Source organism: Flavobacterium quisquiliarum, from assembly GCF_019308285.1.
Classification (GTDB): domain Bacteria; phylum Bacteroidota; class Bacteroidia; order Flavobacteriales; family Flavobacteriaceae; genus Flavobacterium; species Flavobacterium quisquiliarum.
The window spans coordinates 115344-230686 of sequence record NZ_WWEM01000039.1; the positions used below are offsets into that span (position 1 = coordinate 115344).

Annotated in this window: 107 protein-coding genes, 2 tRNA genes and 1 pseudogene (2 of these 110 cut by a window edge); 43 read left to right on the forward strand and 67 right to left on the reverse strand. The window is 33.3% G+C overall.

Annotation, left to right across the window (positions count from 1 at the left end; translation table 11 throughout):
* Together GSY47_RS22340 and GSY47_RS22345 are read right to left on the reverse strand one after the other, a co-directional pair.
* Positions 1 to 699, reverse strand: partial view of a LytR/AlgR family response regulator transcription factor gene (locus GSY47_RS22340; protein ID WP_179001850.1) — the 5' portion only. It extends 21 nt beyond the left edge of the window; only the first 699 of its 720 coding nucleotides appear in the window; its start codon is at positions 697 to 699; the stop codon falls past the left edge of the window.
* Positions 662 to 1423 carry a sensor histidine kinase gene (locus GSY47_RS22345; RefSeq protein ID WP_109190818.1) on the reverse strand — a complete coding sequence of 254 codons (762 nt, stop codon included), beginning with the start codon at positions 1421 to 1423 and terminating at the stop codon, positions 662 to 664. The genes GSY47_RS22340 and GSY47_RS22345 overlap by 38 nt, the downstream gene beginning before the upstream one ends.
* A gap of 272 nt (positions 1424 to 1695) precedes the next feature.
* On the opposite strand from GSY47_RS22345, the gene GSY47_RS22350 reads away from it, so the two are divergent.
* The 4 genes from GSY47_RS22350 to rpoN all read left to right on the forward strand — a co-directional run bounded on the left by GSY47_RS22350 (position 1696) and on the right by rpoN (position 8045).
* Positions 1696 to 4062 carry an efflux RND transporter permease subunit gene (locus tag GSY47_RS22350; protein WP_179001852.1) on the forward strand — a complete coding sequence of 789 codons (2367 nt, stop codon included), beginning with the start codon at positions 1696 to 1698 and terminating at the stop codon, positions 4060 to 4062.
* Positions 4063 to 4392: 330 nt separating this feature from the next.
* Positions 4393 to 5838, forward strand: coding sequence for an asparagine--tRNA ligase (gene asnS, locus GSY47_RS22355; RefSeq protein ID WP_132988808.1), 1446 nt, complete (start codon positions 4393 to 4395; stop codon positions 5836 to 5838).
* Between the two features lie 192 nt (positions 5839 to 6030).
* Positions 6031 to 6306, forward strand: coding sequence for a GxxExxY protein (locus tag GSY47_RS22360; RefSeq protein WP_246611378.1), 276 nt, complete (start codon positions 6031 to 6033; stop codon positions 6304 to 6306).
* A 278-nt stretch (positions 6307 to 6584) separates the two neighbouring features.
* A complete protein-coding gene (gene rpoN / locus GSY47_RS22365; protein ID WP_179001854.1) occupies positions 6585 to 8045 on the forward strand; it encodes an RNA polymerase factor sigma-54 in 1461 nt (486 codons plus the stop codon).
* Positions 8046 to 8190: 145 nt separating this feature from the next.
* Here rpoN and GSY47_RS22370 read toward each other — a convergent pair whose 3' ends face one another.
* Both GSY47_RS22370 and GSY47_RS22375 read right to left on the reverse strand, forming a co-directional pair.
* Complete coding sequence (locus GSY47_RS22370) at positions 8191 to 8610, reverse strand: hypothetical protein (RefSeq protein WP_179001856.1); 420 nt, start codon at positions 8608 to 8610, stop codon at positions 8191 to 8193.
* Between the two features lie 34 nt (positions 8611 to 8644).
* The gene (locus GSY47_RS22375) at positions 8645 to 9235 is read right to left on the reverse strand and encodes a thymidine kinase (protein WP_091494672.1); all 591 of its coding nucleotides are present in this window, start codon (positions 9233 to 9235) and stop codon (positions 8645 to 8647) included.
* A gap of 244 nt (positions 9236 to 9479) precedes the next feature.
* Between GSY47_RS22375 and GSY47_RS22380 the strand changes: the two genes are divergently transcribed.
* The 8 genes from GSY47_RS22380 (at position 9480) to GSY47_RS22415 (ending at position 17827) form a co-directional block, all read left to right on the forward strand.
* Positions 9480 to 10505 carry a hypothetical protein gene (locus GSY47_RS22380; protein ID WP_179001858.1) on the forward strand — a complete coding sequence of 342 codons (1026 nt, stop codon included), beginning with the start codon at positions 9480 to 9482 and terminating at the stop codon, positions 10503 to 10505.
* Between the two features lie 42 nt (positions 10506 to 10547).
* Positions 10548 to 11267 (forward strand): 16S rRNA (cytidine(1402)-2'-O)-methyltransferase, encoded by a 720-nt coding sequence (gene rsmI, locus GSY47_RS22385; protein WP_179001860.1) that lies wholly within the window; start codon positions 10548 to 10550, stop codon positions 11265 to 11267.
* Between the two features lie 106 nt (positions 11268 to 11373).
* Entirely contained in the window at positions 11374 to 11718 is a 345-nt protein-coding gene (locus GSY47_RS22390; protein WP_135223461.1) for a HopJ type III effector protein, read from the forward strand.
* Positions 11719 to 12055: 337 nt separating this feature from the next.
* On the forward strand, positions 12056 to 13759 hold the full coding sequence (gene recJ, locus GSY47_RS22395; RefSeq protein ID WP_179001862.1) for a single-stranded-DNA-specific exonuclease RecJ: 1704 nt from the start codon (positions 12056 to 12058) through the stop codon (positions 13757 to 13759).
* The gene (locus GSY47_RS22400) at positions 13746 to 15029 is read left to right on the forward strand and encodes an MFS transporter (RefSeq protein WP_179001864.1); all 1284 of its coding nucleotides are present in this window, start codon (positions 13746 to 13748) and stop codon (positions 15027 to 15029) included. The genes recJ and GSY47_RS22400 overlap by 14 nt, the downstream gene beginning before the upstream one ends.
* Positions 15030 to 15944 carry an alpha/beta fold hydrolase gene (locus GSY47_RS22405; RefSeq protein WP_179001865.1) on the forward strand — a complete coding sequence of 305 codons (915 nt, stop codon included), beginning with the start codon at positions 15030 to 15032 and terminating at the stop codon, positions 15942 to 15944.
* A 231-nt stretch (positions 15945 to 16175) separates the two neighbouring features.
* Positions 16176 to 16532 carry a hypothetical protein gene (locus GSY47_RS22410; protein ID WP_179001866.1) on the forward strand — a complete coding sequence of 119 codons (357 nt, stop codon included), beginning with the start codon at positions 16176 to 16178 and terminating at the stop codon, positions 16530 to 16532.
* Positions 16533 to 16615: 83 nt separating this feature from the next.
* Positions 16616 to 17827 carry a cytochrome c3 family protein gene (locus GSY47_RS22415; protein ID WP_179001868.1) on the forward strand — a complete coding sequence of 404 codons (1212 nt, stop codon included), beginning with the start codon at positions 16616 to 16618 and terminating at the stop codon, positions 17825 to 17827.
* Here GSY47_RS22415 and GSY47_RS22420 read toward each other — a convergent pair whose 3' ends face one another.
* The 4 genes from GSY47_RS22420 to GSY47_RS22435 all read right to left on the reverse strand — a co-directional run bounded on the left by GSY47_RS22420 (position 17828) and on the right by GSY47_RS22435 (position 20433).
* Complete coding sequence (locus GSY47_RS22420) at positions 17828 to 18571, reverse strand: UDP-2,3-diacylglucosamine diphosphatase (protein WP_179001870.1); 744 nt, start codon at positions 18569 to 18571, stop codon at positions 17828 to 17830.
* Positions 18572 to 18680: 109 nt separating this feature from the next.
* Complete coding sequence (locus tag GSY47_RS22425) at positions 18681 to 19133, reverse strand: 6-pyruvoyl trahydropterin synthase family protein (protein WP_179001872.1); 453 nt, start codon at positions 19131 to 19133, stop codon at positions 18681 to 18683.
* 33 nt (positions 19134 to 19166) lie between these two features.
* On the reverse strand, positions 19167 to 19343 hold the full coding sequence (locus tag GSY47_RS22430; protein WP_179001874.1) for a hypothetical protein: 177 nt from the start codon (positions 19341 to 19343) through the stop codon (positions 19167 to 19169).
* Between the two features lie 325 nt (positions 19344 to 19668).
* Positions 19669 to 20433: an enoyl-CoA hydratase/isomerase family protein gene (locus tag GSY47_RS22435; RefSeq protein WP_219071539.1), complete on the reverse strand. Its 765-nt coding sequence runs from the start codon at positions 20431 to 20433 to the stop codon at positions 19669 to 19671.
* A 104-nt stretch (positions 20434 to 20537) separates the two neighbouring features.
* Here GSY47_RS22435 and GSY47_RS22440 point away from each other — a divergent pair.
* Positions 20538 to 20611: transfer RNA gene (locus tag GSY47_RS22440), tRNA-Ala, on the forward strand.
* A gap of 168 nt (positions 20612 to 20779) precedes the next feature.
* Here GSY47_RS22440 and GSY47_RS22445 read toward each other — a convergent pair.
* The gene (locus tag GSY47_RS22445) at positions 20780 to 20956 is read right to left on the reverse strand and encodes a hypothetical protein (protein WP_179001878.1); all 177 of its coding nucleotides are present in this window, start codon (positions 20954 to 20956) and stop codon (positions 20780 to 20782) included.
* Positions 20957 to 21172: 216 nt separating this feature from the next.
* Between GSY47_RS22445 and GSY47_RS22450 the strand changes: the two genes are divergently transcribed.
* The 11 genes from GSY47_RS22450 to GSY47_RS22500 all read left to right on the forward strand — a co-directional run bounded on the left by GSY47_RS22450 (position 21173) and on the right by GSY47_RS22500 (position 30128).
* Positions 21173 to 21772, forward strand: a complete 600-nt coding sequence (locus tag GSY47_RS22450; protein ID WP_179001880.1) for a hypothetical protein — start codon at positions 21173 to 21175, stop codon at positions 21770 to 21772.
* Positions 21773 to 21790: 18 nt separating this feature from the next.
* Positions 21791 to 22543 (forward strand): leucine-rich repeat domain-containing protein, encoded by a 753-nt coding sequence (locus GSY47_RS22455; protein WP_179001882.1) that lies wholly within the window; start codon positions 21791 to 21793, stop codon positions 22541 to 22543.
* The gene (locus tag GSY47_RS22460) at positions 22534 to 23550 is read left to right on the forward strand and encodes a hypothetical protein (RefSeq protein ID WP_179001884.1); all 1017 of its coding nucleotides are present in this window, start codon (positions 22534 to 22536) and stop codon (positions 23548 to 23550) included. Before GSY47_RS22455 ends, GSY47_RS22460 begins: the two co-directional genes overlap by 10 nt.
* Positions 23551 to 24003 (forward strand): hypothetical protein, encoded by a 453-nt coding sequence (locus GSY47_RS22465; RefSeq protein ID WP_179001886.1) that lies wholly within the window; start codon positions 23551 to 23553, stop codon positions 24001 to 24003.
* Positions 23990 to 24580, forward strand: a complete 591-nt coding sequence (locus GSY47_RS22470; RefSeq protein WP_179001888.1) for a hypothetical protein — start codon at positions 23990 to 23992, stop codon at positions 24578 to 24580. Before GSY47_RS22465 ends, GSY47_RS22470 begins: the two co-directional genes overlap by 14 nt.
* Positions 24581 to 24725: 145 nt before the next feature.
* On the forward strand, positions 24726 to 25157 hold the full coding sequence (locus GSY47_RS22475; RefSeq protein WP_179001890.1) for a YybH family protein: 432 nt from the start codon (positions 24726 to 24728) through the stop codon (positions 25155 to 25157).
* 574 nt (positions 25158 to 25731) lie between these two features.
* Complete coding sequence (locus GSY47_RS22480; protein ID WP_179001892.1) at positions 25732 to 26763, forward strand: oxidoreductase; 1032 nt, start codon at positions 25732 to 25734, stop codon at positions 26761 to 26763.
* Between the two features lie 23 nt (positions 26764 to 26786).
* Positions 26787 to 27155 carry a VOC family protein gene (locus GSY47_RS22485; protein WP_179001894.1) on the forward strand — a complete coding sequence of 123 codons (369 nt, stop codon included), beginning with the start codon at positions 26787 to 26789 and terminating at the stop codon, positions 27153 to 27155.
* A gap of 61 nt (positions 27156 to 27216) precedes the next feature.
* Positions 27217 to 27780: a hypothetical protein gene (locus GSY47_RS22490; RefSeq protein WP_179001896.1), complete on the forward strand. Its 564-nt coding sequence runs from the start codon at positions 27217 to 27219 to the stop codon at positions 27778 to 27780.
* Between the two features lie 11 nt (positions 27781 to 27791).
* Positions 27792 to 28952 (forward strand): leucine-rich repeat domain-containing protein, encoded by a 1161-nt coding sequence (locus tag GSY47_RS22495; RefSeq protein ID WP_179001898.1) that lies wholly within the window; start codon positions 27792 to 27794, stop codon positions 28950 to 28952.
* A gap of 171 nt (positions 28953 to 29123) precedes the next feature.
* Complete coding sequence (locus GSY47_RS22500) at positions 29124 to 30128, forward strand: PDDEXK nuclease domain-containing protein (protein ID WP_179001900.1); 1005 nt, start codon at positions 29124 to 29126, stop codon at positions 30126 to 30128.
* A 27-nt stretch (positions 30129 to 30155) separates the two neighbouring features.
* On the opposite strand, the gene GSY47_RS22505 is transcribed toward GSY47_RS22500, so the two are convergent.
* From GSY47_RS22505 to GSY47_RS22520, 4 genes are read right to left on the reverse strand one after another with little or no spacing between them, the layout of a single operon-like run.
* Complete coding sequence (locus GSY47_RS22505; RefSeq protein WP_179001902.1) at positions 30156 to 30566, reverse strand: hypothetical protein; 411 nt, start codon at positions 30564 to 30566, stop codon at positions 30156 to 30158.
* 29 nt (positions 30567 to 30595) lie between these two features.
* Positions 30596 to 31555, reverse strand: coding sequence for a lipid A deacylase LpxR family protein (locus tag GSY47_RS22510; protein WP_179001904.1), 960 nt, complete (start codon positions 31553 to 31555; stop codon positions 30596 to 30598).
* Positions 31542 to 32327 carry a monofunctional biosynthetic peptidoglycan transglycosylase gene (gene mtgA, locus GSY47_RS22515; protein ID WP_179001906.1) on the reverse strand — a complete coding sequence of 262 codons (786 nt, stop codon included), beginning with the start codon at positions 32325 to 32327 and terminating at the stop codon, positions 31542 to 31544. Before mtgA ends, GSY47_RS22510 begins: the two co-directional genes overlap by 14 nt.
* On the reverse strand, positions 32327 to 33439 hold the full coding sequence (locus GSY47_RS22520) for an NAD(P)/FAD-dependent oxidoreductase (RefSeq protein WP_179001908.1): 1113 nt from the start codon (positions 33437 to 33439) through the stop codon (positions 32327 to 32329). Before GSY47_RS22520 ends, mtgA begins: the two co-directional genes overlap by 1 nt.
* Before the next feature lie 213 nt (positions 33440 to 33652).
* On the opposite strand from GSY47_RS22520, the gene GSY47_RS22525 reads away from it, so the two are divergent.
* Both GSY47_RS22525 and GSY47_RS22530 read left to right on the forward strand, forming a co-directional pair.
* Positions 33653 to 35554 (forward strand): S9 family peptidase, encoded by a 1902-nt coding sequence (locus tag GSY47_RS22525; RefSeq protein WP_179001910.1) that lies wholly within the window; start codon positions 33653 to 33655, stop codon positions 35552 to 35554.
* Between the two features lie 180 nt (positions 35555 to 35734).
* Positions 35735 to 38170 (forward strand): hybrid sensor histidine kinase/response regulator, encoded by a 2436-nt coding sequence (locus GSY47_RS22530; protein WP_179001912.1) that lies wholly within the window; start codon positions 35735 to 35737, stop codon positions 38168 to 38170.
* A gap of 30 nt (positions 38171 to 38200) precedes the next feature.
* Here GSY47_RS22530 and GSY47_RS22535 read toward each other — a convergent pair whose 3' ends face one another.
* From GSY47_RS22535 to pdxA, 12 genes are all read right to left on the reverse strand, one after another.
* Positions 38201 to 39568 carry a sigma-54-dependent transcriptional regulator gene (locus GSY47_RS22535; protein ID WP_179001914.1) on the reverse strand — a complete coding sequence of 456 codons (1368 nt, stop codon included), beginning with the start codon at positions 39566 to 39568 and terminating at the stop codon, positions 38201 to 38203.
* Positions 39569 to 39697: 129 nt separating this feature from the next.
* Positions 39698 to 39994, reverse strand: a complete 297-nt coding sequence (locus GSY47_RS22540) for a hypothetical protein (RefSeq protein ID WP_179001916.1) — start codon at positions 39992 to 39994, stop codon at positions 39698 to 39700.
* A gap of 17 nt (positions 39995 to 40011) precedes the next feature.
* Entirely contained in the window at positions 40012 to 40305 is a 294-nt protein-coding gene (locus GSY47_RS22545; RefSeq protein WP_109190852.1) for a PepSY-like domain-containing protein, read from the reverse strand.
* Positions 40306 to 40322: 17 nt separating this feature from the next.
* Complete coding sequence (locus GSY47_RS22550) at positions 40323 to 40613, reverse strand: hypothetical protein (protein WP_179001918.1); 291 nt, start codon at positions 40611 to 40613, stop codon at positions 40323 to 40325.
* Between the two features lie 28 nt (positions 40614 to 40641).
* Positions 40642 to 40938, reverse strand: coding sequence for a hypothetical protein (locus tag GSY47_RS22555; protein ID WP_179001920.1), 297 nt, complete (start codon positions 40936 to 40938; stop codon positions 40642 to 40644).
* A 75-nt stretch (positions 40939 to 41013) separates the two neighbouring features.
* Complete coding sequence (locus GSY47_RS22560; RefSeq protein WP_179001922.1) at positions 41014 to 41310, reverse strand: hypothetical protein; 297 nt, start codon at positions 41308 to 41310, stop codon at positions 41014 to 41016.
* 346 nt (positions 41311 to 41656) lie between these two features.
* Positions 41657 to 43003: an acetyl-CoA carboxylase biotin carboxylase subunit gene (accC, locus tag GSY47_RS22565; RefSeq protein WP_179001924.1), complete on the reverse strand. Its 1347-nt coding sequence runs from the start codon at positions 43001 to 43003 to the stop codon at positions 41657 to 41659.
* A 111-nt stretch (positions 43004 to 43114) separates the two neighbouring features.
* Positions 43115 to 43600, reverse strand: a complete 486-nt coding sequence (gene accB / locus GSY47_RS22570; protein WP_091494574.1) for an acetyl-CoA carboxylase biotin carboxyl carrier protein — start codon at positions 43598 to 43600, stop codon at positions 43115 to 43117.
* Positions 43601 to 43623: 23 nt separating this feature from the next.
* The gene (locus GSY47_RS22575) at positions 43624 to 44622 is read right to left on the reverse strand and encodes a beta-ketoacyl-ACP synthase III (RefSeq protein ID WP_179001926.1); all 999 of its coding nucleotides are present in this window, start codon (positions 44620 to 44622) and stop codon (positions 43624 to 43626) included.
* A gap of 174 nt (positions 44623 to 44796) precedes the next feature.
* Positions 44797 to 44991, reverse strand: a complete 195-nt coding sequence (gene rpmF, locus GSY47_RS22580) for a 50S ribosomal protein L32 (RefSeq protein WP_008465217.1) — start codon at positions 44989 to 44991, stop codon at positions 44797 to 44799.
* A 9-nt stretch (positions 44992 to 45000) separates the two neighbouring features.
* Positions 45001 to 45543: a YceD family protein gene (locus GSY47_RS22585; RefSeq protein WP_179001928.1), complete on the reverse strand. Its 543-nt coding sequence runs from the start codon at positions 45541 to 45543 to the stop codon at positions 45001 to 45003.
* Between the two features lie 105 nt (positions 45544 to 45648).
* A complete protein-coding gene (pdxA, locus tag GSY47_RS22590; protein WP_179001930.1) occupies positions 45649 to 46698 on the reverse strand; it encodes a 4-hydroxythreonine-4-phosphate dehydrogenase PdxA in 1050 nt (349 codons plus the stop codon).
* A gap of 57 nt (positions 46699 to 46755) precedes the next feature.
* Between pdxA and GSY47_RS22595 the strand changes: the two genes are divergently transcribed.
* Complete coding sequence (locus GSY47_RS22595; protein WP_179001932.1) at positions 46756 to 47346, forward strand: riboflavin synthase; 591 nt, start codon at positions 46756 to 46758, stop codon at positions 47344 to 47346.
* A gap of 32 nt (positions 47347 to 47378) precedes the next feature.
* Here the strand turns inward: GSY47_RS22595 and GSY47_RS22600 are convergent, their stop codons facing one another.
* From GSY47_RS22600 to GSY47_RS22625, 6 genes are all read right to left on the reverse strand, one after another.
* Positions 47379 to 47660 carry a hypothetical protein gene (locus GSY47_RS22600; RefSeq protein WP_219071540.1) on the reverse strand — a complete coding sequence of 94 codons (282 nt, stop codon included), beginning with the start codon at positions 47658 to 47660 and terminating at the stop codon, positions 47379 to 47381.
* A gap of 351 nt (positions 47661 to 48011) precedes the next feature.
* Complete coding sequence (locus tag GSY47_RS22605) at positions 48012 to 48437, reverse strand: very short patch repair endonuclease (RefSeq protein ID WP_179004310.1); 426 nt, start codon at positions 48435 to 48437, stop codon at positions 48012 to 48014.
* 127 nt (positions 48438 to 48564) lie between these two features.
* A tRNA-Ile gene (locus GSY47_RS22610) sits at positions 48565 to 48638 on the reverse strand.
* A gap of 148 nt (positions 48639 to 48786) precedes the next feature.
* Positions 48787 to 49191 carry a methylmalonyl-CoA epimerase gene (gene mce / locus GSY47_RS22615; protein WP_179004308.1) on the reverse strand — a complete coding sequence of 135 codons (405 nt, stop codon included), beginning with the start codon at positions 49189 to 49191 and terminating at the stop codon, positions 48787 to 48789.
* Between the two features lie 10 nt (positions 49192 to 49201).
* On the reverse strand, positions 49202 to 51559 hold the full coding sequence (locus GSY47_RS22620; protein WP_219071541.1) for a hypothetical protein: 2358 nt from the start codon (positions 51557 to 51559) through the stop codon (positions 49202 to 49204).
* Positions 51519 to 52523 carry a hypothetical protein gene (locus GSY47_RS22625; RefSeq protein WP_179004304.1) on the reverse strand — a complete coding sequence of 335 codons (1005 nt, stop codon included), beginning with the start codon at positions 52521 to 52523 and terminating at the stop codon, positions 51519 to 51521. The genes GSY47_RS22620 and GSY47_RS22625 overlap by 41 nt, the downstream gene beginning before the upstream one ends.
* A gap of 172 nt (positions 52524 to 52695) precedes the next feature.
* Here GSY47_RS22625 and GSY47_RS22630 point away from each other — a divergent pair, with 172 nt between their 5' ends.
* Positions 52696 to 54384, forward strand: coding sequence for an Ig-like domain-containing protein (locus GSY47_RS22630; protein ID WP_179004302.1), 1689 nt, complete (start codon positions 52696 to 52698; stop codon positions 54382 to 54384).
* Here the strand turns inward: GSY47_RS22630 and GSY47_RS22635 are convergent.
* The gene (locus GSY47_RS22635; RefSeq protein ID WP_179004300.1) at positions 54381 to 55148 is read right to left on the reverse strand and encodes an amidohydrolase; all 768 of its coding nucleotides are present in this window, start codon (positions 55146 to 55148) and stop codon (positions 54381 to 54383) included. The genes GSY47_RS22630 and GSY47_RS22635 overlap by 4 nt on opposite strands.
* 184 nt (positions 55149 to 55332) lie before the next feature.
* Between GSY47_RS22635 and GSY47_RS22640 the strand changes: the two genes are divergently transcribed.
* The 4 genes from GSY47_RS22640 to GSY47_RS22655 all read left to right on the forward strand — a co-directional run bounded on the left by GSY47_RS22640 (position 55333) and on the right by GSY47_RS22655 (position 59496).
* Positions 55333 to 56652: a GntP family permease gene (locus GSY47_RS22640; RefSeq protein WP_219071542.1), complete on the forward strand. Its 1320-nt coding sequence runs from the start codon at positions 55333 to 55335 to the stop codon at positions 56650 to 56652.
* Between the two features lie 4 nt (positions 56653 to 56656).
* On the forward strand, positions 56657 to 57124 hold the full coding sequence (locus tag GSY47_RS22645; protein ID WP_179004296.1) for a RidA family protein: 468 nt from the start codon (positions 56657 to 56659) through the stop codon (positions 57122 to 57124).
* Positions 57125 to 57322: 198 nt separating this feature from the next.
* Positions 57323 to 58414 (forward strand): D-TA family PLP-dependent enzyme, encoded by a 1092-nt coding sequence (locus GSY47_RS22650; RefSeq protein ID WP_179004294.1) that lies wholly within the window; start codon positions 57323 to 57325, stop codon positions 58412 to 58414.
* Between the two features lie 11 nt (positions 58415 to 58425).
* Positions 58426 to 59496: a dipeptidase gene (locus GSY47_RS22655; protein WP_179004292.1), complete on the forward strand. Its 1071-nt coding sequence runs from the start codon at positions 58426 to 58428 to the stop codon at positions 59494 to 59496.
* On the opposite strand, the gene GSY47_RS22660 is transcribed toward GSY47_RS22655, so the two are convergent.
* Positions 59493 to 60269 (reverse strand): DeoR/GlpR family DNA-binding transcription regulator, encoded by a 777-nt coding sequence (locus tag GSY47_RS22660; RefSeq protein ID WP_179004290.1) that lies wholly within the window; start codon positions 60267 to 60269, stop codon positions 59493 to 59495. The two genes, GSY47_RS22655 and GSY47_RS22660, sit on opposite strands and share 4 nt — an antisense overlap.
* Before the next feature lie 157 nt (positions 60270 to 60426).
* Between GSY47_RS22660 and GSY47_RS22665 the strand changes: the two genes are divergently transcribed.
* Positions 60427 to 62718 (forward strand): family 20 glycosylhydrolase, encoded by a 2292-nt coding sequence (locus GSY47_RS22665; RefSeq protein ID WP_219071543.1) that lies wholly within the window; start codon positions 60427 to 60429, stop codon positions 62716 to 62718.
* Positions 62719 to 62773: 55 nt separating this feature from the next.
* Here the strand turns inward: GSY47_RS22665 and GSY47_RS22670 are convergent, their stop codons facing one another.
* Genes GSY47_RS22670 through GSY47_RS22685 form a run of 4 tightly spaced genes read right to left on the reverse strand, consistent with a single transcriptional unit; the run spans position 62774 to position 66644 of the window.
* Complete coding sequence (locus GSY47_RS22670; protein ID WP_091494507.1) at positions 62774 to 63520, reverse strand: succinate dehydrogenase/fumarate reductase iron-sulfur subunit; 747 nt, start codon at positions 63518 to 63520, stop codon at positions 62774 to 62776.
* Positions 63521 to 63566: 46 nt separating this feature from the next.
* Positions 63567 to 63941, reverse strand: a complete 375-nt coding sequence (locus GSY47_RS22675) for a four helix bundle protein (protein WP_179004286.1) — start codon at positions 63939 to 63941, stop codon at positions 63567 to 63569.
* Positions 63942 to 63962: 21 nt separating this feature from the next.
* The gene (locus GSY47_RS22680) at positions 63963 to 65963 is read right to left on the reverse strand and encodes a fumarate reductase/succinate dehydrogenase flavoprotein subunit (RefSeq protein ID WP_179004284.1); all 2001 of its coding nucleotides are present in this window, start codon (positions 65961 to 65963) and stop codon (positions 63963 to 63965) included.
* A gap of 15 nt (positions 65964 to 65978) precedes the next feature.
* Positions 65979 to 66644: a succinate dehydrogenase cytochrome b subunit gene (locus GSY47_RS22685; RefSeq protein WP_179004282.1), complete on the reverse strand. Its 666-nt coding sequence runs from the start codon at positions 66642 to 66644 to the stop codon at positions 65979 to 65981.
* A gap of 357 nt (positions 66645 to 67001) precedes the next feature.
* On the opposite strand from GSY47_RS22685, the gene GSY47_RS22690 reads away from it, so the two are divergent.
* Positions 67002 to 68363, forward strand: coding sequence for a hydroxymethylglutaryl-CoA synthase family protein (locus GSY47_RS22690; protein WP_179004280.1), 1362 nt, complete (start codon positions 67002 to 67004; stop codon positions 68361 to 68363).
* Between the two features lie 277 nt (positions 68364 to 68640).
* On the opposite strand, the gene GSY47_RS22695 is transcribed toward GSY47_RS22690, so the two are convergent.
* The 8 genes from GSY47_RS22695 to GSY47_RS22730 all read right to left on the reverse strand — a co-directional run bounded on the left by GSY47_RS22695 (position 68641) and on the right by GSY47_RS22730 (position 73918).
* Entirely contained in the window at positions 68641 to 69375 is a 735-nt protein-coding gene (locus GSY47_RS22695; RefSeq protein ID WP_179004278.1) for an alpha/beta hydrolase, read from the reverse strand.
* A gap of 26 nt (positions 69376 to 69401) precedes the next feature.
* Positions 69402 to 70760 carry a hypothetical protein gene (locus GSY47_RS22700; RefSeq protein WP_179004276.1) on the reverse strand — a complete coding sequence of 453 codons (1359 nt, stop codon included), beginning with the start codon at positions 70758 to 70760 and terminating at the stop codon, positions 69402 to 69404.
* Between the two features lie 261 nt (positions 70761 to 71021).
* Positions 71022 to 71204 (reverse strand): hypothetical protein, encoded by a 183-nt coding sequence (locus tag GSY47_RS22705; protein ID WP_179004275.1) that lies wholly within the window; start codon positions 71202 to 71204, stop codon positions 71022 to 71024.
* A gap of 79 nt (positions 71205 to 71283) precedes the next feature.
* Positions 71284 to 71655: a hypothetical protein gene (locus tag GSY47_RS22710; RefSeq protein ID WP_179004273.1), complete on the reverse strand. Its 372-nt coding sequence runs from the start codon at positions 71653 to 71655 to the stop codon at positions 71284 to 71286.
* Between the two features lie 36 nt (positions 71656 to 71691).
* The gene (locus tag GSY47_RS22715) at positions 71692 to 72270 is read right to left on the reverse strand and encodes a hypothetical protein (RefSeq protein ID WP_246611379.1); all 579 of its coding nucleotides are present in this window, start codon (positions 72268 to 72270) and stop codon (positions 71692 to 71694) included.
* A 2-nt stretch (positions 72271 to 72272) separates the two neighbouring features.
* A complete protein-coding gene (locus tag GSY47_RS22720) occupies positions 72273 to 72722 on the reverse strand; it encodes a GNAT family N-acetyltransferase (RefSeq protein WP_179004271.1) in 450 nt (149 codons plus the stop codon).
* A 183-nt stretch (positions 72723 to 72905) separates the two neighbouring features.
* Positions 72906 to 73343, reverse strand: a complete 438-nt coding sequence (locus tag GSY47_RS22725; protein ID WP_179004269.1) for a GNAT family N-acetyltransferase — start codon at positions 73341 to 73343, stop codon at positions 72906 to 72908.
* Positions 73344 to 73357: 14 nt separating this feature from the next.
* Entirely contained in the window at positions 73358 to 73918 is a 561-nt protein-coding gene (locus GSY47_RS22730; RefSeq protein WP_179004267.1) for a hypothetical protein, read from the reverse strand.
* A 179-nt stretch (positions 73919 to 74097) separates the two neighbouring features.
* Here GSY47_RS22730 and GSY47_RS22735 point away from each other — a divergent pair, with 179 nt between their 5' ends.
* On the forward strand, positions 74098 to 74502 hold the full coding sequence (locus tag GSY47_RS22735) for a helix-turn-helix domain-containing protein (protein ID WP_179004265.1): 405 nt from the start codon (positions 74098 to 74100) through the stop codon (positions 74500 to 74502).
* Positions 74503 to 74605: 103 nt separating this feature from the next.
* On the opposite strand, the gene GSY47_RS22740 is transcribed toward GSY47_RS22735, so the two are convergent.
* A complete protein-coding gene (locus GSY47_RS22740; protein WP_179004264.1) occupies positions 74606 to 75505 on the reverse strand; it encodes a hypothetical protein in 900 nt (299 codons plus the stop codon).
* 533 nt (positions 75506 to 76038) lie between these two features.
* Between GSY47_RS22740 and GSY47_RS22745 the strand changes: the two genes are divergently transcribed.
* Positions 76039 to 77331, forward strand: a complete 1293-nt coding sequence (locus tag GSY47_RS22745; RefSeq protein WP_179004262.1) for an aminopeptidase P family protein — start codon at positions 76039 to 76041, stop codon at positions 77329 to 77331.
* 632 nt (positions 77332 to 77963) lie between these two features.
* On the opposite strand, the gene GSY47_RS22750 is transcribed toward GSY47_RS22745, so the two are convergent.
* Positions 77964 to 78482 (reverse strand): ferritin, encoded by a 519-nt coding sequence (locus GSY47_RS22750; protein WP_179004260.1) that lies wholly within the window; start codon positions 78480 to 78482, stop codon positions 77964 to 77966.
* Between the two features lie 89 nt (positions 78483 to 78571).
* Positions 78572 to 78925 carry a hypothetical protein gene (locus GSY47_RS22755; protein WP_091494488.1) on the reverse strand — a complete coding sequence of 118 codons (354 nt, stop codon included), beginning with the start codon at positions 78923 to 78925 and terminating at the stop codon, positions 78572 to 78574.
* Positions 78926 to 79104: 179 nt separating this feature from the next.
* On the opposite strand from GSY47_RS22755, the gene GSY47_RS22760 reads away from it, so the two are divergent.
* The gene (locus GSY47_RS22760; RefSeq protein ID WP_179004258.1) at positions 79105 to 79908 is read left to right on the forward strand and encodes a TIGR00266 family protein; all 804 of its coding nucleotides are present in this window, start codon (positions 79105 to 79107) and stop codon (positions 79906 to 79908) included.
* A gap of 221 nt (positions 79909 to 80129) precedes the next feature.
* Here GSY47_RS22760 and GSY47_RS22765 read toward each other — a convergent pair whose 3' ends face one another.
* From GSY47_RS22765 to GSY47_RS22775, 3 genes are all read right to left on the reverse strand, one after another.
* A complete protein-coding gene (locus tag GSY47_RS22765; RefSeq protein WP_179004257.1) occupies positions 80130 to 81986 on the reverse strand; it encodes a RagB/SusD family nutrient uptake outer membrane protein in 1857 nt (618 codons plus the stop codon).
* A 4-nt stretch (positions 81987 to 81990) separates the two neighbouring features.
* A complete protein-coding gene (locus GSY47_RS22770; protein ID WP_179004255.1) occupies positions 81991 to 85377 on the reverse strand; it encodes a TonB-dependent receptor in 3387 nt (1128 codons plus the stop codon).
* 161 nt (positions 85378 to 85538) lie between these two features.
* Positions 85539 to 86672: a FecR family protein gene (locus GSY47_RS22775; protein ID WP_179004253.1), complete on the reverse strand. Its 1134-nt coding sequence runs from the start codon at positions 86670 to 86672 to the stop codon at positions 85539 to 85541.
* 164 nt (positions 86673 to 86836) lie between these two features.
* Between GSY47_RS22775 and GSY47_RS22780 the strand changes: the two genes are divergently transcribed.
* Together GSY47_RS22780 and GSY47_RS22785 are read left to right on the forward strand one after the other, a co-directional pair.
* Positions 86837 to 87379: a sigma-70 family RNA polymerase sigma factor gene (locus GSY47_RS22780; RefSeq protein WP_179004251.1), complete on the forward strand. Its 543-nt coding sequence runs from the start codon at positions 86837 to 86839 to the stop codon at positions 87377 to 87379.
* 27 nt (positions 87380 to 87406) lie between these two features.
* Complete coding sequence (locus GSY47_RS22785) at positions 87407 to 88183, forward strand: alpha/beta fold hydrolase (protein ID WP_179004250.1); 777 nt, start codon at positions 87407 to 87409, stop codon at positions 88181 to 88183.
* Positions 88184 to 88269: 86 nt separating this feature from the next.
* On the opposite strand, the gene GSY47_RS22790 is transcribed toward GSY47_RS22785, so the two are convergent.
* Together GSY47_RS22790 and GSY47_RS22795 are read right to left on the reverse strand one after the other, a co-directional pair.
* Positions 88270 to 88644 (reverse strand): hypothetical protein, encoded by a 375-nt coding sequence (locus tag GSY47_RS22790; protein WP_109190901.1) that lies wholly within the window; start codon positions 88642 to 88644, stop codon positions 88270 to 88272.
* Positions 88645 to 88671: 27 nt separating this feature from the next.
* Entirely contained in the window at positions 88672 to 88992 is a 321-nt protein-coding gene (locus GSY47_RS22795; RefSeq protein WP_109190902.1) for a roadblock/LC7 domain-containing protein, read from the reverse strand.
* A gap of 290 nt (positions 88993 to 89282) precedes the next feature.
* Here GSY47_RS22795 and GSY47_RS22800 point away from each other — a divergent pair, with 290 nt between their 5' ends.
* Positions 89283 to 89426, forward strand: a complete 144-nt coding sequence (locus GSY47_RS22800) for a hypothetical protein (RefSeq protein WP_179004248.1) — start codon at positions 89283 to 89285, stop codon at positions 89424 to 89426.
* A 185-nt stretch (positions 89427 to 89611) separates the two neighbouring features.
* On the opposite strand, the gene GSY47_RS22805 is transcribed toward GSY47_RS22800, so the two are convergent.
* The 6 genes from GSY47_RS22805 to GSY47_RS22830 form a co-directional block, all read right to left on the reverse strand.
* Positions 89612 to 92374 (reverse strand): PD-(D/E)XK nuclease family protein, encoded by a 2763-nt coding sequence (locus GSY47_RS22805; protein ID WP_179004247.1) that lies wholly within the window; start codon positions 92372 to 92374, stop codon positions 89612 to 89614.
* 63 nt (positions 92375 to 92437) lie between these two features.
* Complete coding sequence (locus tag GSY47_RS22810; protein WP_179004245.1) at positions 92438 to 93889, reverse strand: OmpA family protein; 1452 nt, start codon at positions 93887 to 93889, stop codon at positions 92438 to 92440.
* A gap of 113 nt (positions 93890 to 94002) precedes the next feature.
* Entirely contained in the window at positions 94003 to 95196 is a 1194-nt protein-coding gene (gene kbl, locus GSY47_RS22815; protein ID WP_179004319.1) for a glycine C-acetyltransferase, read from the reverse strand.
* Between the two features lie 84 nt (positions 95197 to 95280).
* Positions 95281 to 98439 carry a UvrD-helicase domain-containing protein gene (locus GSY47_RS22820; protein WP_179004244.1) on the reverse strand — a complete coding sequence of 1053 codons (3159 nt, stop codon included), beginning with the start codon at positions 98437 to 98439 and terminating at the stop codon, positions 95281 to 95283.
* Positions 98440 to 98579: 140 nt separating this feature from the next.
* Complete coding sequence (locus tag GSY47_RS22825; protein ID WP_179004242.1) at positions 98580 to 99179, reverse strand: lipoprotein signal peptidase; 600 nt, start codon at positions 99177 to 99179, stop codon at positions 98580 to 98582.
* Positions 99180 to 99299: 120 nt separating this feature from the next.
* The gene (locus GSY47_RS22830) at positions 99300 to 99518 is read right to left on the reverse strand and encodes a hypothetical protein (RefSeq protein WP_179004240.1); all 219 of its coding nucleotides are present in this window, start codon (positions 99516 to 99518) and stop codon (positions 99300 to 99302) included.
* Between the two features lie 180 nt (positions 99519 to 99698).
* Here GSY47_RS22830 and GSY47_RS22835 point away from each other — a divergent pair, with 180 nt between their 5' ends.
* On the forward strand, positions 99699 to 100055 hold the full coding sequence (locus GSY47_RS22835) for a roadblock/LC7 domain-containing protein (RefSeq protein WP_091494460.1): 357 nt from the start codon (positions 99699 to 99701) through the stop codon (positions 100053 to 100055).
* A gap of 33 nt (positions 100056 to 100088) precedes the next feature.
* A complete protein-coding gene (locus GSY47_RS22840) occupies positions 100089 to 100469 on the forward strand; it encodes a hypothetical protein (protein WP_091494458.1) in 381 nt (126 codons plus the stop codon).
* A gap of 237 nt (positions 100470 to 100706) precedes the next feature.
* Here the strand turns inward: GSY47_RS22840 and GSY47_RS22845 are convergent, their stop codons facing one another.
* The 7 genes from GSY47_RS22845 to gdhA all read right to left on the reverse strand — a co-directional run bounded on the left by GSY47_RS22845 (position 100707) and on the right by gdhA (position 113228).
* A complete protein-coding gene (locus GSY47_RS22845; protein ID WP_012022792.1) occupies positions 100707 to 101087 on the reverse strand; it encodes a TraR/DksA family transcriptional regulator in 381 nt (126 codons plus the stop codon).
* Between the two features lie 11 nt (positions 101088 to 101098).
* Positions 101099 to 104500 (reverse strand): isoleucine--tRNA ligase, encoded by a 3402-nt coding sequence (gene ileS, locus GSY47_RS22850; protein ID WP_179004238.1) that lies wholly within the window; start codon positions 104498 to 104500, stop codon positions 101099 to 101101.
* A 204-nt stretch (positions 104501 to 104704) separates the two neighbouring features.
* Entirely contained in the window at positions 104705 to 106624 is a 1920-nt protein-coding gene (locus GSY47_RS22855) for a hypothetical protein (RefSeq protein WP_219071544.1), read from the reverse strand.
* Positions 106625 to 106673: 49 nt separating this feature from the next.
* Entirely contained in the window at positions 106674 to 108569 is a 1896-nt protein-coding gene (locus GSY47_RS22860) for an outer membrane protein assembly factor BamB family protein (RefSeq protein WP_179004234.1), read from the reverse strand.
* Positions 108570 to 108687: 118 nt separating this feature from the next.
* Positions 108688 to 109401, reverse strand: a complete 714-nt coding sequence (gene recO, locus GSY47_RS22865) for a DNA repair protein RecO (protein WP_179004232.1) — start codon at positions 109399 to 109401, stop codon at positions 108688 to 108690.
* A gap of 81 nt (positions 109402 to 109482) precedes the next feature.
* On the reverse strand, positions 109483 to 111765 hold the full coding sequence (porZ, locus tag GSY47_RS22870) for a type IX secretion system anionic LPS delivery protein PorZ (protein WP_179004230.1): 2283 nt from the start codon (positions 111763 to 111765) through the stop codon (positions 109483 to 109485).
* 119 nt (positions 111766 to 111884) lie between these two features.
* Positions 111885 to 113228, reverse strand: a complete 1344-nt coding sequence (gdhA, locus tag GSY47_RS22875; RefSeq protein WP_091494448.1) for an NADP-specific glutamate dehydrogenase — start codon at positions 113226 to 113228, stop codon at positions 111885 to 111887.
* 323 nt (positions 113229 to 113551) lie between these two features.
* Here gdhA and GSY47_RS22880 point away from each other — a divergent pair, with 323 nt between their 5' ends.
* Entirely contained in the window at positions 113552 to 114343 is a 792-nt protein-coding gene (locus tag GSY47_RS22880; protein ID WP_179004228.1) for a THC0290_0291 family protein, read from the forward strand.
* 80 nt (positions 114344 to 114423) lie between these two features.
* Here GSY47_RS22880 and GSY47_RS22885 read toward each other — a convergent pair.
* Positions 114424 to 115343: pseudogene (locus GSY47_RS22885) on the reverse strand (cystathionine gamma-synthase) (its annotated part continues 226 nt past the right edge of the window); the annotation flags it as partial.

The window sequence follows — 115343 nt, forward strand, 5'->3', positions numbered from 1 at the left end:
AAAATCAGAACGATAGGTTTCACTTAAGATTAAGGCTGTATTTTTATTATTTTCTTCTAAATGATGAAGCACAATTTCGTTGTGATTAAAAAATTTTATCGCCTTTACCGCTACAATTTCTTTTTTGTTAATTCTACAGAAATCGGCGTCGGGTAATTCGTGTAAAAGAGTATCGAATTTTACATTCTTTAAATTCAGAAAACTTCCATCGGTAAGCAAAACTGTTTTATCACGGCTGTCACTTGAAGCTGTTGTGATGTATTGAATTTTATTAAAATACAGCAAAGTCTTTCCTTTATCTGTATTCAATTGCATGAACTTTTTGGAATTATCTGATTTATCGAAACGCTCAAAAGCTTTTGTAATGGCTTTTTGAAGACGTTCCAGTTTTACCGGTTTTGTGATATAATCCACAGCATCAATATTAAAAGCATCGGCAGCATAATCTTTATAAGCGGTACAGAAAATCACTAATTTATTATCTAACATTTCAGCTAAATTCAAACCGTCCATTCCTGGCATTTCGATATCAGAAATTAAGAGATCAAAATCCAGATCTGGAATATCAGACAAAAGTTTCTGCGGATTATTGAATGTTTTGACGATTTCCAATTCCGGAATTTGTTCGCAAAGCATTTTCAAATAAGTCAATCCCGGAAGCTCATCGTCCAGAAGCAAGCATTTCAGTTTTGTATTCAAGTAAATCTATTTTTAGATGAGCAATATAAATGTCGTTTTCTATAAACTTATCGAGTTTGAAATTATTCTTGTAAATAATTCGAAGGCGATGTTCTAAAGTCGCATGACCAAAACCGCTTCGCTCCTTTTTCAACACTTTTTTATCTGAGATTTTGTTTGAAACGGTCATAAAAAAAGCATTGTCTTTAAATTCAAAAACTACCGAAATAAAAGCATCGGCACTTTGAAGATCGGCGTGTTTAAATGCATTTTCGATTAAATCAATAGAAATCAAAGGCGCTAACAAAGGCTGATCGTACAATTTATCATCTTCATTAATATTGGTTTTAATCTTCAATTCAAAAAGTGGACTGATTTTAATTTTATTGATTTCGATTAGATTCAGTGCAAAATTGATTTCTTCTTTTGCCGTCACAAATTTCTTTTTGCTTTCATATAAAATATAATCCAAAACATTGGCCAGTTTGTCTAAGGCAAAATACGTTTGATAAGCATGCGACTGAATCGAATTTAAAATATTCTTAAACAAATGCGGATTTAGTTTTGACTCTAAATTCTCTAACTGAAGATCATTTACTTTTACTTCCAGCGCATAAAAACTCTTTTCGGCATCTTCTTTTGCTTTTTTGGCCTGCATCAATTGATAAATCATAAAACAAATGATGACAATCAGCAAAAAAAGAATCGCTAAAAAAATAAAAGTGGTCGTATTGTTATCCTGCATTGTGATTGTTGTTTTTGTCTTTGGCATCTTAAAATTCTTCCCTCCGAATTAAATTATCGAAGTTTTTTTAATCACTCGAAGTTATAAAAATTATTTTTCATGATTTTAAATTCACGCAAAGATGAGAAAAGCTATCGATTAAATACTAAAAATGAATTGTATTATCATAAACAATAAACTTTCAAATTTGTGTTAACGTTAAGTAAAATACAGTGGTTAATTTATGATTTCGAGCACTTTTCACTACATTTGCATCCATTTTTAAAGAATATATGAAAAACGCTGTCCAAGTCGGATTTTGGGAAAAACTGGCCCGAATTATACTTAAAAACAGAATAACTATTTTGGTTATTCTTTCCCTGTTAACTATTTTCCTTGGTTATCAATGGAAAAACCTGTCTATGACTTATACCGAAGCCAACTTGCTTCCAAAAGATCATATTGCGAATAAAGATTATCAAAAATTTCTTGATAAGTTTGGCGAAGAAGGAAACCTTATTGTGATTGGTTTTAAAGATCCGAAGTTTTTTACACCTAAGAATTACGCTGCTTGGACAGAATTGATGAATGGTCTAAAAAAAGCGAAAGAAGTTGATTTGGTAATTTCTTTGAATGACTTAAAGAAACTGGAAAAAGATACTGTAAATCAAAAATTTGTTTTAGCGCCATTTATTGAAGAAAGCAAAGTACTTGATCCAGCTTATTTAAAAACGGTTCAATACGATTTGTTTCACAATCTTCCTTTTTATGAAGGGCTTTTGTTTAACAAAGAAAGCGGGAGTGTTCGTTCTGCCATCTACATGAACAAAGCGCTGGTAAATACAGCTGAAAGAAAGACTTTTATCTTAAAAGATTTAGTTCCGAAAATTGATAAATTCGAAAAAACAACAGGAATCGATCTTAAAGTTTCGGGAATGCCTTACATCCGTACGATCAATGCGGATAATATGAAAGGCGAAATCGGACTTTTTATTGGAGCGTCTTTATTGACGGTTTCTTTAATTTTCTTTTTCTTCTTCCGTTCATTCAGAGCGACATTTATTTCAATTTGTATTTTAATTGTCGGCGTAACCTGGTCGTTTGGAACGCTTGGATTATTTGGATATAAAATCACGATTTTAACGGCTATTATTCCACCGCTGATTATCGTAATCGGAATTACCAACTGTATTTTCCTGATTAATAAATACCAGCAGGAAATTAAACTGCATAACAATCAGGCAAAGGCGTTACAGCGTGTGATTTCAAAAATTGGGTCTTCGACTTTGATGACCAATTTAACTGCTGCAATTGGTTTTGCAACCTTGATGATTACCGGAAATGAATTACTTTTTGAATTTGGATTGGTAACTTCTATCAACGTGCTTTCTGTATATACTTTGACACTTTTTATCGTGCCGATTATCTACAGTTTTATGCCATTGCCAAAAGCGAAACACTTATACCATTTAGACAAAACGTATATTTCAACACTTTTAAATGTGGTTGCGAATATCGTTAAAGGTAAAAAGACAATCGTTTACACTATTTATGCTATCCTTTTTATAATAAGTTTAAATGGAGTGAGACAAATGAAAGTATCAGGAAGTTTAATTGGTGAAATGCCGAAAACAGCTTCTTTCTTTAAAGATATTTTATTTTACGAAAAGGAATTCAACGGAGTTATGCCGCTGGAAATTATGATTGACACTAAAAAGAAAAAAGGTGTTATGAAGCCGGCTACAATTCGTAAAATGGATGAATTGCAAAATACCATTTCAGAAATTCCAGAATTAGCAAAACCGGTTTCGGTTGTAAACCTGGTTAAATATGCAAAACAAGCTTTCTATAACGGAAATCCTGAATATTACCAATTGCCAACTTCTCAGGAACAAACTTTTATTCTGGGTTATGCTAAAAATGCAACCAAAAACAGCAAAGAAAACTTAATGAAAGCTTACGTGGATTCGACTGGACAATATGCCCGAATCACGACTTTCATGAAAGATATTGGAACAGATGAAATGGCAAAAGTAGAAGGAAAATTACGCAAAAAAATTGACGAGATTTTCCCGAAAGACCGTTACGAAGTCACGATTACAGGAAAAGCTTTAGTATTCCAAAAAGGAACAACTTATCTGGCACATAACTTAATCGAATCATTATTGTTTGCGATTTTGACTATTGCAATTTTGATGCTGTATTTATTCCGTTCTTTCAAAATGGTAGCAGCTTCTTTGATTACGAATATTTTACCGCTTTGTATTACTTCTGGATTAATGGGTTATTTCGGAATTCCGTTAAAACCTTCAACGATTTTGGTATTCAGTATCGCTTTCGGAATTTCAGTAGATAATGCGATTCAGTTTATGGCGAAATACAAACATGACCTGATTCAAAACCGTGGAAAAGTGAAGAAATCTGTTTTCAGTGCCTTAAGAGAAACTGGTGTAAGTACTTTCTATACTTCTGTAGTTTTGATTTTAGGTTTTGCAACTTTTACTTTATCAAGTTTCAGCGGAACAATCGCCTTAGGAGGATTAATTTCCTGTACTTTGGTTTTTGCAATGTTTGCTAACTTGGTTGTATTGCCATCACTGGTTTTAACTTTTGAGAAGAAGAAAACTAAGAAAGAGGAATTGGAGAATTTGGAGAAATAATTTTTCTTTGCCATATAAAGATATTCGCCACGAATTCACGAATTAATTTAAAAACAAATTTTAATAATTCGTGAATTCGTGGCTTATAAATTTACACTAATACTCGCCTTAATAACAAAATAGAAGAAAAATAGCTCCTTTTGAAAACGAGTGCCCTAGCCCTGATCGAAGCGACATCCTTTCTATTTTTTCTTTAAAAATAGAAAGATACAGCGAAGAGCAGGAAACAGCTTCAAAAATTAATTATTATCGTTTATATTTGCAATTCGATATAAAAAACACTGGTTTTATTTTGATGTAAAATCAGCAATCTATAAATCTAAAATTAAAATGAGACACACAAAGGTTAAAGACTTATTAAACAGTACGACGACGCTACAGGAAGTGAATGCAAAAGGATGGGTGAGAACTTTTAGAAATAATCAGTTCATCGCGCTTAATGACGGTTCTACAATTAATAATATTCAATGTGTTGTTGATTTTGAAAATACACCGGAAGAAACTTTAAAAAGAATCACAACTGGAGCTGCGGTTTCTGTAATTGGAACTTTGGTTGAAAGTAAAGGTGCGGGTCAGAAATATGAAATTCAGGTGAACAAACTTGAAATTCTTGGAGATTCTGATGCTGAGAAATTCCCAATGCAGCCTAAAAAACACTCTTTAGAATTTTTACGTGAAAATGCACACTTGCGTGTACGTACAAATGCTTTTGGTGCGATTATGCGTGTTCGTTCGGTTTTATCTTATGCAGTTCACAGTTATTTCCAGCAAAAAGGTTTCGTGTATGTAAACACACCAATTATCACTGGAGCTGACGCTGAAGGTGCTGGAGAAATGTTCCAGGTTACTTCTTTGCCATTGGATAATCTTCCAAAAAACGAAGAAGGAAACATTGATTTCAAAAAAGATTTCTTTGGAAAACATACGAACTTGACGGTTTCTGGACAATTAGAAGGTGAAACTTTTGCAATGGCTTTGGGTCAGATTTATACTTTTGGGCCAACGTTTAGAGCTGAAAACTCAAACACTTCTCGTCACTTGGCAGAATTCTGGATGATCGAGCCTGAAGTTGCTTTCAACGACCTTGACGACAACATGGATTTGGCTGAAGATTTTATTCAGTACGTAATTAAATATGCTTTAGATAATTGTCAGGATGATTTGAAATTCTTGGAAGGAAGACTTTTAGAAGAAGAAAAATCAAAACCACAAGCTGAAAGAAGCGAAATGGCTTTGTTAGAGAAATTGAACTTCGTATTGGAAAACAACTTCAAACGTGTTTCTTATACAGAAGCAATTGATATTTTAAGAGATTCAACTCCAAATAAAAAGAAGAAATTCCAATATTTAATCAACGAATGGGGAGCTGATTTACAGTCAGAACACGAACGTTTCTTGGTTGAAAAACACTTTAAATGTCCGGTAATTTTATACGATTACCCAGCAAACATCAAAGCGTTTTACATGCGTTTGAACGACAACACTGAACCAGGAAGAGAAACAGTTCGTGCGATGGATATCCTTTTCCCTGGAATCGGAGAAATCGTTGGTGGTTCTGAAAGAGAAGAACGTTACGATGTTTTGGTTGAGAAAATGGAAAAACTAGGAATTGATAAAGAAGAATTATACTGGTATTTAGATACGAGAAGATTTGGATCGGCAACTCACGCAGGTTTCGGTTTAGGATTTGAGCGTTTGGTATTGTTTGTTACAGGAATGACGAACATTAGAGACGTAATTCCTTTCCCGAGAACTCCGGGTAGCGCAGAGTTCTAGGAAGTTTTGCCACGAAGGCACAAAGACGCTAAGTTACTTTTAAACTGAACGAATTAAAGACTCAAAAAAAAATTAAAATAATACCACGAAGACGCAAATTCACAAGTATTATTTTATTATTTGATAAAGATTTAAAAACTTTCAAAAAAAACTTTGTGCCTTAGTGCCTTCGTGGCAAAACCAAAAAAATATATGCTCTCTGAAAGAACGGAAGAAATTGGAAAAATAATAGTAAACTCAGCATTTAAAGTTCATAAGCAACTTGGACCTGGATTATTAGAAAGAGTTTATGAAGTTTGTCTAGCTCATGAAATTGCTAAAGCTGGTCTTGATGTAAAACGCCAAGTTGATATTCCAATCGTGTATGACGGAATTGAATTTAGCGAAGGCTTAAGATTAGATTTACTGATTGAAGATTCTATCATTATAGAAATTAAAGCAGTTGAGCAAATGAATCCGGTTTGGTAAGCACAAATTATAAGTCAGTTAAAATTACTGGATAAAGATCTAGGATTTTTAATTAATTTCAATGTTCCATTGATAAAGAGCGGTATCAGAAGATTTATAAATACGAAAAAAGTATTTTGAAACTCTCAGTAAAATTAGAACGCAAACAAAAATTTGTGTCTTAACGCCCAGTGTTAAAATAAAAAACTTTGTGTCTTAGTGCCTTTGTAGCAAGAAACAAAAAAACAAATAAAACTTTGTGCCTTCGCGCCTTAGTGGCAAAAAATAGCGCCTTAACTATGCTCAAGCAATTTTTAAATTTAAAATTATCCCAAAAATTATCTCCACAGCAAATTCAGCTGATGAAGTTAATTCAATTGCCTACGCAAGCTTTTGAACAGCGTTTATTAGAAGAAATGAACGAAAATCCGGCTCTTGAAGCTGGAAAAGAAGACGAATACGAAGCCGATGAATTTGCCAATGAAGACTACGACGATTATGATGATGCAGAATCTGACAGAATCGAAGCAGACGACATCAACATTGACGAATATCTAAGCGACGACGATACGCCTGATTACAAAACTCAGGTGAACAATTATAGTGATGATGAAGAACGCGAAACGCCTTTTGCTGCTCCAATCAGTTTTCATCAGGATTTAATCAATCAGCTGAATACTTTTATTTTAAACGATGAAGAACGCGAAATCGCTGAATTCCTTGTTGGAAGTATTGATGATATGGGTTACATTCGAAGAAGCGTTCCAGATATAGTAGATGATATGGCTTTTACTCAGGGAATTTATACTGATGAAGCAATGGTCGAAAAAATGCTGACTGTAATTCATGAACTGGAACCTTCTGGAGTTGGAGCACGCGATTTACAGGAATGTCTATTGCTTCAATTAAAACATAAAACACCAACTGAATATGTTGATTTAGCCATTGACATTATCGAAAATCAGTTTGATGCTTTTACGAAAAAACACTACGATAAACTTTTACAGAAATACAGTGTTTCAAACGAACAGCTTAAAAAAGCAATTCACGAAATTGAAAGATTAAACCCAAAACCGGGCGGTTCTTTTGCTGGAAATAATAAAGTTACTGAAAATGTAGTTCCAGATTTTGCCATCAGAATCGTGGACGGTGAATTGGAACTGACTTTAAACGGAAGAAATGCTCCTTCTCTGCACGTTTCTAAAGATTATCAGGAAATGATGCAAACGTATAAAGAATCCAAAGATAAATCGACTGCACAGAAAGATGCCGTTCAGTTTATCAAACAGAAATTAGATTCAGCCAAATGGTTTATTGATGCCATCAGACAGCGTCAAGAAACACTTTTTGTGACCATGAATGCGATTATGCATTATCAGGAAGAATATTTCTTAGACGGTGACGAAACCAAGCTAAAACCAATGATCTTAAAAGATATTGCGGATATGGTTGGTTTGGATATTTCGACGATTTCGCGTGTAGCGAATAGCAAATATGTAGAAACTCCATACGGAACTAAACTGATCAAGGAATTCTTTTCTGAAGCAATGAAAAATGATCAAGGAGAAGATGTTTCAACTCTTGAAATTAAAAAGATTCTTCAGAACACTATTGAAGAAGAAGACAAAAGAAAACCGCTTCCGGATGATCAATTGGCTGAAATTTTAAAAGAAAAAGGCTATCCAATCGCGAGAAGAACAATCGCAAAATATCGTGAACAATTGGATATTCCAGTAGCGAGAATGAGAAAGAAGATTTAAGATTATATTTCTAGATATACCAAACCTAACAGGTTTTAAAAACCTGTTAGGTTTTTTTATACCCTACAAAATTATCCTCATAAAACAAGAAACCCGACAGGTTTCTGAAACCTGTCGGGTTTAACAACGTCTTTAAAACGTTAAATTATTTATACTGATCTGGCAATATTTTGATAGCAAACAAAAACACTTTCTTTTTATCGCTATAACTATAATTCAGTGTGTAATCGTTATCCCTAAAAACCTGAAGCCCAGGATTTGATTTTGCAGTACTTAAAAGACTCTTTTCAATTTCTTCCTTAATTACATCCGTTTCTGCAGTTTCTTGTACTACATTCATCAAAGTCAAATTGTATTGAACCGTTCTTTCTTCAGTTAAGCTGACACTATCTAAACGAATGCCTTCCTGAATAGTCAGCGGACAGTTTTTATTATACTTTGTGACTAATTCCGTTATTTCAGTATTTGTTTCTTCTGCTTCTTCAGTAAGGAAAAATTGAAAATAAACCGCCACAACAAGTGCAATTCCAATAACAACTAACAATAAAATATTCGACTTTCTCATATTTTGTTTTCTTAATAAGATTAAAATTCAGAAGTTATTTTTCTTGATTTTTTTTCATTGCTTTAAAATACGCTGCACGGCTAAGCGGTTCGTATTCTTCCGTTTCTCCAAGCATCACCAGTTTATCATTATCTGTTTTTCTAAAACTGTAATTAGCTAAATTTCCGGTTCTGGTACAAACCGCATGCACTTTGGTTACATATTCTGCAGTAGCCATGAGTCCAGGCATTGGTCCAAAAGGATTTCCTTTAAAATCCATATCCAAACCAGCAACGATTACACGAATTCCCTGATTGGCTAAATCATTACATACTGTAATAATTTCATCATCAAAAAACTGTGCTTCATCAATTCCGATCACATCACAGCCTTGTGCCAAAATTAAAATATTAGCAGCTGCTGGAACTGGTGTAGAACGAATCTCATTAGAATCATGAGACACTACCATTTCATCATGATAACGGGTATCGATAGCGGGTTTGAAGATTTCAACTCTTTGTTTGGCAAATTGCGCACGCTTTAATCTGCGGATTAACTCTTCGGTTTTACCCGAAAACATTGATCCACAAATAACTTCAATCCACCCAAATTGTTCTTTGTGATTTACTGTATTTTCGAGAAACATTTTGTATTTTTCTGCCTTTAAAAATGAATAGTTTTTATTACTTTGTACTGGTAATAAATCGACGTAAAAATGTGCTGTTTTACATTTTTTCAAAAGTAGAAAAATTTTATCAAATCGGAGATCGGCAAACGCTTATTAACAGAAATAAAAAATATCTTTAAAAGATCTCCAGATTTATTTAAGAATAAAGACTTTCAGACATTAATTACACTAAAATACCGTATTCACTATAATTTCAACAGTTATGAAAAAAAAATTGGAAGCCGATTTAATCAGCATTGCACATCGAATTTTAAAGCTTAAAAATAAATCCGATATCAATCAATTGTATCTTGAAACTCAGAAATTATATGAAAAATTAGCGGTATTAAAATTTGTAGAAGAAAATTTCGACGCTGCAAAACCAACCATTGGGCAAGCTGATATTACTAACGAATTGGAAACTCTTTTCAATAAAGAAGAAGAAATAGTTCCAACCGTAATTGAACTTGAGGCAGAAATCAAAGAAGAAACTCCAGTTGTAGAAGAAACAATTCTACTTGAAGAAAATGATTCACCTGAAATTATTGAAGAAGAAACAGCTGAAGTTATTGAAACTCCTGAGCCAGTAATAGAAGAAACTCCTGAGCCAATCGCGGCAGAAATTATCGAACCTGAACCTGAAGCTAAAAAAGAAATAGAGAAGGTAGAAGAATCTAAAAATACTGTTGAAGAACTTTCGTTTACAACTGTAAGTGATTTAAAACCAATTCCAGATTTTAAACCTGCATTTGAATTAGATACACAAGAAATCAAAGAAGACGTTAAAGAGGAAATTAAGGAAAATTCTAAAACTGACAATTCTGCTAAACCGACTATTTTATTCGAAGATTTTGGAATTAATTATGCTGATGCACAGTTTGTAAAAGTGGACAGTTTTGAAGCCGTGCCTCCTACTTCGACGCCATCAATTAACGATTTCAAAGAACCTAAAAAAGCAGAAACCGCTATTCTTGAAACTACATCTCAACCAAAAGCAGTTAGCCTAAACGAAAAATTATCCCGAGGATTCCACATTGATCTAAATGATAGAATTGCCTTTACCAAAAATCTTTTCGGAAACAGTACAGAAGATTACAGTCGTGTTTTAAACCAACTAATGACTTTTGATTCTTACAGCGAGGCAAAAGAATTTATTGAAAACATGGTAAAACCTGATTACAATAATTGGGATGGAAAAGAAGATTATGCTGAACGTTTTATGGGAATTATAGAAAAGAAATTCGCATAAACATTTCACTTTTTACAGCTCAAATTTTACGAATAAACAACTATGTCAAAATTATATATCGTTCCAACGCCAATTGGCAATCTTGAAGACATGACTTTCAGAGCCATTCGGGTTTTGAAAGAAGTCGATTTGATTTTGGCCGAAGATACCCGCACAAGCGGCAAACTATTGAAGCATTTTGAAATTGGCACGCACATGCACAGCCATCATATGCACAACGAGCACAAAACCATCGAAAACTTAATTGCCCGTTTAAAAGCTGGCGAAACCATTGCTTTGATTTCAGATGCTGGAACTCCGGCAATTTCTGATCCTGGATTTTTATTGACAAGAGCCTGTGTTGAAAATAAAATCGAAGTAGAATGTCTTCCAGGCGCAACGGCTTTTGTCCCAGCTTTGGTAAATAGCGGACTCCCAAATGACAAATTTGTTTTTGAAGGTTTCCTGCCTGATAAAAAAGGACGTCAGACTCGTTTTTTGGCTTTAGCCGAAGAAACCCGAACGATGATTTTATACGTTTCACCACACAAACTCGTTAAAACTTTGGCTGAATTCATTCAGTATTTTGGAGAAGACAGACAAGTTTGCGTTTCTCGAGAATTATCAAAATTACACGAAGAGAATGTGCGCGGAACTGCAAAAGAAGTTCTGGCGCATTTTGAAAAAACCGCCCCGCGTGGCGAAATCGTCGTTGTCGTTGCTGGAAAAACCATAACAAAAGAGCCTAAGAAAAGTAAATTTTCTAAGGATGAAGAAGAATAAATAATTATTTCAGCCACAGATTGAAAGGATTAACACAGGTTAATTATAAAGTTTCGCACAAAATTAATTCGTGAATTCGTGGCAAAAAAAAAATCAAACTATAATCATGAGCATTCAAGCCTTTTTAGAAAAAGTAAAACAAACTCCAACACAAATCACATTTCCAGAAACTATTGCCGTAATCGAAGAAAATTACAATTTTACACCAACCGCTTTTCAAAATGGAACACAGCACAATGCTGCTGGAGAAAATTCAGGTTCTTGTAAATTATTTTCTTTTGCAAAACTGCAAAATTTAAGCAAAGACGAAACTTTAGCTTGTTTTGGAGCATTTTATTTTGAAGAAGTTTTAGGAGATCCAAACGGAACAAATCACCAAAATATTAGAAATTTCATCAACTTAGGCTGGGACGGAATTCAATTTGAAGGAAATGCTCTAGAAGCGAAGTAACAAATGTCAGGCTGAGCGGAGTCGCAGCCCTTACAAAACAAAATATTTTTGCCACAGATTTTACAGATTAAAAGGATTAAAAAAATCTGCCGTATCTGCAAAATCTGCGTGAAAAAATTAAACACATAGAAACATAGATTTTTATTTATGAATAAAAGAATTTAGAAAGAAAACTAGTTTCTAACACATAGTCAAAGTTATGTGAATTTATGCAAGTGAAACGCCTTTTTCAAGTTTCCAATAAGCTATGTTTCTATGTGTTTAAAAAAAAATTACCTATCAAGATTAAACGATTTCATAAATCTGAAATCTAAGATCTAAAATCTACAATTAAAAAATGCGTTGGACATTAAAACCAAAACCTTCTGAAGACAAAATCAAACATTTGGCCCAAGCTTTAAATGTTGAAGATTTTGTAGCAACGCTTTTGATTCAGCGCGGCATTGAAACTTTTGAAGATGCTAAGAATTTCTTTCGCCCTTCTTTAGAACATCTGCATGATCCGTATTTGATGAAAGATATGGACAAAGCCGTTGCGAGAATCGAAAAAGCGATTGAAAATCAGGAAAACATCTTGGTTTTTGGCGATTATGATGTGGACGGAACAACAGCGGTTTCTTTGGTTTCTTCGTATTTAAAATCACATTATCCACATATTGCTACTTATATTCCGGATCGTTACGATGAAGGCTACGGAATCTCCTATAAAGGAATTGATTACGCTGACGACAACGGAATTTCCTTAATTATTGCTCTCGACTGCGGAATCAAATCGATTGATCATATTGCTTACGCGAAAGCGAAAAACATCGATTTTATTGTTTGCGATCACCACAGACCTGGAGATTTTCTACCAGATGCAGTTGCTGTTTTAGATCCAAAAAGAGAGGATTGTAATTATCCTTATGATGAATTATGCGGTTGTGGTGTTGGGTTTAAACTGATTCAAGCTTTAGGGCAAAATCGGAATCAAACTATAGAAGATCTGGTTCCATATTTAGACTTGGTTGCCACAGCAATTGCAGCCGATATTGTTCCGATAACTGGAGAGAATCGAGTTTTGGCTTATTTCGGATTGAAGGTAATCAATAGTGAACCAAGACCTGGAATTAAAGCTTTGGTACATCAGGTAAAAAAGAAAGTTTTAGACATTACTGATGTTGTTTTTATTATTTCGCCACGAATTAATGCCGCAGGAAGAATCAAACACGGAAATCATGCTGTTGAATTGTTAACCGAATTTGATTTTGAGCAAGCACAGCAATTCGCCTCAGAAATCGAACAATACAACGCCGACCGAAAAGATTTAGACAAAAAAATTACCAAAGAAGCATTTCAGCAGATTTTACAGAACAATGAAGAAGAACGATTTTCGACTGTCGTTTTTCAGGAAGACTGGCACAAAGGCGTTATCGGAATTGTCGCTTCAAGATTAATTGAAACCTATTATCGTCCGACTTTGGTTTTTACTAAAAGCGGCGACAAATACGCGGCTTCTGCCCGATCTGTAAAAGGCTTTGATGTTTACAATGCGCTCGATGCATGTTCAGAACATTTAGAGCAATTTGGAGGTCACATGTATGCTGCAGGAATGACTTTAAAAGCGGAAAATTATCAGCTTTTTAAAGAAGCTTTTGAGAAATGCGTGCAAGAAACCATTCAACCCGAAATGCGAACTCCGGAAATCGAAATTGATGCCGAAATAAACTTCTCTGATATAACCCCAAAATTGATTCGGATTTTAAAACAATTTGAACCTTTTGGACCACAAAATATGACACCTGTTTTTATGACTACAGATGTGAAAGATACTGGTTATGCCAAAACTCTAGGTGCAGAAGAAGAGCATTTAAGGCTTTTCGCGAAACAGTACAACTCAGACGGAATCGCTGCTATTGGATTTGGACTCGGAAAAAAACTAAACATAACACAAAATCAAAATCTGTTTCAATTGGCTTACACCATTGCCGAAAATGAATGGAATGGAACTGTTTCAACACAGCTTATGCTGAAAGATATTCGAACAAATGGAAGAAATTAAATCCAACAAACCTGATCCTTATCAGGCATTGCGTTATAGAGAATTCAATGTGTTTTTATTATTGCGTTTTGCGATGGTTTTTGCCTGGTCGATGCAGTTTATTGTAATTGAATGGGAAGTCTACAGTTTAACCAAGAATCCGCTTTCTTTAGGAATTATTGGTTTAATGGAGATTATTCCCGCCGTTTCAATGTCTTTGTTTGCAGGACACATAGTTGATCAAAGAGAAAAGAAAAGTTTGCTGGTAAAATGTATTTTAGGATTTTCTGTAATCAGTTTTGGGCTTTTCTTACTCACTTGGCCAAAAGTAATTGGAGGTTGGTCTACGCATCTTATTTTGTATTCGATTTATGCTTTAGTATTTTTTGGTGGAATCGTACGTTCTTTTATGGGACCAACTATTTTTTCTCTTCTATCATTAATCATTCCTAAAAAAGTATATCCAAATGCTGCAACTTGGAGCAGCTCGGTTTGGCAGATTGGAGCTGTAATGGGACCAGCATTGGCGGGATTCTCTATTAATTGGATTGGAGTTCACTGGTCAATGTGTTTGGTCTTCGGATTCTCAATTCTTTCTTTAATTGCTTTATCGCAAATCAGTCAAAAACCAATCATAAATCCAAAAATGGGAGAATCTATAAAAGACAGCCTTATGGAAGGTTTAACTTTTGTATTTAAAAACAAAATTGTTCTTGGAGCATTATCACTTGATATGATTGCAGTACTATTTGGCGGTGCCGTTGCATTATTGCCCGTTTTTGCGCAAGACATCTTGAAAGTGGGTTCAGAAGGTTTCGGAATCCTAAGAGCCGCTCCTGCTGTAGGTGCTTTTATCACGATGCTTGTTTCTGCTTATGTGCCTTTGTATGAAAATGCAGGAAAGAAACTTTTAATTGCCATTTTTGTTTTCGGATTATCAATCATCTTATTTGGACTTTCTACTTATTTTTGGCTTTCTGTTTTCGCTTTATTTTTAAGCGGATTGGCTGACGGAATTTCGGTAGTAATCCGTCAAACGATTTTACAGCTTAAAACTCCCGATCATATGCGTGGACGTGTAGGTGCTGTAAATTCGATTTTTGTTGGTTCTTCAAATGAATTAGGTGCTTTTGAAAGCGGTGCAACTGCAAAATTGATGGGAGCCGTAACTTCAGTTGTTTTTGGAGGAAGTGTTACACTTTTAACCGTAATTGTAACAGCTTTAAAATCGCCAACATTTAGAAATTTAGATTTGAAAAGAGATATGGATGATCATAGTAAATTGGATTAAATGAGATCATTCTTTCTTTATTTATTTTTGATCATATCTCTATTCGTACAAGGGCAAAATCTTTACATCAAAACTTACGGGAACGAGAAAAACAAACCTGTAATTTTCATTCACGGAGGCCCAAGTGGGAATGCTACTTTGTTCGAAGGAACAACTGCTCAAAATCTAGCCAATCAAGGTTTTTATGTTATTGCTTACGATCGTCGTGGCGAAGGAAGATCTACAGATTCTAATGCAACTTTTACTTATGAAGAAGCTATTCAGGATTTAAATTCTATCTACTCAAAGTATCATTTGAAAAAGGCGGTTTTACTAAGTCATAGTTTTGGCGGTTTAGTGGCGACACTTTATGCTAATAAATATCCGCAGAAAATCAGCGCTTTAATTTTGGCAGGAGCTTTATTTTCGCAACAGGAAACTTACAATCATATTTTAAGTTCTATTAAAAAAATACATGACGGCGATTCTAAAACACTTAATAAAATAGCTTACATAGAAAAACTTGATAAAAATTCTGCAGGATATCGAAAACATTGTTTTGATTTAGCAAGTGATGAAAATTACTTTAAAATGCCAAATCCTACTAAAGCATCCAAAAAGTTGTATGCTAATTATGAAGCCAGTGAATTTTATAAAACGAATATCCGAAACAAAAATGCGCCTTTGCTTTTTTATCAAAACGAAAAACAAAATAATATCGACAGCCGACCTTTATTAAAGAAAATCAAAGCTGAAGGAGTTCCCATTTTGGCTATTTATGGAAAAGATGACGGCATTTTTTCATCGGCACAAATTCAATCTATAAAAGATATTGCTGGTGTAAATCATTTTGCTTTTCTGGACAATTGTTCTCATTATCTTTTTGTAGATCAACAGAAAGAATTTCTTTCTAATATAAAGAAATGGCTTAAATAACTTTTTTTGAACCATATAAGTGATATAAGTTCATTTAATATTGAAATTTATCAGATCAGCCTTCAGCTAAAAACTGAAGGCTTTTTTTATTATTCAATACTTCTCAAAATAAAATCTCTTTAATATGAACTTATATCACTTATATGGTTCATTTTTTTTTATTTTTTATGATTTTTTTATTTAGAATTAATTTAAATAATATTTATATTTGTTGAAATAAAAGGATTTACGATGAGAGAAATTGAACAGATATATCATAATAACTTTGGAATAGCTTTTTACTGGAAAGACCGAAACACTACTATTTCGGACAAAGTGCAATTGGTTTTTAAAGAAACCGGCTTTTATTTTACATTGGCTGAATTAAATCTTTTTTGCGATTTAATAGAAGATAGTATGATTGAAAATGCTTGCTGCGAAGCTTGCGAAATGAAATATTCCTGCCATAAATTCTTATTGAAAACACCTTGTAATTCGATTGATCTGGCTGTAAATATGACCGAATTAAAATCTATTAAAGATTTAGTTGAAGGTTCTTTATTCAAAATCGAATTAGATGAATATATCTACGGAGTTGGAATGAATTAAGAAGCATTCTAAATATTTTAACAACATTTTTTCATTATTGAAATATATTTTGATTCAAATCAAAAAAAAGTATATTTACAGCAATGAAAAAAGCTGTATTTCTATTCTCCACTATTTTCTTGGCAATTTTCTTTGTCAACTGTTCCAATAAATCAGAAGAATACATAGATCCTCGCGGCACCGATTATGCGGGTTCGGAAAGTTGTGTGCAATGTCATAAAGTACAATCTGAAATGGCGCTTCACAGTTCCCATTTTAAAGCTACTGCTCCTGCAATTTTAGGAAATGTTTCAGGCGATTTCGATTCTAAAAATCATACTTTCATTTATGATAAAGACACCAAATTGGTCATGCAAAAACGGGGCGACAGTTTGTATCAAGTTTTATACAAAAACGGAAAAGAACTTTCCAAATATAAATTCGAAATTGTTTTTGGAACTAAACATGCACAAACCTCTGTTTACTGGAAAAATAATAACACTTACGAATTACCAGTTTCCTTTTATCATTCAATAAACAATTGGGCCACAAGTCCAGGTTTCCCTGCTGATAAACCTTATTTTGACCGAATGGTGGTTAAAGATTGTTATGCCTGTCATAGTTCTAATATTAGTTCGCGCACGATTAACCAAAGTTCTGCAGACAAAAATTTCATGTCAATGGACGTTGAAGATGCCATCAATAAAAAAACAATTGTGTACGGAATTGACTGTGAGCGCTGCCATGGCCCAGCCAAAAAACATGTTGATTTTCATTTGAAAAACCCTAACATTAAAATCGCCAATAGCATTACAAGTTTTAAATCATTGAGCAGACAACAGAGACTTGATGCCTGTGCTTTATGCCACGCAGGAAATGATGGAATGAAATTAAAATCCCGTTTTGACTTTAAACCAGGAGATAATTTATCCGAATACTTTCGTGAAACCCGAAGTATAAATGACACTGCTACTTTTGATGTTCACGGAAACCAATTTAGGTTAATGGCACAAAGTAAATGTTTTATGAACAGCAATAAAATGGATTGTATTACGTGTCATAATCCGCATGAAAATGCATCTAAAAACATGGCGTCTTATTCTAAAATCTGTATGAGCTGTCATCAGGGATTAGAACACAATGAAACAACGCTTAAAACAATGCCTGAGAAATTATTGGCAGATAATTGCATAGAATGCCACATGCCCAAAAAAGCTTCGAACGCGATTAATTTCCAGCTTTCAAACAGCAAACAATTATCCAGTTATATTTTGAGAACGCACAAGATCGGAATTTATCCTAGTGCTAAAAAGTAATTATTTCTTGTACTCTAAAAGTTCAAATTTTTCTCCATCGAAAACACCATATGTTAAGTAACCAATCCAGTCCCCAAGATTTACATATTCTGAATTTTCGCCAACAGAACGAATCATTGGCAAATGACGATGTCCAAAAATAAAGTAATTGTAATGTTTGGTTTCTAACTTTCGTTTGGCATATAGAATCAGCCATTCTTTATCTTCACCTAAAAATTTAATGTCTTCGTCACCAGAAATCAATTTGTTTTTAACAGATAGATATTGTGCTAAACCAACACCTAAATCTGGATGAAGCCAACGGAAAAGCCATTTTGAAAACGGATTCGTAAATACCTTTTTCATTCTTTTATAGCCTTTATCACCAGGGCCTTTTCCGTCGCCGTGTCCAATCAGGAAGGTTTTTCCGTTAAAAGTAAATTCTTTGTTATCGTGATAAACGGGAATATTCAATTCTTTTTCAAAATAGTCGTTCATCCATAAATCATGATTTCCTACGAAAAAATAAATCGGGATTCCACTGTCGCGAATTTCAGCCAGTTTCCCCAAAACACGCACAAAACCTTTTGGAACGACTGTTTTATATTCAAACCAAAAATCAAACAAATCTCCTAACAAAAAAATGGCTTCTGCATCTTCTTTAACCTCATCTAACCAGGCAACAAATTTCTTTTCGCGCGGTAAACTCAATTCCTGAGTCGGCGCACCAAAATGCTGATCTGAAGCAAAATATATTTTTTTCATTGATGAAAGTTGGGAGTTATGAGTTAAGGGTTATGTGTTAGGTTTAGAGGTTATATAATATCAATTTCGACTTTGCCGTCTAACTTTTAACATTTAACCTCTAACTTTTTTACAAATTATCACTTGCATACCATTCTGCAAACGAAGATTCTGTTTCCTGAAGTTTTAATGAGAAAAGGGCAATTCCGGCAGGAAGTCTATTTTTAATTCGTTCTGCAAAATCAACCACCATATTTTCACTTGTTGGCTGGTAATCAACCAAAATCACATGGTGCCCACGGTTTTTTAATTCATTAGCCAATTCGATATGCGGAGTCGTTTGGTTAAAAACAGTTGCATGATCAAATTGATCGACGATTTCTTCTTTTACAATTTTCTTTAGATCCGAAAAATCAATTACCATTCCGAACTTTACATTCGATCGATCCGTAATTGGTGAGCCAATAACCGTTACCGATAATTTATAACTATGTCCGTGAACGTTCTTACATTTTCCGTCGTAACCGTACAAAGCGTGACCGGTTTCGAAACTAAACTGTTTTGTAATTCTGATATTACTCATCGATTTTTAATTTTAAGCTTGCAAATTTACAAATTAATTGCCGTTTTTGTCTCTTTTTTTAGCCCTAAGATACATCCACAAAGCAAGTCCGCCCAAAACAAGAAACGGAATGAAAGATCCAATGACAACGCCTATTTGATAACCACTGTCTGGAGCCTCTTTAATTTTCTCTGCAATGTCAACTTTTTGGAATAAGGAAATAAGTTTCATTTTAAATTATATTTATTTTTTATAGCCACAGATTAAAAGAATTAATTGGATTATTCTATCTAACTCTTCTTCTAAGTCTAACCAGTTCATAGAAACTTTACCGCTATATTTAAACACATAGAAACATAGCTAATTGGAAATTAAAAAAAGGCGTTTCACTTTCATAAATTCACATAGCTATTCTATGTGTGAGAAACTAGTTTCTTTCTAATTTCTTTTATTCACAAACTAAATCTATGTTTCTATGTGTTTATTTTTTTTTAGTTAGCAACTCCTTGTCAAAATTATATAGTTATTTCCCCAAAATAAATGACTTATATCATAGCTATTTTTTAAACTGCAGTAAAGCATTTCTGCTAAAATCAGATAAAACCAATTTGCCTGTAATTGCAGCGCGTTCAAACAAAAGTGATTCCCATTTTTCTGTTCCTTCCCAAATAATCTTTTTCATTTCAAATAAAGCTTCGGGATTATAAGAACTTAATTTTTGGGCAAAATTTTCGACATCCTGATCCAAATTCGCAGAATCACTTAAAGCTGAATAAAGTCCTTTTTCAAAAGCCCATTCAGCAGATTTCCATTCATGTGGTGCCAAAGTCATTTGAGTCATCGCCGTTTTTCCTATTTTACGAGAAACAGCAGGTTCAATAACAAATGGGCCAATTCCGATTGCCAGTTCAGACAATTTTATAGCACTTTCAGGAGTTCCAAAAACATAATCACAAGCCGAAATAATTCCGACTCCACCACCAACAGCTTTTCCCTGAACACGACCAATAATTAATTTATTGCAATTGCGCATGGCATTTAACAAATGAGCAAAGCCTGAGAAAAACTCTGTGCCTTGTTCCTCATTTTCAACCTGCAAAAGTTCATCAAAAGAAGCTCCGGAACAAAATGCTCTGTTTCCTTCACTTTTTAAAATAATAACAGAAACATTTTCATCTCTACTCAGCGAATTAATTTCAGTCGTAAGTTGGTTTAACAAAGCTCTCGGAAAAGAATTGCTGGCAGGATGTCCAAATTGTACCGTTGCAATTGTATTTTGAAAAGAAGTTTCTAAACTTCCATTTAGATTTTCTGAACTCATAAAAATAGATTTAAACGTAAAGTTACGCTTTTGAAAAATATTTTATCTGATTGATTTCTAAATTTGTTTTTTGAGAATTATTTGACTTTATTTGTTGACGCTTTGGGGGATTAGCTCATTTGGCTAGAGCGCTACGCTGGCAGCGTAGAGGCGACCGGTTCGAATCCGGTATTCTCCACAAAATCAAAACCCTTGTAAATTCTGTTTACAAGGGTTTATTTTTTTCTAAGGTTTTGCAATCTTGTCATTTCGGAACGAGAAATCACATTCGTGAATCGAAAAAGATTGACGATATACTTTGTAGAATTTCTAATTTCATTTCTCGTTTGAAATCACAAATCTATCTTTATTTCTCATTAGCTGAATCCTCAGCATCGACATCAACTTTTTCAGCTTTTTTGAAATCATTATTTAGTAAATTTTCCAATTTCTTTTTCTCTTTTAGATTTTTTCTGATGGTCAATACAACTAAAACAACAATCAGTAAAATCACTACTCCTATTACAACCCAATTAATTTCCATAATTTAAATTTTAATTAAAAGTAAAAATTTAAACTACTCACCATATTATCAAAAGGTTAAGAATAAAATTCTTGAATACTTATTTACAATTATTCAATTTGAAAGATATTTCTTTAAAAAGGTTTCTTATTTTTGTTTATAGCGTCAATCCTTTTTAAAAACGACAACACCGAATACTATAGCCAACGAAAATTCAAATACACTAAACACCAAAAAATGAAAAAAGAAATAGTAGACCGAATCCAGCAAATTGGCGGAAACATAGACAAAGTAAAAGGAAATTCATTACAGGAAGATTTACAGTCAATCGAATTCAGTCATCCTTTATATACCGACTATTATGAAGATGAACTATACGGAGCCGATGAATTTTATGCCGATAACCGTGAATTGTATCAGGAAAACAGAAAGGAATTTTATGACCAATTACTAAATCATTTTTTCTCTGATCACGAACTTCCGTACGGACAGGATTTTTACAGAAATTTTCTTTTTACCCCTTTTAAACAAGGCACAAAAGATTTTGAAGAGTTTGACGGATTAATAGATGAAGCTGAAGTTAGAGAAGTAGTTGAAGGTGGCGATTTAGATTTTATCTGTATTTGTTATTCCTATGGATATCCTGATCAGTTTTTTATCTGTCTAACAGATCCAAATCCCGAAAACCCGACAGTTTATTCTACCGATCATGAAGTCTTTTTCAGTGAAATTGAAAACGAAGGCACTCTCGAAGAATTTCTTAAGCGTTATTTGACCAAAGACGAGTTTTTAGAAATAGTCAAAAATTATATTGAGAATGAAAAAACAGATAAATAATTTTATTTGTAAAGGATTATGAATGAGAGAATTTCCAAAATAAAAAACGACGTACAAGACAGAGACTCTGAAGCATGGATTAAATTATGTCAATACATTGATAAAGTTTATGATGAAAACATCGAAGAATTTTCTCCCTTGGAGGCTTTAGGTTACGAATTGTATTCTCAAATATATACTTTACCTGAAAGCATTGCAAAGCTTAAAAAAGTAAAAAAAATATGGTTGTATGGTAGCAAATTAAAAAGAATTCCGCCGGAAATTGGAGAAATGGAATCTCTCGAATATTTTGACCCTTATACTTCATATGACTTGTTTTGGTTTCCTTATGAAATAATAAATTGTAAAAACCTAAAAAACAGCAGGGTGAGCACAAGAGTTTTATATGGGAACTACAAAAACAGAAAAGGATTTCCGTTACTTGACCATAACCCTGTACGATATAAAGGAAATTCATTAAAATGCAGTATCTGTAAGAAAGAAATCAGCTACAACGAAACAAACCAGTTATGGATAACGTTGCGAACTGGAACAGATAATCTACCATTACTTGCGAATTTATGCTCGAAAGAATGCGAAGAAAAACTTCCTGAATCTCCAAAAGGATATGTAGATCATGCCCATAAAGGAGGGAAAAATTTGAAACAGCCAACGTATGAAGAATGGGAAAAAGCTAATGTTGTTAAAATATCTTTGACAGAAATAGAGCAACAAAATAAAGAAGATGAATCGCCGAAATTATTAAAACTAATACGTAAAATATGGCAGTAACGGCTATTATCTTGAAAAATAAAATTATTCTGTTTTTCACGACATTACTACTAATGACATTATTGTTCTTCACAGCCTCTTTTATAGAAACTTACTGGGGAATGGAAAATCTGTCTGAAAGAATGTCCAACGGGGCTTCAAATGAGAAAATAGAGACTATGAATTTAGAAATTGCAAAAACAGATAAAGTTTTCAAAGGAAACATCAATTTAAAAACTCAGAAAGAGGTTGATGACTTTGGACAAAACAAATACACTTATATCAATGGAAATCTAATTATTGGCGATACTTTATCTTCAGATTTATCGAAGGAAATTCAAAATTTGAATGCACTTTCAAGTATCCAAAAAATCAACGGCGAATTATTGGTGCTCAAACTCAAAAATCTGGAGTCAGTAAAGGGATTAACAAACCTTGAACAGGTAAACGGACATTTTACTATTTCAGGATGTGAATTAAAAAAGATTAGCGGTTTTGATAAATTAACTACAGTGAACGGCGATATTACTTTTGGAAACAACAGTGGCAAATACACCGAAAATCCTTTAATAGAAATCTCCGGTTTTAATAATCTAGTTAAAGCAAAAAAAATATTTATCATAGGAAATTCGGGACTTCAAACACTGGATGGATTTAATCAGATTAAAGAAACTCAAACGGTTATGATTATGAACAGCGATATCAAAACATTAAATTGTTTTAAAAATCTGCAAACTGTACATGAAAATTTCAGCGTTGAGTACTCTGATTTACTAACCTCGATATCTTTAGAAAAACTGGAAACTGTAAATGGCTTTTTCGCTTTAAACGAAAACAAAACAATCAATGGAAATATTACGTTTCCAAATTTAAAAGTAATAAAACTGCTGTATTTTTTTCAGAACAAAAGCTTCGAAAATTATTGTCCGTTCAGTCGCCTTCTTAAAGAAAATAAAATTGAGAAAATAGAACTTCAAGGCAATAAATCAAATCCATCAAAAGAACAGATTATTACCAATTGTAAATAAATGGAACAATCACTATTAAATAAAACCATTCAATTTCTTAAAAGATCCCTTGCGATTCCTTTATTAATTTTTCTGACCACTTTCACAGAAATTTACTGGGCAATGGGAAGTCTGTCTGAAAGAGTATCCAGCGGAAATCCTGACAGTAGTTTTTTTGATGATGCTTATTTAATGTCTGTATTTACGACCATTATTCTAACGATTGTTTTTCTGTTACTCTATTTTATCAAAAACAAACCGATAAGAATCATAATTCAATTGCTATGTCTAATTTCAGTTTGGTTTTTCTGGAACTACACCATTTTTGTAGATAGAGAATCTTCCTGGAGCACTTATCTTTTTAACGAAGAATTGCATTATACGCTTTCACTTTCTTTTCTGGCTATTATGGTTTTATCTATTGTTGTAATTTTTTGTTTAAAATTTATTTCGAAAAAGTATGAGCTTAAATAAAAAAATAATACTGCGATTTTATCTTATTCTAAGCGCAATTTCCATATTGGACTGTGCCTTATATTATTTTAAAGCAATAAGTCTTCGGGGTTATTACAGTGATGCAATTTTGTTCTGGCTTTGGCTGTTTATGAGTTTTGTCATCATTATTGTTTTTTGGAAAAAGCTTTTAGCCAAACTTCTTTTAGTCGCTTTAGTAATAACATTTGCATTGAGTATTATTGCCATGATGCTTCCTTTTTATGCATTGGTAAACTCAACCACTTCATTAGGTTTATATATTAATAAAAATCTCAATGAAAATTACAGAGCTCAGATTGTAGGATATGGCCCAATGGTTTATCCATGGCTTGAAATCATTGAGAAAAAAGGATTTTTTGAAAAAAGAATTATTAAATGCACCGATTCAGAGCTTATGAATGATAATCTGGATATAAAGATCAGAACTGCAAAAGACATCATTTTTAAAAATGAAACCGATACTACCATTACGCTGACGCTATTTTATGGAGGCCCAAACAAAACAATTACATTTGATAAAAAAACAGGAAATGTTATCAAAATAAAAAACAATTGATTTATCGTTATGGACTAACATTTAATTGATAAAATGTCTTAAATCAATTAAACTTATTTCAACATATTGATGGCTTTTCTCAGCTCTTTTTCCTTATTTGTTTTTATAATTTTATCTATTTGATACTTACTAATTAGACAAAACTATGCGATACTTAAAATTTCTATTTCTCGGATTCTTTCTCATGCTTTCTTTTAATGGTAATTGTCAGGATAAAATTGTGCAACAGATTCTTGATCGTTTAAAAGCACAGCAAACCTGCTGGAATAATGGTGATCTTGAAGGTTATCTAGAATTTTATGCTCCTCTAGATTCTGTTCGAATGATTTACAGCGGCGGTGTAGTTTATGGAAAAAACAATATTGCCGATTTCTTTCAGAAATACTGGCCAAAAGAAAGAATGGGAAAACTAACCATGACCGATTTTGTTGTTGAACCTCTTTCAAAAAAAGATGCTTTTGTAAGCGCCAAATTTAGTGTCGAAGCTCCAAATGGAAAAAATAGTTCGGGACAATTTTCGGGGATAATGCGAAAAATAAATGGTCTTTGGTATTTGTATATTGATCATTCGGGATAAAAAGTTATAAGGAGGAAATCAACAATTAATCGATAATTATTTACAAAGAAAATAGCAAAACAATGACATTTTACTTTATTAAAACATGGTTGCTGATTATACTGTTCAGTCTTTTAATTTCAGGTGGTTTATTGTATCGTTTTTTTGAGATACAAGATGAGACTAAAAGTTTCTGGCTGATTATACTTTCCAATTTGTCCTTTTTTTTCTCTTTAAGATTTGTTTTGTTCTTGTCTCTCTCATCCGTTACCATTTTTCTGAACCATTATGAACCTATTAGAAAAAACAGATTTTATTCATTAGCAACTTATTGCCTGATTTCGTTTACAACATTGTTTTGTTTTATGATAGGCGATTTATCTGTAAAGGAATTTAATTCCGATATACTCCTATCGGGCTGGAATTTTTTAGCAATGCTGGTTTTACCTCATTTAATAATATGTCTCACTGCTTATTTATTTTTTAGAAGAATGTTGAAAAACAGAAAAATTGACTAAGCTTTCACTTTCAAGTTTAAACAAATTAAAGTACTTTCGTACATAACGAATAATAAATTAAAATCCACAACTGTAAAATGACAATAAAACCGTTCCTATTATCTGCCTGTTTTTTAATCTTATTATCTGCCTGCAACAAAAAGGAGTCAGCTAAATCGCAACAGCAGGACTTATCAAAAAATACAACTGTAGAAACCGATTCTTTACAGGAAGGTGAAGCAACTCCGAGAAAAGAAAGTATCAATTTGTTTACGGTTATGCCAAAAGACAGTAGTGATATTGCTTTTGTTTCGCTTTCGGATATTTATCCTGTAGACGACGAAAAAGATACTCTTGCTTTACCTAACATTGAAAAACTAGGAAAACATGATGCTCAGTATTTTGCTTTTTCTAAAAACTATAGAAAAAGATTTCTTTCTAAAACCAACATTCAAGAAACCGATTCTGTTTTTGTTTACGATTATGCCAAAAACAAATTGGCTTCTTTTTTAGTCAAAAATTTAAAAACGGTGGCGATGTTAAACGGTTATTCTTCAGAAGAAGACTGGCCATATCATAATTACGATTTTATGATTGGTTTTGAAATCAACAAAAAAAATCTAAATGGATTTAGTGAATATTATCGGGATGCTTTGGTCTATGTTGGTAAAGAAAATCCGTTTTCGAAAGAAGGTTTAAAACCAATTTCATGGAAAAAAATTGCTCAAAAAGAGTATCCGTCTAAATCTTTAAAAAAAGAAGATAAAAATACGCTAAAGGGCACCAACGCTGGAAATACTTATTCTTATCAAACAGGCAGTTATCAGTATTTTTTACAGGATTATCTAGATAGCAATAAAATAATTTATGCCAGACGTCTTTTAGTTACTGATTCCAAAACCAAAGAAATCATAATTGAAAAATTATACAGTCAAAGCGAAGGCACATCTCCTACTTCATTAAATTATGAAAACGGAGACGATGCTGTTGAACAATATACAGGAAAACTTTTTAAGAATAAACCAGAAGTTGTCTTTGGTTTTTTATATGAATCTTTTGGCTGTCCAGCCATTTCTATTATAGATAAATCAAACGAAGAAATTTACCTTCAATGTGATAATCGCCATTAAAATAATAATCTAAAAATATTTTTATGAGAATTTCAGCTTGGTTTTATAGTATAAATCTTCAAAAGTCCTTTGATTTTTACAAAAAGGTTTTTGATCTTGATGAAGAAGATTTAAAAAGTTCAAAAGGTTTTTCTGTTCCAATTGGCAACCATTTTGAACTTAAAATAAGTACCGAAGAAAGACCTCTAAACACAGGAAATATTGAGATAAATGAAGCCAATATAGGGGAAACATACGAAAGATTTATTAAAAATCATGTTACCGAAACTTCAGAATCAAATCCTCACAAAATGAAAAGCAGTACATTTTCCGGCCCTTGGGAATATCCCGACGGAATGGCATTATTCTTAAAAGACCCTGATAATCATTCTATTCTCTTTATGGAGTGGTAATGGGAATTCATGCCGGAAACTTTTTTATATCTAAAAACGAAATTTAAAATATTACAAAATCATGTCTGAATTAAGTTCTCTATTCTGTAAAGTAAAAATCACCAAACTTCAGCTTGACAAATTTTTAAGCAGTCCTCCCGAAAAACCAGAACTAAACGATAACTGGCTAAAATGGTGGGACAGTCGAAAAATGTATTCTAAAATGCCTCTGACCAGCAAATTACTTCGTTTTTATGACGATAATAATAGCAATGAAGAAATTCTCAACGGCTGGATTAGCTATCAGGAAGCAATGGCTTTTTCAGATTATGATGAAACTACCCAAGAATGGCATTGGGGAATTATGTTTTTTAGTGAAAATTATTTGGAAATGCTTCCAATGTTTGCATTTATCATTAGTCTGGAAAAATATGTAAGTGAAAGTGTAGAAAATATGGCAATTGTTTTTCCTTTCTTTTGGGGAGACAATGGTGTACATGTCTATATTCATTTTGAAGAAGGAAAAGCCATTTTAAGTCCAACGGTACAAACAACCTACGACATTAGTCCTGAAATGCTAACTTATACAAAAGAATACCTCAATAAAAAGTGGGATGACTTAACAAAAGATATGGAACTAGATTAAAAAATTCAATTATGGATATTACCCATTCTTTTACCGATTCTGTTTTTAAACAATATGTTCTGGAGAATTTCTCTCAGGATAAAACAACAATTCAAACAAATGATGTCGAAAATATTGTTTCACTGGATTTGAATGTACAAAAGTTAAAAAATCTAAACGGATTAGAATATTTTACTTCTTTAAAAAGTTTAAACTGTTCTTACAATAAACTTCAGTCTATCGATGTCAGCCATAATTTGCAGTTAGAAGAATTAATCTGTAATGAGAATGAAATTCTGTATCTTGATTTATCAGCCAATACAGCACTTCAGCATTTGAACTGCGGTTTCAATCGGTTAAAAAAAATAAATCTGAAACATAATCCTCTTCTAAAAGAGCTTATCTGTCATTGGAACTTATTGACCGATCTTTCTACAGAAAACAATCCGCTTTTAGAAGAACTCGACTTCTCATACAATCACATTTTTGGAATAGAATTAGGAGAAAAACCTCATCTTAAACATTTAGAATGCAGTCAGAATGGTTTATTGAGTCTCGATTTGAGCGGATGTATTTCATTGCAAACCTTACGATGCAGTAATAATGTACTCAAACAGCTTAATCTCCAAAACAACAAAGAACTCGAAGATTTACGTTGTTTTTATAATCATATTTCCATTTTAGATATTAGTCAAAATACAATGCTTAAAAGACTGTACTGTTCAGACAATAAAATATCTGGACTCGATACAAGTCACAATCCTAAATTAGAATCCTTAGATTACGCCAATAATCTTATAAAAGAAGAAGATTATATTATTGACGGAATTGCGGTTTTCAAATATGATATTTCGTCCTCAAATTATTCTGCTTCCTTAGTTTTTGAAGATTCCGAACTTTACGTTTCAACAGAAGCCCGAACCCAAAAAGAAATTGAAAAATTAAGTTCAATCATTACAAAACTGTATAAAAATTTCGCTCAGCTAAATCAGAAAGCTTTGGCATTTATTCAGCAAAAACATCCAGATGAAAATATTGAAATTCTAAAACCATCAGAGATTATTTTTAATGATGAAGAATCGTTCAAAATAGGTTACGATGCCGGCGATTCTCCTGCTGGCAGGTTATTTTTATATGTTTCTTTTGATGCAAAACTTAAAATGAGCGATGAAATAATTTATGAGACGTATTGATTTTTTCTTTTATTAAAAAATAAATAAAAGCCATTTCAAACAGAAGTGGCTTTGTTGTTTTTAGTTGCTCACTATTAACTTATTATAATACAATTATAACTTTTACTAGCTCTCTTCCAATACTTCTGCTTTTAATTTTATTTCCTTAACACAACCTGTTTTGGAACACTTATGCAACTAAAAAAAGAACTCATACAACAAGTACACAACATTATTTCCGATGCAAAAAATAGAGCCATCCGTTCTGTCGATAAGGAACGAGTGCTGATGTATTGGCAAATCGGAAAAGTGATTTTGGAAGAAGAACAAGACGGTAAAGAAAGGGCAAAATATGGCGAATTTATCATAAAATCATTGTCCAATGAACTCCAGCCCAAGTTTGGCAGTGGCTTTTCAGTAAGACAATTGGAGAGATATAGACAATTTTACAGAATATTTCCAAATACGTCCGCACTGCGGACGCAATTTAGCTGGACACACTATAAAACATTATTAAGTATTGCAAATGAAGACAAACGAACATTCTATATTGCTGAAACAGAGAAAAACAACTGGACAGCCAGAGAATTGGAAAGACAGGTAAACAGTCAACTATTTGAACGTCTTTTATTAAGCAACGATGTAAAATCGGTATTGAATGTTGCCAGACAGGAAAAGCTTCCAACAGAACCGAAGGATATTATCAAAGATCCAATGATATTGGAGTTTTTAGGATTAAAACGAGAAGCTTCTTACTATGAAAAAGATCTGGAAAATGCAATCATCACACATTTACAAGATTTTTTACTCGAAATAGGCAACGGATTTTCTTTTGTTGCAAGACAAAAGCGCATACATCTTGATGGCGATGATTTTTTTGCTGACCTTGTTTTCTACAATCGGCTATTACAAGCTTTTGTTATTGTGGAAATCAAAACAGATAAATTAACGCATCAGGACATTGGACAATTACAGATGTATGTAAATTACTTTGATCGTTTTGAAAAACAAGATTTTGAAAATCCAACCATCGGAATTTTGTTATGTGCCGACAAAAACGATGCAATGGCCAAAATAACCCTCCCTGAAAACAACAAAACAATTATCGCAAGTAAGTATCAACTATATCTCCCAACCGAACAACAACTAATAGCCGAAGTAAAAAAGGAAATAGAAAAATTGGATGATAAAGAATAATTTCTGTTGAAAAAATTTCTTTTAAATCTATTCTCTTATATATTTAATATAATATTTCAAAAGATACATCGGAAAAAAAGCTAACGCGACAGGAACATACATACCCTGAAAAGCATCATCAAAATTTAATACCATTTTTTCCAACATAACTAAAAGAAAAGAAGCAAGAATGGTAAATATCCAGTAAGTCTTTTTTTCATTTTCTTGGTCAAAATAAATAAATACAGAAGAAATAAAAAGAAGAACATAGAGAATGAGGTTAACAAAAAAGACCATAATTCCAGCTTTTTTGTCAAGATCATTTCTAAAATGATAATGTGTAAAGAATACTAATAAAATAAATCCAGCTATTAAATCTGAAATCAAAAATGTCCCCCATTTGACACTTACATAAGCAAAAATAGCTACGAAAACGAAGAAAACAAAATATCCAATCATATTGATTTTAATTTTTTGTTTAAAAAAGATTATTTAATCAAAAACCCCATCCTTATCGATCCATAAAAATATCCAGCATTGGTATCAATTCCGGGATCTCTTAATTCTCTTCCGCGATAAAGAAAAGAATACGAAATATTAAAATTGTTGTGTCGGTATTTTAAGCCGGCTTCTGCATTAAATCGAAGCGGTTCCAAGTCAAAAGTAACCGGACTTGTATCATTAAACATACTGCCTTCTATCGTGGCATCATAAAACTGATAATTGACACTTGGCATGGCATAAAAGTAAAACTCTCTAATATCTGTTTGTACCTGTGAGTTTACAGAAGCATGATACATATTAGAATCATAGATTGGAAGCAGTTTTTTAAATCCAAATCTCGCCATAAAACCAGTTGAAAGTCCTGTGAAAATAGTTCCTAAATTGGCTTCGGAATGAAAGTGCAAATCGACAAAATCATTGTGTTTTGATGGAAACATTTTTTTAGAATACATTACATGCGCCTGGACAGCAAAAGCATTATGCAATTGATTTTCCCAGCCATAGACTTTTTTGTATCCAATAATTTTATGAAATCCAACCTGAGTTTCTTCTCCCAAAGCATTTGGCCCCATAAATCCTAACTGGAAATTAGTCTTTAAAACGGACTCGCTTTGATAAAAGAAGCTTCTTCCAGCTTCTGCAAAAAGATAAGCAGTAAAAGGACGATCGTTTATATCGATTGCAGTTTCATTGATAAATCTCGGATTATAAATGTATTGTCCAACACGAAATTCTGTGACTTTCTTATTGATTTTTTCATTATCATTTTTTGATAAAAACCGATAAAAAAATTCCAATCCGTTGGTATAATACATATCGTTTTTAGACGAAGTGTATAAATCATTGTCTGATATAAAACCTATTTCTGAAGTTTTTCCTTGTCCAAAAGTCAACGTTGTGGTCAAGATCAGAAAAGCAAAAAGAGCTTTTTTACTTTTTCTCATCTCCTTTATAATTGATTTTTCCAACGTATCGCATTTCGCGGACAATTCGTTCTTTTCTTCTGTTAATATAGCTTGAAGAACCTGTAGCTTTAAATTTTCTCGGATTTGGAAGAATTGCTGCAATTCCCGCCGCCTGCATTGGCGTTAAACTAGAAGCATCTCGGCGGTACCAATGTTCTGTTGCGGCATAAGCTCCGTAAACTCCGTCCCCCATTTCAATACTATTTAGGTAAACTTCCATGATACGTTCTTTACCCCAAATTAGTTCAATCAAAACAGTAAAATAAGCTTCAAGACCTTTACGGAAATAACTTTTACCCTGCCATAAAAAGACATTCTTAGCGGTTTGTTGTGAGATTGTACTTCCTCCACGAATTCGGCGTCCGCGTTCATTACTTTTATAGGCTTTTTGAAGCGCTTTAAAATCGAAACCGTTGTGTGTTAAAAAAGTAGCATCTTCGCTGGCAATAACTGCTTTTTGCAGATTCATGGAAATTTTTTCAATCGGTTCCCAATCGTGGTCAAAGTAAACTTCTTTTCCAGCCCATTTATTTTCGATGGCACGAATAAGCATTAATGGCGTAAACGGAACTGGAACATATTTAAAAAATATAACCGACCCAATAGATATTCCAAAAAACCATAAAGCAGCTTTTATAAAAAACCATTTTATTCTTTCGCCCCAAGAACGATTTCCTTTCTTTGAAGCCGTTTTAGGTTTAGGTTTGCTTGCGGTTGTTGTTTTTTTAATTGGTCTTTTGGTTACTCCCATTATATTAAATCTGCTAATTCTGTTCCTATTAAACTGCCTATTGCCACTCCCATTCCGCCTAAACGCACTCCACAAAACACGTTTTCAGACAGTTGAGTTACAACAGGATTTTTACTATTTCCGATTCCCATAATGCCACTCCAACGGTGTGCAATCTGAAAATCCTGATTTGGTAAAATTACATTTTTCAGTAAATCTTCCAATTTATTTTGAATAATTTTCGTCTGACCAAATTCAGTTGTCGTTTCACCTTCAAAATCTAGGTTTCTTCCTCCGCCTAATAAAATTCGATCATTTATATTTCTAAAATAATAATACCCTTTATCTAAATGAAACGTTCCTTTTATGTCTAAATTATGAATCGGTTCTGTAATTAAAACCTGTGCTCGGGCTGGTTTAACTGCTCCATTTGTGAGAGATCCGGCAAAACCATTTGTAGCAAAAAGCAGTTTTTGGGTTTTAAAACTAAAATCATTTAGAACTACTTCAGCATGATTTCCTGCATCTGCGTAAGAGGTTACGGTTTGCTGATTGAGAATTAAAATATTCTCTGAAACTGCTTGTCTTAGTAATTCCTGCATCATATTTCCGGTATCAATTTGTGCTTCAAACGGATTAAAAATTAAATAATCCTGAACATTTCCAAATCCAAATCGGTCTGTTTCTTTGGTAAAAACATCTGTTTTAAAAAGTGGTTTTAAGATTTCGTTGATAAACGGCATTCTCGAAATACATTCATTAAACCCGAATTCATCTTCTTTCAAAAACAATTCATAGCCACCATGAGGTTTAAAATCTATTGCCGAATCTCCAAGTTTTTTTCGAAGCAACTGCAAACCTTTCCATCGTTTTTCAATCAGAGTTACAACATCTTCTTCTGAATGTGTTTTTAAATCTTCCAAAATTTCAGAAAGACTCCCGAAACAGGCAAAACCGGCATTTTTGGTACTCGCACCTTGCGGCAACATACCTCTTTCTAAAACCAGAATTTTAGCTGCTGGAAATCTTTCGCGTAAGCGCAAAGCAGTATGCAGACCAACAATGCCACTTCCTACGATAGTGTAATCTACATTCGTGAACCAGTTTTTTAATTCCCAATAACTTAATTCCATTTTTAGAGTTTTTTATAAAAATAATGATTTTTTTCCGCCACGAATTCACGAATTATATTTTGATAATCTTTGTGAATAAAAATTTGTGAATTCGTGGCGAAAAAAAATATCGCAGGTAAGTTTAGAATTTTAACAATAATTGGGATTTGGAATTTAACTAATTGGATTTTAATTGTTGTATTTTTAGCGCCACAAAAAATAGAATAATTGATTATGAAAAAAGTAGTATTAACAACCTTAATAATGATGAGTTTAAACGCTATCGGACAGAATGTAATGTCGCCGGAATTGTTATGGAAATTAGGAAGAGTAACACCTCTTGGCATTTCTAAAGATGCAAAAAATGTTGTTTTTAAAGTTTCTACACCTTCTGTTGAAGAAAATAAATCGTCTTCAAAATTGTATACGATTCCTGTAACAGGTGGAAATGCAGTTGAAATTAAAGACACTAAAGACATCTTAACAGACAAAAACATTTCTCCTGACGGAAAATATGTTGTTTATAACGAAGAAGTAAAAATCGACAAAGTTTTAGGTAAAGATTTTTATCCAAACCTGACAAAATCGGATGCGCAAATCTACGACGGATTAGATTACCGTCATTGGGATACCTGGAACGAAGGGAAATTCAACCATGTTTTTTATAAAGAAAATAAAGACGGCGCAAAAGGAATCGATATCTTAAAAGGCGAAACTTTTGATTCTCCGCAAAAACCTTTCGGTGGTGACGAAGATTATATCTGGTCGCCAGACAGCAAAAGCATTTTGTACGTTTGCAAGAAAAAAGCAGGAACGGCTTATGCTATTTCTACCAATACCGATATTTATGAGTACAATTTGGAAACTCAAAAAACGGTTAATAAAACAGATGGTAATTTAGGTTACGATACAGCGCCACAATTTTCTCCAACAGGAAATTTAACTTGGTTGCAAATGAAACGTGACGGTTATGAGTCTGATAAAAATGATATTATTGTTGAGTTTAAAGGAATGAAACAAAACTTAACAGCAAACTGGGACGGAACTGTAGATAATTTTATCTGGAGCAAAGACGGAAAAACAGTATTTTTTGTAGCGCCAATTGATGGTACAAAACAAATTTTTTCGGTTAATTTTCCTGGCTTGACTAAAATCGCAATCAATGTTCAGCAATTGACAAAAGGAGATTTTGACGTAAATGATTTAGTTGGATTTGCCGGAGATGATATCATCGTGACTAGAACAGACATGAATCATGCTGGCGAAATTTTTTCTTTTAATTTAAAGAAAAACACTTGGAAACAACTTTCTAATGTAAATACTGAAACGTACAAATCTCTAACATTAAGCAAAACAGAAAGACGTTACGTTACCACAACCGACGGCAAAAAAATGTTGGTTTGGGTAATTTTACCTCCAAATTTTGATGCTTCAAAAAAATATCCAACTTTATTATACTGCCAAGGCGGCCCGCAAAGCGCATTGACACAATCGTATTCTTTCCGTTGGAATTTCTCATTAATGGCTGCTAAAGGTTATGTAGTCGTTGCGCCAAATCGCCGTGGAATGCCAGGACATGGTGTAGAATGGAACGAGCAAATCAGTAAAGATTGGGGTGGACAAGTTATGGACGATTACCTTTCTGCAATTGATGATGTTGCTAAAGAAAGTTATGTTGACAAAAGCCGTTTAGGTTGCGTTGGAGCGAGCTATGGAGGATATTCTGTATTCTACTTAGCTGGAATTCATAAAAACCGTTTCAAAACTTTCATTGCTCACGATGGAGTTTTCAATACCGTTTCGATGTTAGGAACAACTGAAGAAGTTTTCTTTAACAACTGGGATTTTGGAGGTGCATATTGGGAAAAAGATAATGCTGTTGCTCAAAAAGCCTACACCACTTTCAACCCTGCAACTTTGGTTCAGAACTGGAACCGACCTATTTTGATTTTCCAAGGCGGAAAAGATTTCCGTGTGCCAATCGGACAAGGACAAGAAGCTTTTCAGGCTGCGCAGTTAAGAGGAATCAAAAGCCGATTTGTATATTTCCCAGAAGAAAATCACTGGGTTTTAAAACCTCAAAATGCTCAGGTTTGGCAAGGTGAGTTTTTCAAATGGTTAAGCGAAACATTATAATCGTTAAAAAATTATAAATAACAGCCGTAGATTTTACATAATCTACGGCTGTTTTGCTTTATACACCTTACAATTATATAACATTATCAGTAGTTTCACTGTTCTTAAAACAGATTTTTTTAGATAAATTGCAGGACATTATAATATTCCCAAATTTCCCCAAAAACCTTTCAGTAAAATATGGAGACCAAAAAAAGTTACACCGCACTTAAAGTTTTATTCAGCTATGTTGCTTTATTGGCTTTGGTCGTAACCGTCGGATGGTTTTTGTATTCGGAAAATGTCGTTTATAACAAACTGGAAGATAAAATTGCTTTCGAAAAGACCAAAATCCTTAAAGTCAGTAAACTTTTTTCTAATGTTTACAAAACGGAAAGTTTAGCGCGACAAACCATTCAAAGCAATTCTGAAAAAGATTTTAAAAATTATTTGATTGAAACCGATTCGCTTCGTCTTCGTCTTGATACTCTAAAACAAATTGTTACTACAGAATATCAGAAAACACTTTTAGACAGTGTGACTTTTCTTTTGTCTGAAAAGACCAAAAACATCAAGCAATTAAAAGAAATCAAGAATAAAGCAGACGACGAAACTTCGGTTAATAATGCGATTGACGAAATCACAAAAATGGAGTTTAACCTGAGAAAACTCGAACTGCAGGATTTTACAAAAAACCCAAATCAGTTAGGAAGTTATCAGCGAAGTGTTCTGCAACGCTATGTTGATTATTTAAACTCCAATATTCCGGATGACAGCACCAATACGCTGAGCAAAAAAGCTTCTGATTCTATTTTGGCGAATTCTAAAAAACTCTTAAGTACCGTAAAATTAAAAGCCGAAAAGAAAAAAGAATCTTTGAATTTTGAAGAAAATAAATTGCTTCAGAACGAAATGGCAATTTCTGATCAATTAAGAAAAGTACTTCGAATTATTGAACGAGAAATCATCATCAATTCGATCAAAAATAATTCATTAAAAGAAAAATCTTTAAAAAGAGTCAACGAAATTGTAACTGCTTCTGCTGTTATCGGTTTATTGTTAACTGTATTTTTCTCTATTTTGATTGTGAGTGATTATTCTAAATCTCAGGTCTATAAAAAACAGTTAGAAATAGCCAATTTCAAGACCAAAAATCTGCTTAAAAGCCGAGAACAATTAATCTCTACGGTAAGCCACGATTTAAAAACGCCTTTGAGCACCATTGTGGGATATTCTGAACTTTTAGGCAATTCAGATGTGAATACTAAGCAGTCTTATTTTATCAAAAACATCAAAAATTCATCTGAGTATATTACACAGCTGGTTCAGGATTTATTAGACTTCTCACAAATTGAGGCCGGAAAAATTTCGATTGAAAAAGTTCCGTTTTTACTTCCTGAAATCATTGAAGATGTTGCCCAAAATATCCAGACTGTTTACAAGCAAAAAGATATTGATCTTATTATTAATGTTGATGAAAAATTTCAGAAACGCATCGTTGGTGATCCATTTCGATTAAAACAAATTCTGACCAACATTATCGGAAATGCTTATAAGTTTACAGAACAAGGTCATATCCGAATTGCTGCTTATGCGGATGAAGAGGACACTTTTACTATCTCTATTCAAGATACTGGAATAGGAATTGAAAAAGCCAATCAGAAATTAGTTTTTGAAGAGTTTGCCCAAGCGAATGAAAACATTGAAAAAACATATGGAGGCACTGGTTTAGGATTATCTATCTGTAAAAAAATTATTTCTATTTTGGGTGGCAGTTTAAGCTTGGATAGTATTTTTGGAAAAGGAAGTACTTTTACAATTCAACTGCCTTTATTTTTTGATAATAGTCAGCCTGTTCAAAATGAGGCCATAAGCAAACCTCTGAAAAACAGCAAAAAACAGACTTTTATTGTAGTTGATGACGACATCAATCTTTTGAACTTAACCAGCGGTGTTTTAAAACAAGAACAACATCAAGTTTATTCTTTCACTAATCCTTTGAAAGCACTAGAAACCATTCAAAATACGCATTTTGATTTTGTGATTACTGACATTCAGATGCCGGAAATCGATGGTTTTATGTTTTTAGAAAAGCTAAAAGAACTCCCGGAAACTACTTTCAAAAACCAGCCTGTTATTGCACTTACCGGACGAACTGATTTAGATCTTTCGGTTTACAAAAATGCTGGATTTACAACGGTTGTCAAAAAACCTTATTCGCCAAAAATTTTACTAGAAACTATCCAGCACATTTTGGATCATGAAGAAATTCCTGTTGCAGAAACAATAGAAAATGATGAAGATAGTGCTTCTCAGATGTATTCGTTAGAAACTCTAAAGGACTTTCTAGGTCAGGACGATTCTGCTTTAAAAGAAGTTTTAAAATCTTTTATAGAAAACACTCATGATAATTTAAATCTTCTGAAAACAGCAGTAAGCGATACTAACCACGATGAAATAAAATCAATTTCGCACCGAATTGCTCCAATGTTCAGACAAATTCAGGCAAAAGAAATTGGAGAAATTTTAAAGACTTTGGAAAAAGAAGATTTAAATACGCTTGACATTAAAAGTATTTATTCTGATTTAGAACAAAAAGTTATTGTTCTTTTTGAAGCATTAAAACAGGAAATATAAAAAAAGAAAAAGCGCTTCAAATAAAGCGCTTTATTCTAATTCTATATTGTATTGTTTCAATTTGTTGTAAAGTGTTTTTCGGGTAATTTTCAGAAGCTTGGCTGCTTCAGACTTATTATTCTGCGCTTTCGATAAAGCATGAATAATAGCTTCTTTTTCATTTTCAGACAATGAAAAACTACCACTCGCTGCTGACTGCTTTTGAATTTGAAAGAATTCTGCCGGAAGCACATCACTTTCTATAAAATCGCCTCTAGATAAAAGAGTCGAACGTTTTACACAGTTTTGTAATTCACGTAAATTTCCTGGCCAACTATAATTTTGAAAAATCGAAACCACTTCTGGCGAAAATCCAATGATCTCTTTATTCAATTGTTCGTTGGCTTTTTCAAGGAAATAATCGGCAAAAACCATTAAATCTTCGTCTCGGTCTTTTAGAGATGGAGACTGAATCGAAAACTCATTAATTCTATGGTATAAATCCTCTCTAAAATCGCCATTTTTTACCGCCTCGCGTAAATCTTCATTCGTAGCTGTAATAATGCGTATATCAACGTTTATTTCTTTATTGCTTCCAACGGGCTTAATTTTTCTTTCCTGAAGCGCTCGCAACAACTGAATTTGGTTTTCGTATGAAAGATTTCCAATTTCATCCAAAAATAAAGTTCCGCCATTTGCCGCTTCAAAATAACCCATTTTATCACTTATTGCTCCAGTAAAAGAACCTTTTAAGTGACCAAAAAATTCGCTTGCTGCCAATTCTTTTGGAATTGCGCCGCAATCGACCGCAATAAAATTATTATTTTTTCTCTGGCTCTGCTGATGGATGCTTTTGGCAATGATTTCTTTCCCTGTGCCACTTTCGCCAATAATTAAAACCGACATATCTGTTGGACTTACCAATTGAATATGATCCCAAAGTTTTTTAGAAGCAACCGAAATTCCTCTCACGAATTCATTTTCAGGAGAAGAAGCTGTTTTCTTTACTGCTTTTTTCTTTTTAGCAGGAGCTTCTGTTTCTTCTTGCTGTTCTTCTTTTGGAGCCTGCAATGCATTAGTAATCACAAGCAAAACCTCGTCAGGATTGAAAGGTTTCGAGATATAATCGGCTGCACCATTTTTTATGGCTTTAACTGCAGTATTAACATCAGAGTAACCTGTCATTAAAATAACAGGAATATGTGGGTATTCGTTTTTAAATTCAGACATCAAACCAATACCGTCAGAATCAGGTAAGCGAAGGTCAGTCAAAATCAAATCAAAAGATTCGTTTTTAACCGCAGTACGTGCTTCTGCAGCAGAGAAAGCAATCGTTACATCAAACATTTTTTTAATTAGAAATTTTTCTAATAATTTACAAAACGCGATGTCATCTTCTATCAATAATATCTTGGGCATTTGCTTTTAGGGAGTTTTTTGCTAAAATAAGACTATTAAAATTGGATTTTCACAAAATTATGCAAAAAAAAAAGAGATTGCACGACGCAATCTCTTTTTCACCAAAAACATAAATCTAAATTCACCTAATTATATCTTCAACCAGTTACCATTGACATCTGAGTAAACAGTAGCCTTTTGGTCTCCAACTGATATTTCTAGTTTGTACTCTTTTTTATCATTTACAAATGCTTTATCCAGTTTTGCTCCCGGATAAGCTGCCTGCAAAGCTGTTTTTACAGCTGCAGGCACAGCATCTACAGCAACTTCTGTGTATTCTGACTGAATAACTACAGTCGTTTTAGCATCTTCTGAAACAGGCAATACATTGGCATGAATTGACATTGTTCCTAGAAGGATAACTGCTGATAAGATTAACTTTTTCATGATGCTGATTTTTTTAATTATTTTTTGATGATATTACCAGAAGCATCTGTAAAAATAGTGTACTTCTTGTCTCCGCTTGAAATTTCAAGTTTGTACTCGTTTTTCGCGTTTTTATAAGCTTTTTCAAGCTTAGTATTCGGGAAAGATTTTTCAATTGTTGACTTCACTGCTGCCGGAACGGCGTCTGCAGCTACTTCAGTATATTCATCTTGAATTAGTACTGATTGAGTGATCGAAATCGCTGGAAGAACTGTGGCATTAACCGATAAACTTCCTAAAACAATCGCTGCTGATAAAACTAACTTTTTCATAATATTTATGGTTTAAATTATTTTTTAAGAATGTTACCAGAAGCGTCTGTATAAACGATCGATTTTTCACCACGAACGGTTATCTCAATTTTGTACTCCTTTTTGTCATTTACCCATGCTTTTTCAAGCACTACACCAGGATAAGCTTCGTCTAAGCCTTTCTTTACAGCTGCCGGAACTCCGTCTACTTCTTTATATCCATCCTGATCATTAACTGTCTGCACCATTGGGTTGGTTGCAGCAGCGGTTTCTGCGTGCATCGACAAACTGCCTAAAACAATTGCTGCCGATAAGATTAACTTTTTCATAGTAATAGTTTTTTAGGGTTAGATTTAATTATTGTTTAATCCAAGTTCCGTCTGCGTTAGCAAAAAGATTTCCTGTTTTGTCTCCAACAGTTACTTCAAGCTTATACTCATTTTTAGTATTTTTAAACGCTTTTGTTAGAACTGCATCTGGATATGCTTTTTTAAGCGCATCTGTAATTGCAGTTGGAACTTCCACTACTTTAATTTCTGTATAATCATCTTGAATAGAGATTGTTTTTACGATAGTATTTGAAATTGGCGAAGTTGAAGCAAATGATGTTAAACCTCCCAAAACGATTGCGGCTGATAGAAATAAATTTTTCATGATAATTATATTTTAATGTTGTTAATTTGATCTTAGTATTCTTGATCTGGATTTTCACAAAACCTACAATTTAGATTATTTTTTAATCCAAGTTCCGTCTGCATTAGCGAAAAGATTTCCAACTTTGTCACCAACAGTAACATCAAGTTTATACTCAGATTTTTCGTTTTTATATGCTTTTGTAATTACAGCATCTGGATATGCTTTTTTCAAAGCTTCAGAAATTGCAGCTGGTAATTCTTCTAGTTTGATTTCAGTGTATTCTTCTTCAACAGAAATCGTTTTTACGATTGTATTGTTTACTTGTGTAGTTGAAGCGAATGAAGTTAAACTTCCTAAGACAATTGCGGCTGATAAAAATAAATTTTTCATAACGTATATATTTAAATTAATAGTTGTTTACGCTTTAGATAATGAAATTATTATGCCGTAATGAAAAAGAACTATGCCAAACCTCGTAAAGTATTGTTTTTAAAGGCTTTTATGAGATATAACAAAAAAAGCAAAAAGCAAAAAGGTGTGTAAAAGAGAAAAAAGGTGTGTAATAAGTAAACACTTAAAGTGTAACCTTGAAAGGAAATTTCAAATTTTAAAATTCCAAATTCCAAAGCTTTTGAGGGTAGAAGTTCCAAATTTTGGAATTTGGAATTTTAATATTGGAATTTATAAAGGCTTATAAAAGAAAAAAGGCTGTCAAAAAATTGACAGCCTTTTATAATTATTCTGGATTATTCATTTTAAATGTATCCATAAATGCAGTTGTATAATCTCCTGCAATATATTTTGGATCATCCATTAATTGTCTGTGGAAAGGAATTGTAGTTTTCACACCTTCGATTACAAATTCGTCCAAAGCTCTTCGCATTTTGCTAATCGCTTCTTCACGAGATTGTGCCGTTGTAATTAACTTAGCAATCATAGAGTCGTAGTTTGGCGGAATACTATATCCTGAGTAAACGTGAGTATCTAAACGTACTCCGTGTCCTCCTGGCATATGAAGCGTAGTAATTTTTCCTGGTGAAGGACGAAAATCGTTATAAGGATCTTCAGCATTAATACGACATTCGATAGCGTGTAATTCTGGAAGGTAGTTTTTACCTGAAATCGGAATTCCAGCAGCCACCATAATCTGCTCACGAATCAAATCATAATCAATAACTTGTTCTGTGATTGGGTGCTCTACTTGAATACGAGTATTCATTTCCATGAAATAGAAGTTTCTGTGTTTGTCAACCAAAAACTCTACAGTTCCTGCTCCTTCATATTTAATGAATTCAGCAGCTTTTACAGCAGCTTCCCCCATTCTAGCACGAAGTTCGTCTGTCATAAACGGAGAAGGAGTTTCTTCCGTTAATTTTTGGTGACGACGTTGTACAGAACAATCTCTTTCAGAAAGGTGGCAAGCTTTACCATAAGCATCACCTACAACTTGAATTTCGATATGACGTGGCTCTTCAATAAGTTTCTCCATGTACATTCCGTCATTTCCAAATGCTGCAGCTGCTTCTTGGCGCGCGCTTTCCCAAGCTTTTAAAAGCTCTTCTTCTTTCCAGATGGCACGCATTCCTTTTCCACCACCACCAGCAGTAGCTTTCATCATTACTGGATAGCCAATTTCTTTAGCTGTTTTTTGCGCATGTTCGTAAGATTCTAATAATCCATCTGAACCTGGTACACAAGGAACTCCTGCCGCTTTCATTGTCGCTTTTGCAGAAGCTTTATCACCCATTCTGTCAATCATTTCAGGAGCCGCACCAATAAATTTGATTCCGTGTTCCTGACAAATTTTAGAGAATTTAGCATTCTCAGAAAGAAATCCATAACCTGGATGAATTGCATCTGCATTTGTAATTTCTGCAGCTGCAATAATATTTGACATTTTCAAATACGATAAGTTACTCGGAGGAGGGCCAATACAAACCGCTTCGTCAGCAAATTTAACGTGTAAACTTTCTGCGTCGGCTGTAGAGTAAACTGCAACAGTTTTGATTCCCATTTCCTTACATGTACGAATTACACGTAGTGCAATTTCTCCTCTATTCGCAATTAATATTTTTTTAAACATCTTAATTTTAATTAGATAATTAGACAATTTGAGAATTAGATAATTTTAGATGTCTGCGATATTAATTCTGCCAGATCAATCTAAAATCTAAAATCTAAAATCTAAATTTATTTATGATGGATCTACTAAGAATAAAGGTTGATCAAATTCAACTGGAGACATATCGTCAACAAGAATTTTTACAATTTTACCAGAAACTTCAGATTCGATTTCGTTGAATAATTTCATTGCTTCAATTACGCAAAGAACATCACCTTTAGATACAGTACTTCCCACTTCTGTGAAAACTGGTTTGTCTGGAGATGGTTTTCTATAGAATGTTCCAATGATTGGAGATTTTATAGTAATATATTTAGAATCGTTAGCAGCTGGTGCTTCTGGAGTTACATTTACAACTGTTGGAGCTGTAACTTGTGGCACTTGTGCTTGAGGTAAAGCTGCCTGAGCAGGTAATTGCTGTACGTAAGTTGCCTCAGTTACATTTGTTTCTAAAGTTGTTCTGATTGTGATTTTTACATCATCCATTTCTAACTTCACTTCTGCAACGCCCGAATTTGCAACAAATTTGATTAGGTTTTGAATTTCTTTTAAATCCATAATGATTCGTTTTTAGTTTTAATTTAATTCTTATCGTAAGCCCATTTTAAATAGATAGATCCCCAAGTGAATCCACCACCAAAAGCGGCAAAAATAACATTATCTCCTTTTTTAAGCTTATGCTCAAAATCTGCTAATACTAATGGTAGAGTTCCAGAAGTAGTATTACCATATCTTTCGATGTTTACCAACACCTTAGAATCGTCCAATTCTAATCTGCCTGCAGTAGCATCAATAATACGTTTGTTCGCTTGATGCGGCACCAAAAAGTCAACATCTTGATTAGTCAAATTGTTTCTTTGTAAGATCAATTCGCTTGCATCAGCCATATTAGTAACAGCATATTTGAAAACAGTTTTCCCGTCTTGCATAATATTGTGCTGTCTATTTTTTACAGTTTCTTCGCTAGGCGGAATCAAAGAACCACCTGCAGGAATTTTAAGGAAATCGCGTCCTACACCATCACTTCTTAAATATTCGTCCTGCAAGCCTAAGCCTTCATAATTTGGTTCGAAAAGAACAGCACCTGCTCCATCTCCAAAAATAATACAAGTCGCTCTATCTGTATAATCTACAATTGACGACATTTTATCAGCACCAATTAGCAGCACTTTTTTGTAACGTCCAGATTGTACATAAGCCGCCGCAGTTGACATTCCATATAAGAAACTTGAACATGCTGCTTGTAAATCGTAAGCAAATGCATTTGTAGCGCCAATTTCTGTAGCAACAAATACTCCTGTAGAAGCCACCATCATATCTGGTGTTGCCGTTGCCATGATAACCATATCAATCTCTAACGGATCAATATTTGCTTTTGCAATTAAATCTTGTGCTGCTTTTATAGCAAGGTAAGATGTTCCTTTATCAGCATCTTTAAGAATTCTTCTTTCTTTAATTCCTGTTCGAGTAGTAATCCACTCGTCATTGGTATCAACCATTGTTTCTAACACTTTGTTGGTAAGAACAAAGTCAGGAACATAAGCTCCAACAGCGGTAATTGCGGCTGTGATTGTATTCATTATATTCTATTATTTCCTCTCAAATTATGATTAATTTGAAAAATTTTTAAAAGACTCGAAAATTACAAAAAAAAACGTAACGAATTTGTCTATATTTTCCTAAAAAACGAAAATTATAACCAACAAAAAAAACTCTCACTATGTGAGAGTTCTAGTATAATTTACAAAAACGTATTAAGCAACCGCTTCAGATTTATCGATAACAACTTGCCCTCTGTAGTACATTTTACCTTCATGCCAGTAAGCTCTGTGGTATAAATGTGCTTCTCCAGTAATTGGACATGTAGCGATTTGAGCTACAGTAGCTTTATAATGTGTTCTTCTCTTATCTCTTCTTGTTTTCGAGGTCTTTCTCTTAGGATGTGCCATTTTACTATATTATTTATCCGTTAATAGTTTCTTTAATTTTTCCCAACGCGGGTCAATATCTTCTTCTTTGTTACTCTCTTCCTTTTGTTCTTTTACACTCAATTCATTCAATTTAGTTAAAGCTTCAGTTTGCAGACTTCCATCTTTAACTCCTGGATGAATTCTTTTTTGAGGTACAGAAAGCGCGATCATTTCATAAATATACTGCGCAATATCTATCTCATGTTCACCATGTGGTAAAATCAATAATTCTTCATTATCATTATTGAACTCATCTCCAAAGCGAACAATTAACTTCATTTTTCCCTTTATAGGTAAATCAAAATCTTCGCCTGTTAGATCACAAGGTACATTTACTGTTCCTTTATGTTTGAATTCTAACTCTAACATAGTGCTCTTCTTTTCGAAAAGCAACTTGACTTTAATATCTGAACTTTGAAACTCTTCGTAATCAAAATTCTTAAAAAAATCATTATTTATCTGATACTCAAAATGGTGTTTTCCTAGTTTTAATCCTACGAAAGGAATTAAAAATTCTTTTGTTTTGCTCATTTCAACATCAATTTGAACAATTCAGTTCTAAAACTAGATATCTGAATTGGGGTGCAAAGATATAAAATTATTATAAATCTAATAATCTTATTCACCTTTTTTTGTTTATAACTGTTTTTCTTTTATTTTAAGAGGTTTTTGGCTAATCTCCTCATACTGATTACGCGAGCGAAAAATATCGATCGCAAGATAGACTGCTTCTTTAAACGAATTGTAATCTGCCATATCTTTTCCTGCAATATCGTAAGCTGTTCCATGATCCGGAGATGTTCTTACTTTATCTAAACCTGCTGTATAATTAACTCCTTTTCCAAAAGACAAGGTTTTAAACGGAATTAGTCCCTGATCGTGATACATTGCCACGATAGCATCATATTTTTCATATTGACCACTTCCAAAAAAGCCATCTGCAGGAAATGGACCAAAAACCATTGTTCCTGAATCGAATATTTTCTTTAATGTTGGTTTTAAAACCAAATCATCTTCTTTTCCAATTACCCCACCATCTCCAGCATGCGGATTCAATCCTAAAACTGCTATTTTCGGTTTAACAATACTAAAATCCTGAACCAGAGATTTTCGGATCGTTTCAATTTTTTTAGTAATTAATTCTTCCGTCAAATGCGAAGCCACTTCATTTAAAGGCACATGATCTGTAATCAGCCCCACTCTTAAATTATCCTGAACCATCATCATCAGTGCATTTCCTTCTAATTGCTGATCCAGATAATCAGTATGTCCCGGAAATTTAAAATCTTCAGACTGTATATTGTATTTATTGATTGGCGCTGTAACCAACACATCAATCTCATTATCTTTCAATGCCTTTGTTGCCGCAACAAATGATTTGATTGCATATTCTCCAATCTTAGGATCATTGGTTCCTAAATTAATATCTACTCCTTCTCTCCAAAGATTTAAGACATTTACTTTTCCAGGAATAACCTGCTCCAGCTTATCAACTCCATGAAATTGAACTGTAGAAGCAAAACTTTTTCTAACAAAAGAAAGAATTTTAGCATTTGCAAAAATAACCGGCGTGCATAATTCTAACATACGAGAATCTTCGAATGTTTTCAATATAACTTCGCTTCCAATACCGTTTAAATCTCCTACTGAAATTCCAACAATTATATTTTCTGCTTTTTTATTCATGAGCTCAGTGTATTTATTACTAATTTTGATGTGCAAATTTAGTAAAATAAAACCACAATGTTCACAGGAATTATAGAAACACTCGGCAGGATCCACGAAATTCAAAAAGACCAAAACAATCTTCATATAACAGTTGACTCTTCAATAACACATGAATTAAAAATAGACCAAAGCGTTTCGCATAACGGAATCTGCCTTACAGTAGTAGCAATTAAAGATTCTCTTTATACTGTAACAGCTATTGACGAAACGATTTTAAAAACCAACATAGGCGATTGGCTGGTTGACGACATCGTTAATTTAGAAAGAGGAATGAAACTTGGTGATCGTCTGGACGGACATATCGTACAAGGCCACGTAGACCAAACCGGAACCTGTATTAAAATCGAAGAAGCAAACGGAAGCTGGAATTACACTTTTGAATACGACAAAAGCCAAAACAACATTACTATTGAAAAAGGATCAATTACTGTAAATGGAGTAAGCTTAACAGTTGTCAATTCTAAAACAAATGAATTTAGTGTTTCAATTATTCCTTACACTTTTGAACACACTAATTTTAAAAATTTTAAAGTTGGAACAAAAATCAACCTTGAATTTGATGTAGTTGGGAAATATATCTCTAGACTTTATTCGATAAACAAATAATTCTCCGCAATTCTCATAAAAAAAGCTTCAAATTAATTTGAAGCTTTTTTTATTTGTTTTCTATAAATTACGGTAGCTCCTAAAGCTAAACCGCCAATTAACAATATTATAATATTTTGATCGATTGGCAAAATAGGTGTACCTGGCAAACCATCATCATCAAGAGGGCCTCCTCCATCATCGTCTGCATTCGCAGTACGAGCCGTAATTCCTCCATTGTCCGGAGGAGGCGGTGAGTCAGCGCCAGCAGACACAATCGATATATTTAGTAATATTAATGCAAATGCTAAAAATGGGGCTTTTAGATTTTTCATAAATTTAAACTGTTAAAAACAACAGGCTTATAATTATTTAACAAATTTATTTCAATAGAAATTTCGCACAAATACTGTTTTACCTGCAAAAATCTTGGACAAAAGTATAAGTTTTTTAAACAAAACCAACTTTTAAAACAAAAAACATCCAACAAATTTTAACACTTTTTTTTCGTAATCTTGTAATCCCTTTTCAGAAAACGTTGTAGTACATAAAAAACCTCATTTTCACAACCCTTAATAAAACTCACAACGCTATAAGAATTTCCTGATTTTCAAAAAATTAAAACACAAATTCGGACAAAATCTCTATTTGACAATTAGAAATAATCTAAAGTTTGAATTTGAACATCATCCTTTAACGCTTAAAAGCATTATTGTTCCTTCAATTCTAGCCACACAGACCTCCAATTCTTTTTGAATTTCTTTACTCCAAAACCTTAAAACAGTCCAATTTTCTGAAACAAGAAAAGCATTGACTTCTTGATCTCTTTGTATATTCCGTTCAATTTTCGGAATCCAATAATCACGATTGGACTTAATTCGTAATTGCTGTGTTTCCCAATCTTTTCCATGAAAAAATTCGCTGTCAACAAAAATAGCAAGTTTGTATTTAGCAAAAGTAATATCTGGTCGCCCAAATACTTTTTTATTATTCTTTCGATATCGGTATCCGAGATCCCATAAGGCTTTAGCAAGCCGTACCTCGTCTTTTGTTCCGGTACTTTTTATAGCCTGCATATTCCTACTCCTTTGTGGGGGAGTTAAATTATCCATCTTAAGACTAAATTTGTTTTTGAAAGCTAAAGTTAAGCTATTTTGAGGAAAGGAAATCTTTATTTTGAAATGACCAAAAACAAAAAAGCCCTTACATCTCTGTAAGGGCTTTGTGTTTCTAAAGAAGTGGTCCCACCTGGGCTCGAACCAGGGACCACCTGATTATGAGTCAGGTGCTCTAACCAGCTGAGCTATAGGACCGGTTTAGAGGATGCAATATTACTACTATTTTTCATTCACTCCAAATATTTTAAGACATCATTTAAATTTAATTTCAAATCTTTTGTTGAATCTGAAAAACGAAATTGATTTTCAACATCTTATTCAAAATCTAAAATGACATTTTTTTTTATTTTATTTCCTGACAAAGCTCCACTAAAACACCATTTGTGTTCTTTGGATGTAGAAAAACTACCAATTTATTGTCAGCTCCTTTCTTCGGAACTTCATTGATCAGTACAAAACCTTCATTTTTTAAACGGACAATTTCTGCTTCGATATCGTCAACATCAAATGCAATATGATGAATTCCTTCTCCTTTTTTCTCTAAAAACTTAGCTATTGGACTTTCTGGATTGGTCGCCACCAAAAGTTCTATCTTATTGTTTCCTGTCTGAAAAAAAGAAGTCAGCACACCTTCGCTTTCTACAGCTTCCATTTTATAAGACGGAACTCCAAGCATTTTTTCGAACAAAACATTGGCGTCGTCCATGTTTTTCACTGCAATCCCGATATGTTCTATTTTATTTACCATTTTTTCAAATTTATTGATTCACATAAGTATTAAAATAACCGCATTCCGCAATTACATCCTGATAATATTTAGTATCTGAATAGTCCTTTTTCAAAGCCTTGAATGAGTTCCAAGCTATAAAATTAACCTTATCATCCTGAATTTCCCAATAACTATTTATCGCGCTGTATTTTTTGTTGTAATAATCATTACGTTCACATTTCGAAATCAGATACAAACATTTTGCTTTTTGTTCTTTGTTGGATGCCGCTTCAAAAGCTTTTTGATAATACATTTTCGAAACCGAATTATTAGTAATCATATCTTTCATTGGATTTCTAAATGAATACGGACTCGATCCATAACCTACAATAGTAATTTCATAAAATGTTCTTCCGTTTCCAAAATGAGAGATATTATAAAATGCATTTCCAAGCAAAAGACTGTTGGTATAAACATCTTCTTTCTTTGCTAACTTATCCTGCATTTCTTTAATTGTACTTAAGAAATCCATATAAGTGTATTTTCTTTTTTGATAAGCGACATGATCACAATCGTGGCAATCTTTAATGCTTCCGTTAAACGGATTTCCTAAAAATTTATAATACTGAACTGAGTCGGCTTGTTTCATAAACTCAATTGCTTCTGGGATTTTATTTTTGAAAGTAGCTTGAACTGCTTGAAAATTATTAATGTCTTTTAATTTCAAACTATAAATTCCGGCACCAATTTTCTCAATTTCTGATTTATTAGATTTCTCTAAGAAACTTTTCATGGCCAATAAATCTTTTTCATTATCGTAAAATGAATTTCCATCGTTCCAATAACTATAACGGGATTCATTAAACAACTCTGCCATTACCATATTTGACTTTGATTTATACAAAGCAGCCAAATAGTTTTTACTCCATTGCGAAGCATTTTGATAACGGAATTCACTTCCTTTATACGTTTTTGGTAATTCAAAATAAAGCCAATTCAAATCGGCTAAAACAGTTTTAACATTCGTATCATCCAATTTATCAATTTTGCTCATATTATTTACAAAACGAAGTAATCTGATTTGATAACGCGCTAGTTCCGTTTTCGGAAGTGTTTTTTCTGCTTTAGTATAATTTTTATCTGCATTAGTATAATCTCCTTTTAAAGTCTGAAGATAACCAATCGCAATGTCCCACAAATACGGTCTCTGCGTATTTCCTGCAGCCGAAATTTTAGCAATTAAATCTAAAGCACTGTTATCGATTTTTGATTTGTTTTCAGTTTTGTTTTCGGCAATGGTCTGTGGTCTTCTCGGCTGGTCTTGACTTCCATCCTTTTGAAACGAATTATTGATTTTTTGTTCTAATGAATTTACCAAACGAGTTCCTAAATAATTTAAATGCTCACTTTTTGGATCTATTTCATAAATCTTTTCAATAGCTTGTTTTTCATCTTTATAATAACCGTGAATGGCCCAAAGCGCTGCTTTTTCATTATTATTTTTCGCCATTGCTAAAGCTTTTGTCCAATCGGATTCGTTTTTCGGTCGAAAACTATATGCTGTTACCACACGCAATTCTGGACATTTATCAAAAACCTGCGCATACAAATAATTCGAAACTGCATATTTTTTCTGCTTAAAATTGATTCCCGCTACATAAGCCAAAGCACGATAATACAAAGTATTTTTGGCAACAGAACTCTCTGTTTTATTAAAAAAGTCAATCGCTTTTTGTTTGTCATTGCTATAAAAACGAGCTTTCATGGTTAAAAACCAATATCTGTTTTTCAAGAAAGGATCAGACATCGTATTATATACATTTTCGATTGACTGAATCATTTTGGCATCCTTGAACGTTTTCTCCACAACTGGATCATAACTCCAATAATCTTGACCAATAGATACCGTTTCTATTTTTTGAGCCAAATATAAAAACTCGACAAAGTTTTTAATTTTATCCTCTTTCAAATTGATCTTTTTTCCCCATTTTAGAGAACTCTTATTCTCTTTCTTGGTTTTATAAAACACATGAAGATCTTCAATTTCTTCTTTGTTTTTGATTGTATTTTTATCATCAGAATAATAGCTTGGGTGCTCATCTCCGATCAAGAAATAATTTACCGTCGTTGTATCAGCCTTTCCTTTAAGATAATCGGCCCAATCTGATTTTATGTTTTTATTGAAACGAGAATTGTGCTGCGTATCAAAACCAATTCCGTAAAAAATTCCGCCTGATAAAAATAAAGGCGAATAGGATTTGTCTGCAAAAGTTTCGGGCGTAAAATTAGAATTGTAGCCAAAGAAATCCCAATCGTCTCCGCCAGCGCAGGCATAAATGATTCCGTATATCGAAAGTAAAGCAAGGCTAAAACTTAGAAATAACTTGTTCAAAAATATTCTTTTCATAATGGTTTAAATTGAATTCGTCTAAATCGTAAAATATAATTTCGTTTGGTTTTGCAGGCAGATTTTCATCCAAATCTTCTGCCATTTCTTTTAAATCTTTTGTTGCAATTTCTTCTATTTTCAACAGATCGTTTTCTTCATAAAAAATTCCGTTTTTATAATTAGACTTTTTAACTCTAAAAAAAATAGAATGTGTTTTTTCAAAATTTGGATCTTGCAGCAACTCTTTTGTATTCATTTTAGAACGCAGTCCGATTACTTTATTATTTCTAATGTGAACTCCCCAAGAATAAATCGGCAGAGCCAAATCAAGATGAAGCGGATATTTTTTTAAACTGCTCAAATATTTTTCAGCGACTTTTTGATCGTAAATTGAATTGAGAGAATCTGTCGCAATTGATCCCATATTGTAATACATTAGAACTCCCGAATCGACATTTGGAATTTTGGTCTTTTTAAAATATTTAACCTGATGGAGTCGAATTGTAGCCGAAAGTCTTTTCTTTGAAAGTTTTTTAAAAACTTCTATAAACTTTAAGTAGTTTTCTTTACTCTTCAATGTCCAGTCGCAGTCAATTTGAATTTCTTGGCAGACAATTTTATTCTTTGAATTGATTTGTTCTATAAAACCAAAAGTCTTTTCTGCCAGATCATTTACATTTAAATTAGGCTCAAGCATTACTTTATTCTGAATAAAAACGACAGGAACAATCGTAAATCCTTCTGAATTTTCATCAAATCGGATTGGAGTAATTGGAAAGGGTTGTTTTGTTTCTGATTGAAGTCCAATGTCAAAATAGCGTACATAAAGCTTTTTAACCTGATTTTCTTTCAGAACTGCTTTCTCTTTTTCAGAAAATTTGAAGATTGTTTTCCAGTAATAAAAGGAAATAATTGGGTTTTCGGTTTTACTACACGATAGCAGTAAAAAGAAAAATAGAACTGGAAAAATTCGTTTTAACAAAACCTGAAAATTACATTTAAAACCAAAAGTAAGAAATTATGCCGTTTTAAAATATTCGAAACGATAAAAAATCGAAGAAATGCAAAAGTCTTAAATCCTAATAAATGGATAAAAAATTTCAATTAAAGCAAATATAATCGTTATTTTGTGCAATCAAATTTGAAAAACCGTTATGTTGAAAAACGCTCTAAAATACATTCTATTTATTATTCTAATCTCAGTAGTAAGCTGCGCTAAAAGAGGCAGTATTACAGGCGGTTTAAAAGATACACTTGCTCCCGTTTTGGTATCGAGTTATCCAGAAAACTACAGCACAAATTTTAAAGGAAACACCATCATTTTAAATTTTGACGAATATATCAAACTGAAAAACAAGAACAAACAGTTAATTATCTCACCTCCATTTAAAAACGAGCCTATAATTACGCCTACTTCGGTTAGTAAATTTCTAAAAATTGAAATCCGCGATACTTTACAGCCAAATACTACTTATAGTTTAAATTTTGGACAGGCCATTACAGATAATAATGAAGGAAATGCATTAAATCAATTTAAGTATGTTTTTTCTACAGGACCTTATATCGATTCTCTTAAATTGAACGGAAGAATTAAAGATTCCTACGAAAAATACGTAGACAACTTTGTTTCTGTAATGTTGTATGAAGTCAATGACAAATTTAAAGATTCTGTTATCTACAAAGAGTTTCCACGTTACATAACGAATACTTTGGATAGTATGAGAACTTTCCAATTTGAAAATTTAAAAGAAGGGAAATATCTTTTGGTTGCATTAAAAGACAAAGGAAGCAACAATAAATTCAACCCTAAAGACGATAAAATCGGATTCTTAAAACATTATATTACGATTCCAACAGATACAGTTTATGAATTGGAATTATTTAAAGAAACATTGCCTTTAAAGACTTTCAAACCAATTCAAGCTTCTGGAAATAGATTATTGTTGCCGTATGAAGGAAAACAGAATTTCAAAAACGACAAACCAAAAATTGTTCTTAAAAATGGAAATGAAGTTCTTGAAACTATTGTAACACAATTTCCTAAAAAAGATTCTCTTCAGGTTTGGTTTAAGCCTTTAAAAGTAGATTCATTATCCATGGAAGTTTCAAAAGAGAGTTACAATAAAAAGTTTTCTCTTAAGATTAAAGCTTTAAAGAAAGACACTTTAAACATAAAGGCAGTGCAAAACGGTCAGATTAATTTTAGAGAACGTTTTACTATGGAAACCGAAACTCCATTGGTAAAATTTGATAAATCTAAAATCACATTAGTCAATAAAGATTCAACAGCCGTTGATTTTACAACAGAATATGATGAGTTTGACCAAAAGCTCTATGTTGATTTTGAAAAAAAGCCACTGGAAAAATACCATTTTACTTTCCTTCCAGGTGCTCTAACCGATTTTTATGAAAAAACAAACGATACCTTATCGTATAAACTATCGACAAAAGAATTTGAAGATTATGGGAATCTAATCTTGAATTTACGAAACGTAAAACGTTTTCCGATTATTGTAGAAATAACCAACAAAAAAGGAGATAACGTACTGGCAAGCGCCTATTCTGAGGGCGAAACCAAAATCTCTTTTAATCTACTTGTTCCCGAAGAATTTACAATTCGTGTAATTTACGACGACAACAAAAATAAAGTTTATGACACTGGAAACTTCCTGCAGAAAACGTATGCAGAAGAAGTATATTATTATCAAAAAGGCATTGATGTGCGGTCTAACTGGGATGTTGATGAAACTCTTGATTTAAGCATACCATTTAATCCAGAAGTCGAGAAAAAAGAAGATGTTAAAAAGCAAAAACAAGCCGAAAAGAAACGGAAAGCCTTTTAAAGCTTAAGTTCAAATTGGTCTCTATCTCCTAGAAAATTCAATTTTCTGCGAGTTTCCAGCATTATATTTTTATCCAATTCAGCCACAAAAACTCCCTGAGTTTCTTGTGGCTTTATGATATAATTTCCCCAGTAATCGATTAATTGGGTGTGACCGTTATGCTCAAAATCATTATCATCAAAACCAATTCTGTTTACTCCAGCAACATAACACAAATTCTCAATTGCACGAGCATTTAACAAAGTATCCCAAGCATTGATACGGACTTTTGGCCAGTTGGCAACATATAAAAGTAGATCGTAATTTTCGACATTTCGAACAAAAACAGGAAATCGCAGATCATAACAAATCTGGAGACAGATTTTCCAACCCAGATAATCCACAATTACTTTTTGAGTTCCAGAAGTATAAAACTGATCTTCGCCAGCCAATGAAAACAAGTGTCGTTTATCATAATATTGAAAATCTCCTGACGGAAAAACAAAAAACATTCTATTGTAAAATGCATCGTTTTCAGTTATAATGACACTTCCTGTAATAGCTGCATTTTTTTGTTTTGCCTTCAATTTCATCCATTCAAAAGTTTCTCCCTGCATAGTTTCTGCAACATCCGAAGCATTCATTGTAAATCCTGTAGAAAACATTTCCGGAAGCACAATCAAATTGATTTCAGAATCGATTTCATTAATTTTTGAATCGAAATTTTCTCTGTTTGCAGGAGCATTCTCCCAAACAAGATCAGATTGGATTAAAGCAATTTTCATATCAGAATATTTTTAGTTAAAGGTAGAAAACATTGGCGTAACCTTCATTCATAAGCAAGTATTTTTTAACATTATCATTGCAAAAAAAACGCAGTTTTTGCAAAAAAAATGCGAAGTGTAAAAATATTTTATATATTTGGAATTCCAACCACAATTATAACTAACTAAAATCCAACCACAAACCATGAGCATTCTCATACTCACTGCGTGCATTATTTTTTTAATTCTACAGATTGCCTGGTTTAAAATTAATCCGTTTATCGCGTTTATCATTACATCACTTTTGGCCGCGCTTTTTTTGGGATTGCCAATAGAAACGATTTCTCCTGTTTTGCAAAAAGGCCTAGGTGAAATGCTTGGTTCCATAACTTTAATTATTGTTTTCGGAACTTGCATTGGTAAATTAGCCGTTTCCTCTGGCGCAGCAAAAGTGATTGCCAAAACGGTCATGAATTGGACTGGAAGAAAATATGTTCGTTTGGGTTTAATGATAACTGGTTTCATCATTGGAATTCCGCTTTTCTACAGCGTAGGATTTGTTCTTTTAGTGCCGCTGATTTTTTCAGTGGCGCATCAATTTAAACTGTCAAAAGTATATTTAGGAATTCCAATGCTGGCTTCACTTTCTGTTGCACACGGATTTCTCCCACCGCATCCTTCGCCAATGGCTTTGAGCAGTATTTTAAAAGCAGATATTGGTTTGGTTTTGATTTACGGAATCATAATCGCGATTCCAACCATACTAATTGCAGGTTTATGGTTTTCAACCCGCTTTAAAAACATCAAAACCGAATCGGATCATGAAATTTTAAATGTGGAAGAAATAACTAACGAAGGTAAATTGCCTAGTTTTGGTTTAAGTTTATTCTCTGCCTTATTTCCAGTTTTTGGTTTAACAATTACGTCTTTACTACCGCTGATTTCAGATAATGAAAAATTAATTTCAATCTGCAAAATCATCGGAGATCCAAGTATCATAATGTTATTATCACTTTTACTCTGCACTTACACTTTAGGAATTAAAATGAACAGAAGCATGTCATCTGTTATGGATGATTATACACAAGCCATAAAAGATGTTGCACTAATTGTTTTAATTGTTGGCGGTGCAGGATGCTTAAAAGAAGTTATGATTGTAAGCGGTGTAAACGAAACTATTGTCGCTACTTTAAACCAAGTTAATATTCATCCATTTTTGCTGGCATGGATTATGGCCGCAATAATTCGTATTTGTGTGGGTTCTGCGACTGCTGCAGGATTAATGACTGCCAGCGTTTTATTACCTTTACTACAATCCAACGATCTCGATCCCAATCTGTTTGTACTTTCTGTTGGAGCTGGAAGTTTAATGTGCTCGCATGTTAACGATCCGAGTTTCTGGATGTTCAAAGAATATTTTAATATCAGTCTAAAAGACACTTTTAAATCCTGGACTGTAATGGAATCTTTGGTTTCTGTTCTGGGAATTGTATTTATATTTATTTTAAACGCTTTAATACATTAAAATCATGAGTTTAAATCCGCAAGAAAAATTCGAAAGTCTTGGTTTATCCCTTCCTCCCGCTCCACAGCCTTTAGGAATTTACAAACCGTATTTGGTAGACGGAAAATATCTATATCTATCAGGTCACGGCCCTGTGCAAGATGATAAGTCATTAATTATTGGACGTATTGGAGAAGACATGGATATCGAAGCAGGAAAATTAGCTGCAAGGCAAGTTGGACTGACTATGCTTTCTACCATTGTAACCAATTTTGGAAGTTTAAGCAAAGTAAAAAGAGTCATCAAAGTTTTGGGAATGGTAAATTGTACTTCGGATTTCTTGAGACATCCTTATGTAATAAACGGCTGCAGCGAATTATTTGCAGAAGTTTGGGGGCAAGAAAACGGAATCGGTGTGAGAAGCGCTGTCGGATTTGGATCACTTCCTGATAATATTCCGGTTGAAGTTGAAGCACTTTTTGAATTGTATTAATTAGATTTTTTAAACATATAGAGTCATAGTTTTTTTTTTATGTGTTGAAGATTAAAACAAAGGATTAGATAATCCCGCATAGTCTATGTTTATTGATGCAAAGTGAAACACCTTCAACCAGCATCTAAAACCTATGACTCTATGTGTTTAAAAAAAATTATGTTTACCATAATAACAACCAGCTAAAGAACAACAACCATGCAAAAGAACTGGTGGGAAATCAATTCCGAAACGCTTATCGATACTCCGTTTTTAGCAGTTTACGAAGATCGGGCAAGACAAAATATTGAAAAGCTTATTTCTTATGTCAAAGGCGACACGCAACGATTGCGTCCGCATATTAAAACGCATAAAAATGCCGAAATTTTAGAGCTTTTTAAAATTTATAATATCAAGAAAATAAAATGCGCTACAATTGCTGAAGCTGAACTGGCTTCCAATCAAAATATCGAAGACATTCTTTTGGCGTATCAACCGGTTGGGTTAAAAGCCGAACGATGGATTTCATTAATTAAAAAGTTTCCTGAGATTCATTTTTCAACCATTGTAGACAATATTAAAACGGCTTCAGATTTAAATGAAATTGCCAAAAGAAACAATCTGATTTTGTCTGTTTATTTAGATTTAAATACCGGAATGAACCGAACTGGTTTTTCCATTTCAGAAAATTGGATTGGGTTAATTGATCAAATTTCACAATTAAAAAGTATTCAATTTGAAGGAATCCATATTTATGATGGTCATATAAAAGGAAGTGTTGAAGAAAGAAATTTAGAAGCCTCTAAGTCTTTTGAACAAATTATCAATAAAGCAGAAAATTTTAAAATTGTTGCAGGAGGTTCTAATACTTTTCCGTTTTATGCCTTACAGGAAAATGTAGAATGTAGTCCGGGAACTTTTGTTTTTTGGGATTCTAATTATCAAAATAACTTGCCTGAACAGGATTTTAAGCCCGCATTGGTAATCGTTGGAACGATTATTTCTAAACCCACAAAAAATACAATTTGTGTCGACATTGGTTATAAAGCCGTTTCGTCTGAAAATCCGATTGACAAAAGATTGGTTGTTTTAAATGACGAAGATCTTATTCCAACCGCACATTCTGAAGAACATTTGATTTTTGAAAATAAAGGTCAGAAAGAATATCAAATCGGCGATATTATTTATGCTGAACCGTATCATGTCTGTCCGACTGTTGCCTTATACGATACTCTTCAAGTGGTCAACAAAAAACAGCAAATTTATACACAATGGCCCGTTGGTGCGCGAGGCCGAAAAAATACTATTTAATTTTTAATCTTATGTTTATACTAGACGCCCATTTGGATCTCAGCATGAATGCGATGGAATGGAATCGTGATCTGAGAAACGATGTTCCAACTTTACGAAAATTAGAAAAAGGAATGAACGATAAGCCCGACCGCGAACGTGCGACGGTTTCTTTTCCTGATCTTCGACGCGGTAATATCGGAATTGTTGTGGCAACTCAAATTGCAAGATTCGTAAAACCCGACAGTATCATTCCGGGTTGGAATTCACCAGAACAAGCTTGGGCGCAGACTCAAGGACAGCTGACTTGGTACAAATCTATGGAAGAATCTGGAGAAATGACACAGATTACGGATAAAAAATCGCTTCTAAATCATTTTGATTTATGGAACGACGGAACTCCAAACGACAAAAAACCAATTGGATATATTTTAAGTTTAGAAGGTGCAGATTCAATTGTAAATATTTCCTATTTAGAAAAAGCATACCATTACGGATTACGAGCCATTGGCCCTGCACATTACGGCCCGGGAAGATACGCCAACGGAACCGACGCAACCGGAAAAATGAACCAGAACGGAATTGATTTATTGAAAGAAATGGAACGCTTGAATATTATTCTCGATGCAACCCATTTATGTGATGATGCTTTTTGGCAGGCATTAGATCATTTTAATGGAGCGGTTTGGGCAAGTCACAACAATTGCAGGGCTTTAGTTGATCATAACCGTCAATACAGCGATGAGATGATTAAAGCTTTAATTTCTAGAGGAGCTGTTATTGGCGGTGCTTTAGATGCGTGGATGATGGTGCCAAATTGGGAAAGAGGTATTTCAGATCCAAAGAAAATGAATTGCAGTTTAGAAACCGCTTTCAAACACATGGATCATATTTGCCAACTGGCAGGAAATGCAAATCATATCGGAATTGGTTCCGATTTGGACGGCGCTTTTGGAACAGAACAATGTCCGTATGATTTAGACACAATCGCCGATTTGCAAAAATTGGTTCTGATCTTTAAAAATCACGGTTATTCTGATGAAGATTTAAAAAAGATCTTTCATCAAAACTGGATTGATTTTCTAGTCAAACATTGGGATTAAATTACAGTCAGATTTGGAAAGTTCTCTTTGTATAATTTTAGTTTTTTGTCATTCGGTTCTTCTTCGGTAATAACATAATTTATCTCAGACAAACTAGCGATTTTCATTTTAAGAACCGTATTTAATTTTTCTGTAATCGTTAAAACCGCTGTTTTTTTAGAAGCCTGAATCATTGCTTTTTTAACCTGAACCGTTTCCCAATCAGAATCAGAATAACCGCCGTCAATGTCTAAAGCATTTGTTCCGAGAACCAAAAGATCTGCTTTTATGTTGGCCAATTGATGAAAAGCTTCTCCGCTCACACACATCTGACTGTATGAAGAAATACTTCCGCCAATCATGATGGTTTTGATATTGGGTTTATCTAAAAGCTGTACAGCTGTTAAAGCAGTAATCGTAAAAACAGTCAAATTAAGATCGTTTGGAATTAATCGGATGAACTCGCGAATAGTCGTTCCTCCATCCACAATTAAAACCATTCCGTCATGAAGAAGGCCGACTGCTTTTTGAGCAATAACTTGTTTGGCTTCGACAGCATAAGTCTGATTAGATGAAGAATAGTGATATCCTTTGGTCATCGCGCCACCTTTTACTTTAATCAAAAGCGAGTCGGCGTCAAGTTCATTAATATCACGACGAACAGTATCTTCGGAAACACCAAGTTTAGCCGAAAGAGTTTCAAAACTTACACGCGTATGCAGATTGATCTCTTTTAGAATATGATTTTTACGTTCTTCTTTACTGTAATTTAAAACTTCATTTTCAGTGCTCATGCCGATTGTTTTTTTCTAATTACAAAAATAAACATTTCAATAAATATTTCATCGAAACCAAAAGCGGTATTATCAATAAAATCATTCAAAAACCAGTTTTAAAATCCTTTACCTATCTTTAAAATACCTTTTTACTAAAATTTAAAGTTTTTCTCTTATGAAAAAATTCCTTTTTCTCTTTTTCCTTCTTTCTTTTTCAAATGGAAATGCTCAAAATTCACAGCAGAACATTTCTATAATTCCAGCTCCCAACTTTTATAAATTGACCGGAGACAGTATTCGCATTAACGGAAAAGTTCAGGTGAATTTTATAAATAAAAATTTCAGCGAAAAGGAATCCAAATCGGCAAAAATTTTAGAATCGGCATTAAATGTTCAGGCTTCTTCAAAAAAATCAAATCTGAAAATTGAGTTTAATTCAGATGTAAATTTCAAATCAAAAGAGGGCTATAAAATTGAAATTACTTCGAATAAAATTTCCGTTTCAGGAAAAGAAGAAGGCCTTTTTTATGCTGTTCAGACTTTATTACAGCTTCTTCCGAACAAAATTTCAAGCGAAATAAAACTGCCATGCGTAATTATCGAAGATCAACCGCGATATTCTTACCGAGGCTTGCATTTAGACGTCTGCCGTCATTTTTTCTCTGTTGCTGTTATAAAAGATTTTATCAGACAAATGTCCAGCTATAAATTAAATAATTTTCATTGGCATTTAACAGACGATCAAGGCTGGAGAATTGAAATAAAAAAATATCCAAAACTGACGGAAGTCGGTTCAAAAAGAGCACAGACTTTAGTGGGGAATAAATTCGAAAGATCACCCTTCTTTTTCGACGGAAATCCGTACGGAGGATTTTATACTCAAGAAGAAATCAAAGAAGTCGTGAAATTTGCCGAAGATAATTATGTGAATGTTATTCCCGAAATAGAAATGCCAGGTCATGCTTCCGCAGCCGTAACAGCCTATCCAAATCTGGCTTGTTTTCCCGATCGTAATTATAAAGTTGTAGAATCTTGGGGTGTTTTTGAAGATGTTTTTTGTGCAGGAAAAGACGAAACTTTTACCTTTTTAGAAGATGTTTTGACTGAAATTTTAGCATTATTCCCAAGTAAAAATATTCATATCGGCGGAGATGAATGTCCGAAAACGAGATGGAAAGTTTGTTCGAATTGTCAAAAAAGAATCAAGGATTTAGGCTTAAAAGATGAACATGAACTGCAGAGTTATTTCATTAAAAGAATTGAAAAATTCCTAAATGCCAATGGAAGACAGATTTTTGGCTGGGATGAAATCTTGGAAGGCGGACTCGCACCAAATGCTGCCGTTATGTCTTGGCGAGGAGAATCTGGCGGAATTCACGCTGCAAAACTGAAACATCCTGTTGTAATGACGCCAGAAGGAACCGTTTATTTTGATTACAATCAAGGTTATTCACCAAACGAACCACTTACAGTTGGCAGATTAAGCACTTTAGAAAAAGTGTATCATTATAATCCAACTCCAGTTGACAGTTTAAGTATTGAAGAACAGAAATATATTATTGGAGTTCAGGCTAACTTATGGTCAGAGTATTTAACGAGTCCAGCAAAATTGAATTATATGCTTTATCCGAGAATTTTCGCTTTAGCAGAAATTGCATGGACTCACACTTCGACTAAAAATTACAATCATTTCATTCAAAATCAATTGCCTTATCATTTAGAAAAATTAGAGTTACAAGAAAGATTATATAAAGTTCCAACAGCTTTGGGTTCACAAGAAACGGCATTAATTGCATCAAAATATATTTTAGACTTAAAACCAACAATAAGAAAAGGAAAAATATTCTATACTATTGACGGTTACAATCCTGACGAAACTGCAAACTTATATCAAAATCCAGTAACCATAAATATTCCGAAAGGAGAATATCGAATCATCAAAACCATTCAAATCAGCGAAAGCGGTAAAAGAAGTTCTATTAATAAAATTATTGTCCGTAATCCAGATTTGAAATCAGCGTTAACTATTCAGCCAAAGAAAAATGGATTAAAATATGAATATTTTACAGGAACGTTTAAACAAGTTCAGGATTTAGAACTTGCAAAAGCCGTTAATTCCGGCATTTTAGAAGGCAAAATCAGTGCAGAGAAATGGAAAACAAAATTAGAGCGTTATATCGGTTTAAAATTCAACGGATATATCCTTATTCCAGAAACAGGAAATTATACTTTTTCGACGCTTTCAGACGACGGATCGAAGCTTTTTATAGATGATGAATTAATCGTTGATAATGATGGTATTCATTGGATGAATGAAGCTTATGGCACAATTAAACTGGAAAAAGGATTTCACAAACTCAACATCAGTTATTTTGACTTAACTGGTGGCACGATTTTAAACTGTTTTATTCAGAAAGAAGGTCAGCAAAAAGAAGAAATCAACGCATCACAATTGTATTATGAATAGAAACAAAAACGCTTCCAATAACGGAAGCGTTTTTTAAATATATCAATCGGTTTAATTAACCTTTTAAACTTGCTGCTAAATACTCACGGTTCATACGCGCGATATTTTCAAGTGAAATTCCTTTTGGACATTCGATTTCACAAGCTCCTGTATTGGTACAGTTACCAAAACCTTCTAAATCCATTTGGTGAACCATATTTAATACACGGTCAACTGCTTCAACTTTACCTTGAGGCAACAATGCATATTGAGAAACTTTTGCAGAAACGAACAACATCGCTGACGAGTTTTTACAAGTTGCAACACAAGCTCCACAACCAATACAAGCAGCTGCATCAAATGATTTGTCTGCATCGTCTTTGTTAATTGGAATAGTATTCGCGTCAATTGTATTTCCTGAAGTGTTTACAGAGATAAATCCTCCAGCGTGTTGAATTCTATCAAAAGAACTTCTGTCAACCACTAAATCTTTAATTACAGGGAAAGCTTTTGCTCTAAATGGCTCGATAAAAATCGTGTCACCATCTTTAAACATACGCATGTGTAACTGACAAGTTGTAACACCTCTGTCTGGTCCGTGTGCTTCTCCGTTGATGAATAAAGAACACATTCCGCAGATTCCCTCGCGACAATCGTGATCAAAAGCTACAGGCTCTTCTCCTTTGTTGATTAAACCTTCGTTAAGAACGTCTAACATTTCAAGGAAAGACATATCTGGTTCGATTCCATCGATAGGATATTCTACAATCCCTCCTTTATCTTGAGCGTTTTTTTGACGCCATATTTTTAATGTAAGTTTCATATTTATGTTATGTGTTATAAGTTAAGAGTTAAACGTCATAGGGCTACTACTCCATTTTCGTCTTAGCTAAATAATTTATGTATCCATTTAATATTGCTTTGGTTCTTTCGAACCTTTCTCTAAATTGTTGCAACAAATCTTCTTCAATATAATCCTCATCTAAAGCAGTAATTACTTGATTTAAAGCTTCCGTTAAAGAACCTCTCGCAATTCTGCAGAATTGAATATTTTCTTGATAATGATATCTGCCAAACCCTTCGGCAATATTATCACTAACAGATCTAGAAGATCGTTTTAGCTGACTTGTCAAGGCATATTTTTCGTCAATTGGAAATTTCGAAAGAATATTTCGAGAAACAAAGATTCTTAATTCTCGTGCCGCTTTCCAGCACTCTAAATCTTCGAACGACTTTAAACTCATAACCCTTACTCTTAACCTTTATTATTTATAACTACGTTGAACTAATTTAATATTTTCGTAATTAAGAGGTTCTTTGTGTAATACTGCATCACTTGGTTTTCCTTTGTATTCCCAAGCTGCAACGTATGCAAAGTTATCATCATCACGAAGTGCTTCTCCTTCTTCTGTTTGGTACTCCTCACGGAAGTGACCTCCACAAGATTCGTTACGGTGTAAAGCATCTTTCGCGAACAATTCTCCTAATTCTAAGAAATCGGCAACACGAGTCGCTTTTTCTAATTCCTGATTAAATTCGTAAGCGCTTCCTGGAACTTTTACATCTTTATAAAACTCTTCACGTAAAGCAGCAATTTCTTCGATAGCCTCAGTTAAACCTTTAGCGTTACGAGCCATACCTACTTTATTCCACATAATTTTACCTAATTTTTTGTGGAAATAATCTACAGAATGTTTACCGTTGTTGTTGATGAATTTATTGATTTGATCTACAACCGCTTTCTCAGCTTCAACGAATTCTGGCAAGTCTGTAGAAATTGTTCCCATTTTAATATCTGGAGCTAAATAATCTCCGATAGTATATGGTAATACGAAATATCCATCAGCTAAACCTTGCATTAAAGCAGAAGCTCCAAGTCTGTTTGCTCCGTGATCAGAGAAGTTAGATTCTCCAATTGAGAAACATCCAGGAATTGTAGTCATTAAGTTATAATCAACCCAAGTTCCACCCATTGTGTAGTGAACTGCTGGGTAAATCATCATTGGCGTTACATAAGGATCTTCGTCAACAATTTTCAAATACATTTGGAATAAGTTTCCGTATTTACTCTTAACGATATCAGTTCCTAATTTAGTAACTAAAGCTTTGTCATTTTCATTCAATCCTTTCACGTGAGCAGCTTCTTTTCCATAACGTTCGATAGCCGCCGCAAAATCAAGATAAACTGCTTCGCCCGTTTTATTAACACCAAAACCAGCATCACATCTTTCTTTAGCTGCACGAGACGCAACGTCACGAGGAACTAAGTTACCAAACGCAGGGTATCTTCTTTCCAAGAAATAATCTCTTTCTTCTTCAGATAAATCAATTGCTTTTTTCTTTCCTTCACGAATTGCCTGAGCATCTTCTAATTTTGCAGGAACCCAGATACGTCCGTCATTACGTAAAGACTCAGACATCAAAGTCAATTTAGACTGGTGATCTCCTGAAACCGGAATACATGTTGGGTGAATTTGTGTGTAACAAGGATTTGCGAAAAACGCTCCTTTTTTATGAATTTTCCAAGCTGCTGTTGCGTTACTTCCCATAGCATTTGTTGAAAGGAAAAATACGTTTCCGTATCCTCCAGAACCAATTACTACCGCGTGAGCAGAATGTCTTTCTATTTTTCCTGTGATTAAGTCACGAGCGATAATACCTCTCGCTTTTCCGTTCACGATTACAATGTCAAGCATTTCGTGACGGTTGTACATTTTGATTTTTCCACGACCAATCTGACGGTTCATTGCAGAATAAGCTCCTAACAATAATTGCTGTCCAGTTTGTCCTTGTGCATAGAATGTACGAGAAACCAAAGTTCCTCCAAAAGAACGGTTATCTAAAAGTCCGCCATATTCACGAGCCAATGGCACCCCTTGAGCCACACATTGGTCAATAATGTTAGCAGAAACCTCAGCCAAACGGTGAACGTTTGCTTCACGTGCACGGTAGTCACCTCCTTTTACAGTATCGTAGAACAATCTGTAAACTGAGTCACCGTCACCTTTATAATTTTTTGCAGCGTTGATACCTCCTTGTGCTGCGATAGAGTGCGCACGACGTGGAGAATCTTGGAAGCAGAATGCTTTTACGTTATATCCTAACTCAGCTAAAGTAGCCGCAGCCGAACCTCCAGCTAAACCTGTACCAACTACGATAATATCAAGATTACGCTTGTTAGCAGGGTTTACTAAATTAATATGATCTTTATAATTTGTCCATTTGTCCGCTATAGGACCATTTGGAATTTTTGAATCTAATGCCATTATAATTGATATTAATTATTGTTTGAAATGATGAAATAAAGCGATAATTACGAAAGCTGCAGGAACTACAACTGCAAACCAGTAACCTACTTTCGCTAAAAATCTAGAGTATTTGTTGTGCATCCCTACTGATTGAAGAGAAGATGCAAACCCGTGCCATAAGTGAAATCCTAAAAGAATGAAAGACACACAGTACAATGCTGTACGAACTGGGCTGTGAAATTTATGAACTAACTCTCCATAATACCTAGTAGCATTTGGCGTTTCACCTGCAATATACTTGTAGGTAACTTCAGGAAACCAAAAATCATAAAAATGCAATCCTAAGAAAGCCAAAATAACCAATCCAGAAATAATCATATTTCTAGAACTCCAAGAAGCGTTTGCAGCTCCATTGTATTTAGCATACGCAATTGGTCTTGCCGCGCTGTTTTGAGCTGTTAGAACAAATCCCATTACGAAATGGAAAATTACTCCGAATGCCAAAACTGGCTGCATTACATATTGTATCAGCGGATTGTATCCCATAAAGTGAGAAGCCTCGTTGAAAACGTCTTCACTCAAAATAGAAATAAAGTTTAGGGAAACATGCAGCGCTAAAAACGTGATTAAGAATATTCCCGAAAGAGCCATAGCTACTTTCTTTAAGATGGAAGCATTCAATAGTGCAGATTGTGCCATAAGTGTTTAAGTAGTTTGTTTTAAAAAATTAGACAAAAATAACTCAATTACAAAAGAACTACAACCATTTCGTTGTTATTTATAATGATTTTAAAATAGGCCTGCTCTACGTATTTTTACGTACAGAATTGAAGCCGCTAAAAAATAATTCATTATAGAAAACCTCAAATCACTGCTTTCTAAGCTATACCGAGAAAATTCAATTCTAAGTAGATTACCAAAAATTTATCATATTGTTATTTTATTCAAAGTTTTGATTTGTTTTCTTTAAAAGTTTCATCGCACATAAATTTTGTCTAGGTAAAAAATTGTCATTCCACAACATAGTTTTACCTTTAGCCGCTCAAAAATTTACTAATGAAAACAGGAATTGATGCTATTTCTTTCGACGTAGCAAACATACATTTACCCATAAAAACTTTGGCTGTAGCCAGAAATATAGAACCCGAAAAATTAGAAAAAGGTCTTGGCTTATTGAAAATGACTTTCCCAGACGTTCATCAGGACGCAGTTGTTTTTGGAGCAAACGCTTTAACCAAGCTCATCATTGACAATAAAATTGACTTAAAAGAAATCAGCCGAATTTATGTTGGTACCGAAAGTGGCATTGACAGTTCCAAACCAATCGCTTCTTATCTAATCAGCTTAATGGAGCAGAAATTTGGCGAAAATTCATTAGCAGAATGTGATGTAGTTGACTTTACTTTTGCTTGTATTGGAGGAGTTGATGCGATGCAAAACTGCCTAGATTTTGTAAAATTGAATCCAACTAAAAAAGCCATCGTCGTTACTTCAGATTTTGCAAAATACGATTTAAATTCTGGCGGAGAATACACACAAGGCGCTGGAGCTGTTGCGATGTTAATTACTGCAGACCCCAAAATTATTGCTTTTGATAATAATTGGGCAACAAGCACAAAAGGCGTTTTCGATTTCTTTAAACCATATAGAACTATATCTAAAGAAGAAATTACCCAAAACAACAACAACGATTCTTGGTTTGATAATTTAGAAGCCGAAATCGAAATCCACAAAGATCAGCCGGTTTTTGACGGACAATATTCAAATCAATGTTATATGGATCGTACGCGAAATGCTTACTTTTCATTCAAAAAATTAAAAAATACTACCGAAACTTTATACAACACTTGGCATAGTATCGTGATGCATCTACCTTATTCTTTCCAGGGAAGAAGAATGTTATCTGAAATTTATGCCTTAGATAGTGCCGAAAAAATTATCGCTGATAATATTGCGCCAGCAGATTATCAAACAAAAATTAAAGAAGTAGCAAAATCGGATGATTACAGAAGTTTTGTAACGGAAAAATTACAACCTGCCGAATTGGCTTCTTCATTAATTGGAAACCTTTATACAGGCTCTATTTTCATGGGATTATTATCGACTTTGGCTCATTTTTATGATACTAAAAAAGAAGTTTCAGGAACTAAATTCGGTTTCCTAGCTTATGGAAGCGGATCGAAATCGAAAGTTTTTGAAGGAACTATTCAACCAGAATGGAAATCGGCTTTAGAGAATGTGAAGCTTTTTGAAAATTTAGCCGAAAGCGTAGAGATTGATTTCAACACTTATGAAAGTCTTCATAAAAAAGAACAACAACAAAGCGTTAGAACTCCTAAAAACGAATGGGTTTTAGACAGAATCGAAAAAGAAGTTCCTGTTTTGATTGGAGCGAGATATTATAAATGGGTGGATTAAAATTCCAATTTTTAAATCCCAAATTCCAATAAATAGAAAACCGAAGTATTTGCTTCGGTTTTTGTTTTTATGCCCACATAGTTTGTCTTTTCGGAACGAGACTCGAGCGATAGCGAACAGGCGAAGCAAATCGCACTCGAAAATCGACATGCAAAATCACCAATCTTTGTAGAGTTACTTGCGGAGATTTCTCCTTCGTCGAAATGACAAGATTGAGTAAAAAAAATTCTCCAATTATGAAATTAATACATTGACTAATTCCCTAATTAGAAAACCCTTATTCCTGTATAAAAGAAACCATTGCATCTAAAGTTTCTTTCTGCTGTTGTTCTCTACTGATATCGGCTTTATCGTCTCCCAACTGAAATCCATAATAACCAAACTGGCAATGGTTTGCTCCTTCTATCCGCTGAAACTTTGTTCCTTGAGGTAACTTCGATTTGTTTTCCAAAATAGATCCTTCATCTGCAACTCCGTCTTTTGAACCGTAAATTTTCAAAACTGGAATCTCAATCGCTGCAAGAGAAATATCTCTGGGATGCGAAGTTCCTATTAATATCAACTTATCAATCAATTTAGGGTTTTCATAAACAAATTGCGCAGCCATTTTTCCGCCCTGTGAATGTCCAGCAAGAATATAGTTTTTCGAAGTATCTTCAAAAAGATGTAAATCTTTAGGTTTGTTATACCCTTTTGATGCAAGTCGCCAAGGCATTTTGATCAAATAAACCTTTATATTTTTATCCGCCAATCTGCGACACAGCGGCACATAAGCTTCTGCTTCCACCATTGCTCCAGGATAAAAGATTACAACGTTTTTAAATTCTTTTTTAGGCTCAAATAAATAATAATCAGAAGTACCTTTTACTTTAACCAAATTGTTAGTTTGTAAAAAAGATTTATCTACACCATCAGATTCATAAGAATAAAACAGCCAAATTGTAAATAGCAAACCTGCCAAGATCCATATTGTCTTTAAAATTTTCTTCAGCTTCCATTTTTTTGTTTTCATATTCAACTGATGTTTTTTAATGAAAATTATTCAGCGTCATCAACTTTATAATGTTGTTTAATTTCTTGAAGAATATCAAATACAACGTCAATATTATTTTCCTTGTATCTTCTTGCCCAAAAACTGTAAACCCAAAATGTACTCACTTTTATGCTGTAATCAGGATCTGGATCGCCTTTTGTATTTTGTTTAATTAAATGCAGCACCTTTTTCGAAGCAAACTTGCTGAGTTCTTCATAATGAAAATCAGGATACTGTGTGTTTTTTCCTAAAACCATTATTTTATAGATTTTATTTAAAGCCTCTTCTGGATTTTCAGTCCTATAAAGATCGTTATGACTTTCAATCAAAATATCTATAATAACATTTAGATTGGAATCGTAATAGGTTTCATCTGAAATAAAAGCATAAATCAAAGAACTATAGCTATCAAATGTTTTTTGAATTGATTCAGGGTTTCGCCCAATCATTTTATCAACCGCCGCCAAATCGTCATATCTATAAGAATAAAAACCTGATTCTATTGAGCCTCTCAAATAGCAAATCGATTCCTTTTTGTCCAAACTCAAGAAATCAGATAAAAAAAATCCGAAAAGCTCCTGAACCTTTGATTTGGTATAGGATTCATCAAAAAGCTCCATAAAATAATCTCCTGTTTCAAGATCCGGAAAACTCATTTTACTAAATCCGTAGTAATCGTAATCTGATTCGTTTTCATCATTCTTACTTTCTACTTTTACAGGAACTACCACTTTTGTAACCTTTTTTTCATTTGAAGGAGTTTCGACATCTTCTCCAAATAAATTTTTCAAAATCCCATATAAACTGTCACGATTATAGGATTTTACCATCAATGCGTTAGTCGAAGCCACAAATAATGATCCTGCAAAAACAATTACAGAAATCAAAATCATTAAAAATCCTAACAGCTTTGTTATTTCATTAACCGATTTTTTTATATGCAGTAAAAGGCTAATTAGCAAACTGGAGATGATTAAAATTGCTAAGGAAATAAAAAATCGATCACTAGAGTCATATCCCGGAATTGCTAAATCCAGATCTGAAACAATTGCCACAATAGAAACTATAAAAGCTAGAATTCCAAAACCGAGATTAATAGAAAAGGAATTTCTCCAAAATTTATCATTTGCTACATTCTTGCTTCCCTCAACAATTGTTGAATTGGAATAGAAAATACCCGCAATCAACATTTGAATCAGTACTGAAAACATCAATAAAATTAAAACTGATGAACCAATCAATAAAACAATAGTTGTTGGAAGTCGATTAAAATCGTTTGTGTAATGAAAATCATGAAGCACAAAACTGCCAATCAGGATTACTATAATTTGAATTATTAATATTGTTTTATAAGACTTTATCATTATTGTGTTTAATTATATATTTTTTACTTCATTTAAATTTTAGCAATCTCTTTTGCACGGACAAAAACATCTATCTGAACCTCATTCGGCAACATAAGAAATTTCTCAAAAATATAACCTTTTGGAATGCGTGCGTAAGAAATAGCAAAATAATTTATTGTGAAATAAAGCTTTATTCCTGCTTGTTGTTTTGTTTTTATGTTTTTTAAAATTTAACCGCAATCCCGATAGCTATCGGGATTGCGGTTAAACAACAAAAAATCAATCCTTCTTATGCTGTTCCGTATAATTTTGATTTCCTTTAATTCGGTTGTCTTCCTTGTGCATTCCGTTGGCCATTCCTAACATAAAGGCCGTTATGATAATTATAAATTTTCTTTTTATCCAATGAAGAAGCGGTGGCTTGGATTGCTCCAAACGTGTTTGTTTGTTTTGTTTATACATTTGGAAAATGATAAATGATTAGACATTATTATTTCATCTTATGCTTTGAGACAGCATAAAGCCTCAGAAATTAATTTTCTTAAGCGGTGTATAAACTTTTACTAAAATGTCTTGAAGTGATTATGTCATTTATAAAAACAGATTGATTTATAAATGATATTAGTTCCTGATGAAGCAGATTTAGTAATTTGAGCAGTTTCTTGATTTGAAAAGTAAAGACATTTTCAACATTTAGAAAATTTAAAACAATTGAAAATCGTATTTGATTCCAAGAAACAACCTGCCCGAATTTATAGAAACGAGAAATTTTAAGATCCAATTCCCTTCTTGAAACTCCAAATGAAGATTGATAATATTCTGCCGATTTAGATTGAGAATATAAAGTACCATCGCCCGCCATCACGACAAAAGCCAGAAAGAGTGCAATTAGGTATCTTATGTGTTTTTTCAATCTTTAAGTTTTAATTATGGAACGAAAATACAAATTTTATTTGTTCAGTAATTTTTCGGTTTGATTTTTATAAAGCAACAATCCCAATCCTAAAACAAAAACCGCACAACTTAAAACCATCAAAACACCGTTTTTCAAAGCAAAAAAGGAAACTCCAACAGCAACCGCACCAATTATTACCATTAAAGATTTTAGAGTTTCTGTTTTTATAAAAGTAAAGGCATGAAGCGCCAAACCAAGAAAAAGCAAAGAAGGCCCAACAGCTATAAATGGATAAAAAAGCAATGGAGAATTGCTAATATGCTGGCTTAGTTCCGCTTTTTCGATTTCGTTATTTCCGTAACTCGACATGATAAAATCGATTGTACAAAGCCCGATATGCGCAACAACACCTAAAGTTGTTAAAACAGAACCTACTTTATTCATCTTTGTTTTTGGAAATGCATCATTAAAAGACAATAAAAAACAGGCGCCTATTAAATTAAAACAATGTGCAAAATCTATCGATTCGCTTAAACTTGGCAATAGTTTAGAAAAGAATAAATAACTGATTAGAAAAAATACTAATCCTATTAGGCAGCGTTGTTTTGTATTCATAATTTTAATTCCGTTCATTTTTAAAGTTTCATTTCCATAATAGGCATAAATCGACCTTTTATAGACGTTTCGAATTCTCCAATTTTTATAAATCCCATTTTCACATAAAAATTCTCAGCATTTGGTTCTGAATCGAGAATTATTCTTTCTATTTTTTCTTCTTTTATTTGGTTTAAAAAATCGAGAACTAAATATTTTCCAAATCCTTTTCCAATATATTCTGGTAATATAAATAAATTATCGAGTTCGATTACTTTTTCATCTTTGAAAACATAAGAATAATATCCAAGAATTAACTCATTATCGACCAATTTAAAAACGTTATGATCCCTAATGTAATCTTGAGAAATGGTTAGATTTTTATCCCATTTCTGAATTTGTTCTTCAGAATATCCCCAATAGGCTTTTGACTTTTTGGTTATTGAAGTTAGGATTTCGTTGTCGGTTATGTTAGCTTTTTCTAGTGTCATTAGTTTGAAAATAAGTTTTTAGGCATCTTTAAAATTTAACCGCAATCCCGATAGCTATCGGGAGCAAAGAATTTTCAATCTTAAGTTATGCTGGATAAGCGCAAAGTTCGCAAAGCTTTGAACACAAAACCTTGCGAACTTTGCTTAAACCTTTGCGAGCTTTGCGGTTAAAAAACATCCCAATTATTTATAAATCGTAAACTTATTATGACTCAAAGTAAAACCAAGGTTTTCATAAATCGCCACATTTTCTACTCGCTTTTTATTTGTGGTTACTTCGATGCTTTTTAGATTATTTTGTTCTGCAAAATTTAAAATCTCATTTAGTAACAACCTTCCAACACCTTGGCCACGATACTTTTGATGAATAAAAAATTCTTGTATTTCGCCAACCAATCCGCAATGATGCAGAAGATTTTGGGTGTGAAAGCTAATAAAACCTAAACCTTCTATTTCGTTTTCGGCAATTAGATACAGATTTTTTGGGTTTGAAATATTTTCATTGAATATTGCTTTGAAAATTTCAACATTTAAAATTTCATTCTCTAACTCACAAATTGCTTTGTAAACGAAGTCTAGGTCTTTATTTTGGATTTTTCTGATTTTAATATTAAACTTCATAATGTCACAATGTTTTAGATTTCTCTGCAAAGTATTGTAATTGCTATAAAAACAAAACTAAGATATATTGAAATCGGAAATCCAATTCCTAATTCATGTTGCGAAATACCTTTGTAAAAAGGCAGTAATTTCAAAACAATAGCTGTTAAAATTGGAAGGGAGAATAATACCCAAAAAGCAACAAAATTATCAGGAAAAGAAAACAATCTTCTAAGAATAAAATAAGTCAAAATTGTTATTGAAACTAATGGAACTACAAACCATGCCCAACTGGCTTTTATAATAGCCGACATAGCAGATCCAAGTACCAATGTTAATATAAAAACAGTAAATCCGCCAAAAAACAAATAAAAGAATGTTGCCAAATATTGTCCTGATTTTTGTTTCGCAAAAAATCCCACTAAAATAAAAGACAGAATAACCATAAAACCAAAACCAGTCGTTAATCCACGATCGTTTTCTCTATCATATTTTGCCGCTAAAAACATCCAGACCCAAACTAAGAAAAGCGAAACCAATAAAAAAATGGCACTTTGTTTGACTGTTAAATATTTAACATCTGTACTTAATTTCATTTCTTATTAAAAAATTTGCTCCCTCAAGATTACACAATTCTAAATTCAAAACCTATTCAATAGTCAGAAAAATTGTATTTTTAAACACAGAAAACTATTTGCAAAATGTATCACACAAACTCCGTCTTGTTTTCTACATAAACTAAATAAGGTAAAAGAATTTTAAATATCTTTGAATCATGAGCACAGTAAAACCAAAACATATCGGCAGAAACATTAGCCGAATTAGAGAACTGAGAGATATGAAGCAGGAAGCGCTTGCTATTGCAATCGGTACAAACCAGCAATCGATCTCGATTATTGAAGGAAGCGAAAGTGTTGATGAAGAAAAACTAAACAAAATTGCACTTGCTTTAGGAGTTACACCCGAAGCTATAAAAAACTTTTCTGAAGATGCTGTTTTTAATATTATTGGAAATACTTATAATGATGATTCTTCTTCTATAAAAAACTATAATTGTACTTTTAATCCGTTGGATAAGCTTTTGGAAGCTATTGATAAGAATGAGAAACTTTATGAAAGATTGATTCAAATAGAAAGAGAGAAAGCTTCTTATTTGGAGAAATTGCTTGATAAGAAATAAAGATTTATTTTTATAAAAGAAAAACCGAAGCTTCCTTATTGAAAGCTTCGGTTTTTTTTATGTTTTTCATATTGTTAATGAAATGAATTGAAAATTTAAGTTATTAAGTATATTGAATAAAATAACAAGCAACCTTTGATATTGGCTCAAAAAAAACATAAAGATCTCCTCCGCAAAAATTTAATTCTTCAAAATAATTTTTATTCCAATCGTTTTCAGGAACTATAGTAGAACTTTTCATTTTTGAGCCATTGTGCAATTGACATAAAAATTTCATTTTTCTTCCGGATTTTGGACAAGTAGGAATATATTGTCCCTGCATCCAATTTGGCATTCCTGAATCTATATTACCAGAATACTCAACACTTTTTTTAAAATCAAATCTTTGCTCTTCAAAAATTATAACCGAATCTTTTTTAACCTCGTTAAAAGATGTTTCACAAGTCTCGACATCTTCTAAATTTAAAATAACCGGAAATGTATGGTCCGAATAATCAAGAAAAATTTCCTCAAAATTCAAATATAAAGGACAAGTTAAATGTATTTTAAACGGTAACCATTTAAAATTATCATCTTCATTATTAATAAATCCTAAATATTGAAAAGGAATACAGCAATTATTACTTGGACACTTGAATTCATCCGAAAAATCACCTCCTAATTGATGAAATCCATTTGGGTTTTCGTGAAATTTGAGAATATAATTAATTTTAAAAACTGGTAATTTGTATTGAGTTTCATCAGATTGCAGTTCTCGCTCTTTAATCCGGGAATAAACAGTCAATCCCTTCATTTCTTCATAATATTGATATGCTTTTGAAGGCTTACCATTTTCAAAAACCAATTCAATACCTCTGCCTAAACCTATTACCGTTTCTTTATTCGTAATTTGTGTCTCAATTATATCTTCATAATATTTCTCTCCATTAAACCGAATTTGTGTTTCTGCAATGTAGATTGACTTTCGTTTATTTAGAACCCTATTTATTACTTTTTTAATCATTAATGTAAGTTTTACTGGTTTTTCTCAAAACAACGATATACAAATTAATGCAATTTAAGACTCATTTCCTAAACGAAACTTCTTATGAAACCGAGTTTGCGTGAGGAATAGAGCCTTTTATGAAGCGGAGCGGAGTAAAAGATATAGCCGATAGCCCGACCCGGAGGGGCACGCCATTATTTAAGATGCTGAGATTTTTCAATCTTTGTGGAGTTTCGAGTATGATTGCTTCCCAGTTCGCTATCGCTCGAGTTTCCTTCTTCGAAATGACAAGATTATGGTTAACTATGACTTTGAAAAGAAAAAATCTGCTAAATCTGCTAAATCTGCGTGAGACAAAATCGCCAATCTTTGTAGAATTCCGAGTGTGATCTCTCCTTCGTCGAGATGACAATACTATGTAAAAAAACTTCGTGCCTTAGCGCCTTCGTGGCAAAACCAAAACAAATAAGAAAACTTTAATAAATCTATTATACGCCACTTCTTCAAAAATCATTAATTTTGAAAATTCGAAGTTCAAAAACGAAATAATTATGAAATATCATCAAATAAACAGCGCTCTTTTTGTAAAAAACCGCAGAAAGTTCATGGCTGAAATGAAACCTAATTCTGTTGCAGTATTCAACTCAAACGACATTTATCCAGTTAGTGCCGACAGTACTTTACCGTTTGCACAACACAGAGATATTTTTTATCTGAGCGGTGTAGATCAGGAAGAAAGTGTTTTGCTTTTGTTTCCGGATGCGCCTTGTGAGCACCAAAGAGAAATACTTTTTTTAAGAGAAACCAACGATCATATTGCAGTTTGGGAAGGCGAAAAACTGACTAAAGAACGCGCTTTTCAGGTTTCGGGAATTAGAACGGTGTATTGGTTACAAGATTTTCATAAAGTTTTGAACGAAATGATGACGTACGCTGATACGATGTACATCAATACCAACGAACATTACCGCGCATCAGTCGAAACTGAAACTCGTGAAGCTCGTTTTGTAAAATGGTGGAAAGAGCGTTATCCAGCGCATAACGTTGCAAAAAGCAACCCAATTTTACAAAGACTTCGTTCTGTAAAAGAAAGCGAAGAAATCGATTTGATTCAGCATGCTTGTGATATTACAGAGAAAGGTTTCCGAAGATTATTAGGATTCGTAAAACCAAACGTTACAGAATATGAAGTGGAAGCGGAACTGGCACACGAATTCATCCGCAACCGTTCTAAAGGTTTTGCTTATACACCGATTATCGCTTCTGGAAACAATGCGAATGTTTTGCATTATATCGAAAACAATCAGCAATGTAAAGAAGGTGATTTGTTATTATTAGACGTTGCAGCAGAATATGCAAATTATTCAAGCGATATGACCAGAACGATTCCTGTTTCAGGAAGATTCTCTGAAAGACAAAAAGCGGTTTACAATGCGGTTTTAAGAGTTAAAAACGAGGCTACAAAAATGCTTACGCCAGGAACACTTTGGAAACAATATCATATTGAAGTAGGTAAAATCATGACTTCTGAATTACTTGGTTTAGGTTTATTAGACAAAGCCGATGTTCAGAACGAAAATCCGGAATGGCCTGCTTACAAAAAATATTTCATGCACGGAACTTCTCACCACATGGGATTGGACACGCACGATTACGGATTGCTTCACGAACCAATGAAAGCGAATATGGTTTTCACGGTTGAGCCGGGAATCTATATTCCGGCAGAAAAATTCGGAATCCGTTTGGAGGATAACGTTGTGGTTCAGGAAAAAGGAGAACCGTTCAACTTAATGCGAAACATTCCAGTTGAAGCTGACGAGATTGAAACTTTAATGAATGAATAAATAAAAAAGAGGCTGTCCAATAATTTTTTGAACAGCCTTTTTTTTATATTGATATTTCTTGAAAACCCGCCTAATCAGACGCAGATTGTACGGATTCGCTAACGCGAAGACGCGGATTAAAACGGATTTTTAATAATCTAACTAAAAATTTATATAGACAATCCGTTTTAATCCGCGTTTTTACGAAGTAAATCTGCTTTATCCGCGTTACCAATCGATTTATTGCATTATCCATTAAGAATATAAAAAACTACATGTCGCTCCTCTGGAGCTTTATCGGTTCTAATAAATAAATTTTCTATAAATAATCTGGCTTCTCCGAAGCTGATTTTCTAAAATCAAAGAGATTGGAGAATACTTGATGAATAAACCACTTATAACTGAAAGTCAACGAGGTTGGTAAACTTAATTATAACCACAAATTGCACAAATTTTCGCAAATTAATTTGTGTGAATTTGCGTAATTTGCGGTTTTTAGCTCCGCTGGAGCTTTATCGTTTACAATAAATAGAATTTCTATAAATATCTGGCTTCTCCGAAGCCTAACCTGATTAAAAGCTGATGAATGAATAGACATAAAAAAAGCCCTTAATAAAAATATTAAGGGCTTTTTTAATTTTATAAATCGGTTATTATCCGATTTTTGAAATCTGCACATCCAATTGGAATTTACCTGCAGCTTCGTTTTCATCAATCAAGTCAAAAAGCTCTAAAGCTCTTCTTGCGTTTTTCTCTTCTTCTCTTTGCTCAGCTACATACCACATCATAAAATCTTCTGTAGCATAGTCATTTTCAGCTCTACATTTTGCGATTACTTTATTGATTGCTTGAGTAACTGCAATTTCGTTTTGCAAAGCAATTTCAAATACTTCTCTCAAAGAAGCAAATTCTTGCTGCACTTCTGGAATAGATGGCGTAACTGCAATCCCTCCCATATCTGTAATATATTTGAAAACTTTTAGAAAATGCTCTCTTTCTTCTTCGGCTTGCTTGTACAAATAAGATGCTGTATTTGCATAACCGTTTCTATCTAACCATGCAGCCATAGCTAAATATTTGTTAGAAGCATCGCTTTCTAATTTTGCCTGTAAGTTCAATATATTTTCTACACCTTCAACTAATGAAGTACGTGTTCTTAGTAAATCTTTCATAACCTTTAATTTTTATAGGTGTAAAATTACTAAAATTAAAGGAGACAGCCCTAACTGCCTGAAAATTTGGATTTAATCTAAGTAAGAATCTAAATAAGCTCCACATTTACCATATTACAAAGCATAGAATGTAAATTAAGGGTAAATTTAGTACCGTTTAGTAAATCTCTTAGTTGCACGATTTCGCAGATGGTAAGATTTCTGGAAAAATTTCTTTTGGTAGTTTCGATCAGCTGTGCATCTGACTGATCTGATAAATCATAAAGCATATTCAAAATGTCAACACTATTCACCTTTCTTTGAAAAATCAAAAAATCTTGAATCTTATAACTTGACACAGTATCAACAAAATTGATGATTATACTATTGGTCAAATCACATTGATAACTATATCCTTTTTCGGTTTCAAATAATACTTTGGTGGTCAAATCACTAACTAACATTCTGATAAAATATGATAACGGTGCAAAAATATATAATTTAAAGTAATTAAACACATAATTAAGACTAATTTAAAATAACAAAAATTGTTAATCTATTTAAAAATAGCCGAAGTACACTAAAAACTGTAACATTCTAAGGCGTCTTGAGTCTAATTTTGAAAACAAATAACTAAGAAATTATGCAAGCGCACGAAATAGATTATCAGATTTTTGGAGAAGAAATGCAGTATGTGGAGATAGAATTAGATCCGCAGGAAATTGTTATTGCCGAAGCTGGCAGTTTTATGATGATGGAAAACAATATCCAGATGGAAACCATTTTTGGAGATGGTTCTCAACAACAAGGTTCAGGTTTGTTTGGCAAACTTTTAAGCGCCGGAAAAAGAGTACTTACCGGCGAAAGCTTGTTTATGACAGCATTTTTAAACCAAGGTAATAGTAAAAGTAAAGTTTCATTCGCATCGCCTTATCCCGGAAAAATTCTTCCGATTGATTTAACTGAATTTCAAGGCAAATTTATCTGTCAAAAAAGTTCATTCTTATGCGCTGCCAAAGGTGTTTCTGTTGGAATAGAATTTTCTCAAAAACTAGGACGTGGTTTATTTGGCGGTGAAGGTTTCATCATGCAGAAAATTGAAGGAGACGGAATGGCATTTGTACATTCAGGAGGAACAATGGCAAAAAAAGTATTAGGTCACGGGGAGGTTCTAAAAGTAGATACAGGATGCATTATTGGTTTTACCAAAGATGTCGATTATGATATTGAATTTATTGACGGGATCAAGAATTCAATTTTTGGTGGTGAAGGTTTATTTTATGCGACTTTAAAAGGCCCTGGAACAGTTTACATCCAGTCGTTGCCTTTCTCAAGATTGGCTGACAGAATCATTGCATCGGCACCTAGATCTGGTGGAAACAGTCGTGACGAAGGAAGTTTGCTTGGCGGATTAGGAAATCTTTTAGATGGCGACAACCGATTTTAGTTTATAGAATGGCTTACAGAAATGTGAGCCTTTTTTTTAGCCACGAATTGCACAAATTATCACTAATTTCTTTGTCTTTTTAATTTCACTAATAAATTACTTTATAAATTTTTCATTGCTTATTTTTTATATGTTGACAATTATTTCAATTAGAACGAATCTATATAAAAAAGGGCAGTTCTTTCGAACTGCCCATCCCTAACACCTAACCAAAAGTGCACTTAATATCCATTATTCCCAAATTCTTTGGCATTTGAAATAGCATCCAAAAATGACCTCGGAATTGGTCTAACGATATGTTTACCGTCAACAAAATTTGTCCCAGCAATTGGATTCGTCTGATCTAGATAGGTTTTGGTTAACTTTCCTGTACGTTTCAAATCAATCCATCTTGTATGTTCGCCAGATAATTCTCTTGCTCTTTCTTTTAAAATAAAATCAATATTCATCTGACCGCTTGACACTAACATTTCATTTTCTCTTGATGTCAAAGCGGCTCTTTTTCTTAAAGTATTTACATAAGTCGAAGCTTTACTTTGATCACTATTTAAAATAGCGGCTTCCGCTGCAATCAAATACACTTCTCCCAAACGAATTATTGGAATATCTCCTAACCAATATTGATTACTTTGACAGTACAATGCTGCGGAGAATTTTCGCATTGCGGGAAAAATATTAATCAAATTTGGGTCGTTCGGATACATTGCTGGATCTTTATATTTATTAGTTCCAGGCTCAAAAATATCACTTGGATCAGCTACCAAAACAGGCATTTTACTTTTAACCACAGGATCGATATTCCAATTTGGAGTAAAAACAGCCAACCCTTCATCATTATTCATGTTAATTTGTTCCTCTATTCTTTGAGAATAAAAATTAACCGATGGAATTGCCTGTGCTAAAGTATTTTTAATGGTGTAACCTACTACAGAAGGATCTTTTTTGTAAGCTGTAGCCATTGTCTGTGTAATCGTTTTATTAGCTGCTGCATAAAACTTAAAGGTAAACGTTTCTGCAAAACGAGTATCTGCTGGCGATGGCACTGGCGAAAAAACTTCTGTCAATAAATATTTACTTGGTCTTAGCATTCGGCTATTCGCTCTTCCGTACAGAATACTGGTTGCTCCAGCTCCCCACTCAGCACCTCTTGTTGCTAAATCAGGCAAATAATACTGTCTTGTTCTTCCTCTGTTGTAGCCTTCAGGATTAAGTCCGCCTGGATCGATTCCCTGTGTGAACAGGAATTCTGTGTTTTTCTTGTTATTGTTCCCATCCCACAATTTGCTGAATCCTGATTTAGTATTATCACTTAAATATAAAGCTGTATTGTATTTTGTGGCGTTATTGATTAATTCTTCAGCGGTCTCCAAAGCCAATTTAGCATATTCTGAAACATCTCCTAATCTTGTTCGCTGCAGATATACTTTCGCTAATAAACCATACGCTGCTTTTTTAGCTACTCTTCCTTGTAAAGTCTGTTGAACTGGAAGATGTGCACAGGCAAATTTCAAATCTTCAATAATCAAATCGTAAAACTCTTTCTCAGAGCTTCGAACCGGTGCATTATCTGCTCCTTCAATAATCGATGATTTTGTTCTTAAAACCACGCCACCAAATTGCTCTACTAATATGAAATTACTAAAAGCTCTTAGAAAATAAGCTTCGGCTAATTTTGAATTCATTTCCTCTGTAGAAGAATACCCTTTTACATCTTTTGCATAATAAATTGCCGTATTGCAAAGATTGATAGTTGTGTATGCTGTTCCCCAAATTACTTTTATGTTTCCATCGTCTGGGTTTAATTGACTAGCATATTGTGCATAACCAATTCCGCTAGTACTTACATTTTCCCAAGAATCTGTTCCAGCTTCTGTAGGCGCTATATAATCTACCTTTCCGTGAAGAAAATAAAGATTCTCGTAGCAGCTGTTAATTAATCCTTCAAATCCAGGTCTTTCGCTATAGGATTTATCCAAAGAAACAGTGGTAAGATTTTTTTCGTCTAAACTGCATGATTGCAATCCAACCATCAAAGACATTAAGACAATTACTGATTTTATATTGATATACTTTTTCATACTATTATAATGATAAATTAAGACCAAAAACAACTTGTTTAAATAATGGGAACGAATCTGACCCTCCACTTTCTGGATCTACATTTTTCAACAAATGGCTTCGGCTAAAAACAAAAGGATTGTAAGACGTTGCATAAAGTCTCAGCGAACTTATTCCTGTTCTTTTAAGGAAATCTTCTGGCATCGAATATCCCAAAGTAATATTTTTGATTTTGATGTAAGAAGCATCCACCAACTCTAATGAAGATTGAAACTGCGTATTAAAACTACCGCCCGGTCTAGGAAAATCGTTTGTCGGATTGTCTTGTGTCCAATAACTATACGTTTCTGGTTGTGCTTCTTTGTTCCAATATCCTAAAACCTGAGCACGCATCATACCGCCATATCTTCCGTTTACAAATACCGTACAATCAAAATTCTTGTATTTGAATGTGTTTTGAAAACCAAAGAAATAATCTGGAACATTGTTTCCTACGATCATTCTGTCTTTTGTAGAATAAACGTGTACACCATTATCCGATACTCCATTAGCATCAACTTGTGGAACTGTTTGCAATTTTATATCTCCCGGTTTAGCACCATACAAAGCAGCCTCAGTTTCTTGACCCAATTGCCAGATTCCTATTTTTTTATAATCATAAAATACGCCTCCTGCAGCTGGAGTCTGTCCAATGAAAAGACCTTCTGAAATTAATTCGGCAACCGTTAAATTTCCTAAATCAATGTTCGTCAACTTTTCTGTAGCGTGCGTGTAAGTAAAAGATGTATTCCATTTGAAGTTTTCGGTATCAATATTTCTAGTATTGATAGAAAGTTCAAAACCTCTATTTTGAGAACTAGCAATATTAGAAGTCTTTTTATAAGGTGTTTTAGCATCATAACCACCTGAACTGGTTGGCAGACGACGATCCCATAAAATACCATCTGTATTGGTCCAATAATATTCTGCTACAAGATCGACTCTGTTATGCAATACCGAAACATCCAAACCTAAGTTTGTATTTGTTGAACGTTCCCAAGTTAAATCTGGATTCGAAATATGCTCTGTAGGCACATACATTGGTAAAGCTGTACTGCCTCCAAGAGAAAGACTGCTTGTTTTAGTTGCTGTTCTGGTTAAACTAGAATATGGATCAATATTTGCCGATCCTGAAACACCATAACCTAATCTTAGTTTTAAATTATTCAACCAAGAACTCGTTCCTTGCATAAAGCTTTCATCGCTGATACGCCAAGCCAAAGATGCAGATGGGAAAGACGACCATTTGTTTCCGTCTGCTAATTGAGAAACACCATCCCAACGATTAGTTAATTGAAATAAGTATCTTCCTTTAAAACTATAATTAAAACGACCAGCAAATGACATTCTATTAGACTGACTGTAAGCATTCATTCGTGTAGTTAGGTTTTTTACCGATCCCATATTATAAAACTGAAAATCGTCGTAGTCTATTCCGTTACCACCTAAATAAGCCCCTTCCGATCTGCTGTCTGCCCAAGAAGTGATTCCTGTCAAGCCAAAATCATGATCTTTACCCAATTTAAAATTATAGTTCAAAATATTTTCCCAGATATAACTATAAGCCAGCTCGTTATTATAAGTTGCTTCGCTTGCCGTTCTACCTTCCGTTAGCAGATTGTATGAATTTTTATTTTGAAAAGTCCCTGCTCTGCTTCCTGAAAATCGAGTCCCTAAATTAGATCTTAATTTCAAATTTTTAGCAAATTCAAACTCCATATAAGGATTAAACTGTACGTTATAACTCAACGATTCATTAGCAAAAGCCCCAGGGTAATTATTGGCCAAAATACTAATATTGTTAGGATCTCCTTCTATTGGATAAAGATTCACAATACCATTTTCATCAAATGGAACACCTAATGGGTAAACGCTGTAAGCCTTATTAATTCTACTATTTGTACTGCTATTTTTACGATAGTTTAAAATCAGTTGGAAACCCGTTTTAAATTTATCGCTAAATTTAAGATCAACTCCTCCTCTGGAATTAAAACTGTTTACTTTATCATTTTGATAGATTCCTTCTTCTCCAACATATCCTAAAGAAAAATATCCCTGAACTTTTTCAGAACCCCCTCTCATAAAAAGATTATGATTTTGCTGTGTCCCTACCTGTAAAGTTTCATCTATCCAATTTACATATTGTCCTTTTTCAATCGCTGCTATTGCTGAAGCATTTAATCCTAGATCTGTTAAACTAGTAGCTTGGTAACCATTGTCTAAGTAAAATCGGTCGCGTTTGTAACTCAACCATTTGTCTCCTGTAAGTGGAGCAGGAAAAGAAGAGAAACCATTTAATCCGAAATAGCTGTTAAAGTCAATTTGTGTTTTTCCAGCTTTTGCTTTTTTAGTAGTCACAATAATAACTCCATTAGCTCCCGAAGAGCCATATATTGCAGTAGAGGAAGCATCTTTTAAAACATCGATAGATTCAATATCATTAGGATTTAAATTGTTGATACTTGAAGGAATTCCGTCAACAATGTACAATGGATCTTGGCTCGCTGTCAAAGATCTGTTTCCTCTCAATAAAACTTTTGGAGAAGATCCTGCTTTTCCTGATCCACGTTGAATATCCAAACCAGAAACTCTCCCTTGAAGTGCTTCCATTGGACTCAAAACTGGACTCAAAACAATATCAGATGATTTCACTGTTGCTACAGCTCCTGTCAAATCTTTTTTCTTTACTGCGCCATAACCTACGATTACAACTTCATTTAGTGCCGAATTTTGCTCGTTTAAAATCACACTCAAAGATTTACTTTGACCGACTGTTACTTCTTTATTCTCAAATCCGATAAAAGAAAAAACTAAAACACTGTTTGGGCCGCTTACGCGAATGCTAAACTTCCCGTCTAAATCGGTTGACACTCCATTTTTAGTTCCTTTTTCATTAACATTCGCTCCTGGAACAGGCATATTTCTCGAGTCGGTTACAACTCCTGTAATTTCAATGCCTTGTTCAACTATAGTATTCAGCACTATACTTTTTTCCGGTAGATTTAAATTCTTTTTTTTCTTTACCAATATAATCTGGCGATCGGCTACACTATAAGAAATGTCAGTATCTTTAAATACTTCTTCTAATATCGCATCGATTTTCTGCTTCTTAACATTAAGGGTAATCTTTCTGTTCAAGTCAATTATACTGCTTTCAAAAAGAAATCTGTATTCTGAAACAGACTCGATTTTATTAAACAGCTTCTCAACTGAAGTATTTTTTACATCTAACGTCAGCTTTGTATTTTGTGAATAGACGCTCGCTTGAATTCTCATCAACGAAAGCATCAGTAATAGTGTGGTTAGTTTCATTCTTAGGCTGATTACAGGCAAATAAGGACTGAGCCAATTCCTTTTAATTATTTTTTTCATAATTTTGGATTGATTTTAAATGATTTAATCTCGATACATCGTTTGAAATACATTACTAAATCGGAAAATACTGGTACTATTTTCCGATTTTACTTCTTATCTTTCTTTAAAAAAATTACATCCTCTTCATAAATTTTGGTTTTTGGTTGGTTAGTAAATAGTTAGTTTATTTTTATCAGTTCCCCTTCTTTTCTATAAGTGAACCCCATTATTTTACTCATCGTTTCTAATACCTTATCTATACTTTCAATATTTTTATTGAAACTGGCATTAAATTTTTTATCTAAAATATCTTCTCTTTTATTTTCAATCTTTACATTGTAAGTTCGCTCAAGTTTGATCACAATATCTTTAAATGCTGTTTTTCTAAAGACGATTTCTCCATTTATCCATTCCGTGTAAAAACGCGTATCTACTTTATCAATATCGATTTCGTTTTTTTCATTATTCCAAGATCCTTTTTCACCTGGTTCCAGTATTGCTTTTTTATTCGTTTTATCAGATAAACTAACTGAACCTTCTACTAGAACTGTATTAATATCTGTATCTTCCTTGTAAGAACTCACGTTAAATTTTGTTCCCAAAACCTTTACATCAACACCTCTTGTTTTTACAATAAATGGATGTGCTTTATCTTTTGCCACATCAAAAAAAGCTTCTCCTTCTAAAACAACTTCCCGATTTTGTCCTTTAATAAACTGAACCGGATATTTCAAAGAAGAACCTGCATTCATATTTACCGATGTTCCATCTGACAGTTTTATTTTAAAAGTTTTACCATAAGGAATTTTAATTTCATTGTAAACCAATTTGTTTATCAATTTATCCGAACGATAATTAATTTCATTCTCTTTCTGTGAAGCTACTACTTCTCCGTTTTTCTTAATTATTTGCTGTTCTCCGTTAGGATTTAAAACCTGAATATCTCCATTCTCCAAAACCAACTGAATGGCATCTGAAGGAATGTCTGGCCTGGATTGTTTACCAGTTTTATATTGAAAAAGATAAACCAGACCTAAAAGACAAACAAAGATTGCCGCGTATTGAAAAATTTTTCTCCAGTTCATTACAACTGTCTTTTCATTTACATTTAATTTTTCTTCCAGTTCTTCCCAGTTTTTATCAGTATCTATCAATTCTGCATACGATAATGCTTCTTCCAGCAAACCATTACTTTGAAGGTTTTTTATTAAATCCTGTTCTTCCGGAGATAAAGATGCTATTGTAGTAGCATCAACATTTCCTTTGGACTTTATTTCCCTTAGGACGTTAATCAATTTTGAATTTGGAGTCATTTGTTTTTTAAATAGTGTTTCTTACATGTTCTAAAAAAATATTTTTAGGGTGACAACAAATCAATATTTTTTGATTTTTTTTACACATTACAAAAAAAAACTAACTTTTTATTTTACATTTGACACATTGTAATCCATTACAAACAAATAAATGACATTTGGAGATGCTGAATTATAAAGATTTTAAAGTATTTGAAGCCTTATACAAAGAACACTTTGTCTTTTTTTCGTTGGTTTCGTTTAACATTGTGAAGGATAAAGATGCCGCAAAAGACATTGTTCAGGATTTTTTTACCTACCTCTGGGAAAAAGAAGAAGCACTAAATTTCACCATTTCATTTAAAGCATACGGAACAAAAGCAATAAAAAATTTGAGTCTTCAGTATTTAGAAAAACATAAAACAATTAGCCTGCAAAAAACCAAAATAGTCACTCCAAAATCTGAAGAACAAACTGCTTTTGAAAATATAGAAGAAAATAAAAAACCAAAAATTCAAACCTTAATCGAAAAAATCCCTCAGTCCAGAAGAGAAATTTTTATATCGCATGTTGTCGAAGGATTAAGTTATGCTGAAATTGCAGAAGACCATAACATCTCCATAAACACTGTTAAAACACAAATGAAAAGAGCATACGCTTCTTTAAGAGAATCCCAAAACATCTCTCAGTTAAAATTCGTCTTGTATTTCATGTGGCTAATAAAATAGCGTATTTTTGTTATCAAAATTTACGTTTTGAATCATACTTTATACAAAAACACCAAAATATCTTTTTCCGATTCCGGAAAAGGAAACACAATTATTTTCCTTCATGGCTTTCTCGAAAACAAAAAAATGTGGAAAGACTATGTTGATTTTTTCTCCGATAAATACCGCATTATTACAATTGATTTACTAGGACATGGCGAATCAGATTCTCTAGGCTATGTTCATGAAATGGAAGACAATGCGAATGCAGTAAACGAAGTTTTAGAGTACTTAAAAATTGAAAAAGCTACAATTTTAGGACATTCAATGGGCGGTTATGTAGGTTTGGCTTTCGCCGAATTATATCCGCAGAAAATCCAAAAATTGATTTTACTGAATTCAACTTCTAAAGAGGACAATCCCGAAAAAAAAATCAACAGAACCCGTGCTATAAAAGCAGTAAAACAAAATTATGTCGCTTTCGTAAGTCTGGCAATAGCCAATTTATTCAGCGAAAACAACAGAACCCGATTAGTAGACGAAATTGAAAAAGTAAAAACCGAAGCTTTAAAGACACCTTTACAAGGAATCATAGCTTCATTGGAAGGAATGAAAATACGAAAAGACCGTGAATGGCTTTTACAAGAAAATCGTTTTCCCGTTTTATTAGTCTTAGGAAAAAAAGATCCGGTTCTAAATTACGAAGACAGTCTTTCTCAAATTGAAGATACAACAGTAGAATTAGTTTCTTTTGAGGACGGCCACATGAGCCAAATCGAGAACAAAGAAGCCTTAAAAACTGTTTTAGCAGATTTCTTCGAATAAAATCCAGCTTTACAAAATCAAAAAAGGCCATTTCAGACAGAAAGTCGAAATAGCCTTTTTTTTCTTTGTTGGGGGCAAAAAAATCGTTATAATTTGGTGATAATATCTTTTTTATATCTAGACAAAACTGCTCTTGTTAAACCAAGATTTGCTTTATTAGAATCAACAGCCAGATAGATAAAATATCTTCCGTCTTCAGAAAGGTCAATAATATGAATTTGATCCGTAAGTGTAATTAAAATATCATTAATTTTTTGATCTAATCCTAAAGCTCTGATAGCATTTAATTTTGCTTTAACCACTTCTAAGTTATAAGCAGAAGCCAATTCTGGGTCAAAATCAGGTCTTGCAGTAAGTGAACAATAAGACATTCCTGTTTCAACTTCAGTTACTGAAACGGCAATAAATCCGTTAATATTTTCTTTTAGATCGTTTTGAAAGTTTTGTAAAAAATCTGACATATTATATTTAATATTTAGTTTATAAATTTAGTTGCTAAAAATGGTATCCATTTTTCGAAGTAACAGCCCCATTTTACTCAAATCCTTAGAAAGTAACGCAATACAGTTATCATCTTCGTTTTTGATAGCAACGACAATACCGTCATTATTTTTAATCATAACTTGTTTAAGATCACCGTTATTTACGTCTTCTGACATTTCAAGGCACATCTTTAAGATCATTCCGATCATAGCTGCAACATTTCCGTCGTATTCTAAATTAACAGACTCGTTTAAGATTCCATCAATATTAAAACTCAATCCAGATTCTGCTCCAGTCTCTTGTACTAGTGTTTGTAAATCAATCATATTCTTTTATTTGTCATGTTTTTGGAAGGGTCAAAGATATTTCAATATTGACAATTGCTCGATAAACACTTGTTAAAAAAAAACAGATTGATAACAGACTGACTCACTTTTATTTATCGTATAATTAAACTTATTTTTTTGCAAAAAAAATGCAATAAAAATTAACATAAAAAACACATTATATTAAAATCGTAACATTTCACTTCATAAAACTCAATTCTAAAATTAACATTTGCAGAATGTTGCATTTACAAAATGTTTTTATATAGATTTGCAAAAAATTTTTATTTATGAAAACTGTTGACGAATTACGCTTTGACCTAAATGTAAAACTGGAGAAGTTTAGAAGATTTCGTATTGAAAACGGACATATCAATGATACGGCTTCTGGAGAAAAATCTAAAAAAGGTTTCTTCAAAAAAATATTCAGCTAAAAGCTCTTTAAAAAGCCGAACTTCATAAAAAGTTCGGCTTTTTTATTGATTTAATGACAATAACTGTTTTCTATTTTGTTTAGCGACCACTAATAAAATTGTCCTGTTTGCGGACAAATAATTCAGAACAGTTCTACTTTATTGCGACTGGTTTTATTTTATAATTTTTAAGACTAAAAAAAAATTCATATTTTTTCTTCAAAAGGAATACCTACATCAAATATTTCACCAAGCAGATTAGCAATTTCATCTAAATAAGAATTCAGTATTTGTGCAGTTACAACGGTATTTAATTCTTTCTCTTCTTTATACCCAAAAGGCAAAAAACCAGATTTTAAATTTTTAAACGAAATGATCCCTACCTCAATAGGTAAATTGCCAACTTCTTTTTCAAACATAAAGGCATACGCCAAAACTTGGATAATTTTATCGTTTTTAAGCTCCTGAGTCAATCCGTTCCATGTTTTCAATATCACATTAGTCTTTTCTACTTTTCCCGTCTTATAATCGATAATTCTAATTTTTCCATCACGTTGCTCAATTCTATCCACATTTCCTTTAATTAAAACAGGAAAGGGCAGTTTCGGATGAACAAATTCACGTTCAAATGTCTGTTCCAAAGCTATAATCTTAATCGCTTCATTATTTTTCACAGACTCCAATTCCATCCTCAAGAAATTAGAAACATTTCGTTTTGCGACTTCAAAAGCCAGAAGATTTCGCCCTTTTTTAATTTCTCCCTCTTTATAAACTAATTTAAACTGTTTTAAAACTTCATCATCCAACAGTTTAAAGCAATTTAAAAGATCATTCTCCGAAATAAATTTACCAACAAAAGGCTCATACAAAGCTTTTAAAGTTTCGTGGATAATTGTCCCTAAAGTATTCAAAGCAATATTCTCCTCCACTTCTTCAACTTCACGAATTCTTAGTATTTTCTGGAAATAAAACTCAATCGGATTTCGAATATAACTCGTCAATGCAGATGGCGAAAAACCAGTTATCGCAATTTCCCTTAAACGCTCCATAACCAATTCCGATTTTGGAACAGAAATAGGCTCATGCGCCACATTAGGCAGAACTGGATTGTAAATATCAAAAGTTAGATTATGCCTTCTTTGTTTCTCTACTTCCAACTGTGTAATAAAACGGCTTCTTTCACCAGCATCCAATCCATCGTTTTCAGTATTATAAATCAAATAGATATTTTTTGCTCTTTGAAGCAGATGATAAAAGTGATAGGTATAAATCGCATCTTTTTCTTTAAAAGTTGGAAGTCCCAATTCTCGTTTCACGTCGTAAGGAATAAATGAATTTTGTGATTTTCCAGCTGGAAATTTACCTTCATTCATCGACGTAATAATAACCGTTTCAAAATCAAGAACCCTACTTTCCAAAACCCCCATAATTTGCAGACCACGCAATGGCTCACCCTCAAAAGACACTTCAGCCAAATCAATAATTTGCTTATAAATAGCATGAAGCGTATCAATATTGTCGATATGATGGTGTTTAGAGTAGTAATTTATAAGTTTGTTAATTACCTTAAAGACACCATATACAAATGCTTTTGCAATTTTTTCTTCTTCATTATCATTACTGAAATGATCTTTTACAGCAATCAATAACGCTGAAATATTATTCAATACAGCAACAGAACCTTTTTCCCATTTTTCAAACAAAAGAGTAAAAAATTTGGATTGATCTGGATGAAGCTCTAGAATTTTTTGATGTGTAATAAAAGTATAATTATTCTCTTTGATAATCCTAACTAATGCTTGAGTACCAGCATAAGGCTCCACCAAAGGATGCGTTAAAACATCCAACACATCTTTATAATAAAAAACATAACTGCTTCCTTTTCTCGAAAGTGCATTGGTATGCATTTTAAACAATTTGGCAACCAAAATCTGAGACGGATTATTCTTACCCGAATAACCCATTGTAATATTTAAAGCTCCTACAGAAGAAGGAAGTGAATACAAAACCGGAACCAGCAAATTCTCTTCTCCCAACACAACAGCTACTTTGTCCAAAGATGCATTCGGATTTTCATTGATTAAATCCTCAATGATACTTCCCGCCAATTTTGCCTGTCCAATTGTTTTAGGAGTTCCAATAACCTGAATGTTTTTTGACTGCGAAAAATCATCTGCAATCCATTCAAAAGGATGCCCTTTATAATGTTTCCAGCTTTCTTTAAAACGTCTTAAAAAAAGTCCGGCATCATGATAAGGGTCATTCAAAAAAGTTTGATCTGCATCCCAAAATATTTTAGCCTGATCCAAAGCAAGGAGGTGCTGTACTATTTTTTCCTCAGCTGCATTTAAAGCATTAAATCCGGCAAAAATAAAAATGCGATCCCCAATAGTATTAGAAAAATGATTTAGATTATTTACCGCTTCCCGATACACCAAACCTTGATAACCGATAGATTTAAATAACAAATGATTATATAATGACTCGTAGTAAGAAGGAAGTAATTTCCAAAAGTCAATATAATTTTCGAGAAGTTTTGTTTTCTGATCTACTTCCAGCCCCCACTTTTTTATATCTTCAATATCTTTCAAGTAAGACAAGACATGAGAAGGATCTAAAAGATAGCGGTCAATTTCATTAAAATCCTGCAATAGCGTTTTGGCCCAATTTGCAAACAATTCAAACGACTGCTGATTTTTCTTTTCAGTAATAGACAAATAAACTTCATAAAACTCAAACAAAAGCTCAATTGAATCAATAGAACGAATAGATGCAACGTTCTGTACAAAGTCTTCAATACTTGTAATTTCTGGGGCAATTATTGTTTTATCTGTTGTATTTTTAAGAGCTTCAATTAAAAAAACTTTTGCTCTTTTATTGGGAAGAATTATAGTTATTTGAGAAAGTTTTTCAGCATAATCCTGAATTACAACACCCGCCAGCTTTTGAAGAAAAGAATCATTTACCATAGTATAAAAATAAAAAAAGCCATTCAATTAAGAATGGCTTTTCATATTTATTTAGGAACTAAATTATAGTTTTCCTTGGTATTTAGAACCAATGTGTCTAATTTCAGTTCTTCTGTTTTGAGCTTTACCTGCAGCAGTTTTGTTACTTGCAACTGGTTGAGAAGATCCAAATCCTTTAGCTTCTAAGTTTTCTGGATTAACTCCTCTTTCAACTAAAGCGTTTAATACAGCGTTAGCTCTATCTTGAGAAAGTTTATCGTTTACTTTAGCAGAACCTGTACTATCTGTGTGTCCTTCAATAGAGAATTTCGCGTTTGGATAGTTTTTAAGGATTTCTTTAATAGCATCTAATCTAGCTGGAGTTTCTTTGTCACCAGTTTTGAAAGTAGCTTTTCCTGAGTTGAAGTAGATTGCTCTAGCTTGAACTTTAAGATCTTCTAATGCAGCAGAAGTTACTTCTGGACATCCTCTGTTACTAGCAGGACCTGGAACTGTAGGACAGTCATCATCTTTATCGATAACACCATCTTTATCAGCATCTAAGAATGGACAACCACCATTTTCTTTAGGACCAGCAACTGTAGGACATTTGTCATCTTTATCAGCGATTCCGTCACCGTCAGTATCAGGACAACCTTTTAAAGCAGCTAAACCAGCAACATCTGGACAAGCGTCATCTTTATCAGCGATTCCGTCTCCGTCAGTATCAGGACATCCGTTTAATGCAGCTAAACCAAATACATCTGGACAAGCGTCAGAAGCATCAACGATTCCGTCACCGTCAGTATCAGGACATCCGTTGAATTGTTTTAAACCAGCAACATCTGGACAAGCATCGTCTTTGTCATAGATTCCGTCTCCATCAGTATCTTTACCTCCGAATTTGAAAACTAAACCTGCAGTGTGTTGGAAAACCGATCTATCAAGAGGTTTGTCTTCATTAGCAGCAACAGCCCATTTGTACTTTGTAGCTAACTCTAAACCAATAGCATCTGTAAACCAGAATGTAATACCAGCACCTGGGTTAACAGTTCCAAAACTGTTATCTCCAAAGAAAGTATAACCTCCACCAACAGATAACGAAGGATCAATCACTTTAGATTTGATTAATTCTTGGAAGCTGTATTTGATAGTAGCATCAATTCCGTAGTACATTAAGTCACCAGGATTTGTTACAACGTTTCCTCTTGAATCATGACCTGCAGCAGTTGGAGCAAAAGTAACCAATTTATCAATTTTGTTCACAGAACCTTGTAAACCAACAGAGAAACCGCTACCTACATATCTGTTTACACCAATGTAAGATAAAGAAGGAAGAATATTCCAGTTGTCTTTTACTGCGAATGGCTGAGAGAAGTGCTGATCAAAAAATCCACTTCCTGAACCTGAACTAGTCCTTGTATCCACAGCATTAACCCCAAAAGAGATCGCCCATGGATTGTTACTGTCTTGCGCGTGAGCATTTAAACCCATCGCCATCAATACAGCAACTAAAAGTTTGTTAAGATGTTTCATACTTAATTTTTTTAATTACAATTTAGTTAATTACAAGCAAAAGTAACACCAAATTTTTTAAATACAAAATGAAATGTTAAAAAAAACCTACAAAAATTTGACCAAAGTGGTAATTATATAACTTTTAACATTTTACCGACAACTGTAAAGGCTTCTATGGCTTTATCTAAGTGCTCCTTTTCGTGCGCCGCAGACAGCTGGACACGTATTCTTGCCTTGTCTTTTGGGACTACAGGAAAAAAGAAACCAATTACATAAATACCTTCTTTTAAAAGTTCATTTGCCATCGTTTGTGACAATTTTGCATCATACAACATTACCGGAACAATAGCCGAATCTCCATCAATAATATCAAAACCTGCTTTTTTCATGCCCTCTTTAAAGTAGTTGGTATTCCACTCTAATTTATCACGAAGTGTGGTATCTTTTTCTAACAATTCGAAAACTTTTATTGATGCACCAACGATAGAAGGAGCTAAAGAATTTGAGAACAAATATGGTCTTGAACGTTGGCGAAGAATTTCAATAATTTCTTTTTTTGCTGTTGTATAACCGCCCATTGCTCCTCCCAGAGCCTTACCAAGAGTTCCTGTAATAATATCAACACGTCCCATCACTCCTTTTGCCTCGAGAGTACCTTTTCCTGTAGCTCCAATAAAACCTGCCGCATGGCATTCGTCAACCATAACCATCGCATCATATTTATCAGCGAGATCACAGATTTTATCAAGTGGGGCAACTAAACCATCCATTGAAAACACACCATCTGTAACAATCAATTTAAAACGTGCTCCAGCTTCATTAGCTTTAATTAATTGCTGTTCCAAATCTTCCATATTGTTATTCTCATAACGATAACGTGCCGCTTTACACAAACGAACTCCGTCGATAATAGAAGCATGATTTAAACTATCTGAAATAATTGCATCATTTTCTCCTAACAAAGGCTCAAAAACACCACCATTCGCATCAAAAGCCGCCGCATATAAAATAGTATCTTCTGTACCATAGAAATCAGCGATCTTTTTTTCTAGTGTTTTATGAATATCTTGTGTACCGCAGATAAAACGAACAGATGACATTCCGAAACCGTGAGTATCCAATGCATCTTTAGCCGCCTGCACGACTTCTGGATGCGACGAAAGCCCTAAATAATTATTGGCACAAAAATTTAAAACTGTTTCTCCTGTTGAAATTTTAATCTCAGCACCTTGAGGAGATGTAATAATTCTCTCCTTTTTAAAAATTCCATTTTCTTCGATTGTCTGCAACTCACTTTGCAAATGCTCTTTAATTTTACCGTACATTTTTTTCATTTATTTAAAACGTTAAAAATTAACAACTTAACAAAAATAAAGCTTCGTTATTTCTTTAACATCTGATTAATTTTTTCACAAATTTACCACTTCAATTTGCGACCCAATATACACCAATGCCTTTTTTAACACTTTGTATCCCAAATCTTCAATCGCGTCTTGATATTCCTGAATTTGCTGTTGATATTTTGCGTTAACAGCTCCAGTTTTATAATCCAGCAGAAAAGCTTCTTTATTTTCTAAAAAAACAACTCTGTCTGGCTTTAAAATTCTTCCTTGTTTTTGAACAATGGTCTGTTCGTTTAAAACTGTATGACTTCCATTAAAACAGACTGCCAATTCAGGATGATTTACAATTTCACTTAACGTATTCAAAACCTGATCGACCTGATCATAAGTTACCAAGCCATTTTCCAGTGCTTTTGTTACCGCCAAATCAATATCTGACTTATCTTTTACAAAAGCCAAAATTTCATGCACAACATTCCCATAAGAAATTGCTTCCTGCTGGTGCGTTCCCCACATTAAAGCTTCTCGCTGGGCAATTTTTATGTTTTTCGGATTTAAAACTTCTTTTACTATCGGAATTGATTTTACCAAATCGACAGTTTTCGAGGCTTTCGAAAGCCTCATTTTATCACCGAATTCATAATTTAATTTTGCTTCATCATAAACCCCTTCATGAATTAAAAATTTAATAAAAAAAGAAGCCATATTATTTGGATATTCCCCGTCTTTTCTTGCTTCAAGCGATTGTGAAATCACATACAACTGCTCTTCTGCACGAGTCAGCGCCACATAAAGCACATTGATATTATCCAGCAGTTCTTCTTGTTTTTTCAAATTAAAAACTGCCGACGCACTTTCTCCAAAACTTTCCACGACACTGCTGTTATCTACAAGTGCTTTCGGAACTCCTAAATCAACTTCGTCTGTATCCAACCATAATTTATCTTTTGGTTTACGATTGTAATCTTCGTCTGCAAAAGGCATAATTACAACTGGAAACTCCAATCCTTTCGATTTATGAATGGTCATAATACGAACTGCATTATTTCCCTCTGGAGATGGAATACTATATTTTTCTCCATTTTTATCCCAGAAAACTAAAAAATCTGCTACACCTGACTGATTTCTAATATCGCGTTCCAACACAATATCTAGAAAAAACTGGACATAAGCATTCCCTTCTGACGGAAGAATAAATTTAGAAATTATAATTTCCACTGCTTCGTAAAGGGATTTCTTTCGAACATCTTTAAAAGAAAACGAAACATCAAAAGTTAAAAGCCAGTCTTCAAATTCTTTTTCTATTTTATGATTCATTCCCATCGCAATGAAATCATGAACCGGCATTGCCAAATCTTTTGTTGAAGCTAAAAAGTGAAGGAAATTTGCTTTTGACTCTAAATCAGCACTGTTGCTCAAATAACGAAGTAAATGAATAATCAACCGAACTTCTGAAGCATTTTGAACCATCAAAGTTTCGGAAGATAAAAGCGGCACTCCCTGTTCGGTTAAATAATTGGCAACTGCAATTCCTTGACCTCTTTTACGAGTTAAAATCACAATATCTTTATATTCGAATCCTTGCTTTACAACTTCATGAATGGTATTTAAAGTAGCAAGAACATACAAATCCGATTTTTCCACAACTTCTTCTTCATCAGCAGCTTCATTTTTTTCTGCAATTGGAAGAAAGGAAATATTGACATAACCGCCTTTTTTCGAGTTTGTATTTTGAAAACTATGATTTTCATACAAATCTTTATAATCTTCATTCGAAAACTCAGCTGAAATGAGCTTAAAAAAAGCATTATTAAATTCAATCACTTCGCTATAACTGCGATAATTGGTATTTAAATGCTTAATCTCTTTATCCGGATTATTGAACGGATTTACCTCTTTGCTCAATTCAATAAATTGTTCTGCTTTTCCTCCACGCCATCTATAAATAGATTGTTTAGGATCGCCAACAATCATCAAAGTGCCTTTATTTCCAAAATCATCTAAACCCGAAAGAGAATTATCTATTAATGGAATTAAATTCTGCCACTGCATTTCGGAAGTATCCTGAAATTCATCAATAAAAAAATGACGATAACGCTCTCCCAAACGTTCATAAATAAAAGGTGCCGGCTGATTCTGAATTTCACGATGAATGATCGCATTAAATTCAGAAATGGACAAAATATTTTGTTCCGACTGGATTTTCGACAATTCATTGCTAACCGTATTCAGCAAAGAAAGCGGTGTGATATTCTTCAAGAAAGCCTTATAAAAATCTCTTTTTTCAAAGTTTTGATAAACCTCTTTTAAAACCTGAAGCAATTCGGGAATAATATTCTCTATTAACGCCCTGTCTTTTGCAGTTTTATTAATGGCAATATCTTCAAATTCATGAAATGTTTTATTTTTCGGATTGAATTTCCCGTCGCGAATACTTTCTAAATGGTTTGGAAAAGTTCCTCTGGAAAATGATTTTGGATCAATTCCGTTTTTATCAATTAATTCAATTGCTTTAACAGCCAATCCTGCATTTGTTTCTTCTAGCCCCTTGCAGAGTTCTTGCATCTTTTTTTTAATCTCTACAAACTCTCCGATCGTTTTATCCTGAAAATGCAGAATTTCGTTTCGGTTATTTTCATTTAAAACCAATCTTCCAGTATCGAGAATTTCACGCGAAATATCCCAGCTTTTATCATCATCGGTTTTTTCCATTGTAAAATCGATGAGCAGTTTGGTCAGCGTTTCATCCTCTCCTGCCTGCGCAATAATGGCATCAACCGCTTCAACCAACAAATTCTCTGTATCCAAAGTAACTTCAAAAGTCATTGGAAGATTTAGATCATGTGCAAAAGCGCGAATAACCTTATGCGTGAATTTATCAATGGTAGAAATATCAAAAGCCGCATAATTATGAATTAAGTGCTTTATGATCTGCTGTGATTTGGTTTTAATTTTAATAACCGAAAGTCCTGTTTCGCGAGACAAGTCTTCCATCAAATCAACTGATTTTGGAGACGGATCGTCTTTGGCGAATTCAGACAGATTACCAACGATACGGCTTTTCATTTCATGAACGGCCTTATTGGTAAATGTGATGGCAAGGATATTTCTATAAGCATCGTTCTTTGGTGAAGAAAGAATAATCTTCAAATATTCCTTTACCAATGTATACGTCTTTCCTGATCCCGCAGAAGCATCATAAATAGAAAAAGACGGACTTTGCATAATTTGATTTTTTTGTATCGTAAAAATAACACAATAAAATTAAATCCCAATAATGAAAAATTCCAAATTCTAACATCTGTTTGCTGCGAATGCCTCAAATATTAGAATTTGGAATTTTGAAAATTTTAGATTTTTTAAATTTATGCGTGTTTTGGAAATGCTTTTTTATTGAAGACCAAAAGTATACCTACTCCGGTAGATATTGCCATATCGGCAACATTAAAAATAGCATTAAAAAAAGCAAAGTGCTTTCCTCCGAAAATAGGAAGCCACGTTGGAAGATTACCTTCCCAAATAGGAAAATAAAACATATCTACAACCAAACCATGAAACCAAGTTCCGTATGGAGCTGGAGAAAAGATTGTAGCCAAATTATGCGTACTGTCGTCAAAAATAACTCCGTAGAAAACAGAATCGATAATATTTCCTGCTGCACCAGCAAAGATTAAAGCAATAGCAACTATTAAATAAGTAGATTGACGTTTCTTCACCACATCAGAAAGCCACCAACCGATTCCGAAAACCGCAAAAATTCTAAAAACAGTTAAAATCAGTTTTCCATATTCTCCTGGGATTTTTGTCCCCCAAGCCATACCTTCATTTTCGATAAAATGAATTCTAAACCAATCAAAAATCATGACTTCTTCTCCAAGAACGAAATTTGTCTTGACATAAATTTTAGAAAGCTGATCTATAATTAAAACTAGGAAAATAAGTAAATACGCTTTTCGTAATGACATTTTATTATTTTTTTGATGGGCAAAAATAGCAATTAAATCAAAAAAAACGCTCCCAATGGAGCGTTAATTCTTTTCTGATAAGTAAACTAAGCTTATCTGCTAATCTAAACCCAATAAAGCTTACTTGTTCACAGGAGCTTTTGCTGCCGTTTTTGCTGGACTGTCGGAGAAAAAATCTGAGATAGATTTGAATATCCCTTTACTTTCTTTTCCGGCAGCAAGCTTCTTTGCTTCACCTTTTTTAACATCAGCTTTAAATTTGATGCGCAGTTTTTCAAAATCCTTCATTCTACGCTCTACGTCAGAGTTTACTTCTTTGAATTTCAATACTTTAGCCATAATGTAAGTTTTTTACAGTAAATAATTTAAATTATTAACGATTTGGTACTACAATGATACATAATTTAATTTATATTTGTTAAATAAAATTAACACTTGTTTAGGATGATTCAAGATTAATTTAAAACCAAATACCAAAAACAAACCGAATTTAACATTCCTCCCTAAATCCTACAAATCATGAATGAAATCACAACTACACTGAATGACTTTCTTGTCAGCACAAAATCAACGGCAGCATTAATCCTAAATGGAAAAGGAAAATTAATCACTTCCTTAAACCTTGACTACGGGGACAGTATCGCCGCCATGAGCGCCGCAATCTTATCAATGAGCGAAAAATTCTTAATTGATTTAGAAAAAGGCTCTTTAAAACAATTGTACCTCAAAAGTGCCGAAGGCGTTATTGTTGGAAACAAAATAAGCGGTTCTAATTTTATCGTAGCCTTTTCAAAAGAAGGCAGCAACTTAGCATTATTGATGCGTTCAACAGAAGAAGTATCTGCTGAATTAAGCAAAAATTCCCTACTGAAATAACATACATCTATTAACAAACAAACCCACATCACTATGAGTAATGACTTTTTAAACGTGTTTTTAAATGAAATGAAAACTAACGTAAACGGCTTTATTGCTGTCGCTGTAACAGAGATTGAGTCTGGATTAAGCTTTGGAAATTTAACAGTCGATCCAGGTTTTGACCCAGAACTTGCCGCAGCTTATAACCTCGAAGTTGTAAAAGCAAAACTAAATGCCGTAAAAGCACTAGGTCTAAACCAGGATATTGAAGATATTTTGATTACACTTTCGAATCAAATTCACATTATCGATATCTCTCCAAATAAAAAATTCATGATCTACTTAGCTGCAGATGCATCAAAAGCTAATTTAGGTATGACGAGAGCTATTTTAAGAAAACACAAAGCTGATGTTGAAAAAAATCTAGCTTAATAACTTTACTTTTCTTTACTGTTGAACTGTCTCTAACCAAGACAGTTCTTTTTTTGCACAGTCTCAGACCAATATCTTTTTCATTCTTACAAAAAGATATGGTTATTTTAGAACACAAAATTCACAAACATAAACATTTTCTTTCAAACCAAAAACACTTCAAACTAAGACAAATCACTAAAACATTAAACAAAAAAAACGCCCCTAAAAGGAGCGTTTAATTGGAGTTTATTTTTATTATCTCTGCAAGTTTTTAGCTTCGATACTCATTGTTGCATGAGGAACGATTTTAAGCCTTTCTTTGCTAATTAATTTACCTGTTACTTTGCAAATACCGTATGTTTTGTTTTCAACACGGAAAAGTGCGTTTTTTAGATCACGAATGAACTTCTCTTGTCTGATAGCCAACTGAGAGTTTGCTTCTTTAGACATTGTTTCACTTCCTTCTTCAAAAGCTTTAAAAGTTGGAGAAGTATCGTCAGTTCCGTTATTCAAATCATTCATATAGGCACTTTTGATCAAGTCAAGATCTTCTTGTGCTTTTTTAATTTTTGCTTGGATTATTTCTTTGAACTCCGCTAAGTCAGCGTCTGAGTACCTTGTAATTTCATCTATCATGGTATTATACTTTATTTTGAAATTAATATCATTGTTCTAATATCATCAAACTCAATTTCTGTGCCGTTTTCTAAAGCGTCAACAAAAACTAAGTCGTCTGTTAATGTTTCAGACTTAATATACTCTTCGTTTTTCAAAATGGCATCTTCTAAAATACCATCTCTTTTTATTTGTACCTTAATTTTATCAGTAACCTCAAATCCCGAATCTTTACGGATATTCTGAATTCTGTTTACTAACTCTCTTGCGATACCTTCATTTTTTAATTCTTCAGATATTGTGATGTCTAACGCAACTGTGATTCCGTTTGAATTTGCAACTAACCACCCTTCGATATCCTGTGATGTTATCTCGACGTCTTCTAGTGATAAAGTTACATTATTTCCAGAAATAACAATATCCAGCATTCCCTGCTTGTCCAGCTGATTGATCTGTTCTGCAGAAAAACCTTGTATCTCCTTAGAAATCAAGCCCATGTCTTTCCCAAAACGAGGCCCAAGAGCTTTAAAATTAGGCTTAATCTGCTTTACTAAAATACCAGAAGCATCGTCTAAAAGTTCGATTTCTTTCACGTTTACTTCGGCTTTTACTAAGTCAGAAATAGCTTCGATTTCAGCACGCTGATTCTCGTCAAGCACCGGAATCATTACCTTTTGCAGAGGTTGACGAACTTTTATCATCTCTTTTTTACGCAGTGATAAAACCAAAGATGAGATTGTTTGCGCCTTCTGCATTTTGCTTTCCAACGTTTTATTAACAAAGTTTTCGACAAATTTCGGGAATTCAGCCAAGTGAACACTAGCAAAATCCTCGGTTCCCGTAGATGTTGTCAAATCTCTGTACAATTTATCCATAAAAAACGGAGCAACCGGAGCGCTTAATTTACTGATTGTAAGCAAACATGTATAAAGCGTTTGGTAAGCTGCAATTTTATCTTTTGCATATTCACCCTTCCAGAAACGACGACGACATAAACGAACGTACCAGTTACTTAAGTTTTCCTGAACGAAATCAGAAATAGCTCTAGTCGCTTTAGTTGGCTCATAATCTTCGTAACATTCATCAACGAATTTGATTAACGAATGCAATTCAGAAATAATCCATTGATCGATTTCTGGTCTTTCGTTTAACGGGATTTCAGCTTCAGCATATTTAAATCCGTCGATGTTTGCATATAACGAGAAGAATGAATAGGTATTGTAAAGTGTTCCGAAGAATTTACGTTTCACCTCAGCAATTCCTTCAAGGTCAAACTTCAGGTTATCCCACGGATTTGCATTCATAATCATATACCAGCGTGTAGCATCAGGGCCGTTTTCTGCAATGGTTTTAAATGGGTCTATCGTATTTCCTTTACTCTTAGACATTTTAATTCCATTTTTATCCAAAACAAGACCATTTGAAACTACGTTTTTGTACGCTACTTTATCAAAAACTAAAGTTCCGATTGCGTGTAAGGTATAAAACCATCCACGTGTCTGATCCACTCCTTCAGCAATAAAATTAGCAGGAAAATCTTTGTTTCCATCAATTTTATCCTGGTTCTCAAAAGGATAGTGCCATTGTGCATAAGGCATTGCTCCAGAATCGAACCAAACGTCGATTAGATCACTTTCGCGCTTCATTGGTTTCCCGGAAGCAGAAACTAAAGTGATAGCATCAACAACATTTTTGTGTAAGTCAATTAAATCATAATTTGACTCAGCCATGTTTCCTATTTCAAAACCTTTAAACGGATTTTCTTTTTGGAAACCTGCTTCGATCGACTTTTCGATTGCATTGTACAATTCTTCAACAGAACCAATAATAACTTCTTCAGTTTTATCTTCTGTTCTCCAAATTGGCAAAGGAATTCCCCAATATCTAGAACGAGATAAGTTCCAATCGTTGGCATTTTTAAGCCAATTTCCAAAACGTCCTTCACCAGTAGATTTAGGTTTCCAATTGATAGTTTCGTTCAGGTCGAACATTCTATCTTTTACATCGGTTACTTTGATGAACCATGAATCTAGAGGATAGTATAATAACGGCTCGTCTGTTCTCCAGCTGTGTGGATAACTGTGCACGTATTTTTCAACTTTAAATGCTTTGTTTTCTTCTTTAAGACGAATTGCAATTTCAACATCTACAGATTTCTCCGGAGCTTGTCCTGCATCGTAATATTCGTTTTTAACGTATTTACCTGCTAAATCACCTAAATGTGAAGTAAATTTCCCTTGTAAATCTACCAAAGGAACTGCGGTTCCGTTTTCGTCCAAAACCAACATTGGCGGCACTTCTGGCTTTGCTTCTTTAGCTACTTTAGCATCATCAGCACCAAAAGTCGGCGCTGTATGCACGATTCCTGTTCCATCTTCTGTTGTAACGAAATCTCCTGAAATTACTCTAAATGCATTTTCAGCATTTTGATATGGCAATACGTAAGGCAACAATTGCTCGTAACGGATTTCAACTAAATCCGCTCCTTTTGTTTCAGTTAAGATTTTGTATGGTAATTTTTTATCGCCGTTTTTCACATTGTCAAAATCAGCATCATCTTCGCTTAAGAAATATCCTTTTCCGAATTGTTTTCCAACTAAGTTTTTAGCCAAAATCACATTGATTGGCTCAAAAGTATATTGATTGAAAGTTTTAACTAAAACATAATCGATTTTTGGACCAACTGTCAAAGCTGTATTTGATGGCAATGTCCAAGGAGTTGTCGTCCAAGCTAAAATGTGAATATCTCCAAAACCTTGCAAGAATGAAGGCAAAGTTTCTGGAAGCGTTTTAAACTGCGCTACAATTGTAGTATCAGTTACATCACGGTAAGCTCCAGGCTGATTTACTTCGTGAGAAGATAATCCTGTTCCTGCTTTTGGAGAATATGGCTGAATTGTGTATCCTTTGTACAACAAACCTTTATCATAGATTTGTTTCAAAAGCCACCAAACCGATTCCATATATTTTGGCTTATAAGTCACATACGGATCTTCCATATCTACCCAATAACCCATTTTTTCGGTCAAATCATTCCATACATCAGTATAACGCATAACGGTTTTTTTACACGCTTCGTTATATTCTTCGATTGAAATGGTCTTTCCAATATCTTCTTTTGTAATTCCTAATTCTTTTTCGGTACCTAATTCTACAGGTAAACCGTGAGTATCCCATCCAGCTTTTCTTTTTACCTGAAAACCTTTCTGAGTTTTATATCTGCAAAAAATATCTTTAATCGCACGCGCCATTACGTGGTGAATTCCTGGTAATCCGTTTGCTGAAGGTGGTCCTTCAAAAAATACGAAAGGTTCAGCACCTTCGCGAGTGGTTACACTCTTTTCAAATATATTTTCTTTCTTCCAAAAATCAAGAACTTCAGACGCCACAGTTGGTAAGTCAAGTCCTTTGTATTCAGTAAATTTTGTACTCATTTTATCCTTTTCTTAAACGAGGTGCGAAAGTAAGAAATTTTGAACTATTGACCACCAATTTCTTTAAATTTCACAAACTTTTGTTGAGATATTAGATACAAAAACAGAAGAATTGGTTACTTTCTGACATTATTCTCATTTTTTTTGAGATAATGAATCAAAAAATAACCAATTCTAAAAATAGCTTATCACTAAACTTTATTCTTATTTAAATCCTCCGAAATAAACTTCTTTCATAAAAATTCGATTTCCAAAAACAGGATTTATGTCCACTTTTTCACGGATTTCCTGATACAAAGTTTCCCCATTGAAATCTTCAATTTCGTAGTTAATTTTATGCGGAATTTTTCCTGAATTTAATGTTGCAACTGGACGATAATCACCAAACAATTTTCTTTCAAAAAAACTTTTATTACCGTTGTCGAACTCTGTTTTTTCGGTAGAAACAATATTAAAGTTTTCTTTATCAATAAAAACATGATAATCAGTCTTAGGAATTGTTCTGTTTCCTGAACTTAATGTTTTTTCAAAATAATTCAAATGATAACACAATCTGCCTTCATACATTTCATCATTTAAAATCTCAAAATTATTCCATAAATCGAGTCTTAAATCGGTAAGAAAGTTTACTAAATCAACATTCTTTGACAAATTCCCATAATCATAAGCTGTTAATTTTGCCCATTTGGCATTTATACCCGTTTCACGATCGTCATGGCTCCACGCTTCTGCTCCGTTTACGATTTCATAATAGGCTTCAGGCATTTTTTTCTTAAGAAGATAATGCGATGTTGTTGCCCATTTTTCTTCTGTTTGAGGAATATTTGTTCCTTCAATCGAAATTTTAGAAAACAAATGTGCTTTTTCTACTTTTTTCAGAGCTTGGCTTCCACCTAGATTTTCGACCACTTTTGCCAAAATATTAGCATTTGATTGATAAGGAATAGAATCCAATAAATTAAATCTTTGCGTTTTAATCTTTTCTAGATAGGCTTCGCGATTCGCTTTTTCGATTTCCCATTCTGCATCCTGCTGTTGGATCTTTTCAAAAAAAGCTAATCTCTTTTCTTCTTTTTCTTCAGCTATCTTAAGTCCCAATTTTTGAAGATCAGCAAAACGTGTGGTATGGCTTCTTATTTTTTTATCGACAAAAAAGCCATTATTTACTTTTTTAACTATCGAAGATCCTCTAGAATCCTGCTTATCATTCTCAATAAGCAAATTAGCATACAGCAACGCTTTTTCTTTATTTTCAAGCAAATAATAAGTTTCTGCTAAATTGTTTGTAACTATGAAACGAATATTTTCGTTTGCAGGTGAAGGCGGATATTTTACCAATAGACTTTCTAAATATTGTAAATGTGGCAGTAGTGTTTTTTCATCCAACCCTTTTTCAAGTGTTACTTTTTGCATCTGAGCCGTAATTTCATTCTCAAATGCCAGAAATTGATTGTACTCAGGATGTGTTTTTGACGTTACAAATTCAAACTTTATTTTTTCTTCGCCTATGGTGTACCTTAATTTAAAATTAAGGTAGTTTTGTATTGCTTGTACAGAACTGTAAATCACCGTATCTAATCCCAATTCTGCAACGGTGTAATTACCATCTTTTTCTGCTTCGGCAATTTTTTTATTATTCATCTCAACTGCAGCCTTCAGATTATCTTTTTGGCTACCCACAGCAATTAAATAGGATTCTACTGTATTAAAATCTTTGGTTAATAGAAGCTTATCTGCACACTTCGCTTCCATTTTTATTTTCACACTATAATTAGAAAATGCCTGAAATTTCCATCCATTTTTCTTTTTATCAAAGATACTATCGATTTTAGTGGCTTTATATTGCGGTAGTTCGATGGTTAAATAAATTCTCAGTTTTCCGTTTGCAGGATCTTTTATAAAACCTTCGATATTAAAATAGTTTTTCTTCAATATCGGCTCCTCTTGTATTAACTGCTTATCCATTTGATAAAAAGTGGTCTGCGTTAATGCATTATCAAGAACAGGAAATTCTGAATAGTTTATTACAGGTATATAAAATTTCTTTTTTTTGGAACTTATTTTTTCTTGTGCCTGAATTGAACCAATTACAAGCAAAGCTATTAGTAGTAATGTTTTTTTCATAGGCAAAAAAAAAGCCATCAGAATCAGATCCTGATGGCCATGGATTTTTTTATTTTTCTTTCTTGTTAAAGATTTGAATTGATTTATCAGAAACATAAAAAATATTCTGAGTTGCTGGGTCAATTTCGTAAAGAGGCTGATTATTACCGAAGATAATTTTATCAACTTCAGTACCGCTAGCTTTACTTACCTTAACTAAAACTTTTTCTCCTGTATCTGCTTTAGCAAAAATATATGAGTAATCTCTGTTTTGTTTCATTGCATTAAAACGAGAATTAAACTTCGTAGCAACAATTCCTAAAGCTGCAGATCCAGCGGCATAAGTTTTTGCCTGATCCTTATTTGTCTGATCTCCTTTTGCAACTGCAGTTCTCATGTTACCATCAGAATCGCGGTATGTCATAGTTAAATCAGCACCTTTAACTGAACTTACTGCAGAACCAACACCTAAACCAATACTTCCTGCAATTGCAGCACTTTTAAGTAAACGTCTTCCTGTTTCACCTGGCTGGCTATATGTCAAATGATATTTAACAGTTCCATCCATATTAACTCCCATTACCTCAACTGGTCCTGAAAGCACAACACCCCAAGGAAACAATTCGATACTGTTTAATTCTTTCTCTTTTTTGATATTAACTTTTGCAAATGGCTCTGGTTTATCGCTGATGCTTGGATCGAATTTGTACAATTTCTCATCGTTGTAAACTAAATAAGAGTTTGTAGTCTCGTCATAAGTTGGCAATACTGGACGGTTTTTGTCAAAATTGATGTTACGCTTCCAAAGTTTAACTCCAGTTTTGTAATCCACCATATTACCATAAGTCCCTGTTAGATACATTACTTTTTCTCCTACTTTACCTAAATAATAAATTGGATCTTCTTTGTCATCAGAAATTTCAATGAACTTCTTCCAAAGTTTTTCTCCATCTTTATTAATTAACATCATTTCATTTTCAGCTACATATAAGAAATCTTGATCGATTGGAATAACTCTTTTCAATCCGTCTCCACGAGCGTCTTTTTTCCAGATTTTCTCGCCTGAGTTTAAGTCATAAAAATTAAATCCGCTGAAATGCGCCACTAATAATTTTGTTCCCCAGTCTTCAAGATAAACTACTCTTTTTGTTTTGATAGATTCTTTCCAGATACTTTTTCCAGTTTCTGTGTTTAATACATTTAAATATTGTTTAGAAGAAAAAGTTCCCGCATTATTTACAACTACAATATTTTTGTTGTTTTGAGTCAGATAGAATTTTGAATAATCCTCTTCACCTTTCCAGTTTAATTTTCCTGTGTTTCTATCAAAAGAATATAGTTTTCCGTACAGTAGATAATAGATTACTGATCCGTGAACTGTTGCAGTATTGGTGTTAGCAGATTCTTTGAAAGAAAAGCTGAATAAAGATTTTGCTTTATCTACAGTAGTATTCCATTTTAACTCACCTGTTTTCATATCCAACAAAGCAATCGCCATATCTCCATCTTTTTTTAAAGTAAGCAGATATTCGTCTGTTTCAGGAATAAAGTCTGATTGTGTAACCCAAAAAGACTCTTTTGATGAATTGTAAACCACTTTACCAGAATCTGTATTAATGATAATGTATTTACTGTTGATATAAGCCTCAACATAAGGGCTTCCAGGAACGGTTGTTAAAGCGCTTTTTTCTTTAAAAACTTTTCCAAAATCAGGATCACTTAAAATGTCACCTGCAGATGTAGTTCCAAAATCTTCTTTTGTTAAAGTCCAGATTACTTTTTTTGTTTCAGGATCAAGACCTTTAATAGTTCCGCCCTCTTTAAAGACAACAACTCCAGTAATTCCATTCTGAACCAAATCTTGGACAGTGTTTTCTGTTGTAACTATTTCATCATATTTTCTTTGGGCAATTGATGAAACCGTTACCGACAGAAGCAAAATAATCGAAAACGTAATTTTCTTCATGGTAGATTTTTTTTAATTATTGGCAATATTTATTTATGAGAATGTACTTTCCTACTAAAAAACGGGATTTTTTTTTAGTACAAAATTACTGAGCAAATATATAAAAATAGAAATGCGATTATGAAAAAATTTCTTTCAAAATATCGAGCGACTTAGGCTTCTTAAAACCCTCTAAATGAGAAGAATAATAGTCGATTAGAATTTTCAAGAGTATTTGTCTTTCAATAACATGAAAGATTTTTTGGTCATTATCAAATTTTAGATCAATAAGTCTTTTAAACAAATTGGTTTCATGTTCAGAAAGTGCCGTAGAATTGTGGAAAACCGTAAAAACTCCCTCATTCATTTCAAAAAATGGCAATTCTATTTCTGCAAGATCTGGATAAAAGCCCAAATATTTAGTGATTTCTAAAAGTAGAATTAGATGAAAATTATAAATTTCATCATGATGATCCAGCCAGGTGAGTGCAGTTTCTAAAAACAAAAAAAGCTGTTCATTTTTTTCTTCTTCCTGAATAGAATAATGCAGCATTTCTGAAAGAAACATCACCATCGTACTTTTGACAATATCGGTATGAATACTCTGAAATGGAACAGCAGTCTTTATTTCCTTAAAATTTTCAAGTGTTCCTTTATTTTTATGAACAGCCTCAATTTCTAAAATTGAAAATGGCTGGAAATAAGCAATTTTCTGACTTGCCTTTCGACTCGAAAAAGCATCACGCACAAAGTATGATTTCAGTCCGCTCGAAAGCGTAAAGCACTTTACAATCAGGCTTTTTTCCTGAAATTTTAAAGAGGAGATTACTATGGCTTTGGTTTTGACTTGCACGAAATAATTTTAGATTGAAGATTTTAGATTCTAGATTGATGAAATCAAAATCTAACTAAAAACTGAGACTGCGACTGAAAACTATCGAATAATCATCACTTTTTTAACTTTGGTTTCACCGCCATCCTGCGCCGATATAAAAACCATATAAACACCAGAGGCCACTTTGTATTTACCAAAAGCTGTTGTGTCCCATTCGATTGTTCCGCCAGAAGAGGTTGTTTCAAAAACCAAGTTTCCTTCTATGTCAGTGATTTTAATATTGGCTTTATCAATTAAACCAGCAACTTTTACTGTTCCTGCATAAGTTGGACGAACTGGATTTGGATAAACATATACATTATTAAGATTGTCATTTGCTCCAGTTGCAATTCCATTAAACGAAACCATTCCTTTATTAGTAACAATAAAAACCTCACCTGTTTTGTTATTTATTTTAACATCATTTATATAGTTACTTGGCAATGGCGAATTGTTTATTGTAAAATGATATTTTGTTTCCTGACCATTTGAAGAAACCATAAAAATGCCTGAATCTGCTGTTCCAATCCATTTATTATTGGCTCCATCAACCGCTATAGAAGTAATAAATTGCTCATAAAGCAACTCCTGCGCTAAGCCATCTTCCGTAATAATAATCGGATTTGCTTTGAGCTGACTTTCCGATTGAAAATTACCAATATTCGACAGCACTCTTAATCCTTTTGTAGTACCAATCCAAAGCTGATTTTTGGCATCTAAAGCAATAGCTCTAACGTCTGCAATAGGAAGATTTCCAGTATCAGTACCAAAAGTCATTTTTTTAAATGTATTGGTAGTTTCATTAAAACCAACAACTCCATCACGATTGGTTCCAAGCCATTTTACATTATTTCTATCGATAGCAATACTTGAGTAACTTATATTTTCAGCAATATCAAAAATAGGAGTCATTGAATAACTTCCCCATTGTCCATTTGTTTTTAAAACTTTCAAACCATTATTGATACGGCTATTGGTAATCCAAAGATTTCCTGCTTTATCATAAGCATTTGCATTTATACGCACATCAATATAATCTGCACCTGCGTTTGTGATTGATTCTAAACCGCTGTTTTTTTCATTATAAAGAAAATTTGGCAGATCACTTTCTATCCTTAATAATCCTGAGAAAAAAGAACTTGCATAAACCTGCTTTTCATTATTTGGATTTACTAAAATTCTGGTAATCGATTTTGCATCATAAACTTCAGAATACGGAATATTCAACCAGCCTGATGCATTGAACCGGCTTATGCCATAGCTATCCAATGGATATGGATCATAGGACGTATCATAATCTCCATAAACTGCCCATACTATATTTGGACTTACATCTATCGAAAAAATATTATTCTTTACAGGTCCTGTTGGGGTATTATTTTCAAAAGCCGACACATTGCTAAGAGTAGAAAAAAACATTCCTTTCTCTTTAGTTCCAATAAAAATTCGATCTCCAACTGCAGTGGCACAACTAAAATTTAAAGTATTTTCTAAAACCTGAGAATTCGTAATCTGACGAGTTAAAACCATTTGATTGTTATACACATAAACTGTACTTGGCGTAGTGATAAACAAATTATGATTTTTTGCTCTCATATCAACAGAAGCTTGAGGCAATTGAAAAAAATTATTAAATGTATTAGAATTGTATCGATGAATATTTCCAGAATCGCTTATCGCAATAAGTTCCGTATCCAAAGCTTCGACACTAAACCAATTTCCTGCATTCACTACCAGCCACTGATTATAGTCAACTAAATTTGCGTTTGCAATATCTGCTCTTCTTATACCGCTTGATGTTGCTGCAAAAATAAATCCATTAAATAAAGTTGTTTGTTTGACACTAATTTCTGCACCATTATCGCCAATAAAATAAGTATCACCAAATTGCGAAGTAGTCAAATTAAACTGTACAATTCCAAAATCGCAGGAAACATAAACCACCCCATTGTACTCCATAAAATGATTGATTTTCTTAGTGTTTGCTGGGAGCTGTTTATTGATTATATCGACAATCTTTAACATGCTTCCGTCGCTTTCATTGATTAAAATCATCGTTCCATTTTCGTAACCAACTAAAGTTTTTTTGAAAGCTTCACTATAATAAATCGCAGAAATCGTCAGACCTGATAATCCGTCGACTGTAGTTATGGTTTTTAGAATGTTTGTTGAAATATTTTTAGAAAACAAAGCATTTTCTGAAGCTGCTAAAACAGTTGTCGAAGATTCTGAAACATCCTTGATTTCATTAAATGAAAAATACCCTTGCCAAGACAGTTTATTTTGAGCCTGACAAAACTGAATTATTGTTAAAAAGAAAACGCAGAAAAGTATTTTTTTCATCACTGGATATATTCGATTAGACAAATATACTACAAACAAGAGTATTTAATTTTTGACACCAATAAAAAATGCCTTCGACTTTATTAATCGAAGGCATCCTTATTATTACAGATAGATTTTTAAACTACACCTTGCGCAAGCATAGCATCGGCTACTTTAACAAATCCGGCAATGTTCGCTCCTTTTACATAGTTTACATATCCGTCTTCTTCAGCACCATATTTTTTACATTGGTTGTGAATTCCAACCATAATTTCTTTTAATCTCAAATCTACTTCTTCACTTGTCCAGTTTAAACGAATAGAGTTTTGAGTCATCTCTAACCCAGAAGCCGCGACCCCACCAGCATTAGCTGCTTTTCCTGGAGCAAATAATACTTTATTGTCTAAGAAAAGTTTAATAGCATCTAATGTAGAGGGCATATTGGCAGCCTCAGTTACACATAAAACACCATTATCAATTAACTTTTGAGCATCTTCTCCATTTAATTCATTTTGAGTAGCACATGGAATAGCAATATCCACTTTTACTTCCCAAGGACTTTTTCCTTTATGAAAAACAGCATTTGGATATTTCTCCAAATATCTTTCAGCTCTATTATCTCCAGTCGCTCTCATTTCAAGCATGTGGTCGATTTTTTCTCCCGAAATACCTTCTTCATCATAAATATATCCGTCAGGTCCAGAGATCGTAACTACTTTCCCTCCAAGTTCATTTACTTTAAGAGCAACTCCCCAAGCCACATTTCCGAATCCAGAAATAGCTACTTTTTTACCTTTAATTTCATGACCAATTGTACGTAACATTTGATCTGTAAAATAAACTACTCCATATCCTGTAGCTTCTGGTCTGATTAATGAACCTCCATAAGCCAAACCTTTCCCAGTTAAAACTCCTGTAAATTCATTTCTGATTCTCTTGTATTGTCCAAATAAATATCCAATTTCTCTAGCTCCAACACCAATATCACCAGCAGGAACATCTAAGTCAGGCCCAATATGACGGCATAATTCTGTCATAAATGATTGGCAGAAGCGCATAATTTCACCATCTGATTTTCCTTCAGGATCAAAATCAGAACCTCCTTTTCCACCACCCATTGGAAGTGTTGTCAAACTGTTTTTGAATACTTGTTCGAAAGCCAAGAATTTTAAAACAGATAAATTTACAGAATGATGAAATCTAATTCCTCCTTTATATGGTCCAATTGCAGAATTCATCTGAATTCTAAAACCTCTATTGACAATAATCTCTCCTTTATCATCTACCCAAGGAACTCTGAAAATAATTGATCTCTCTGGTTCAGCGATTCTCAAGAGTATATTTTTACCATCATATTTTTTGCGCTCAGATATAAAAGGAATAACTGTTTCTGCAAATTCTCTAACCGCTTGAAGAAATTCTGGTTCGTTTGGATTTTTTGACTCAATAAGAGCCATAAATTCATTTATTTTTTGTTCCATATTTGAAATAAATTTTCAGATAATTTTTGATTTATTTTTCAATTTCTAAACTCGAAAAAAGTTTAAGAAAACGTTTTCGTTTTAACATACAAAGATATATCAAATATTGTTTCAATGTTATATTTTTCACTTTTTTGAATCGATTTGTGTTTTTTTCAAACATTGCAAAAAAACGCATTTTACATGTAGGTCTTTACATGCAAATTACCTATTAAAAGTTAGTAAATTAAGTATTTTGATAGTTATTTTTCAATAGGATGATTTAATATTTTGAATCGAATATGTTTTTTATATATTTGCCGAGATTTGTAAGCCCCTGAAAAATGCCTAAACACCTATTTATCACATTACTTGCCGTTCTTAGTTTATCAACAGCGGCATCAGCTCAAGGACTAGCTCAAGAGATTGGAATTTATGCTGGACCAGTTACTTTACAGTCTGATTTTGGTGAGAGACACAACTTTGACACCAATGCTGGAAACTCTGGTTTTGGTATCGGAATTATGCACTTTATCAACTTCTCTGCCAATAACAACAGAGAAAATTACTTTACTGAACACTTTAAAGTTAGATCTGATTTAAACTTCAGCAGAACTAATTTAAAGCACTTTGGTCAATGGGTTGAAAGAAAACCGGATGGCATATTTGCACAGCAATTGAAAAACATGCATGCAAGTTCTACGATTGTTGGATTGGGTGCTCAAATAGAATTTTCTCCATTTATGAAAATTCACGATTTTGAAAACACAATTGGTAGCTTCAGTCCGTATGGAAGTTTAGGTTTCCAAGTAAGCTATTATTCAGCAAAATTAGGATCTCGTTTAGGAGACATTACACTTCCAACTGTAACTCCAGGGAAATATTTAACTCCTTCTGATGGTCGTGCTCACGGATTTTCTACAGAAAGTGGTGTTGTAGTATCGGCAACAGCAGCACTTGGTGTACATTACAAATTAACCACAATGAGCGATTTAATGTTTGAAACTCGTTTTCAAATGTACAACTCTGACTGGGTTGACGGTTTAAATCCAAATAAAGATATTTACAAAGAAAACAAATCTAACGACTGGCAGGTTTGGTTTAACTTCGGATATATTTACTACTTAGAATTCTAAAGAGTAATTTCAAAATATAAAAAATCCCAAATTCCAAAAAGTAAAATTGGAATTTGGGATTTTTTTATTGGAATTTATTTTTAAGCTAAAGCTTGTTCTAAATCTGCAATTAAATCTTCTGCATCTTCAATACCAACGCTTAAGCGAACTAAATCGTCAGTAATACCAACTTCTGCTCTTTTATCAGCAGGAATAGATGCGTGCGTCATCAAAGCCGGGTGATTTGCCAATGATTCTACTCCTCCTAAAGATTCTGCTAACGTAAACACTTTCAGTTTCTCTAAAAAAGCAATAGAGTCTTCTTTTTTCCCAGATTTAAAATCAAAGGATACCATTCCGCCAAAAGCTTTCATTTGCTTTTTAGCAATTTCGTGAAATGGATGAGTTTTTAAACCTGGATAATAAACCGTTTTAATCTTTGGATGATTACTTAAATATTCTACTACTTTTTCTCCATTTTCACAATGTCTCTGCACTCTTAAAGCTAAAGTTTTGATTCCTCTTAAAACCAAAAAACTATCCATTGGCCCAAGCGTTGCACCTGTAGCAAATTGTTGAAAATGTAATTGATCTCCTAATGCTGCGTCTTTTACAATTAAAGCTCCGGCAATAACATCTGAATGTCCTCCTAAATATTTTGTTGCAGAATGCATTACGATATCTGCTCCTAAATCAAGAGGTTTTTGTAAATAAGGTGTTGCAAAAGTATTATCTACCGCAAGAAGGATTTTTTTCTCCTGAGTAATTTTTGCTATTTCTTGAATATCTGCCAATTTCATTAATGGATTTGTTGGCGTTTCTACCCAAATTAATTTAGTGTTTTCGTTGATTAAACTTTTGAATTTTTCAATATCTGTCATATCAACAAAATGAAACTTAATTCCTGAATCTTTATAAATTCTTGAAAACATTCTATAAGTTCCACCATACAAATCATCCATTGCAATGATTTCATCTCCTGCTTTAAATGATCTTAAAATACAATCTGTCGCTGCAAGAC

Bases quoted from the DNA above. Each gene is read 5' to 3' on its own strand.
- GSY47_RS22680 (WP_179004284.1), bottom strand. From the start codon at position 65,963: ATGGCATTAGATTCAAAAATTCCAAATGGTCCTATAGCGGACAAATGG.
- GSY47_RS22665 (WP_219071543.1), top strand. From the start codon at position 60,427: ATGAAAAAATTCCTTTTTCTCTTTTTCCTTCTTTCTTTTTCAAATGGA.
- GSY47_RS22510 (WP_179001904.1), bottom strand. From the start codon at position 31,555: ATGAGAAAAAGTAAAAAAGCTCTTTTTGCTTTTCTGATCTTGACCACA.
- GSY47_RS22810 (WP_179004245.1), bottom strand. From the start codon at position 93,889: ATGAAACATCTTAACAAACTTTTAGTTGCTGTATTGATGGCGATGGGT.
- GSY47_RS22830 (WP_179004240.1), bottom strand. From the start codon at position 99,518: ATGGCTAAAGTATTGAAATTCAAAGAAGTAAACTCTGACGTAGAGCGT.
- GSY47_RS22695 (WP_179004278.1), bottom strand. From the start codon at position 69,375: ATGAAAACAAAAAAATGGAAGCTGAAGAAAATTTTAAAGACAATATGG.
- GSY47_RS22455 (WP_179001882.1), top strand. From the start codon at position 21,791: ATGAATGAGAGAATTTCCAAAATAAAAAACGACGTACAAGACAGAGAC.
- GSY47_RS22540 (WP_179001916.1), bottom strand. From the start codon at position 39,994: ATGAAAAAGTTAATCTTATCAGCAGTTATCCTTCTAGGAACAATGTCA.
- accC (WP_179001924.1), bottom strand. From the start codon at position 43,003: ATGTTTAAAAAAATATTAATTGCGAATAGAGGAGAAATTGCACTACGT.
- GSY47_RS22560 (WP_179001922.1), bottom strand. From the start codon at position 41,310: ATGAAAAATTTATTTTTATCAGCCGCAATTGTCTTAGGAAGTTTAACT.
- GSY47_RS22430 (WP_179001874.1), bottom strand. From the start codon at position 19,343: ATGAAACTTATTTCCTTATTCCAAAAAGTTGACATTGCAGAGAAAATT.
- rpoN (WP_179001854.1), top strand. From the start codon at position 6,585: ATGCTCAAGCAATTTTTAAATTTAAAATTATCCCAAAAATTATCTCCA.
- accB (WP_091494574.1), bottom strand. From the start codon at position 43,600: ATGGATTTAAAAGAAATTCAAAACCTAATCAAATTTGTTGCAAATTCG.
- GSY47_RS22805 (WP_179004247.1), bottom strand. From the start codon at position 92,374: ATGGTAAATGATTCTTTTCTTCAAAAGCTGGCGGGTGTTGTAATTCAG.
- mce (WP_179004308.1), bottom strand. From the start codon at position 49,191: ATGGTAAATAAAATAGAACATATCGGGATTGCAGTGAAAAACATGGAC.
- GSY47_RS22520 (WP_179001908.1), bottom strand. From the start codon at position 33,439: ATGGAATTAAGTTATTGGGAATTAAAAAACTGGTTCACGAATGTAGAT.
- asnS (WP_132988808.1), top strand. From the start codon at position 4,393: ATGAGACACACAAAGGTTAAAGACTTATTAAACAGTACGACGACGCTA.
- GSY47_RS22740 (WP_179004264.1), bottom strand. From the start codon at position 75,505: ATGATTAAAAAAGTAATAAATAGGGTTCTAAATAAACGAAAGTCAATC.
- GSY47_RS22775 (WP_179004253.1), bottom strand. From the start codon at position 86,672: ATGACTCCAAATTCAAAATTGATTAACGTCCTAAGGGAAATAAAGTCC.
- GSY47_RS22795 (WP_109190902.1), bottom strand. From the start codon at position 88,992: ATGATTGATTTACAAACACTAGTACAAGAGACTGGAGCAGAATCTGGA.
- GSY47_RS22585 (WP_179001928.1), bottom strand. From the start codon at position 45,543: ATGAGCAAAACAAAAGAATTTTTAATTCCTTTCGTAGGATTAAAACTA.
- GSY47_RS22460 (WP_179001884.1), top strand. From the start codon at position 22,534: ATGGCAGTAACGGCTATTATCTTGAAAAATAAAATTATTCTGTTTTTC.
- rpmF (WP_008465217.1), bottom strand. From the start codon at position 44,991: ATGGCACATCCTAAGAGAAAGACCTCGAAAACAAGAAGAGATAAGAGA.
- GSY47_RS22420 (WP_179001870.1), bottom strand. From the start codon at position 18,571: ATGAAAAAAATATATTTTGCTTCAGATCAGCATTTTGGTGCGCCGACT.
- GSY47_RS22675 (WP_179004286.1), bottom strand. From the start codon at position 63,941: ATGAGTTTAAAGTCGTTCGAAGATTTAGAGTGCTGGAAAGCGGCACGA.
- kbl (WP_179004319.1), bottom strand. From the start codon at position 95,196: ATGTACGGTAAAATTAAAGAGCATTTGCAAAGTGAGTTGCAGACAATC.
- GSY47_RS22500 (WP_179001900.1), top strand. From the start codon at position 29,124: ATGCAACTAAAAAAAGAACTCATACAACAAGTACACAACATTATTTCC.
- gdhA (WP_091494448.1), bottom strand. From the start codon at position 113,228: ATGGAACAAAAAATAAATGAATTTATGGCTCTTATTGAGTCAAAAAAT.
- rsmI (WP_179001860.1), top strand. From the start codon at position 10,548: ATGTCAAAATTATATATCGTTCCAACGCCAATTGGCAATCTTGAAGAC.
- GSY47_RS22725 (WP_179004269.1), bottom strand. From the start codon at position 73,343: ATGAAGTTTAATATTAAAATCAGAAAAATCCAAAATAAAGACCTAGAC.
- GSY47_RS22375 (WP_091494672.1), bottom strand. From the start codon at position 9,235: ATGTTTCTCGAAAATACAGTAAATCACAAAGAACAATTTGGGTGGATT.
- GSY47_RS22720 (WP_179004271.1), bottom strand. From the start codon at position 72,722: ATGACACTAGAAAAAGCTAACATAACCGACAACGAAATCCTAACTTCA.
- porZ (WP_179004230.1), bottom strand. From the start codon at position 111,765: ATGAAAAAAATACTTTTCTGCGTTTTCTTTTTAACAATAATTCAGTTT.
- GSY47_RS22405 (WP_179001865.1), top strand. From the start codon at position 15,030: ATGAGATCATTCTTTCTTTATTTATTTTTGATCATATCTCTATTCGTA.
- GSY47_RS22670 (WP_091494507.1), bottom strand. From the start codon at position 63,520: ATGAAACTTACATTAAAAATATGGCGTCAAAAAAACGCTCAAGATAAA.
- GSY47_RS22445 (WP_179001878.1), bottom strand. From the start codon at position 20,956: ATGGAAATTAATTGGGTTGTAATAGGAGTAGTGATTTTACTGATTGTT.
- GSY47_RS22645 (WP_179004296.1), top strand. From the start codon at position 56,657: ATGAGTTTAAATCCGCAAGAAAAATTCGAAAGTCTTGGTTTATCCCTT.
- GSY47_RS22530 (WP_179001912.1), top strand. From the start codon at position 35,735: ATGGAGACCAAAAAAAGTTACACCGCACTTAAAGTTTTATTCAGCTAT.
- GSY47_RS22400 (WP_179001864.1), top strand. From the start codon at position 13,746: ATGGAAGAAATTAAATCCAACAAACCTGATCCTTATCAGGCATTGCGT.
- GSY47_RS22575 (WP_179001926.1), bottom strand. From the start codon at position 44,622: ATGAATACAATCACAGCCGCAATTACCGCTGTTGGAGCTTATGTTCCT.
- GSY47_RS22765 (WP_179004257.1), bottom strand. From the start codon at position 81,986: ATGAAAAAGTATATCAATATAAAATCAGTAATTGTCTTAATGTCTTTG.
- GSY47_RS22690 (WP_179004280.1), top strand. From the start codon at position 67,002: ATGAAAACAGGAATTGATGCTATTTCTTTCGACGTAGCAAACATACAT.
- recJ (WP_179001862.1), top strand. From the start codon at position 12,056: ATGCGTTGGACATTAAAACCAAAACCTTCTGAAGACAAAATCAAACAT.
- GSY47_RS22555 (WP_179001920.1), bottom strand. From the start codon at position 40,938: ATGAAAAATTTATTTCTATCAGCCGCAATCGTTTTGGGAGGTTTAACA.
- GSY47_RS22490 (WP_179001896.1), top strand. From the start codon at position 27,217: ATGTCTGAATTAAGTTCTCTATTCTGTAAAGTAAAAATCACCAAACTT.
- GSY47_RS22730 (WP_179004267.1), bottom strand. From the start codon at position 73,918: ATGAAATTAAGTACAGATGTTAAATATTTAACAGTCAAACAAAGTGCC.
- GSY47_RS22360 (WP_246611378.1), top strand. From the start codon at position 6,031: ATGCTCTCTGAAAGAACGGAAGAAATTGGAAAAATAATAGTAAACTCA.
- GSY47_RS22705 (WP_179004275.1), bottom strand. From the start codon at position 71,204: ATGTATAAACAAAACAAACAAACACGTTTGGAGCAATCCAAGCCACCG.
- GSY47_RS22635 (WP_179004300.1), bottom strand. From the start codon at position 55,148: ATGAAAATTGCTTTAATCCAATCTGATCTTGTTTGGGAGAATGCTCCT.
- GSY47_RS22605 (WP_179004310.1), bottom strand. From the start codon at position 48,437: ATGGATAATTTAACTCCCCCACAAAGGAGTAGGAATATGCAGGCTATA.
- GSY47_RS22840 (WP_091494458.1), top strand. From the start codon at position 100,089: ATGAGTAATGACTTTTTAAACGTGTTTTTAAATGAAATGAAAACTAAC.
- GSY47_RS22755 (WP_091494488.1), bottom strand. From the start codon at position 78,925: ATGTTAGTTAGTGATTTGACCACCAAAGTATTATTTGAAACCGAAAAA.
- GSY47_RS22390 (WP_135223461.1), top strand. From the start codon at position 11,374: ATGAGCATTCAAGCCTTTTTAGAAAAAGTAAAACAAACTCCAACACAA.
- GSY47_RS22465 (WP_179001886.1), top strand. From the start codon at position 23,551: ATGGAACAATCACTATTAAATAAAACCATTCAATTTCTTAAAAGATCC.
- GSY47_RS22475 (WP_179001890.1), top strand. From the start codon at position 24,726: ATGCGATACTTAAAATTTCTATTTCTCGGATTCTTTCTCATGCTTTCT.
- GSY47_RS22770 (WP_179004255.1), bottom strand. From the start codon at position 85,377: ATGAAAAAAATAATTAAAAGGAATTGGCTCAGTCCTTATTTGCCTGTA.
- GSY47_RS22715 (WP_246611379.1), bottom strand. From the start codon at position 72,270: ATGAACGGAATTAAAATTATGAATACAAAACAACGCTGCCTAATAGGA.
- GSY47_RS22855 (WP_219071544.1), bottom strand. From the start codon at position 106,624: ATGAAAAAAACATTACTACTAATAGCTTTGCTTGTAATTGGTTCAATT.
- GSY47_RS22820 (WP_179004244.1), bottom strand. From the start codon at position 98,439: ATGCAAAGTCCGTCTTTTTCTATTTATGATGCTTCTGCGGGATCAGGA.
- GSY47_RS22735 (WP_179004265.1), top strand. From the start codon at position 74,098: ATGAGCACAGTAAAACCAAAACATATCGGCAGAAACATTAGCCGAATT.
- GSY47_RS22380 (WP_179001858.1), top strand. From the start codon at position 9,480: ATGAAAAAAAAATTGGAAGCCGATTTAATCAGCATTGCACATCGAATT.
- GSY47_RS22750 (WP_179004260.1), bottom strand. From the start codon at position 78,482: ATGAAAGATTTACTAAGAACACGTACTTCATTAGTTGAAGGTGTAGAA.
- GSY47_RS22545 (WP_109190852.1), bottom strand. From the start codon at position 40,305: ATGAAAAAGTTAGTTTTATCAGCAGCGATTGTTTTAGGAAGTTTATCG.
- GSY47_RS22760 (WP_179004258.1), top strand. From the start codon at position 79,105: ATGCAAGCGCACGAAATAGATTATCAGATTTTTGGAGAAGAAATGCAG.
- GSY47_RS22700 (WP_179004276.1), bottom strand. From the start codon at position 70,760: ATGATAAAGTCTTATAAAACAATATTAATAATTCAAATTATAGTAATC.
- GSY47_RS22600 (WP_219071540.1), bottom strand. From the start codon at position 47,660: ATGAAAAATCTAAAAGCCCCATTTTTAGCATTTGCATTAATATTACTA.
- GSY47_RS22485 (WP_179001894.1), top strand. From the start codon at position 26,787: ATGAGAATTTCAGCTTGGTTTTATAGTATAAATCTTCAAAAGTCCTTT.
- GSY47_RS22685 (WP_179004282.1), bottom strand. From the start codon at position 66,644: ATGGCACAATCTGCACTATTGAATGCTTCCATCTTAAAGAAAGTAGCT.
- pdxA (WP_179001930.1), bottom strand. From the start codon at position 46,698: ATGAATAAAAAAGCAGAAAATATAATTGTTGGAATTTCAGTAGGAGAT.
- GSY47_RS22505 (WP_179001902.1), bottom strand. From the start codon at position 30,566: ATGATTGGATATTTTGTTTTCTTCGTTTTCGTAGCTATTTTTGCTTAT.
- GSY47_RS22650 (WP_179004294.1), top strand. From the start codon at position 57,323: ATGCAAAAGAACTGGTGGGAAATCAATTCCGAAACGCTTATCGATACT.
- GSY47_RS22425 (WP_179001872.1), bottom strand. From the start codon at position 19,133: ATGAGTAATATCAGAATTACAAAACAGTTTAGTTTCGAAACCGGTCAC.
- GSY47_RS22835 (WP_091494460.1), top strand. From the start codon at position 99,699: ATGAATGAAATCACAACTACACTGAATGACTTTCTTGTCAGCACAAAA.
- GSY47_RS22470 (WP_179001888.1), top strand. From the start codon at position 23,990: ATGAGCTTAAATAAAAAAATAATACTGCGATTTTATCTTATTCTAAGC.
- GSY47_RS22800 (WP_179004248.1), top strand. From the start codon at position 89,283: ATGAAAACTGTTGACGAATTACGCTTTGACCTAAATGTAAAACTGGAG.
- GSY47_RS22880 (WP_179004228.1), top strand. From the start codon at position 113,552: ATGCCTAAACACCTATTTATCACATTACTTGCCGTTCTTAGTTTATCA.
- GSY47_RS22370 (WP_179001856.1), bottom strand. From the start codon at position 8,610: ATGAGAAAGTCGAATATTTTATTGTTAGTTGTTATTGGAATTGCACTT.
- GSY47_RS22630 (WP_179004302.1), top strand. From the start codon at position 52,696: ATGTTGAAAAACGCTCTAAAATACATTCTATTTATTATTCTAATCTCA.
- GSY47_RS22415 (WP_179001868.1), top strand. From the start codon at position 16,616: ATGAAAAAAGCTGTATTTCTATTCTCCACTATTTTCTTGGCAATTTTC.
- GSY47_RS22435 (WP_219071539.1), bottom strand. From the start codon at position 20,433: ATGAGTTCAGAAAATCTAAATGGAAGTTTAGAAACTTCTTTTCAAAAT.
- GSY47_RS22745 (WP_179004262.1), top strand. From the start codon at position 76,039: ATGAAATATCATCAAATAAACAGCGCTCTTTTTGTAAAAAACCGCAGA.
- GSY47_RS22350 (WP_179001852.1), top strand. From the start codon at position 1,696: ATGAAAAACGCTGTCCAAGTCGGATTTTGGGAAAAACTGGCCCGAATT.
- GSY47_RS22660 (WP_179004290.1), bottom strand. From the start codon at position 60,269: ATGAGCACTGAAAATGAAGTTTTAAATTACAGTAAAGAAGAACGTAAA.
- GSY47_RS22525 (WP_179001910.1), top strand. From the start codon at position 33,653: ATGAAAAAAGTAGTATTAACAACCTTAATAATGATGAGTTTAAACGCT.
- GSY47_RS22535 (WP_179001914.1), bottom strand. From the start codon at position 39,568: ATGCCCAAGATATTATTGATAGAAGATGACATCGCGTTTTGTAAATTA.
- GSY47_RS22595 (WP_179001932.1), top strand. From the start codon at position 46,756: ATGTTCACAGGAATTATAGAAACACTCGGCAGGATCCACGAAATTCAA.
- ileS (WP_179004238.1), bottom strand. From the start codon at position 104,500: ATGAGTACAAAATTTACTGAATACAAAGGACTTGACTTACCAACTGTG.
- GSY47_RS22845 (WP_012022792.1), bottom strand. From the start codon at position 101,087: ATGATAGATGAAATTACAAGGTACTCAGACGCTGACTTAGCGGAGTTC.
- GSY47_RS22655 (WP_179004292.1), top strand. From the start codon at position 58,426: ATGTTTATACTAGACGCCCATTTGGATCTCAGCATGAATGCGATGGAA.
- GSY47_RS22550 (WP_179001918.1), bottom strand. From the start codon at position 40,613: ATGAAAAAGTTAATCTTATCGGCAGCAATTGTTTTAGGCAGTTTGTCG.
- GSY47_RS22495 (WP_179001898.1), top strand. From the start codon at position 27,792: ATGGATATTACCCATTCTTTTACCGATTCTGTTTTTAAACAATATGTT.
- GSY47_RS22825 (WP_179004242.1), bottom strand. From the start codon at position 99,179: ATGTCATTACGAAAAGCGTATTTACTTATTTTCCTAGTTTTAATTATA.
- GSY47_RS22345 (WP_109190818.1), bottom strand. From the start codon at position 1,423: ATGCAGGATAACAATACGACCACTTTTATTTTTTTAGCGATTCTTTTT.
- GSY47_RS22480 (WP_179001892.1), top strand. From the start codon at position 25,732: ATGACAATAAAACCGTTCCTATTATCTGCCTGTTTTTTAATCTTATTA.
- GSY47_RS22860 (WP_179004234.1), bottom strand. From the start codon at position 108,569: ATGAAGAAAATTACGTTTTCGATTATTTTGCTTCTGTCGGTAACGGTT.
- GSY47_RS22620 (WP_219071541.1), bottom strand. From the start codon at position 51,559: ATGAAAAGAATATTTTTGAACAAGTTATTTCTAAGTTTTAGCCTTGCT.
- GSY47_RS22410 (WP_179001866.1), top strand. From the start codon at position 16,176: ATGAGAGAAATTGAACAGATATATCATAATAACTTTGGAATAGCTTTT.
- GSY47_RS22640 (WP_219071542.1), top strand. From the start codon at position 55,333: ATGAGCATTCTCATACTCACTGCGTGCATTATTTTTTTAATTCTACAG.
- GSY47_RS22450 (WP_179001880.1), top strand. From the start codon at position 21,173: ATGAAAAAAGAAATAGTAGACCGAATCCAGCAAATTGGCGGAAACATA.
- GSY47_RS22780 (WP_179004251.1), top strand. From the start codon at position 86,837: ATGCTGAATTATAAAGATTTTAAAGTATTTGAAGCCTTATACAAAGAA.
- mtgA (WP_179001906.1), bottom strand. From the start codon at position 32,327: ATGGGAGTAACCAAAAGACCAATTAAAAAAACAACAACCGCAAGCAAA.
- GSY47_RS22790 (WP_109190901.1), bottom strand. From the start codon at position 88,644: ATGTCAGATTTTTTACAAAACTTTCAAAACGATCTAAAAGAAAATATT.